Source organism: Trinickia caryophylli, from assembly GCF_034424545.1.
Taxonomy (GTDB): Bacteria; Pseudomonadota; Gammaproteobacteria; order Burkholderiales; family Burkholderiaceae; genus Trinickia; species Trinickia caryophylli.
Map to the genome: position 1 here is coordinate 1,840,735 of NZ_CP139971.1, position 111,823 is coordinate 1,952,557.

At 65.3% G+C, this 111,823-nt stretch carries 112 protein-coding genes, 1 tRNA gene and 3 pseudogenes (1 of these 116 cut by a window edge); 83 read left to right on the forward strand and 33 right to left on the reverse strand.

The genetic code is table 11. The annotated features are described in order from the left end of the window. Positions 1-131: 131 nt before the first annotated feature. A complete protein-coding gene (locus U0034_RS27260; protein ID WP_085227700.1) occupies positions 132-1,661 on the forward strand; it encodes an AMP nucleosidase in 1,530 nt (509 codons plus the stop codon). A 78-nt stretch (positions 1,662-1,739) separates the two neighbouring features. On the opposite strand, the gene U0034_RS27265 is transcribed toward U0034_RS27260, so the two are convergent. After that, the gene (locus U0034_RS27265) at positions 1,740-2,489 is read right to left on the reverse strand and encodes an LOG family protein (RefSeq protein WP_085227577.1); all 750 of its coding nucleotides are present in this window, start codon (positions 2,487-2,489) and stop codon (positions 1,740-1,742) included. Position 2,490: 1 nt separating this feature from the next. Here U0034_RS27265 and polA point away from each other — a divergent pair, with 1 nt between their 5' ends. The 4 genes from polA to U0034_RS27285 all read left to right on the forward strand — a co-directional run bounded on the left by polA (position 2,491) and on the right by U0034_RS27285 (position 8,500). Continuing rightward, positions 2,491-5,271: a DNA polymerase I gene (gene polA, locus U0034_RS27270; protein ID WP_085227576.1), complete on the forward strand. Its 2,781-nt coding sequence runs from the start codon at positions 2,491-2,493 to the stop codon at positions 5,269-5,271. Positions 5,272-5,371: 100 nt separating this feature from the next. After that, positions 5,372-6,721 carry an NAD(P)/FAD-dependent oxidoreductase gene (locus U0034_RS27275; RefSeq protein ID WP_085227575.1) on the forward strand — a complete coding sequence of 450 codons (1,350 nt, stop codon included), beginning with the start codon at positions 5,372-5,374 and terminating at the stop codon, positions 6,719-6,721. Between the two features lie 149 nt (positions 6,722-6,870). After that, entirely contained in the window at positions 6,871-7,428 is a 558-nt protein-coding gene (locus tag U0034_RS27280) for a hypothetical protein (RefSeq protein WP_139831157.1), read from the forward strand. Between the two features lie 199 nt (positions 7,429-7,627). After that, positions 7,628-8,500, forward strand: coding sequence for a dienelactone hydrolase family protein (locus tag U0034_RS27285; RefSeq protein WP_085227573.1), 873 nt, complete (start codon positions 7,628-7,630; stop codon positions 8,498-8,500). 131 nt (positions 8,501-8,631) lie between these two features. On the opposite strand, the gene U0034_RS27290 is transcribed toward U0034_RS27285, so the two are convergent. Together U0034_RS27290 and U0034_RS27295 are read right to left on the reverse strand one after the other, a co-directional pair. Next, the gene (locus tag U0034_RS27290) at positions 8,632-9,501 is read right to left on the reverse strand and encodes a sulfurtransferase (RefSeq protein WP_085227699.1); all 870 of its coding nucleotides are present in this window, start codon (positions 9,499-9,501) and stop codon (positions 8,632-8,634) included. 119 nt (positions 9,502-9,620) lie between these two features. After that, on the reverse strand, positions 9,621-10,727 hold the full coding sequence (locus U0034_RS27295) for an aromatic ring-hydroxylating oxygenase subunit alpha (protein WP_085227572.1): 1,107 nt from the start codon (positions 10,725-10,727) through the stop codon (positions 9,621-9,623). A 359-nt stretch (positions 10,728-11,086) separates the two neighbouring features. On the opposite strand from U0034_RS27295, the gene U0034_RS27300 reads away from it, so the two are divergent. From U0034_RS27300 to folE2, 4 genes are all read left to right on the forward strand, one after another. Next, complete coding sequence (locus tag U0034_RS27300; RefSeq protein WP_085227571.1) at positions 11,087-11,407, forward strand: exodeoxyribonuclease VII small subunit; 321 nt, start codon at positions 11,087-11,089, stop codon at positions 11,405-11,407. Further along, positions 11,404-12,288 (forward strand): polyprenyl synthetase family protein, encoded by an 885-nt coding sequence (locus U0034_RS27305; protein ID WP_085227570.1) that lies wholly within the window; start codon positions 11,404-11,406, stop codon positions 12,286-12,288. Before U0034_RS27300 ends, U0034_RS27305 begins: the two co-directional genes overlap by 4 nt. A gap of 85 nt (positions 12,289-12,373) precedes the next feature. After that, positions 12,374-14,269 (forward strand): 1-deoxy-D-xylulose-5-phosphate synthase, encoded by a 1,896-nt coding sequence (gene dxs / locus U0034_RS27310; protein WP_085227569.1) that lies wholly within the window; start codon positions 12,374-12,376, stop codon positions 14,267-14,269. A gap of 144 nt (positions 14,270-14,413) precedes the next feature. Further along, positions 14,414-15,223, forward strand: a complete 810-nt coding sequence (gene folE2 / locus U0034_RS27315) for a GTP cyclohydrolase FolE2 (protein WP_085227568.1) — start codon at positions 14,414-14,416, stop codon at positions 15,221-15,223. A gap of 77 nt (positions 15,224-15,300) precedes the next feature. Here the strand turns inward: folE2 and tsaD are convergent, their stop codons facing one another. Next, entirely contained in the window at positions 15,301-16,326 is a 1,026-nt protein-coding gene (gene tsaD, locus U0034_RS27320; protein ID WP_085227567.1) for a tRNA (adenosine(37)-N6)-threonylcarbamoyltransferase complex transferase subunit TsaD, read from the reverse strand. A 108-nt stretch (positions 16,327-16,434) separates the two neighbouring features. Between tsaD and U0034_RS27325 the strand changes: the two genes are divergently transcribed. The 6 genes from U0034_RS27325 to U0034_RS27350 all read left to right on the forward strand — a co-directional run bounded on the left by U0034_RS27325 (position 16,435) and on the right by U0034_RS27350 (position 23,442). Next, positions 16,435-17,652 carry a BaiN/RdsA family NAD(P)/FAD-dependent oxidoreductase gene (locus U0034_RS27325; protein ID WP_085227698.1) on the forward strand — a complete coding sequence of 406 codons (1,218 nt, stop codon included), beginning with the start codon at positions 16,435-16,437 and terminating at the stop codon, positions 17,650-17,652. Positions 17,653-17,723: 71 nt separating this feature from the next. Then, positions 17,724-17,936 carry a 30S ribosomal protein S21 gene (gene rpsU / locus U0034_RS27330; protein ID WP_018439737.1) on the forward strand — a complete coding sequence of 71 codons (213 nt, stop codon included), beginning with the start codon at positions 17,724-17,726 and terminating at the stop codon, positions 17,934-17,936. Between the two features lie 384 nt (positions 17,937-18,320). Next, positions 18,321-18,767, forward strand: coding sequence for a GatB/YqeY domain-containing protein (locus U0034_RS27335; protein WP_085227566.1), 447 nt, complete (start codon positions 18,321-18,323; stop codon positions 18,765-18,767). A gap of 57 nt (positions 18,768-18,824) precedes the next feature. Then, entirely contained in the window at positions 18,825-20,711 is a 1,887-nt protein-coding gene (gene dnaG / locus U0034_RS27340; protein ID WP_085227565.1) for a DNA primase, read from the forward strand. 102 nt (positions 20,712-20,813) lie between these two features. After that, on the forward strand, positions 20,814-23,282 hold the full coding sequence (rpoD, locus tag U0034_RS27345; RefSeq protein WP_085227564.1) for an RNA polymerase sigma factor RpoD: 2,469 nt from the start codon (positions 20,814-20,816) through the stop codon (positions 23,280-23,282). A gap of 84 nt (positions 23,283-23,366) precedes the next feature. Then, a tRNA-Ile gene (locus tag U0034_RS27350) sits at positions 23,367-23,442 on the forward strand. Here the strand turns inward: U0034_RS27350 and U0034_RS27355 are convergent. Then, positions 23,399-23,670: pseudogene (locus U0034_RS27355) on the reverse strand (helix-turn-helix domain-containing protein); the annotation flags it as partial. The gene U0034_RS27350 and the pseudogene U0034_RS27355 sit on opposite strands and share 44 nt — an antisense overlap. A gap of 213 nt (positions 23,671-23,883) precedes the next feature. Between U0034_RS27355 and U0034_RS27360 the strand changes: the two are divergent. Next, a complete protein-coding gene (locus U0034_RS27360) occupies positions 23,884-24,363 on the forward strand; it encodes a DUF2778 domain-containing protein (protein WP_085227563.1) in 480 nt (159 codons plus the stop codon). After that, a complete protein-coding gene (locus U0034_RS27365; RefSeq protein WP_085227562.1) occupies positions 24,360-24,650 on the forward strand; it encodes a hypothetical protein in 291 nt (96 codons plus the stop codon). Before U0034_RS27360 ends, U0034_RS27365 begins: the two co-directional genes overlap by 4 nt. Positions 24,651-25,397: 747 nt before the next feature. Here U0034_RS27365 and U0034_RS27370 read toward each other — a convergent pair. The 16 genes from U0034_RS27370 to U0034_RS27445 form a co-directional block, all read right to left on the reverse strand. Continuing rightward, positions 25,398-27,419: a sigma-70 family RNA polymerase sigma factor gene (locus U0034_RS27370; protein WP_233211994.1), complete on the reverse strand. Its 2,022-nt coding sequence runs from the start codon at positions 27,417-27,419 to the stop codon at positions 25,398-25,400. Then, complete coding sequence (locus tag U0034_RS27375) at positions 27,313-27,801, reverse strand: hypothetical protein (RefSeq protein WP_085227561.1); 489 nt, start codon at positions 27,799-27,801, stop codon at positions 27,313-27,315. Before U0034_RS27375 ends, U0034_RS27370 begins: the two co-directional genes overlap by 107 nt. After that, positions 27,798-28,124: a (2Fe-2S) ferredoxin domain-containing protein gene (locus U0034_RS27380; protein WP_085227560.1), complete on the reverse strand. Its 327-nt coding sequence runs from the start codon at positions 28,122-28,124 to the stop codon at positions 27,798-27,800. The genes U0034_RS27375 and U0034_RS27380 overlap by 4 nt, the downstream gene beginning before the upstream one ends. 42 nt (positions 28,125-28,166) lie before the next feature. Continuing rightward, complete coding sequence (locus U0034_RS27385) at positions 28,167-28,472, reverse strand: ferredoxin family protein (protein WP_085227559.1); 306 nt, start codon at positions 28,470-28,472, stop codon at positions 28,167-28,169. Beyond that, positions 28,469-29,779: an FAD-dependent monooxygenase gene (locus tag U0034_RS27390; RefSeq protein ID WP_085227558.1), complete on the reverse strand. Its 1,311-nt coding sequence runs from the start codon at positions 29,777-29,779 to the stop codon at positions 28,469-28,471. The genes U0034_RS27385 and U0034_RS27390 overlap by 4 nt, the downstream gene beginning before the upstream one ends. Positions 29,780-29,790: 11 nt before the next feature. After that, on the reverse strand, positions 29,791-30,900 hold the full coding sequence (locus U0034_RS27395) for an electron transfer flavoprotein subunit alpha/FixB family protein (RefSeq protein ID WP_085227557.1): 1,110 nt from the start codon (positions 30,898-30,900) through the stop codon (positions 29,791-29,793). Further along, positions 30,897-31,745 carry an electron transfer flavoprotein subunit beta/FixA family protein gene (locus tag U0034_RS27400; protein ID WP_085227556.1) on the reverse strand — a complete coding sequence of 283 codons (849 nt, stop codon included), beginning with the start codon at positions 31,743-31,745 and terminating at the stop codon, positions 30,897-30,899. The genes U0034_RS27395 and U0034_RS27400 overlap by 4 nt, the downstream gene beginning before the upstream one ends. 13 nt (positions 31,746-31,758) lie before the next feature. Beyond that, positions 31,759-32,097 carry a nitrogenase stabilizing/protective protein NifW gene (gene nifW, locus U0034_RS27405; RefSeq protein WP_085227555.1) on the reverse strand — a complete coding sequence of 113 codons (339 nt, stop codon included), beginning with the start codon at positions 32,095-32,097 and terminating at the stop codon, positions 31,759-31,761. A gap of 6 nt (positions 32,098-32,103) precedes the next feature. After that, positions 32,104-32,901 (reverse strand): serine O-acetyltransferase, encoded by a 798-nt coding sequence (gene cysE, locus U0034_RS27410; RefSeq protein ID WP_085227554.1) that lies wholly within the window; start codon positions 32,899-32,901, stop codon positions 32,104-32,106. After that, positions 32,898-34,034 (reverse strand): homocitrate synthase, encoded by a 1,137-nt coding sequence (gene nifV / locus U0034_RS27415; protein WP_085227553.1) that lies wholly within the window; start codon positions 34,032-34,034, stop codon positions 32,898-32,900. The genes cysE and nifV overlap by 4 nt, the downstream gene beginning before the upstream one ends. Positions 34,035-34,205: 171 nt before the next feature. Further along, the gene (locus U0034_RS27420) at positions 34,206-34,541 is read right to left on the reverse strand and encodes a 2Fe-2S iron-sulfur cluster-binding protein (RefSeq protein ID WP_085227552.1); all 336 of its coding nucleotides are present in this window, start codon (positions 34,539-34,541) and stop codon (positions 34,206-34,208) included. Positions 34,542-34,560: 19 nt separating this feature from the next. Continuing rightward, the gene (gene hscA / locus U0034_RS27425) at positions 34,561-36,435 is read right to left on the reverse strand and encodes a Fe-S protein assembly chaperone HscA (protein WP_085227551.1); all 1,875 of its coding nucleotides are present in this window, start codon (positions 36,433-36,435) and stop codon (positions 34,561-34,563) included. A gap of 60 nt (positions 36,436-36,495) precedes the next feature. Further along, positions 36,496-36,819, reverse strand: coding sequence for an iron-sulfur cluster assembly protein IscA (iscA, locus tag U0034_RS27430; RefSeq protein WP_085227550.1), 324 nt, complete (start codon positions 36,817-36,819; stop codon positions 36,496-36,498). Between the two features lie 7 nt (positions 36,820-36,826). Continuing rightward, the gene (gene erpA / locus U0034_RS27435) at positions 36,827-37,201 is read right to left on the reverse strand and encodes an iron-sulfur cluster insertion protein ErpA (RefSeq protein WP_085227549.1); all 375 of its coding nucleotides are present in this window, start codon (positions 37,199-37,201) and stop codon (positions 36,827-36,829) included. A 29-nt stretch (positions 37,202-37,230) separates the two neighbouring features. Further along, positions 37,231-37,659: a Fe-S cluster assembly scaffold IscU gene (iscU, locus tag U0034_RS27440; protein WP_085227548.1), complete on the reverse strand. Its 429-nt coding sequence runs from the start codon at positions 37,657-37,659 to the stop codon at positions 37,231-37,233. Positions 37,660-37,699: 40 nt separating this feature from the next. Continuing rightward, positions 37,700-38,929 carry an IscS subfamily cysteine desulfurase gene (locus tag U0034_RS27445; RefSeq protein ID WP_085227547.1) on the reverse strand — a complete coding sequence of 410 codons (1,230 nt, stop codon included), beginning with the start codon at positions 38,927-38,929 and terminating at the stop codon, positions 37,700-37,702. A 294-nt stretch (positions 38,930-39,223) separates the two neighbouring features. Between U0034_RS27445 and nifA the strand changes: the two genes are divergently transcribed. The 17 genes from nifA (at position 39,224) to U0034_RS27530 (ending at position 52,078) form a co-directional block, all read left to right on the forward strand. Beyond that, the gene (gene nifA, locus U0034_RS27450) at positions 39,224-40,918 is read left to right on the forward strand and encodes a nif-specific transcriptional activator NifA (protein ID WP_085227546.1); all 1,695 of its coding nucleotides are present in this window, start codon (positions 39,224-39,226) and stop codon (positions 40,916-40,918) included. 271 nt (positions 40,919-41,189) lie between these two features. Next, positions 41,190-42,785, forward strand: coding sequence for a nitrogenase cofactor biosynthesis protein NifB (nifB, locus tag U0034_RS27455; RefSeq protein WP_085227545.1), 1,596 nt, complete (start codon positions 41,190-41,192; stop codon positions 42,783-42,785). 70 nt (positions 42,786-42,855) lie between these two features. Continuing rightward, positions 42,856-43,050 (forward strand): 4Fe-4S binding protein, encoded by a 195-nt coding sequence (locus U0034_RS27460; RefSeq protein WP_085227544.1) that lies wholly within the window; start codon positions 42,856-42,858, stop codon positions 43,048-43,050. A gap of 71 nt (positions 43,051-43,121) precedes the next feature. Beyond that, complete coding sequence (locus U0034_RS27465) at positions 43,122-43,526, forward strand: HesB/IscA family protein (protein WP_085227696.1); 405 nt, start codon at positions 43,122-43,124, stop codon at positions 43,524-43,526. A 314-nt stretch (positions 43,527-43,840) separates the two neighbouring features. After that, positions 43,841-44,125 carry a hypothetical protein gene (locus tag U0034_RS27470; RefSeq protein ID WP_233211995.1) on the forward strand — a complete coding sequence of 95 codons (285 nt, stop codon included), beginning with the start codon at positions 43,841-43,843 and terminating at the stop codon, positions 44,123-44,125. Then, positions 44,122-44,946 carry a 4Fe4S-binding leucine-rich repeat protein gene (locus U0034_RS27475; protein ID WP_085227543.1) on the forward strand — a complete coding sequence of 275 codons (825 nt, stop codon included), beginning with the start codon at positions 44,122-44,124 and terminating at the stop codon, positions 44,944-44,946. Before U0034_RS27470 ends, U0034_RS27475 begins: the two co-directional genes overlap by 4 nt. After that, entirely contained in the window at positions 44,939-45,301 is a 363-nt protein-coding gene (locus U0034_RS27480) for a nitrogen fixation protein NifZ (protein ID WP_085227542.1), read from the forward strand. The genes U0034_RS27475 and U0034_RS27480 overlap by 8 nt, the downstream gene beginning before the upstream one ends. A gap of 5 nt (positions 45,302-45,306) precedes the next feature. Then, entirely contained in the window at positions 45,307-45,585 is a 279-nt protein-coding gene (locus tag U0034_RS27485; RefSeq protein ID WP_085227541.1) for a nitrogen fixation protein NifZ, read from the forward strand. Continuing rightward, on the forward strand, positions 45,582-45,941 hold the full coding sequence (locus U0034_RS27490) for a DUF3024 domain-containing protein (protein ID WP_085227540.1): 360 nt from the start codon (positions 45,582-45,584) through the stop codon (positions 45,939-45,941). The genes U0034_RS27485 and U0034_RS27490 overlap by 4 nt, the downstream gene beginning before the upstream one ends. Before the next feature lie 25 nt (positions 45,942-45,966). After that, complete coding sequence (locus U0034_RS27495) at positions 45,967-47,121, forward strand: cysteine desulfurase family protein (RefSeq protein WP_085227695.1); 1,155 nt, start codon at positions 45,967-45,969, stop codon at positions 47,119-47,121. Positions 47,122-47,146: 25 nt separating this feature from the next. Continuing rightward, a complete protein-coding gene (gene nifT, locus U0034_RS27500; RefSeq protein WP_085227539.1) occupies positions 47,147-47,365 on the forward strand; it encodes a putative nitrogen fixation protein NifT in 219 nt (72 codons plus the stop codon). Position 47,366: 1 nt separating this feature from the next. Beyond that, the gene (locus U0034_RS27505) at positions 47,367-47,645 is read left to right on the forward strand and encodes a hypothetical protein (RefSeq protein ID WP_085227538.1); all 279 of its coding nucleotides are present in this window, start codon (positions 47,367-47,369) and stop codon (positions 47,643-47,645) included. Beyond that, positions 47,635-48,798: a DegT/DnrJ/EryC1/StrS family aminotransferase gene (locus U0034_RS27510; RefSeq protein ID WP_085227537.1), complete on the forward strand. Its 1,164-nt coding sequence runs from the start codon at positions 47,635-47,637 to the stop codon at positions 48,796-48,798. Before U0034_RS27505 ends, U0034_RS27510 begins: the two co-directional genes overlap by 11 nt. Positions 48,799-48,810: 12 nt before the next feature. Beyond that, positions 48,811-49,656, forward strand: coding sequence for an SIR2 family NAD-dependent protein deacylase (locus U0034_RS27515; RefSeq protein ID WP_085227536.1), 846 nt, complete (start codon positions 48,811-48,813; stop codon positions 49,654-49,656). A gap of 121 nt (positions 49,657-49,777) precedes the next feature. After that, positions 49,778-50,074, forward strand: coding sequence for a 2Fe-2S iron-sulfur cluster-binding protein (locus U0034_RS27520; RefSeq protein ID WP_085227535.1), 297 nt, complete (start codon positions 49,778-49,780; stop codon positions 50,072-50,074). A 13-nt stretch (positions 50,075-50,087) separates the two neighbouring features. Further along, positions 50,088-51,707 (forward strand): flavin monoamine oxidase family protein, encoded by a 1,620-nt coding sequence (locus U0034_RS27525; protein ID WP_085227534.1) that lies wholly within the window; start codon positions 50,088-50,090, stop codon positions 51,705-51,707. Next, positions 51,704-52,078, forward strand: coding sequence for a hypothetical protein (locus U0034_RS27530; protein ID WP_085227533.1), 375 nt, complete (start codon positions 51,704-51,706; stop codon positions 52,076-52,078). Before U0034_RS27525 ends, U0034_RS27530 begins: the two co-directional genes overlap by 4 nt. Before the next feature lie 52 nt (positions 52,079-52,130). On the opposite strand, the gene U0034_RS27535 is transcribed toward U0034_RS27530, so the two are convergent. Genes U0034_RS27535 through U0034_RS27565 form a run of 7 tightly spaced genes read right to left on the reverse strand, consistent with a single transcriptional unit; the run spans position 52,131 to position 57,030 of the window. Further along, on the reverse strand, positions 52,131-52,367 hold the full coding sequence (locus U0034_RS27535; RefSeq protein WP_085227532.1) for an FmdB family zinc ribbon protein: 237 nt from the start codon (positions 52,365-52,367) through the stop codon (positions 52,131-52,133). A gap of 15 nt (positions 52,368-52,382) precedes the next feature. After that, positions 52,383-52,814 (reverse strand): thioredoxin domain-containing protein, encoded by a 432-nt coding sequence (locus tag U0034_RS27540; protein WP_085227531.1) that lies wholly within the window; start codon positions 52,812-52,814, stop codon positions 52,383-52,385. Positions 52,815-52,824: 10 nt separating this feature from the next. Further along, entirely contained in the window at positions 52,825-53,595 is a 771-nt protein-coding gene (locus tag U0034_RS27545; RefSeq protein WP_085227530.1) for an ankyrin repeat domain-containing protein, read from the reverse strand. Next, positions 53,592-55,271 carry a nitroreductase family protein gene (locus U0034_RS27550; protein ID WP_085227529.1) on the reverse strand — a complete coding sequence of 560 codons (1,680 nt, stop codon included), beginning with the start codon at positions 55,269-55,271 and terminating at the stop codon, positions 53,592-53,594. Before U0034_RS27550 ends, U0034_RS27545 begins: the two co-directional genes overlap by 4 nt. Then, positions 55,268-55,921 carry an ankyrin repeat domain-containing protein gene (locus U0034_RS27555; protein ID WP_386092489.1) on the reverse strand — a complete coding sequence of 218 codons (654 nt, stop codon included), beginning with the start codon at positions 55,919-55,921 and terminating at the stop codon, positions 55,268-55,270. The genes U0034_RS27550 and U0034_RS27555 overlap by 4 nt, the downstream gene beginning before the upstream one ends. 32 nt (positions 55,922-55,953) lie before the next feature. After that, positions 55,954-56,562: a hypothetical protein gene (locus tag U0034_RS27560; RefSeq protein ID WP_085227528.1), complete on the reverse strand. Its 609-nt coding sequence runs from the start codon at positions 56,560-56,562 to the stop codon at positions 55,954-55,956. 48 nt (positions 56,563-56,610) lie between these two features. Then, positions 56,611-57,030 (reverse strand): group II truncated hemoglobin, encoded by a 420-nt coding sequence (locus U0034_RS27565; RefSeq protein WP_085227527.1) that lies wholly within the window; start codon positions 57,028-57,030, stop codon positions 56,611-56,613. A gap of 400 nt (positions 57,031-57,430) precedes the next feature. Here U0034_RS27565 and nifH point away from each other — a divergent pair, with 400 nt between their 5' ends. The 26 genes and pseudogenes from nifH to U0034_RS27695 all read left to right on the forward strand — a co-directional run bounded on the left by nifH (position 57,431) and on the right by U0034_RS27695 (position 78,710). Continuing rightward, on the forward strand, positions 57,431-58,312 hold the full coding sequence (gene nifH / locus U0034_RS27570; RefSeq protein ID WP_085227693.1) for a nitrogenase iron protein: 882 nt from the start codon (positions 57,431-57,433) through the stop codon (positions 58,310-58,312). Positions 58,313-58,394: 82 nt separating this feature from the next. Then, positions 58,395-59,858 (forward strand): nitrogenase molybdenum-iron protein alpha chain, encoded by a 1,464-nt coding sequence (gene nifD, locus U0034_RS27575; protein ID WP_085227692.1) that lies wholly within the window; start codon positions 58,395-58,397, stop codon positions 59,856-59,858. A 97-nt stretch (positions 59,859-59,955) separates the two neighbouring features. Beyond that, positions 59,956-61,515 (forward strand): nitrogenase molybdenum-iron protein subunit beta, encoded by a 1,560-nt coding sequence (gene nifK / locus U0034_RS27580; protein ID WP_085227526.1) that lies wholly within the window; start codon positions 59,956-59,958, stop codon positions 61,513-61,515. A gap of 13 nt (positions 61,516-61,528) precedes the next feature. Continuing rightward, positions 61,529-61,849 (forward strand): hypothetical protein, encoded by a 321-nt coding sequence (locus tag U0034_RS27585; RefSeq protein ID WP_085227525.1) that lies wholly within the window; start codon positions 61,529-61,531, stop codon positions 61,847-61,849. A 203-nt stretch (positions 61,850-62,052) separates the two neighbouring features. Then, entirely contained in the window at positions 62,053-62,532 is a 480-nt protein-coding gene (locus U0034_RS27590; protein ID WP_085227691.1) for a hypothetical protein, read from the forward strand. A 19-nt stretch (positions 62,533-62,551) separates the two neighbouring features. Continuing rightward, positions 62,552-62,827 carry a hypothetical protein gene (locus tag U0034_RS27595; protein WP_085227524.1) on the forward strand — a complete coding sequence of 92 codons (276 nt, stop codon included), beginning with the start codon at positions 62,552-62,554 and terminating at the stop codon, positions 62,825-62,827. A 167-nt stretch (positions 62,828-62,994) separates the two neighbouring features. Next, the gene (gene nifE / locus U0034_RS27600) at positions 62,995-64,488 is read left to right on the forward strand and encodes a nitrogenase iron-molybdenum cofactor biosynthesis protein NifE (protein ID WP_085227523.1); all 1,494 of its coding nucleotides are present in this window, start codon (positions 62,995-62,997) and stop codon (positions 64,486-64,488) included. A gap of 18 nt (positions 64,489-64,506) precedes the next feature. Next, on the forward strand, positions 64,507-65,919 hold the full coding sequence (gene nifN, locus U0034_RS27605; protein ID WP_085227522.1) for a nitrogenase iron-molybdenum cofactor biosynthesis protein NifN: 1,413 nt from the start codon (positions 64,507-64,509) through the stop codon (positions 65,917-65,919). Next, positions 65,916-66,329 (forward strand): nitrogen fixation protein NifX, encoded by a 414-nt coding sequence (gene nifX / locus U0034_RS27610; protein ID WP_085227521.1) that lies wholly within the window; start codon positions 65,916-65,918, stop codon positions 66,327-66,329. Before nifN ends, nifX begins: the two co-directional genes overlap by 4 nt. After that, positions 66,322-66,831, forward strand: a complete 510-nt coding sequence (locus U0034_RS27615; protein ID WP_085227520.1) for a NifX-associated nitrogen fixation protein — start codon at positions 66,322-66,324, stop codon at positions 66,829-66,831. The genes nifX and U0034_RS27615 overlap by 8 nt, the downstream gene beginning before the upstream one ends. Before the next feature lie 61 nt (positions 66,832-66,892). Further along, positions 66,893-67,081: a CCE_0567 family metalloprotein gene (locus U0034_RS27620; protein WP_085227519.1), complete on the forward strand. Its 189-nt coding sequence runs from the start codon at positions 66,893-66,895 to the stop codon at positions 67,079-67,081. 63 nt (positions 67,082-67,144) lie between these two features. After that, a complete protein-coding gene (gene fdxB, locus U0034_RS27625) occupies positions 67,145-67,450 on the forward strand; it encodes a ferredoxin III, nif-specific (RefSeq protein ID WP_085227518.1) in 306 nt (101 codons plus the stop codon). Between the two features lie 44 nt (positions 67,451-67,494). Further along, positions 67,495-68,061 (forward strand): nitrogen fixation protein NifQ, encoded by a 567-nt coding sequence (locus tag U0034_RS27630; RefSeq protein WP_085227690.1) that lies wholly within the window; start codon positions 67,495-67,497, stop codon positions 68,059-68,061. A 120-nt stretch (positions 68,062-68,181) separates the two neighbouring features. After that, positions 68,182-68,799 carry a globin family protein gene (locus tag U0034_RS27635; protein ID WP_176072560.1) on the forward strand — a complete coding sequence of 206 codons (618 nt, stop codon included), beginning with the start codon at positions 68,182-68,184 and terminating at the stop codon, positions 68,797-68,799. Continuing rightward, entirely contained in the window at positions 68,796-69,800 is a 1,005-nt protein-coding gene (locus tag U0034_RS27640; RefSeq protein WP_085227517.1) for an LLM class flavin-dependent oxidoreductase, read from the forward strand. Before U0034_RS27635 ends, U0034_RS27640 begins: the two co-directional genes overlap by 4 nt. A 144-nt stretch (positions 69,801-69,944) precedes the next feature. Continuing rightward, positions 69,945-70,628 (forward strand): molybdate ABC transporter permease subunit, encoded by a 684-nt coding sequence (gene modB / locus U0034_RS27645; RefSeq protein WP_085227516.1) that lies wholly within the window; start codon positions 69,945-69,947, stop codon positions 70,626-70,628. A 17-nt stretch (positions 70,629-70,645) separates the two neighbouring features. Further along, positions 70,646-71,398 carry a molybdate ABC transporter substrate-binding protein gene (gene modA, locus U0034_RS27650; RefSeq protein ID WP_085227515.1) on the forward strand — a complete coding sequence of 251 codons (753 nt, stop codon included), beginning with the start codon at positions 70,646-70,648 and terminating at the stop codon, positions 71,396-71,398. 21 nt (positions 71,399-71,419) lie between these two features. Next, entirely contained in the window at positions 71,420-72,187 is a 768-nt protein-coding gene (locus U0034_RS27655) for a sulfate/molybdate ABC transporter ATP-binding protein (RefSeq protein ID WP_085227514.1), read from the forward strand. A 12-nt stretch (positions 72,188-72,199) separates the two neighbouring features. After that, positions 72,200-73,015: a TOBE domain-containing protein gene (locus U0034_RS27660; RefSeq protein ID WP_085227513.1), complete on the forward strand. Its 816-nt coding sequence runs from the start codon at positions 72,200-72,202 to the stop codon at positions 73,013-73,015. A gap of 265 nt (positions 73,016-73,280) precedes the next feature. Then, positions 73,281-73,462, forward strand: a pseudogene (locus tag U0034_RS27665) (cysteine synthase B); the annotation flags it as partial. Between the two features lie 67 nt (positions 73,463-73,529). Then, positions 73,530-73,751, forward strand: a pseudogene (locus U0034_RS27670) (ATP-binding protein); the annotation flags it as partial. Between the two features lie 628 nt (positions 73,752-74,379). Then, positions 74,380-75,291, forward strand: coding sequence for a hypothetical protein (locus tag U0034_RS27675; protein ID WP_085227512.1), 912 nt, complete (start codon positions 74,380-74,382; stop codon positions 75,289-75,291). A gap of 10 nt (positions 75,292-75,301) precedes the next feature. Beyond that, complete coding sequence (locus U0034_RS27680) at positions 75,302-75,916, forward strand: nucleotidyl cyclase domain-containing protein (protein ID WP_085227511.1); 615 nt, start codon at positions 75,302-75,304, stop codon at positions 75,914-75,916. Between the two features lie 40 nt (positions 75,917-75,956). Beyond that, on the forward strand, positions 75,957-77,288 hold the full coding sequence (locus tag U0034_RS27685; RefSeq protein ID WP_085227510.1) for a chorismate-binding protein: 1,332 nt from the start codon (positions 75,957-75,959) through the stop codon (positions 77,286-77,288). After that, on the forward strand, positions 77,248-77,865 hold the full coding sequence (locus tag U0034_RS27690; RefSeq protein ID WP_139831156.1) for an SGNH/GDSL hydrolase family protein: 618 nt from the start codon (positions 77,248-77,250) through the stop codon (positions 77,863-77,865). Before U0034_RS27685 ends, U0034_RS27690 begins: the two co-directional genes overlap by 41 nt. Positions 77,866-77,990: 125 nt before the next feature. Beyond that, positions 77,991-78,710: an iron-containing redox enzyme family protein gene (locus U0034_RS27695; protein ID WP_085227508.1), complete on the forward strand. Its 720-nt coding sequence runs from the start codon at positions 77,991-77,993 to the stop codon at positions 78,708-78,710. On the opposite strand, the gene U0034_RS27700 is transcribed toward U0034_RS27695, so the two are convergent. The 4 genes from U0034_RS27700 to U0034_RS27715 form a co-directional block, all read right to left on the reverse strand. Further along, a complete protein-coding gene (locus tag U0034_RS27700) occupies positions 78,698-79,381 on the reverse strand; it encodes a GNAT family N-acetyltransferase (RefSeq protein ID WP_102623039.1) in 684 nt (227 codons plus the stop codon). The genes U0034_RS27695 and U0034_RS27700 overlap by 13 nt on opposite strands. 39 nt (positions 79,382-79,420) lie before the next feature. After that, positions 79,421-80,851, reverse strand: coding sequence for a helix-turn-helix transcriptional regulator (locus U0034_RS27705; RefSeq protein WP_085227506.1), 1,431 nt, complete (start codon positions 80,849-80,851; stop codon positions 79,421-79,423). A 131-nt stretch (positions 80,852-80,982) separates the two neighbouring features. Then, positions 80,983-82,170: a cytochrome P450 gene (locus U0034_RS27710; RefSeq protein WP_139831155.1), complete on the reverse strand. Its 1,188-nt coding sequence runs from the start codon at positions 82,168-82,170 to the stop codon at positions 80,983-80,985. A gap of 16 nt (positions 82,171-82,186) precedes the next feature. Further along, positions 82,187-82,765, reverse strand: a complete 579-nt coding sequence (locus U0034_RS27715) for a hypothetical protein (protein ID WP_139831154.1) — start codon at positions 82,763-82,765, stop codon at positions 82,187-82,189. Between the two features lie 581 nt (positions 82,766-83,346). Here U0034_RS27715 and U0034_RS27720 point away from each other — a divergent pair. The 13 genes from U0034_RS27720 (at position 83,347) to U0034_RS27780 (ending at position 99,299) form a co-directional block, all read left to right on the forward strand. Continuing rightward, positions 83,347-83,835, forward strand: a complete 489-nt coding sequence (locus U0034_RS27720) for a lytic transglycosylase domain-containing protein (RefSeq protein ID WP_085227503.1) — start codon at positions 83,347-83,349, stop codon at positions 83,833-83,835. Positions 83,836-83,837: 2 nt separating this feature from the next. Next, positions 83,838-84,434 (forward strand): adenylyl-sulfate kinase, encoded by a 597-nt coding sequence (gene cysC, locus U0034_RS27725; protein ID WP_327197067.1) that lies wholly within the window; start codon positions 83,838-83,840, stop codon positions 84,432-84,434. A gap of 50 nt (positions 84,435-84,484) precedes the next feature. Then, entirely contained in the window at positions 84,485-85,861 is a 1,377-nt protein-coding gene (locus U0034_RS27730) for a DUF4915 domain-containing protein (protein ID WP_085227501.1), read from the forward strand. 381 nt (positions 85,862-86,242) lie between these two features. Further along, positions 86,243-87,646, forward strand: coding sequence for a hypothetical protein (locus U0034_RS27735; RefSeq protein ID WP_102622919.1), 1,404 nt, complete (start codon positions 86,243-86,245; stop codon positions 87,644-87,646). A 25-nt stretch (positions 87,647-87,671) separates the two neighbouring features. Beyond that, positions 87,672-90,278 (forward strand): flavin monoamine oxidase family protein, encoded by a 2,607-nt coding sequence (locus tag U0034_RS27740; RefSeq protein WP_085227499.1) that lies wholly within the window; start codon positions 87,672-87,674, stop codon positions 90,276-90,278. 282 nt (positions 90,279-90,560) lie between these two features. Beyond that, entirely contained in the window at positions 90,561-91,451 is an 891-nt protein-coding gene (locus tag U0034_RS27745; RefSeq protein ID WP_085227498.1) for a nitrilase family protein, read from the forward strand. A gap of 81 nt (positions 91,452-91,532) precedes the next feature. Beyond that, positions 91,533-92,705 carry a substrate-binding protein gene (locus U0034_RS27750; RefSeq protein WP_085227497.1) on the forward strand — a complete coding sequence of 391 codons (1,173 nt, stop codon included), beginning with the start codon at positions 91,533-91,535 and terminating at the stop codon, positions 92,703-92,705. 63 nt (positions 92,706-92,768) lie between these two features. Then, the gene (locus U0034_RS27755; RefSeq protein WP_085227496.1) at positions 92,769-93,602 is read left to right on the forward strand and encodes a branched-chain amino acid ABC transporter permease; all 834 of its coding nucleotides are present in this window, start codon (positions 92,769-92,771) and stop codon (positions 93,600-93,602) included. Then, positions 93,595-95,445, forward strand: a complete 1,851-nt coding sequence (locus U0034_RS27760) for an ABC transporter permease subunit (protein ID WP_085227495.1) — start codon at positions 93,595-93,597, stop codon at positions 95,443-95,445. Before U0034_RS27755 ends, U0034_RS27760 begins: the two co-directional genes overlap by 8 nt. Beyond that, positions 95,442-96,149 carry a branched-chain amino acid ABC transporter ATP-binding protein gene (locus U0034_RS27765; RefSeq protein ID WP_085227494.1) on the forward strand — a complete coding sequence of 236 codons (708 nt, stop codon included), beginning with the start codon at positions 95,442-95,444 and terminating at the stop codon, positions 96,147-96,149. Before U0034_RS27760 ends, U0034_RS27765 begins: the two co-directional genes overlap by 4 nt. An 18-nt stretch (positions 96,150-96,167) precedes the next feature. Continuing rightward, a complete protein-coding gene (locus U0034_RS27770; RefSeq protein WP_233211881.1) occupies positions 96,168-97,451 on the forward strand; it encodes an amidase in 1,284 nt (427 codons plus the stop codon). 55 nt (positions 97,452-97,506) lie between these two features. Continuing rightward, the gene (locus U0034_RS27775) at positions 97,507-98,682 is read left to right on the forward strand and encodes a transporter substrate-binding domain-containing protein (protein WP_085227493.1); all 1,176 of its coding nucleotides are present in this window, start codon (positions 97,507-97,509) and stop codon (positions 98,680-98,682) included. Then, positions 98,679-99,299 (forward strand): ANTAR domain-containing response regulator, encoded by a 621-nt coding sequence (locus tag U0034_RS27780; RefSeq protein ID WP_085227492.1) that lies wholly within the window; start codon positions 98,679-98,681, stop codon positions 99,297-99,299. Before U0034_RS27775 ends, U0034_RS27780 begins: the two co-directional genes overlap by 4 nt. A 254-nt stretch (positions 99,300-99,553) precedes the next feature. Here the strand turns inward: U0034_RS27780 and U0034_RS27785 are convergent, their stop codons facing one another. After that, the gene (locus U0034_RS27785; protein WP_085227491.1) at positions 99,554-100,657 is read right to left on the reverse strand and encodes a type IV pilus twitching motility protein PilT; all 1,104 of its coding nucleotides are present in this window, start codon (positions 100,655-100,657) and stop codon (positions 99,554-99,556) included. Between the two features lie 140 nt (positions 100,658-100,797). Between U0034_RS27785 and U0034_RS27790 the strand changes: the two genes are divergently transcribed. From U0034_RS27790 to U0034_RS27835, 10 genes are all read left to right on the forward strand, one after another. Further along, a complete protein-coding gene (locus U0034_RS27790) occupies positions 100,798-101,901 on the forward strand; it encodes a toxin co-regulated pilus biosynthesis Q family protein (protein ID WP_085227490.1) in 1,104 nt (367 codons plus the stop codon). Next, entirely contained in the window at positions 101,901-103,583 is a 1,683-nt protein-coding gene (gene pilN, locus U0034_RS27795) for a PilN family type IVB pilus formation outer membrane protein (protein ID WP_085227489.1), read from the forward strand. The genes U0034_RS27790 and pilN overlap by 1 nt, the downstream gene beginning before the upstream one ends. Before the next feature lie 24 nt (positions 103,584-103,607). Next, positions 103,608-104,885, forward strand: coding sequence for a type 4b pilus protein PilO2 (pilO2, locus tag U0034_RS27800; RefSeq protein ID WP_085227488.1), 1,278 nt, complete (start codon positions 103,608-103,610; stop codon positions 104,883-104,885). Beyond that, positions 104,875-105,609, forward strand: a complete 735-nt coding sequence (gene pilP, locus U0034_RS27805; RefSeq protein ID WP_085227487.1) for a type IV pilus biogenesis protein PilP — start codon at positions 104,875-104,877, stop codon at positions 105,607-105,609. Before pilO2 ends, pilP begins: the two co-directional genes overlap by 11 nt. 17 nt (positions 105,610-105,626) lie before the next feature. Beyond that, positions 105,627-107,261 carry a GspE/PulE family protein gene (locus tag U0034_RS27810; protein WP_085227486.1) on the forward strand — a complete coding sequence of 545 codons (1,635 nt, stop codon included), beginning with the start codon at positions 105,627-105,629 and terminating at the stop codon, positions 107,259-107,261. Next, positions 107,251-108,327 (forward strand): type II secretion system F family protein, encoded by a 1,077-nt coding sequence (locus tag U0034_RS27815; protein WP_085227485.1) that lies wholly within the window; start codon positions 107,251-107,253, stop codon positions 108,325-108,327. Before U0034_RS27810 ends, U0034_RS27815 begins: the two co-directional genes overlap by 11 nt. An 81-nt stretch (positions 108,328-108,408) precedes the next feature. Further along, positions 108,409-108,972 carry a type 4 pilus major pilin gene (locus tag U0034_RS27820; RefSeq protein ID WP_386092537.1) on the forward strand — a complete coding sequence of 188 codons (564 nt, stop codon included), beginning with the start codon at positions 108,409-108,411 and terminating at the stop codon, positions 108,970-108,972. Positions 108,973-108,990: 18 nt separating this feature from the next. After that, on the forward strand, positions 108,991-109,959 hold the full coding sequence (locus tag U0034_RS27825; RefSeq protein ID WP_085227483.1) for an ATPase, T2SS/T4P/T4SS family: 969 nt from the start codon (positions 108,991-108,993) through the stop codon (positions 109,957-109,959). Further along, positions 109,960-110,436 carry a type IV pilus biogenesis protein PilM gene (gene pilM / locus U0034_RS27830; protein WP_085227482.1) on the forward strand — a complete coding sequence of 159 codons (477 nt, stop codon included), beginning with the start codon at positions 109,960-109,962 and terminating at the stop codon, positions 110,434-110,436. Positions 110,437-110,476: 40 nt separating this feature from the next. Beyond that, positions 110,477-111,823 carry the 5' portion of a prepilin-type N-terminal cleavage/methylation domain-containing protein gene (locus U0034_RS27835; protein ID WP_085227481.1) on the forward strand. 264 nt of this gene lie beyond the right edge of the window, so the window shows 1,347 of its 1,611 coding nt (coding positions 1-1,347); it begins with the start codon at positions 110,477-110,479; its stop codon lies beyond the right edge, outside the window.

Here is a 111,823-nt window from a genome sequence, read left to right on the forward strand (position 1 = left end):
CAAATGCCACCGGTATGACGGCGGCGGCCCGCATCTTTTGCGAGTGCCGCCGCACCCGTCGGCGCCGCGCGGGCGGGGTCGCGGCGGAGCCGTTCGTGGTAATGTCGTCACGTGAACCGAGGCAAGCCGAAATGAAAAACGATATGACGACACAGCACACGGGGGCCTTGCGCCCGAGCGATTTTCCCACCGAGGCCTACGGCGATCCGGCCGATGCGGTTGCGCGGCTTTCGGCGATCTACGAGGCGAATACGGCATTTTTACGCGATGCGTTTGCGCGGTATCGGCGCAACGAGCCGTTCGGCGAGCATGTGCGCGCCTGCTATCCGTTCGTGCGGCTGCAGACGGAAGTCAATACGCGCGTGGATTCGCGCCGTTCCTATGGCTTCGTGGCGGGCCCCGGTGTCTATGAAACGACGGTGACGCGCCCCGATCTTTTCGGCAACTACTACCGCGAGCAACTGCGGCTGCTGGCGAAGAACCATCATGTGTCGATCGAAGTCGGCGTGTCGCAGCATCCGATTCCGATTCACTTCGCCTTTGCCGAGGGCATTCATCTGGAGGGCGATCTGGGCCGCGAACGGCTGATGGCGATGCGCGACGTGTTCGATACGCCCGATCTCGCCCAGCTCGACGATCGGATCGTGAACGGAACGTACGAGCCGGCGCCCGGCGAGCCCTATCCGCTCGCGCTCTTCACGGCGCCGCGGGTCGACTTCTCGCTGCATCGGCTCAAGCACTACACGGCTACGTCGCCTACCCACTTCCAGAATTACGTGCTGTATACGAACTACCAGTTCTATATCGACGAATTCACGAAGCTCGGGCATGCGCTGATGTCGCATACCGACGACGAGGCACTGCGCGCCTATCGCAGCGAGTACACCTCGTTCGTCGAGCCGGGAGACGTCGTCACCTACAACGCGAATCTGGGCGAGCAGCCGGACGAAGGCACGCCGCCCGCCCGGCTGCCGCAGATGCCGGCCTATCATTTGAAGCGCGCGGACGGCAGCGGCATCACGATGATCAACATCGGCGTCGGCCCGTCGAATGCGAAGACGATCACGGATCACGTTGCCGTGCTGCGTCCGCATGCGTGGATCATGCTCGGCCACTGTGCAGGACTGCGCAACACGCAGCGGCTCGGCGACTACGTCCTCGCTCACGGGTACGTGCGCGAGGACCACGTGCTGGATGCGGACCTGCCGCTCTGGGTGCCGATCCCGGCGCTCGCCGAGGTGCAGGTGGCGCTCGAGCGCGCCGTCGCGCAGGTGACGCGGCTGGAGGGCGTGGAACTCAAGCGCGTCATGCGCACGGGCACGGTGGCGAGCGTCGACAACCGCAACTGGGAGCTGCGCGATCATCGCGAACCGGTGCAGCGGCTCTCGCAAAGCCGGGCCATCGCGCTCGACATGGAAAGCGCCACGATCGCGGCGAACGGCTTCCGTTTCCGCGTGCCCTACGGCACGCTGCTGTGCGTATCGGACAAGCCGCTGCACGGCGAGCTGAAGCTGCCGGGCATGGCCGACCAGTTCTATCGCGCGCAAGTGGATCAGCACTTGCAGATCGGCGTGAAGGCGATGGAGCTGCTGCGCATGAACGGCCTCGACCGCCTGCACAGCCGCAAGCTGCGCAGCTTCGCCGAGGTGGCGTTTCAGTAATTCAGCAATGAAGCGCGAGCGAAGCGAAGACCTCTCGCCACGGCCGGCCGCCCTTTGCGCGGGCGGCCGGCGTTCGGCTCAGAGATAGAACATCCGATCTTCTTCGGACTTGGCCTCGGTGGCTGGCTGCGTGCCTTCGCGGTCTTCGTAGAACGCGAGCACGGCCTCGAGCACCTTGTCCGGATCGTCGATCACTTGCATGAGGTTCATGTCCTCGGGATTGATGAGGCCCATCGGCAGCAATGCCGTTTCGAACCAGTGCAGCAACCCCTTCCAGAACTCGGCCCCCACGAGAATGATCGGCACGTGGCGCGACTTCTTCGTCTGAATCAGCGTGAGCACCTCGGCGAGCTCGTCGAGCGTGCCGAAGCCGCCAGGCATGACGATCACCGCATCCGAGTTCTTGACGAACGTGACCTTGCGCGTGAAGAAGTGCCGAAAGCGCAGCGAGATGTCCTGCCACTGGTTGCCCGATTGCTCGTGCGGCAGCTCGATGTTGAGCCCGACGGACGGCGCCTTGCCCGCGTGCGCGCCCTTGTTCGCGGCAGCCATGATGCCGGGGCCGCCGCCGGAGATGACGGCGAAGCCGGCATCGGAGAGCTTGCGCGCGATTTGCGTCGCGAGCTTGTAGTAGGGCGAATTCGGCTTGAGACGCGCCGAACCGTAGATGCTGACGGCGGGGCGGATCTCCGAGAGGTACTCGGTTGCCTCGATGAACTCTGCCATAATCGTGAACATCTGCCACGACGCGCGCGCCTTCTTGGCTGTTGCGCGCTCTTGATCTGCGAGCGATCGCAGACTCGGAATCACTTTTCTTCTCTTGTTCATAATGCCTGCAGAACGGAACCTGGAAGGTAAGACTCTCGTGCTCGTCGACGGCTCGAGCTATCTCTATAGGGCTTACCACGCGATGCCTGACTTGCGCGGTCCGGACGGCGAACCGACGGGTGCGCTCTACGGAATCGTCAACATGCTGCGACGCATGCGCAAGGAAGTCACCGCAGAGTATAGCGCGTGCGTGTTCGACGCCAAGGGCAAGACGTTCCGCGACGATTGGTACCCCCAGTACAAAGCCCATCGCCCGCCGATGCCCGACGATCTCGGGAAGCAGATCGAGCCGATTCATTTCGCCGTGCGTGCGTTGGGCTGGCCGCTGCTCATGGTGGACGGCGTCGAAGCCGACGACGTCATCGGCACGCTGGCGGCCGAGGCCGAGCGGCAAGGCATGAACGTGCTCGTCTCGACGGGCGACAAGGATCTGGCCCAACTCGTGAGCGATCGCGTCACGCTCGTCAATACGATGACGAACGAGAAGCTCGATCGTGAAGCCGTGATCGCAAAGTTCGGCGTGCCGCCCGAACGGATCGTCGACTACCTCTCGCTCATCGGCGATACGGTCGACAATGTGCCCGGCGTGGAGAAGTGCGGCCCGAAGACGGCCGTCAAATGGCTCATGCAGTACGGCACGCTCGACGATATCGTCGCGAATGCGGGCGACATCAAGGGCGCTGTCGGCGAGAACCTGCGGCGTGCGCTCGATTTTCTGCCGCTGGGCCGCAAGCTCGTAACGGTCGAGCGCGCCTGCGATCTGAAGGACCATGTCGAATCGATCGAGGCGTCGCTCGTCACGCGGCCCGAATCGCCGCTCGAGCTGCGCGAGATCTTCATGCGCCACGGCTTCAAGACGTGGCTGCGCGAAGTCGACGCGCTGATCGCGAGCGCGGAAGACGCGCAGGCACTCGAGCCGGGGTTGACCGGTTCCGCCGCGGTGTTGGCGGCCGAGCCGGCGCCGACCATCGACGCGCCGCGCTGCTACGAAACCGTGCAGACGTGGGAGCACTTCGATACGTGGCTCGCCAGGATCGACGCCGCCCCGATCACCTCCTTCGATACGGAAACGACCTCGCTCGACCCGATGCGGGCCCAGATCGTCGGGCTGTCCCTCTCCGTGGGTGCCGGTTGCGCGGCCTATGTTCCCCTCGCGCACCGGGGCCCCGACGCGCCTCGGCAGTTGCCGCGCGACGAAGTGCTCGCCAAGCTCAAGCCGTGGCTCGAAAGCCACGACAAGAAGAAGCTCGGGCAGCATCTCAAGTACGACGAGCAGGTGCTGGCGAACTACGGTATCGCGCTGAACGGCATCGAGCACGATACCCTGCTCGAGTCGTATGTGCTCGAGTCGCACCGCACGCACGACATGGACAGCCTCGCCATGCGTCACCTGGGCGTGAAGACGATCAAGTACGAGGAGGTGGCGGGCAAGGGCGCGCAGCAGATCGGTTTCGACGAAGTGCCGCTCGAGACCGCCGCCGAATATGCGGCCGAGGATGCCGACATCACGTTCCAGCTGCACACGGCGCTCTATCCGCAAGTGGAAGCCGAGCCGGGGCTCTTGCACGTCTATCGCGACATCGAAATTCCGACCTCGCGCGTGCTGCGCAAGATGGAGCGCAACGGTGTGCTGATCGACAGCGAACGGCTGCGCCAGCAGAGCAATGAAATTGCGTCTCGGCTCATTCAGCTGGAGGCCGAGGCGTATACGCTCGCGGGCGGCGAATTCAACCTCGGTTCGCCGAAGCAGATCGGCCAGATCTTTTTCGAACGCCTGCAACTGCCCGTCGTCAAGAAAACGCCGAGCGGCGCGCCTTCCACCGACGAAGAAGTGCTGCAAAAGCTCGCCGAAGACTACCCGCTGCCGAAGCTGCTGCTCGAGCATCGTGGCCTCTCGAAGCTGAAGTCCACCTATACGGACAAGCTCCCGCGCATGGTCAATCCGGACACGGGGCGGGTGCATACGAACTATGCTCAGGCCGTTGCCGTCACCGGGCGCCTTGCGTCGAACGATCCGAATCTGCAAAACATCCCTGTGCGCACGGCCGAAGGGCGGCGCATTCGCGAAGCGTTTATCGCGCCGCCGGGCAGCAAGATCGTCTCGGCCGACTACTCGCAGATCGAACTGCGGATCATGGCCCACATTTCCGGTGACGAGTCGCTGCTGCGCGCGTTCTCGCAGGGCGAGGACATTCATCGCGCGACGGCCGCCGAAGTGTTCGGCGTCACGCCGCTCGAAGTCACGAGCGACCAGCGCCGCATCGCCAAGGTCATCAATTTCGGCCTCATCTACGGCATGAGCTCGTTTGGCCTCGCTTCGAATCTCGGCATTACGCGCGACGCGGCGAAGCTCTATATCGACCGTTACTTCGCCCGTTATCCCGGCGTCGCACGCTATATGGACGACACGCGCGCGAGCGCCAGGCAAAAGGGCTATGTGGAAACCGTATTCGGCCGCCGGCTCTGGCTGCCTGAAATCAACGGCGGTAACGGGCCGCGCCGTCAGGCCGCGGAACGGGCCGCGATCAATGCGCCGATGCAGGGCACGGCGGCCGATCTCATCAAGATGTCGATGATCGCGGTGCAGGACTGGCTCGAACGCGAGCGGGCCGCGAGCCTGATGATCATGCAAGTGCATGACGAACTGGTACTCGAAGTCCCCGATAGCGAACTTCCCACGGTGCGCGAGAAACTGCCGCAGCTCATGTGCGACGTAGCCGAGCTCAAGGTGCCGCTCGTCGCCGAAGTCGGCGTCGGTACGAACTGGGAGGAAGCGCATTGATGCGCTGAGCCTGCCTCGTCGTTTCGTCGTCCCGCCGCGGCGCCGCTCGACCGGCGCCCGCGACCAGAAGAATCAGCAACGGCAGATACGGAGAATCAGCATGCATCGTTTCATCGTGGTTGGGGGAGGTGCCGGGGGGCTCGAGCTCGCGACGCGGCTCGGCGATCGATATGGCACGAGCAGGGGGCGAGCCGAGCCGCGCGCGCTCGTCACGCTCGTCGATCGCTATCCGACACACATCTGGAAGCCGCTGCTGCATGAGGTGGCGGCCGGCAGCATGGACCCCTTCACGCAGGAACTCGAGTATGCGGCTCAGGCCCGCTGGCACGGCTTCGAGTTTCAGCAGGGCGAACTCGTCAGTTTGGACCGTACTGCCAGGCGCATCACGCTCGGGCCCGTGCTCGACGACGATGGCGCCGAACTCCTGCCCTCGCGCGAACTCGAGTACGACACGCTCGTGATCGCCATCGGCAGCACGACGCATTTCTTCGGCGTGAAAGGCGCGGAGGAGCATTCGATCGCGCTCGATACGGTGGGGCAGGCCGAGCGCTTCCGCAAGCGGCTCATCGCCGCTTGCATGCGCGCCGAACACCGGCAGCACGAGGCCGTGGAAAGCGGCCCCGGCACATCGCCCGAGACCGAGCCGCGCATTCAGGTGGCGATCGTCGGCGGCGGCGCGACGGGCGTCGAACTCTCGGCGGAACTGCGCAATACTGCCCAGGTGCTGTCGGCCTACGGCCTGCACAAGCTCGACCCGCGCCACGACATCGGCATCGTCCTGATCGAGGCGGGGCCGCGCATTTTGCCGGCGCTGGCCGAGCGCGTTTCGAGCGCGACGGCCGAACTGCTGCGCAAACTCGGGGTCAAGCTGATGATCGGCGAGACGGTGGCAGAGGTCGCGCCCGGTGTGGTGCGCACGGCGAGCGGCAAGACGGTGCGCGCCGATCTGACCGTCTGGGCCGCGGGAATCAAGGCGCCGGCCGTGCTCGGCAGGCTCGATGGGCTGCCGGTGACGCGGCTCGGACAGTTGTCCGTGCGCCGAACCCTGCAGACCGAGATCGATGACAACGTCTTCGCCCTCGGCGATTGCGCCGCGTGCCCCTGGCCCGGTAACGAACGCAATGTCCCGCCGCGTGCCCAGGCCGCGCATCAGCAGGCAAGCTTTCTTCTTAGGGCACTCGGCAACCGCCTGGAAGGGCGGCCGTTGCCCGAGTTCACTTATCGCGACTTCGGCTCGCTCGTGTCGCTCGGGCACTTCAGTGCGGTCGGCAACCTCATGGGTGGGCTGATCGGCGGCAACATGCTCGTGGAGGGGCTCTTCGCGCGGTTCATGTATATGTCGCTCTACCGGCTCCATATCGCTGCGCTGCATGGCTATCCACGCATGATGCTCGATACCGTCGCGCATTGGCTGCGTCGCACGACGTTGCCGCGCGTGAAATTGCATTAGCAGTTCGACTGCTGGGCGCGCGGCTGAGCTATCGTCTGAATTTTCGGGAACGCTGAACTCAGTGGCTTTCGGCCGGGTAGATTGCCGGTTTTGGCAAATCGAGAGGTCATGCGGCGCCGTCACTGCACGGCGCCGCGTTCACGAATCCGATGACGACGGTGCACCCCCCCGAAGCAACTCACATGGTCTCCTTTCCCGACTGGGAGCCGGACAACAATGCGCTGGGCTATTGTTCCAGCAGCGCTCAGAACCCAAATCTCACCATTACGCTCACCCCTATTGGAAAAGCCTGGAGCAGGTGGGCGCTGGCCGGAACGAACGTGATCGTCAAATGGCTGAAACTGCCCGGCACCCCTGAATATCTTCATGTGCTCGACGGCGAGACGTCCACGTCGATGCGATTGCCGCGGCGTTTGCGTCAACGCTCCGCGATGGACATCGTAAGAGTCAACACATCGCTTTCCACGCATTTTGGTGTTCGTACGGTGCTTTACTACGGGAAAACGGCCGCGTTCGCCAACGACGCGATCACCGTGACGCCGCTTGGCAAATGGCTCTACGCCGTACCGATGGGCTCGACTATCGAAATCATCAACCTGAGCGACCCCGGTAATGGGTTGAAAAGCGGCGTATTCGGCTCGCAGTCGACTATCGAAAAGAATTCGATTGCACCGGCCAAATTCTTCAAGGACGCTCCCGCCGCATGACGAATACCCGGCGGATCTGTCGATAGCGCCGCTTCTCCTTGCTGACTTGCTCTGAACGGATCGAGCAGATCGGGTACGATGCGCGCAAGCCGTGGTTTCGTGTCGGCCTGTTGCAGCCTGTTTCCGCTTGTTTCCGCTTGTTGCGCCGTGGACCTCGTGCTGGTGCGGGCCCCCTTTTGATCCCGAGAAGGAGCGAACGATGCTGAGCCCCGATGTCGATAGCCTTATTCCGCAGGTACCTTTCGACCGTCGCACTTTTTTGAAAGCGGCGATCGGCAGCGGGTTCGCTGCAGCCGTCCTTCCCGTGTCGGCGCAAACGGTGCATACCGACAGCACGGGCCTCGAGGCCGGCCCCGTGTCGTTCGAATCCCAAGGCGCCTCCGTGCCGGCCTATCGCGCTCAGCCGATCGGCAAGCGCCACTTGCCGATCGTCGTCGTCATTCATGAGATATTCGGCGTGCACGAACATATCGCCGACGTATGCCGGCGTTTCGCCAAGCTAGGCTACCTCGCCGTCGCGCCCGATCTTTATTCGCGGCAGGGCGATGCATCGAAGTATCCGTCGATTCAGGAGCTCAACGATAAACTTGTCAGCAAGGTGCCCGACGCTTCGGTGATGGCCGACCTGGACGCCGCCGTGCAATGGGCGGCGCAAAACGGCGGCGATGCGGACAGGCTCGGCGTGGTCGGTTTCTGCTGGGGCGGGCGGCAGGCATGGCTCTTTGCCGAGCACAGCACGCGGCCGAAAGCGGTGGTGGCGTTCTATGGCCGCGTGGCCGGTACCCGCAGCGGGAACACGCCGTCGAACCCGATCGACCGCGCGGCCGATCTTCATGCCCCGGTTCTGGGGCTTTACGGTCTACAGGATGCGAGTATCCCGCAGGATACGCTGGAGCAGATGAAGGCGCAGATCGCGCGCGGGCCACAGGCGGCGCGAGGCTCCGAGTTCGTGGTCTATCCCGATGCCGGCCACGCGTTCTTTGCCGATTACCGCCCGAGCTATCGCAAGGCCGATGCGGAAGATGCCTGGCGCCGCACGCTCGCCTGGTTCAAGGATCACGGTGTGGCCTGAGCCCCGCTCCCGCGTCTTGCTCCTGCGTCTAGATCGCTACGCGCCGAGCGAAGCGAAAAGGCGCAGGCCGAAGGCACGCGCGCATGCCCCTCGCCGAAGGCGCGAAGCACGCGAACAGGCCGAGCGGCCGATCAGGGGGTCGGGCCCGTTGCCACCGCGCGCCCCGGCTCGGCGCACCATTCGCTCCAAGACCCCGGATAAAGCGCTGCGCCATGCAGGCCGGCTACTTCCATCGCCAGTGCGTTATGGCAGGCCGTGACGCCAGAGCCGCACTGCAGCACGACGTGTTCGGGCTGCGTCGAACCCATGACGGCCTTGAACTCGTCGCGCAGCGTATGCGCCGGCTTGAAGCGCCCGTCGGCCGTGAGGTTGTCTTTGAAGAAACGGTTCGCCGCGCCGGGAATGTGCCCGGCGACGGGGTCGATCGTCTCGTTCTCGCCGCGGTAGCGATCCGGCGAACGGGCATCGACGACGAGCCTGTCGTGCGTTGTCAGGTTCTGCTCGACCGCATGCGCGTCGACGGTGACGGCAAGCGGTGCACCGGCCTTGAAGTCGCCGCGCTTGCGCGCGGGCGTCGAGGTTTCGAGCGCATAGCCGCCCGCCTGCCACGCCTGCAGCCCTCCGTCGAGCAGTGCCACGGAATCGTGGCCGAGCCATCGCAGCAGCCACCAGAGGCGAGCGGCAAAGGCGCCGCCTTGCGCGTCGTAGGCGACCACCTGTTGGTGCTGCATGAGGCCATGGGCGGCGAGTGTATCGACGATCGCCGACCGATCGGGCAGCGGGTGGCGCCCGTTCTTGCCCGTTGGCCGGCCTGACAGGTCGCGCTCGAGATGCAGGTAATGCGCGCCCGGAATGTGTCCCGCCGCGTAGGCTTGCTCCCCCGCGCCGGGGTTGGCCAGATCGAAGCTGCAATCGAAAACGAGCACGCTGTCGGGAGCACCCGCGAGGCGCTCGGCCAGATTGCCGGGCAGGATCAAGGTGGTGTAATGGGTGTGCGGCATCATGGTCCTCGTTGGGGGCGAGCGCCCCATCGGCGCTGTTTGTTCCAGTCTAGACAAAAAGACGGGCAAGGGGCGCTCGCGCCGCCTTGCCCGTCTTTAGCGTTTTGCCGCAGCGCGGCTCAGATATGGCCGAGCTCGCGGCGCAGGAATTCGTGAAAATGCTGCATGCCGTCTTCCATGGGGCTCTGATACGGCCCGACCTGTGACTCGCCGCGCTGCATGAGTGCGAGCCGGCCCGCATCCATGCGCTCGGCGATTTCGTCGTCCTCGCGCGCCGTTTCCATGTAGGCCGCCCGCTCGGCTTCGACGAATTCGCGTTCGAAGAGTGCGATTTCCTCTGGATAATAAAACTCGACGATGTTCGTGGTCTTGCCCGTGCCGCGCGGGATCAGCCAGGAAACGACGAGCACGTGCGGGTACCACTCGATCATCAGATTGGGGTAGTACACCATCCAGATCGCGCCGTATTCGGGCGCCTTGCCGTTGCGCATGCGCAGCACTTCGTCTTGCCACTTGCGGTACACGGGGCTACCCGCCTTCGCCAGTTCCGCATGCACGCCCACCGTCTGCACGCTGTACCACTTGCCGAACTCCCATTGGAGGTCGTCGCAATTGACGAAACTGCCGAGACCGGGATGGAACGGCACGACGTGGTAGTCCTCGAGGTAGACCTCGATGAACGTCTTCCAGTTGTAGTTGCACTCGTGTACTTCGACGTGATCGAACATGTAGTCCGAAAAGTCGAAGTGATGGCGCGTGCCGAGGTCCGCGAGGTCTTTCGCGACGTCGCGGCCCTGGGTTTCGAACAGCAGGCCCTGCCAGTTCTGCAGCGGCGATGCGCCGAGGTTGAGGCAGGGGTTGTCGGCAAAATGCGGGGCGCCGAGCAGTTCGCCATCGAGGTTGTAGGTCCAGCGGTGCAGCGGGCACACGATGTTACCCGCCTGCCCGCGGCCGTTGAGCATGATCGCCTGCCGATGACGGCATACGTTCGAAAGCAGTTCGATTTCCGAGCGCTCGTTGCGAACGAGGACGCGGCCCTCGTTTTCGCTCGGCAAGGCGAAGTAATGCCCGGCCTCGGGCACCATCAGTTCGTGCCCGACGTAGCGGGGACCCTTCTTGAAGAGTACTTCCAGTTCGCGCGCGAGAAGCGCTTCGTCAAAGTAAGCCGTGACAGGCAGCTGGCTCGAAATGGCCTTGAGCTGCAACGCATTGCTCAGATTGGACATTCCCACTCCCGGTGAAGACGTGAAAGCAGTGAACAACCCAACCATCGAAGATTCGATTTGGGAAGCCGGCGATTATACCCTTTCCCTTCCCCTTGGGACAGATAAGTCTATGATTTGTGTAAAAAACCGCCGACGCCTGCCCGAATCCGGGCCATGCGGAGCCCGGGTCCGCCGTGCGGAGCGGGGGCATAAGCAGGTGCGCAAGCGAGTGCCCGCGCACGGTTGCGGCGCTGCGCGCGCCGGCCCCGCGGCACGCGGGCGGTGTGCGTGTTTCACCGACGCGACGCGGGCGGATGGGGCCTGTTGGGCGCTTTTGCCGTAGAATGTCCGACTTGTTTTCGAATTCACCCCTATCTTCGATGGCGAAAACCGTGTCCCGGGATCCTGCTGCGCCTGCCGCAGGCGGCCAAAACGGCAATGGCGGCAATGGCGGCGAGCTCCCGCTGCCTGACAGCTACGAAACGGCCGTCGCGGAACTGGAGCAGTTGGTCGCGCGGATGGAAGGTGGCGCGTTGAGCCTCGAGGAGTCGCTTGCCGCTTATCGGCGCGGCGCGGCGCTCGTGGCGTACTGTCAGCAACAACTGGAGAAGGTGGAGCAGCAAGTGCGCGTGCTCGACGGCGAGACGTTGAAGCCGCTGCCCGCCGGCACCTCTGCCGCGGACTGCGGAGACGATCTATGACATTTGAAGAATGGATGCGCGCGGTGCTCGCGCGCGTCGAATCGGCACTCGAACATTACCTGCCGGCAGCCGGTACGGAGCCGGCCCGGCTGCACGAAGCGATGCGATATGCGGTGCTCGGCGGCGGCAAGCGCGTACGGCCGCTGCTCGCGCATGCGGCCGGCGAACTGACGAGCGCACAGCCGAAGGCGCTGGAAGCCGCGTCGGCCGCGCTCGAGATGATTCACGTGTACTCGCTCGTGCACGACGACATGCCCTGTATGGACGACGACGCGCTGCGCCGGGGCAAGCCCACCGTGCACGTGCAGTACGACGAGCCCACGGCGCTGCTCGTCGGCGATGCGCTGCAGTCCCAGGCGTTCGTCGCGCTGACCGACGAGACGGTACTCGATGCGCGCCAGCAGGCGGCGCTCGTGCGCGAGCTCGCGTTCGCTAGCGGCTCGCTCGGCATGGCCGGGGGGCAGGCGATCGATCTCGCGAGCGTTGGCCTCACGCTGTCGCGGCCGCAGTTGGAGACGATGCACAGAATGAAGACGGGGGCGCTGCTGCGCGCGTCGGTGCGCATGGGCGCGCTGGCGGGCAGTACGCCCGACGCCGCGGCGATGCGTGCGCTCGACGCCTACGCGGCCGCTGTCGGGCTCGCCTTCCAGGTGGTCGACGACATTCTCGACGTCACCACCGATTCGGCAACGCTCGGCAAGACCGCGGGCAAGGACGCGAAGGACGGCAAGCCGACCTACGTGTCGATCATCGGGCTTGATGCCTCGCGGGCGTTGGCTGCGCAGCTGCGGCGCGACGCACACGAGGCGCTGGCACCGTTCGGTGCTCGGGCTCAGCGCCTGGCCGAGTTGGCCGACCTGGTCGTCAACCGGGTGAGTTAATGCGAAAGCCCGCCGGCGCGCGCGAAGGCTACGGGGTGCGCGAACAACGAAGCGGGCGCGTGAGATTTCCTACAATGGAACGACGATGTACGACTTGCTGAAAACCATCGACGACCCGGCGGACCTGCGCCGGCTAGACCGTCGTCAACTGAAGCCCCTCGCGGACGAGCTGCGTGCGTACGTGCTCGACAGCGTATCGCAAACGGGCGGGCACTTGTCGTCGAACCTTGGCACGGTCGAGTTGACGATCGCGCTGCATTACGTATTCGAGACGCCCCACGACCGCATCGTCTGGGACGTCGGCCATCAGACCTATCCGCACAAAATCCTGACCGGGCGCCGCGACCGCATGCATACGCTGCGCCAGCGCGGCGGCATTTCAGGCTTTCCGCGCCGCGTGGAATCGGAGTACGACACGTTTGGCACGGCTCATTCGAGCACGTCGATTTCGGCCGCGCTCGGCATGGCCATCGCGAGCAAGCTCGAAGGGCAGAACCGTTTCTCGATTGCCGTGATCGGCGACGGCGCGATGACGGCCGGCATGGCGTTCGAGGCCATGAACAACGCCGGCGTTTGTGACGACGTGCCGCTGCTCGTCATTCTCAACGACAACGACATGTCGATTTCGCCGCCTGTCGGCGCGCTGAATCGCCATCTCGCGCGACTGATGTCGGGCCGTTTCTACGCGGCCGCCCGCGCGGGCGTCGAACGTGTGCTGCGCGTCGCGCCGCCGGTGCTCGAACTCGCGCGCAAGCTCGAGGAGCACGCGAAGGGCATGGTCGTGCCGGCCACGCTCTTCGAGGAGTTCGGCTTCAACTACATCGGCCCGATCGACGGCCACGACCTCGATTCGCTGATCCCCACGCTGCAGAACATCCGCGAGCTGCGCGGCCCCCAGTTCCTGCACGTCGTGACGAAGAAAGGCCAGGGCTACAAGCTCGCCGAGGCCGACCCGGTGCTTTATCACGGCCCCGGCAAGTTCAATCCGGCCGAAGGCATCAAGCCGTCGTCGTCGCCGAGCAAGAAGACTTACACCCAGGTGTTCGGCGAGTGGCTCTGCGACGCGGCGGAACTCGATTCGCGCGTGGTCGGCATCACGCCCGCGATGCGCGAGGGCTCGGGGCTCGTCGAGTTCGAAAAGCGGTTTCCCGATCGCTACTTCGACGTCGGCATCGCGGAGCAGCATGCCGTCACGTTCGCGGGCGGGCTGGCGGCCGAGGGCATGAAGCCTGTGGTGGCCATCTATTCGACCTTCCTGCAGCGCGCTTACGACCAGTTGATTCACGACGTGGCATTGCAAAATCTGCCCGTCGTGTTTGCGATCGACCGTGCGGGCCTCGTCGGTGCCGACGGTGCAACGCATGCGGGCGCCTACGATCTTGCGTTCCTGCGCTGCATTCCGAACATGACGGTCATGGTGCCGTCCGACGAGAACGAATGCCGCCAGATGCTCTATACGGCGCTGCAGCAGCCGAACCCGACGGCCGTGCGCTATCCGCGCGGCGCCGGCACGGGTGTGGCCACGGTCAAGCAGATGACGGAGATTCCCGTCGGCCGCGGTGAGATTCGCCGCCAGTCCACGGCGGCCAAGGGCAGCCGCATCGCAATCCTCGCATTCGGCACGATGGTCGCGCCGGCGCTGGCTGCGGCGGAGAAGCTCGACGCCACGGTGGCCAACATGCGCTTTGTCAAGCCGATCGATGCCGAGCTCGTGCTCGAGCTCGCCAAGACGCACGACATGCTCGTGACGGTGGAAGAGGGTTGCGTGATGGGCGGGGCAGGCTCTGCCTGTATCGAATCCCTGCTCGCCAACGGGGTTGTTCGCCCCGTACTACAATTGGGCCTCCCCGACACCTTCATCGATCATGGCGATCCGGCGAAGCTGTTGGCGGAATGCGGTCTCGACGGCGCGGGGCTCGAGAAATCGATTCGCGCGCGGTTCCTCGAGCCTGCCGCCAAACTCGCGCAGCGCGTCGCATAAGCCATCGCGTGCCGCGCCGCCGCGTCGGCTGCCGCACGTTCCGCATGCATGCATGGGCCTTCGCGGCCCATGTTTCGTTATAGGCTTGACCAGACCTGCCGGGCACGGCGCGTCTGGCGCTGCGTCCTTCAGGACAGAACAACGATGAATCACATGAATCCAGCCTTCGTGATGCCCGACGTTCAGAGCTCGGTCGATACTCGCCAGATTGCTATTCAGCGAGTCGGCGTGAAGGGCGTACGGCATCCGCTGACGGTGCGCACACTGCGCGGGGACGCGCAGCCGACGGTCGGCACGTGGAATTTGGACGTCCATCTTCCGGCGGACCAGAAGGGCACCCATATGTCGCGCTTCGTCGCGTTGCTGGAAGACGGCTGTGCGCCGCTCGATTCGGCGACGATGCGCGCGATGCTCGCCGCGATGCTCGAGAAACTCGAAGCTTCGGCAGGCCGCATCGAGGTGACGTTTCCGTACTTCGTGAGCAAGACGGCGCCGGTTTCAGGCGTGTCGAGCCTGCTCGATTACGAAGTCACGATGACGGGTGAGTTGCGTGACGGTGCCCTGCGTGCCTTTTTGCAGGTGCTCGTACCGGTCACGAGCCTCTGCCCCTGCTCGAAGGAAATTTCGCAGTACGGCGCGCACAATCAGCGTTCGCACGTGACGATCCGGGCCGAGCTTGCGGCGGATATGCCGGCGGAAGAACTGATCCGGATCGCCGAGGAAGAAGCGTCGTGCGAGTTGTGGGGGCTGCTCAAGCGCCCGGACGAAAAGTTCGTGACCGAGCGCGCTTACGAGAACCCCAAGTTCGTCGAGGATCTCGTGCGCGACGTGGCGCGGCGCCTGGATGCCGACGAGCGCGTCGCGGCGTATGTGCTCGAAGCCGAGAACTTCGAATCGATCCACAATCACAGCGCTTACGCCGTGATCGAGCGCGATAAGCGCCATCCCGCCTGATTTTTTGCCCCGGTCCGCGGCCGGCATTCGTCCGAGAAGCATGAGCGAACGACAGCCGCGACGGCGCGCCCCGTGGCTCAACGAGCGAGCGAGGACAAATCCCAGCGCGGCTTGACGGTGAATGCGTAGTCGGTGCTGGCCTGCGCGGGCCAGCGCTGCAGGCGCAGCGTGCCTGCCAGCGCGATCATGGCGCCGTTATCGGTGCAAAGTGCAAGGTCCGGGTAATGAACGTCGAAGCCGCGGCGCCGCGCCGCGGTGGACAGCGCTTCTCGCAGTTGCCGGTTGGCGCCTACGCCCCCCGCCACGACAAGGCGCTTGAGCCGTGTTTTCTTCAACGCGGCGAGCGACTTGGCCGCGAGCACGTCCACGGCCGCATCCACGAAGCCGCGTGCGAGGTCGGCTTTGTCCTGTTCGCAGACGTTCGTGCCGAGCTTCTTCATATGCGTGAGCACGGCCGTCTTGAGCCCGCTGAAGCTGAAATCCAGATCGCCCGAATGCAGCATCGGGCGGGGCAGTACGACGGCGCCCGGTATGCCGAACTCGGCCAGCCGGGAGACTTCGGGGCCGCCCGGGTAGCCGAGGCCGAGCAGCTTGGCTGTTTTGTCGAATGCCTCGCCGGCTGCATCGTCGAGCGTTTCGCCGAGCGTGTCGTACTCGCCTACATCGGTGACGCGCATGAGCTGCGTATGGCCGCCCGAGACGAGCAGTGCCACGAACGGGAACGGCGGCGGCTCGGCCACCAGCAGCGGCGAGAGCAGGTGCCCTTCGAGATGATGGATGCCGATGATGGGTTTGTCCCACGCCATGGCGAGCGCATTGGCAATGCTCGCGCCGACGAGCAGGGCGCCGGCGAGGCCGGGGCCCTGCGTGAAGGCGATGGCGTCGATATCGGTGGTGCGGGCACCCGAGCGGGCCAGCACGTCCTCGAGCAGCGGCAGCGCGCGGCGGATGTGGTCGCGCGAGGCGAGTTCCGGCACGACGCCGCCGTATTCGCGATGCATGGCGATCTGCGAATGGAGGGCGTGCGCGAGCAGGCCGCGCTGCGAATCGTAGAGCGCGAGGCCTGTTTCGTCGCAGGAGCTTTCGATGCCGAGAACGAGCATGATGCAAAGGCAGCCGCGGCGAGGCGCGGGTGCGGTGGGCATGAAGAGGAAACGTAGAAGTATATCAGTGCGCCCGGCGGTGCCTCGCGGGCGGTTAGAATGCGCGGCATGGAATCTTTCGACATAGCGGTGATCGGCGCGGGTGCGGCCGGAATGATGTGTGCCGCGGTGGCCGGCCAGCGCGGGCGGCGCGTGGTGTTGATCGACCATTCGCCGCGGCTTGCGGAGAAGATCCGGATCTCGGGCGGCGGCCGCTGCAATTTCACCAATCTGCATGCGGGCCCCGCGAACTATCTCTCGGCCAATCCGCATTTTTGCCGTTCGGCGCTGGCGCGCTATACGCCGCGCGATTTTCTCTCTTTGCTGAAGGCGCACCGCGTGAGCTGGCACGAGAAGCACCGTGGCCAACTGTTCTGCGATCATTCGAGCGAAGCGATTATCGACATGCTCAAGGCCGAGTGCGATGCCGGGAGCATTGCATGGCGACGCCCCGTGGCCGTCGAGGCGATCCGCCATACGGACGGGCGCGGCTTCGTGCTCGATTCGAGTGCGGGGGCGATAGCGGCGCGCGCGCTCGTCATTGCCACTGGCGGCCTCTCTATCCCGAAAATCGGTGCGACCGATTTTGCCTATCGCGTTGCCAAACAGTTCGGCCACAGGCTCGTCGATACGCGGCCGGCGCTCGTGCCGCTCACGTTTTCGTCCGATCAATGGGCGCCCTTCGCGACGCTCTCGGGGGTATCGCTCGAAGTCGAGATTTCGGTGGGCGGCAAGAAGCCCACGGCCGCGTTCGTGGAAGACCTGTTGTTCACCCATCGGGGCATTTCCGGGCCCGGCGTGCTGCAGATTTCGAGCTACTGGCAATCGGGCGAGACCGTGCGCATCGATCTGCTGCCTGGCCGCGATCCGGGCGGCGAGCTGCTTGCCGCCAAGGCCGCGACGAAGCGTCAGATCGGCAGCCTGCTGGCGGAGTGGGTGCCGGCGCGCCTGGCTCATGCCTGGCTCGAAACCCACGACGTGGCGCCGGACGCACGCCTCGCGGATCTGCCCGACAAGGCGCTGCGCCGCGTAGGCGAGGCGCTCTCGCATTGGACGCTCGTGCCGAGCGGCACGGAGGGTTATCGCAAGGCCGAAGTGACGAAGGGGGGCGTCGATACGCGCGAGCTCTCTTCGGCGACGATGATGAGCGAGCGCGTGCCGGGCCTTTTCTTCGTGGGTGAAGCCGTCGATGTCACGGGTTGGCTTGGTGGTTACAACTTCCAGTGGGCGTGGGCCTCGGCCGTGGCCGCAGGGCAGGCCGCGGCCGAAGTTGCACTCGGCGCTTGACAACTTGGGTGAATTTATGCAGAACGTCTGCTATACTCCCGAACCTTTGTGATATTTCCGCCTCTGGAAACATGACGATCATCCGCGTTAAAGAAAACGAGCCCTTTGAAGTCGCGATGCGCCGCTTCAAGCGCACGATCGAGAAGAACGGTCTGCTGACTGAACTTCGTGCGCGCGAGTTCTACGAGAAGCCGACGGCTGAGCGCAAGCGCAAGAAGGCCGCTGCGGTGAAGCGCCATTTCAAGCGCCTGCGCAGCCAGATGCTGCCGAAGAAATTCTACTGATCGAAGTATTTTCCAGCGCGGCGGCCGCCGCGATGTGGCTTTGCCGCTTTGGGCCTTGGGGGCCTTCGGACCTTTGGGACCTTTGGTACCTTTGGGACCTTTGGTACCTTTGGGACCTTTAGTACCTTTAGTACCTTTAGGACCTTTAGTACCTTTAGGGCCTTCGGGTCGAGCGCCGCTGCGTTGGCCGGATGGGGGGCGGCGTGCCCGTGTACGACGGCTGCCTTTGCGGCGCTCTCGCACCCGCTGTCCGATCATGATCGCCGGCGTCGCTACCCAGCGCAACGGGCGTGCGAGAACCCGCTTGAGGAAAGGTCCCAAGCGGGTTTTTGCGCTCATGCAGGCGGCGCGCTATTTTCCTTTCTCTATGGATCCGGGTGAAAGATGAGTTTGAAGGACCGCATCAACGATGACATGAAGGCGGCTATGCGCGCGCGCGAAACGCAGCGCCTGGCCACGGTTCGCCTGCTGCTGGCGGCGATCAAGCAGCGCGAAGTCGACGAACGGACCACGCTGGACGATGCCGGCATCACGGCCGTCATCGACAAGATGATCAAGCAGCGCAAAGACTCGATCAGCCAGTTCGAGGCGGCCGGCCGCACGGACCTCGTCGAACAGGAGAGCGCGGAGTTGGCCGTACTGGCGGCCTATATGCCCGAGCAGATGTCGGAGGCCGAGATCGCCGCCGAGGTGCGGGCGGCGGTGGCGCAAACAGGCGCGGCCGGCCCGCAGGACATGGGCAAGGTGATGGGCTTGCTCAAGGGCAAACTCGCGGGCCGCGCCGATATGACGGCCGTTTCCGGGCTCGTGAAGGCGGCGCTCGCGAAGTAAAGGGGCGGCCGGCCTCCGCGCGTTGCGCGGCAGGTCCGGCCCGAACGCGCACGCAACGTGATTCCGCACTCGTTCCTGCAGGACCTCTTGAATCGCGTCGATATAGTCGACGTGGTGGGCAAGTACGTCCAGCTGAAAAAGGGCGGCGCGAATTTCATGGGGCTGTGCCCGTTTCACAACGAGAAGAGCCCCTCGTTCACCGTGAGCCCGACCAAGCAGTTCTACCACTGCTTCGGCTGCGGCGCGCACGGCACGGCGATCGGCTTTCTGATGGAGCATGCCGGGCTCGCATTTCCCGAGGCCGTCAACGAGCTGGCGCAGTCGGTCGGCCTCACGGTGCCGCAGGAGCCGTCGCCCATACGCGCCGGGGGCGGAGGGCCGGGGGGCGAGCGCTACGGCGGCGAGCGATCCGCGGGGTACGACTACAAGGCGAGCAGCGCGTTGTCGGATCTCATGCAGACCGCCTGCGACTACTACCGCAAGGCGCTGCGCGGCGCACCCGAAGCCATCCGCTACCTCAAGAAGCGCGGGCTGACAGGCGAAATCGCGGCGCGCTTCGGCCTTGGCTATGCGCCTGACGGCTGGCAAAACCTCGAGGCGGTTTTTCCCGATTACCGCAACGATTCGCTCGTCGAAGCGGGGCTCGTGATCGTGAGCGAGAAGACGGATGCACAGGGGCAGGCGCGCCGCTACGATCGTTTCCGGGAACGGATCATGTTCCCAATCCGCAACGTCAAAGGGCAGGTGATCGGCTTCGGCGGGCGGGTGCTCGAATCGGGCGAGCCGAAGTATTTGAATTCGCCGGAAACGCCGCTATTTAGCAAGGGAAGCGAGTTGTATGGCCTGTTCGAGGCGCGCCTCGCGATCCGTGAGGCGCGTTTCGTGTTGGTCGTGGAAGGGTATATGGACGTGGTGGCGCTCGCGCAGCTCGGGTTTCCGAACGCCGTTGCGACGCTGGGCACGGCCTGTACCCCCGTGCATGTGCAGAAGCTGCTGCGGCAGACCGATACCGTGGTGTTCAGCTTCGACGGCGATGCGGCGGGGCGCCGCGCGGCGCGGCGCGCGCTCGACGCATGCCTGCCCCACGCGGCCGACAACCGGACGATCCGGTTCCTGTTCCTGCCCGCTGAGCACGACCCCGATAGTTATGTCCGGGAGTTTGGCAAGGAGGCGTTCGCCGAGCAGATCGACCGCGCGATGCCGTTGTCGCAGTTCATGTTGAGCGAAGTGGTGGCCGGCAAGGAGCTCGATACGCCGGAAGGGCGCGCCCGTGCGCTTTTCGACGCGAAACCGCTCCTGCAGGCGCTGCCGCCCAATGCGCTGCGCGCACAGATCATGCACATGTTCGCGGAGCGGCTCGACGTGCCGTTCGACGAGGTTGCGGCACTGTGCGACGTCGATGCCCGGATCGTGGCCGCGGCCCGGCCGGCACCGGCGCGCAACGACCGGCGGCGCGTAACGGGGATCGAACAGCGCGCGCTGCGCAATCTCGTCATGTATCCGCGCATCGTGGCGGTGCTCGACGAGCACGACGAGGAAAGCCTTTACGCGCAGGCGCACGGCGAACTCTTTGCCGAAGTGGCGACGCACGCCCGCGCATTGGGGGAGCCGGCCGAGTTTCGCTTGTTGTCCGATTTGCTGCGTACGGGCGCCAACGCGGCGACGTTCGAGGAAATCTTTCGTGAAATTCTGGCCTATGATGAAAATGTGCGTGATTTGCTGCTCCAGAGCCCGGAACAGGACGCCGCCATCGAACAGCACCGCGAACGCGAACGCATCGCGGGCGAAGAACTCCAGGCGGCCATCCGGAAAATGCGTTACGACGCCTGCTGTCAGCGGCTCGAGCGCCTCTCGCGGCAATCGAAGCTCACTTCGGAAGAGATGGCGGAATACGCCGACCTGGATCGCCAGCGTGCGGAGATGAAGCGCAACCTCGGCCTCTGACGGGCCGGGTAGACAGCGTGTGCTATAATAAAAGGTTTCCAGCGGATTGATTTTTCAGGATTTCTGGCAGAGGCGCACAGATACGGCGAGGGCGGAATAGCAATGGCGAAGACGACAGGCGCAAAGGCGGCAGCGGTGACGGGTTCGGGCAAAGGCAAGCGCTCCGGTTCCGGCAAGCCGGCGTCGCAGGCAGTGCGCAAGGCGTCCGAGGCCAAGGCTGCGGCCCCGGTTGCCGCCAGGAAATCGGCAGGTAAGACCGCGCCAGGTAAGGCAGCGGCAGGTAAGACGGTTGCTCGAGCTTCGGCGGTGGCGGCCGGTGTGACGAAGGCGGCGAAAGCGACCGCCAGACCGAAAGCGGAGACGGGAGCCGCCGCTGAGCGGGCAGTAAAGCGGGCAGGTTCGAAAAGCGTAGTGGGCGCGGCTGCCAGGCCGGACGATTCGGCAGTGCGCGAAGCCCAGGTATCCACGGTGCAACCGGCTGAAGTCCAACAGCCGCGAGTCGAGACTAATGCCGGTACGGCGAACTCCATGACGAAAAAGCTGAACGAAGTATCCGTCGATGACGACGCAACCCAGGCCGACGAACAGCAGACGGCGCCTCCGGGCAAGGCCGAGAAGGCCAGAGCGCGCGACCGTCGCGCGAAGGAGAAGGCGCTTCTGAAGGACGCATTCGCGTCGACTCAGCCGGGCACCGCCGAGGAGCTCGAGGAACGCCGTTCGAAGCTGCGTGCGCTGATCAAGCTGGGCAAGGAGCGGGGCTTCCTGACCTACGCCGAAATCAACGACCACCTGCCCGACAACTTCACGGAAACGGAAGCGATCGAGGGCATCATCAGCACGTTCAACGACATGGGCGTGGCGGTGTACGAGCAGGCGCCCGATGCCGAGACGCTGCTGTTGAACGACAACGCGCCGAATGTGGCGTCGGATGACGAAGTCGAGGAAGAGGCGGAAGTCGCGCTTTCGACGGTCGACTCCGAATTTGGCCGCACGACCGACCCGGTGCGGATGTACATGCGCGAAATGGGCACCGTCGAGCTGCTCACGCGTGAAGGCGAAATCGAGATCGCGAAGCGGATCGAGGACGGTCTCAAGCACATGGTGATGGCGATTTCGGCGTGCCCGACGACGATCGCCGACATCCTCGTCATGGCCGAGCGTGTGGCGAACGACGATCTGCGCATCGACGAACTCGTCGACGGCCTGATCGATCCGAATGCCGAAGACACCGACGGCTTCTCGGCGCAGGAAGCCGAATCGATCGAGAACGAGAACGAGGCAGCCGAGGAAGAGGACGAGGAAGAAGAGGAGGAGGACGACGGCGCGGCGCAGGCAACGGCCAATGCGGCGCAGCTCGAGGCCTTGAAGCGCACCTCGCTCGACAAGTTCGCGCTCATCAGCGAGTGGTTCGACAAGATGCGCCGAGCCTTCGAGAAGGAGGGCTACAAGTCGAAGTCGTACCTCAAGGCGCAAGAGGCGATTCAGAACGAACTGATGTCGATCCGCTTCACCGCGCGCACCGTCGAGCGCCTGTGCGACACGCTGCGTGCGCAGGTGGACGAAGTGCGTCAGGTCGAGCGTCAGATTCTGCACATCGTCGTCGACAAGTGCGGCATGCCGCGTGCGGAGTTCATCGCGCGCTTCCCGAGCAACGAAACGGACCTGGACTGGGCCGAGAAGATCGTTGCCGAGAGCCACCCGTACAGCGCGGTGCTCTCCCGCAATATTCCCGCGATCCGCGAGCAGCAGCAGCGTTTGCTCGACCTGCAGGCGCGCGTGGTGCTGCCGCTGAAGGATCTGAAGGAAACGAACCGTCAGATGGCGGCCGGCGAATTGAAGGCGCGTCAGGCCAAGCGTGAAATGACCGAGGCGAACCTGCGTCTCGTGATTTCGATCGCAAAGAAGTACACGAACCGTGGCTTGCAGTTCCTCGACCTGATTCAGGAAGGCAACATCGGCCTGATGAAGGCGGTGGACAAGTTCGAATATCGTCGCGGCTACAAGTTCTCGACATACGCAACGTGGTGGATCCGCCAGGCCATTACGCGTTCGATCGCGGACCAGGCGCGCACGATCCGTATTCCGGTTCACATGATCGAGACGATCAACAAGATGAACCGTATTTCGCGGCAGATCCTGCAGGAAACGGGCCTCGAGCCCGATCCGGCTACGCTCGCCGAGAAGATGGAAATGCCCGAGGACAAGATCCGCAAGATCATGAAGATCGCGAAGGAGCCGATCTCCATGGAAACGCCGATCGGGGACGACGACGATTCGCATCTTGGCGATTTCATCGAGGATACGAACACGGTTGCGCCGTCGGATGCCGCGTTGCACGCGAGCATGCGCGACGTGGTGAAGGACGTGCTCGATTCGCTGACGCCGCGCGAAGCGAAGGTGCTGCGCATGCGCTTCGGTATCGAGATGAGCACCGATCACACGCTCGAAGAAGTGGGCAAGCAGTTCGACGTCACGCGCGAGCGGATTCGCCAGATCGAGGCCAAGGCGCTGCGCAAGCTGCGTCATCCGAGCCGCTCGGATAAGCTCAAGTCGTTCCTCGAAGGCAGCTAATCGAGTATCATTCTGTGCCAGGCCCGGCGTGAAGACACCGGGTCTTTTTTTGTCCTTTCGGCGATCGGTCTGATTCGCTATTTTGGGCCCGTAGCTCAGGGGTTAGAGCAGTCGACTCATAATCGATTGGTCGTTGGTTCGAAACCAACCGGGCCCACCAAGTTTAATCGTCGCATCGAGCAACGGCTGTTGTCAGCAAGGCGCATTTGCGCCAGCGCGCTCTCTCGCAGTGCAGTGATATCCCGCTTCGGGCCGCCCCGAACATACGACCGTATTCCCGACTGAACTGCGATGGACTCTCGTATCCAACCTCGAATACCGCCGTCGAAACATCGCGGTGCTCGTTCAGCATCAACCGCTTCGCTTCATTGAGGTGCAACCATTTCTTTCGCCTCGGCCAATCCTGTTCGGCTATGGTGAAAGGGCTCACTCGCGCTACGAATGTCCCTGATCGTCCGCATGGTTGATGTCACGCGTCACGTCAATCCTGTCTCTTGGTCCACTCGGTCACGCGGCCCGCATCGGCGGTCACGATACCAGCGCCGCGAGATCTGATATGCTCCCCGGCAACCAATAAAAACACTACCGAGGGCGATAGCCAATGGCAGCGCACTGCACATTCGTTCTGAACGGGCAGCCGCTTAGCAAACTGGTTTGTGATGGGCTGACCTTTCCGGCTTTCTCTGGCGACGTCGGGCATGAAAACAAGCCGGCCGATACAGCGTTGGCAAAGGCGGGGCCTATCCCAAAGGGGCGCTACTACATCATCTCTCGAGAAAGTGGTGGGCGCCTTGGCTGGTTGTGGGACCCCATCAAAGATGAGTTCAGCGACTCCCACCGCAGTGAGTGGTTCTCGCTACATCCCATGGCTCAGCCGATGGCCGATTGGGTCATCGTGAATGGTATCCGTCGCGATAATTTTCGTCTCCATCCTGCTGGCCGACAGCGGCTCAGCGAGGGCTGCATTACCCTCACGGATAAATCGCGTTTCAATCAGCTTCGAAGCTACCTTCTTTCGCTTCCGCCCAGCTACATCCCGGGCACGAAGTCGCGGTACTACGGTGTCGTGGAGGTGAAATGAAATATGTGCTGCGCGCAGTGATCGTAATGGTGCTGACGTACATTTACCTGAAGCTGATCTATAGCTGGCAGTGGGTCGACGATCTCCGCAAGAGTCCCGTCGGGCAGAAAGTATATTTCTTCCTCGCTGGTCTATTCAACGTGCAAGGGGCCGACGAAGGCGAAACGCTGCTACTGCTGTTCTATTTTTTCGTCGCGTTGGTCGTGGCGTGCCTTACCGTTTGCGCTGCCTTCCGATTCGTCGTTCGACCTTACTTGGGCGGTCCGGCAAAGAGGCCTCATAGGTGATCTACGGTACTGGCCGGCTTCGCGCTGCAGCATATTCGACGAGATGCCCTCTGTCTGAGCGCTCGGCCTTGCAGAAAGGGGTATCTAAAAGGATCGCAGTTTTCGATATATTACATATTGCTTTCGATGTGGGGTGTGCGTCAAAATGACTCACTGGTTTAAGATCAGTTCGTGGAAAGAACGACTCATCGAGTTCGGGTTGACTCAAACTTTGTTGTTTTTGGTATCTGGGCGATATCGATTTTCATTCAGAATGGCTCCGCGGCTGGTATCCTAAATCCCCCGGTACCGACCGAATCTCAGTTATCACTGGTGTTCTGCGTGCGGCCGGGTTAGAAAGTACGGTCGGCGTGAATGTTTACGGTAGACGCAGGCGTTCGTGGCGACACGTCTAGACGAATCTCGCGCCGGCGCAGTTCGCGAAGGCACACGAAACAACGGGATTTTTAACCTCGGACTCTAGCTGCCATCCGTACTAAAACCGGGGGCAGGTCACTCGCTGTCGACGTAATCGCGCTTTACAAGGCGCTCGGTGGAGGCTGGAAAGACGACGAGAGCACGGCGCTGACCGGCTCGGCATCATCTGAGGAGCGTGAGAGGCGTAACAGCCGAATGGCAATGCCCGATAAATGATCGATGCGAAGATGCGGCGGCGGGCAACCCGTTCAAGAGACGTCTTGTGACTTCCGCGGCGCGCAGATCTGACTGACGATAAAGCGGATCAACAAGGCCGATATCGAACAGCACTCAGTCGGATGTCAGAAATTCTTTTAGCTTTTTGGCTTCCTCGGGGAGCTGCAGTCTACCGAGCGCGCGGCTCTCGATCTGGCGGATCCGTTCCCGTGTCATCTTGAACAGCTTGCCGAGATCGTCGAGTGTGCTGCCCGTTCCGGTATCGATGCCGTAGCGTATCCGCAGTATCTTGGCTTCGCGAGCAGGCAACCGGTCGAGCGCCTCGTTGAGCGCGACGCGCATGCGCGCGCGGGTCGCGGCGTCGAGCGGGGAGTCTGCATGCGGGTCTTCCATCAGGTCGACCATCGATTCGTCGGAGTCGAGCGTGCCGACCGGCGAATCGAGCGAAAGGATCTGGCGATCGGCTTTCAGGAGTGTCCGAACCTTGGATTCCGGCAGCTTCATGCGAGCGGCAAGGACCCGCAGGCTGGGATTCCGCCCCGTCTGTTGCCGGACCTCCCGCTCGATCCGGCGCAGCCTGTGAATGGCATCGACAAGATGCACCGGGAGCCGGATCAAGCGCGTATGGTCGGCAAGCGCGCGTGTGACCGCCTGCCGTATCCACCAGGTCGCGTAGGTGGAAAACTTCCAGCCACGCCGGTATTCGAACTTGTCGACTGCTCTCAGCAAGCCGATATTGCCTTCCTGGACCAGATCGAGGAACGGCATCCCGCGGTTGATGTATCGTTTTGCGATCGAGACGACGAGCCTGAGGTTGGCCTCGGTCAGTTCCCGCTTGGCGCGCTGTATGCCGGACTCCGACACGCGAACGATCCTTTTGATTTCTTGCAGCCGCGTCAGAGGCAAGCCCGGATGCGTTTCGATACCGGCCAGTTCCTCGCGCAAGCGGTCGATCGCCTGCGTGGTGAAGCGCATGCGCGCCAGTTCGGTCTGGATCGCCAGGCAGGCGTTGACTGCCGCAGGCTCGCCGGCGTTGTGTTCGGCCGCCAGTCGTTCCGACAGTGTCCGCACGCTCGAGAAAATCGCGAGGCAGGCATGGGTCAGAGCCTGCAGCGTCGCTTCGTCGCCATCCGCCTTCGCCGGGTCGCGCTCGAAAGCGTCTTCCGTGTCGATGGTGTCGGCGGAATCGACGCCTCGCACCGCCTGCACAGGAATGGGCGCGCCCGGTATCTCACGCGGTCCTTCGTCGTCGGACAGGCCGTCGATCAATGCGTCGATGCGCATCTTTCCGGCACGGACGAGTTCGACGTCCTCGAGCAGTGTACGAACAATCGAAGGGCAGCCGGAGATTGCGCGGACGATTTCGTTGTAACCGTTCTCGATGCGCCTCCCGATCTCAACCTCTTGCTCACGCGTCAATAGCTCGGCGGAGGTCATTTCGCGCATATACATCCGGACAGGGTCTGTCGTGCGGCCGAATTCGGCATCGACTGTCGACAGGGTATCCTGTGCCTCCTCGATGATCTGCTCGTCGGACGCCGCACCGTGCATCATGTCATTGAGCAGCGATGTTTCCGCATCGGGCATCTGCTCGTACACGGCGATGCCCATGTCCTTGAACGCGTCGACCACGATGCCCAGTGCCGGCGATTGCGCGAAATTGCCCGGAAAACAATCGTTGATCTGTGCATGCGTCAAGAAGCCCTGCGCCTTTCCGAGCTCGATCAACGCCTGCATCTGCTGCTGCTGTTCCGAGCGTTCGCGCGCGGCAGCGGAAAAACGTCGCGGCGACGGCGGCCTGCTGCGTCGCGGCTTTGTATGCAGTGAGCTGCCGGTGTACACATCTTCTGTCGCCGCAGGCATGTCCGCTGCAAGATCGTCTGGCTCATAGTCGACCAACATTTCAATTCTCCCCGGGGGGCGTTCGTCTTCGTCACGCCGTTTGCTGTGTCGTTCGCCATATCGATGCCGTGTTCGAACAGCTCGACGATCCGGCGTAATGCTTCTGGCTGGCGCTGTGCGCAGGTTCTCAGTGCTGCGGACCGATCTGCGCGAGCATTGCTTCGATGACACCGAACCCGAGGCGATCGGCCGGATCGAGCGCGCGCAACTTGCCAACCAGCGCGCGAGCGACATCGCGTTCGCCGAGCCGCACGTTGATGAACGCGAGCGCTTTCAGCGTAAACAGCCAGAAGCGGGCGGGGCCGGGCATCGAGAAATCGGCGGCGTCCGCGTGCACCATCCGCCAGTCGCTGGCGAGCGACGCCTGCTCGGCCGCCACGGCGAGCGCCTTGGTGGCGACCTGATGCGCCTGCGCGAGCTCGCCCGCTGCGGCATGGAACTTGTAGAGCAGGTAGTACGCGGGCAGGCTGCGCGGCGCGCACAGCACGGCCGCCCACAGCGCCGCGCCAATCTCGTCGCGCGCGGCGCCTCGTACCGAGTCGATCAGGTGCCGGATCGACTCGGGCACGTCGCCACCGAACAGTTCGCTGGATTCGACGCCGGTCATCAGGTTCACCAGACCTCCGTGCCGGCGACGAGGCGTGCGACCGGCTCGCCTTGTTCCAAATGGCTCGTGAAGATCTCCTCGACGTCGGCCGGGGTGACGCCGCTGTAGAGCACGGCTTCCGGGTAGACGACCACGTTCGCGCCGCTATCGCACGGGCCGAGGCAGCCCGAGTAGGTGATTGCGACCGTGTCGTACGCCTGGCGTTTCTGCTGCTCGGCCCAAAATGCCTGCAGCAGCGCGGTCGAACCCTTGCCGCCCGCGCAAGAGCCGCGCGGATGCTGCGGTGGCCGGTTCTGCGTACAGACGAATACGTGTCGGACAGGACGAGGCATCGCGGTATTCCTCCTTTAACCGAATAGACCGAATAGACCGAATCAACCGAACTTGAACAGGATCCCGTGGCCGCCCCGCGGGTATTCCCATTCGATGTTTTGATGGTCGCTGCACAGGATGCGGCAGCTTCCGCACTCGAGGCAGCCGTCGGTGATGAGCGTCACCGACCCGTTGCCTTCGGCCTTGTAGCACGACGCCGGACAGACGAACGTGCAGCTCTTCAGCCCGCATTCGTTCAGGCAGACGTCCGCGTCCTTGATGCGGATGTGAGGCCGGCCCGCGTCGACGCGGTAGCGGTTCTGGAACAGCTTCTCCTCGACGTTGACTGTCACGGTCACGGTGCTCATCGGAATGCCCTCCAAAGTTTGTATGCGTCTCCGACGAGACCGGCGAGCGAACGGCTCTTGCGGAAACTCGACATGATCGACCGCTGCTTGGTCTTCTTGTCGACGCCGTCGACGGTGATCATCGTGCGCGCGGCGTTCGCGACGAGATCCGGATAGGTCGTGAAGAACTGCGGATTGCGGTGCAACGTGTTCGGCATGTCGCGATACTTGCGCAGATCCTTCATCACGAAGCTCTCGTCGAGCTTCGACTTGTACGCCTTCAGCTCGGCTGCCCGATAGCCGCGGTTGGCCGCCTTCGCGGCGATGACCGTCTCGGCGGCGAGACGCCCCGTCGTCATCGCAAGGTTCGAGCCCTCGCGGTGCGCTGCGTTGACGAAGCCGCCGGAGTCGCCGACGATCATCCAGCCGTTGCCGTATACCTGCGGTATCGCGTGAAAGCCGCCTTCCGGGATCAGGTGCGCGCAGTATTCCTTCATCTCGCCGCCCGCGATCAGCGGCGCGATCGATGGATGCCGCTTCATCTGCTCGATCAGCACGTACGGGCTGGTGCGGTTCGCATTGCGCTTGAAGTCGGACAGCATGCAGCCGACGCCGATCGTCAGCGATTCCTTGTTCGTGTACAGGAAGCCCGTGCCCATCATCCCGTCGGTGATCCGGCCGACCATTTCGATGACGACGCCTTCTTCCTCGCCGATGTTGAAGCGCTGGCGGATGGTTTCCTCGGGCATGAACAGGATTTCCTTGACTGCGAGCGCGACGTTGCCCGCGTCGATTTCGCCGTGAAAGCCCGCCTTGCGCGCGAGCGTCGAATTCACGCCGTCGGCAAGAACCACCACGTCCGCGTAGACGTCGCCCTGCTCGCGATCGCACTGCACTCCCACCACCTGGTCGCCGTCGAAGATCAGGTGATTGACGGTCGTCTCGCAGATGAGAAGCGCACCCGCTTCGCGTACCTTCGACGAGAACCACTTGTCGAACTGCGCGCGGATGATCGTGTAGCGGTTGTACGGCGGCTTGTTGTAGTCGTCGCTGCGCACGTGCGTACCGACGAACGATGTGTCGTCGAGCATCCACAGACGCTGCTCGATGATGTGGCGCTCGAGCGGTGCGTCGTCGCGGAAGTCGGGGATGATCTCCTCGAGTGCCTTTGCATACAGGATCGCGCCTTGCACGTTCTTGCTGCCCGGGTACTCGCCGCGCTCGATCTGCAGCACTTTCAGGCCGGCCTTGGCCATCGTGTATGCCGCTGCGTTGCCCGACGGCCCCGCGCCGACGACGATCGCGTCGAATTGCGAAGGTTTTTTCATTTCATTCCTCCTTATGCGACCTGCTTGCCGCGTATCGACAAGTGTTCGGCGAATGCCTGGGTGAGCGCGGGCAGCACCTGCATCGCGTTGCCGACGATGCCGAAATGCGCGAAGTCGAAGATCGGCGCATTGGGATCCGTGTTGATCGCGACGATCACGTCCGAGCTCTCCATGCCGACGCGGTGCTGGATCGCACCCGAGATGCCGGCCGCGATGTACAGCTTCGGCCTCACGGTCTTGCCGGTCTGGCCGACCTGCCGGTCCGCCTCGACCCAACCCGCCTGCACGCATGGTCGCGTCGCGCCGACCTCGCCGCCGAGCACGCGCGCGAGTTCGAACACGAGGCGGAAGTTTTCGGGGTTCTTCAGGCCCTTGCCGCCGCTCACGATCACGTCGGCATACGGAAGGTTGATCCGGTTGCTGTTAGCGTCGGCGATGAAATCGAGCAGCTTCGTGACGATGTCGGTCTCTACCATCCCGAGGGTTTCCTGCACGATCCCGCCCGTGCGGCCGGCCTCGGCGCGCGGCATGGCCATCACGCGCGGTCGTACGGTCGCCATCTGCGGTCGGTATGCGAGCGTCATGATCGTGCAGAGCAGCGAACCGCCGAACGTCGGCCGCGTCGCCGCGAGCGCTCGCGATGCCGGGTCGATGTTGAGCTCGGTACAGTCCGCGGTGAGGCCGGTCAGCAGTGTTGTCGCGACCGAGCCGGCGAGATCGCGACCCATCGACGTCGCGCCGAGCAGCAGGATTTCTGGCTGATACTTGTTGACGAGATCGGTGAGCGCCTTCGTGAACGGCTCGTTGCGGTAGCCGAGCAGCACCGGGTCGTGAATCACGTAGGCCTTGTCGGCACCGTACGTGAACGCCTCGGCGGCGAACCGCTCGAGCGGCTCGTCGGGGCCGCCGAGCACGGCGACCGACACGTCGCTGCCGAGCTTGTCGGCGAGCTTGCGCGCCTCGCCGACGAGTTCCCACGACACGCTGTGCACATGACCGCGGTCGTGCTCGACGAACACCCAGACGCCCTTGTACGCCTTGAGGTGTTCGGGCAGCTCCAGATTGCGGCCGCCGGCCTTCTTCACCGGTGCGGCAGGCTTGTTGTCGGCGGGGGTCGTCATGTCGATTCCTTCATCAGCAGGTCGGTTTCGAGCGTCGGATGACGCGTGAAGATCTTCTGCAGCAGGTTCAGCGATACGTCGCGCAGCGTCGATGTGTCGACGTCGAGCATCTCCGCCTTTTCGGTGCGTGGCGTCGGGCCGAAGACCTTGCTGACGACGGTCGGCGACCCCTTCAGGCCGATCTTCGTCAGATCCTCGATGCCTGCCTGCTCCTTGTTCCATTTCCGGACGGGAAAGCCCGCAGCGTGGATCATCGCGGGCAGCGCAGCGAAGCGCAGCTCGTTGGTGTTTTCGAGCATCGTGATGAGGCAGGGGAGTTGGGTCTTCAGCACCTGCACGCCACCCTCCGCGCGGCGCTCGACGACGGCCGTGCGCGCATCGAGATCGATCTCGACGATCCGCGACACGTAGGTCAGCAACTGGAGCCCCAGGCGCTTCGCGATGCCGGGGCCGACCTGCGCGGTATCGCCGTCGATCGTCTGCTTACCGGTGAACACGATGTCGACCGCCTGTTCGCGAGCGATCTGCCGGATGCCGGCCGCGAGTGCGTACGACGTCGCGAGCGTGTCGGCGCCCGCGAACGCGCGGTCGGTGACGAGGATCGCGTCGTCTGCCCCGTAGCTCACGCATTTGCGCAGCGCGTCCTCGGCTTGCGGCGGGCCCATGCAGAGTGCGGTGACCCGGCCGCCGAACTGGTCCTTCAGCCGCAGCGCCTCTTCGAGCGAGAACAGGTCGTACGGATTGGGGATCGCGGGTACGCCCTGCCGCATGATTGTGTTGGTGACCGGATGGACGCGTATCTGCGCCGAATCCGGAACCTGCTTGATGCAGACGACGATGTGCATGGTCGATCCTCCGTCACGCGGCGTCGCGCGCCGGCAGCGACGCGCGGAGATTGTCGACGGATACGTGCTGCCGGCCGCCGACGTCCTGAAACACCTTGAAGACCTTTTCGTCGGCAGGCGTCGATTCGACGAAGTCGCCGTAGGCCCGAACGAGCAGATCGTGATAGGCGGTGAACAGCGCAACTTCGTTGTCATGCGGGAGCACCGTCTGCTGCCGGATGTATTGGAAGAAGCGCTTGAGAATATGCAGGCGGCACACGTCGACCACTTTCTGGTCGAACAAGACACCGAAGAACTGCAGGAAATCCTCGGCGGACGACAGTGTTTTCATTCTTTCGGCAAGGTGCGTCATGGTGAATCACTCCGGACGGCAAAAAGTGGACGGCGCGCGCACGGCGTCCATGCAGCCATCTGCGCAGCATGGATCGTCGCTCGCGTCGGCGATCGGCGGCGTCGGGCCGCCGTAGGTCGATTGTTCGAGCCGGGCAACCCGGTCGAGCAGGCACGCGAGTGCCTTGCCGACCGGATCGGGAATCAGATGGTGGTTCAGATCGACGCCGTGCGTGGCGCGCCGGGCACGCGGCACGACAACCCGGCCCGGAATGCCGACGACGGTTGCGTTTTCCGGCACCGGATCGATGACGACCGAATTGGCCGCGATCCGCGCGCGATGGCCGACGATGATCGGCCCGAGGATCGTGGCGCCCGCGCCCACCACGACATGATCGCCAAGCGTCGGATGGCGCTTGCCGGGATACCCGCTCGTGCCGCCGAGCGTAACGCCGTGGTACAGCGTTACGTCGTTGCCGATTTCCGCTGTCTCGCCGATCACGACGCCCGCGCCGTGATCGATGAAAAAGCGTGCGCCGATCGTCGCGCCCGGATGAATGTCGATGTGCGTAAACATCCGCGCCGCGAACGACAGGAAGCGCGGTAGATAGCGCCAGCCGCGCCGCCAGAGCGCATGCGCGAGGCGATGGGCGGCGACTGCGTGCACGCCCGGATAGATGGTCCATACCTCGATGCGGCTGCGTGCGGCGGGGTCGCGCTCGAGCACGCAGCGCGCGTCGCCTCGCAGCAACGTCCACCAGGACTGATCGGCCGCGGCACGATCGGCCGGCGACGAAGCGGATGCGGTGCGTGGAACGGCGCTCATGACACCCCCTCCAAGAGTTCGCGTGCCTCGACCAGGAACCGGTACAGATCGGTTGCGTCCGGTGCCTGCTTGTGTTGTGTCGCATGCTGGCGGATGCGCGCGAGCAGCACGGGCACGAGCCGGTCGTTGACGGACAGCCCGAGCGTTTCGTATGCATCGCGCACGCTCTGCGAGCCGGAATGCTTGCCGAGCACCAGCGAGCGCGCGCGGCCGAGCTCCGCGGGATCGAAGCCCTCGTAGGTCGCCGGATGCTTGGCGAGCCCGTCGGTGTGAATGCCTGATTCGTGCGTAAACACGCCGCCGCCGACGATGCTCTTGTTGGCCGGCACGGCGCGACCCGACGCCCGCTCGACGAGTCGCGAGATGTCGACGAGCGCGGTGGTGTCGATGCCCGCATCCGTGCCGAGCAGATGGCGCGAGCACATCACGATCTCTTCGAGCGGGGCGTTGCCCGCGCGCTCGCCGAGGCCGTTGACGGTCGTATTCGCGTGCGTCGCGCCCGCGCGCAACGCGGCGAGTGTGTTCGCGGTCGCGAGCCCGAGATCGTCGTGCGCGTGGATTTCAATCTCGATGTCGACGACATCGCGCAGGCGCGAGATTGCCTTGAAGGTCGAGAACGGATCGAGCACGCCGAGCGTGTCGGCGAAGCGGATCCGCAGCACGCCGCACTGCTGTGCGAGCCGTGCGACTTCCGCCAGAAAGGCGGGGTCGGCACGCGAGGCGTCTTCCATGCCGAGCGAGATCTTGAGGCCGCTCCTGACCGCCTCGCCGATCACCTGCTTGATCTGCGCGAACACCCACGTCCGCGGCTGCCTCAGCTTGTACTGCAGATGGATGTCTGAAACAGGCACCGACAGATGGACGATGTCCGGGCGGCAGCGCAGCGCGGCGGCAAGGTCGCCCTGCGTCAGTCGGCCCCACACCATCAGCTCGGCGTCGAGGTGCAGGTCGGCAATGGCCTCGATATCCGCGATCTCATCTTCGCCCATCGACGGAATGCCGATTTCGAGCTCCGGTACGCCGGCGCGCGTGAGCGCTGTCGCGATCGCGCATTTCTCCTCGGACGTAAACGCGACGCCGGCCGTCTGCTCGCCATCGCGCAGCGTCGTGTCGTTGATGATCGGGTGAGCCATGAGTGTTGTCCCGGAAGCGTTTCGGCGAATCATCGCAATTGCCGTGCCAATTGCGCCTGCACGGCCGCTTGCGGCTCGCGCGCTGCGGGGAAGGGGTATTCGCCGTCAGGATGCCGACGCGTTGTCGTGAATGTCCTGTTTCGCACACCCGATGGCGCAAGGATGGCGGCTTCAGCGTTCGCGTGCGAGGTTGCGCGTATGGAGGGGGATGTCGATCGTCAGGTCGTCGTCGCGCAGTTTCACGCAGCACGCGAGCCGCGAGTGCGCGTCGAGCCCCCACGCGTTGTCGAGCTGATCGTTCTCTTCATCGTCGGGCGGCGTGAGCGACGTGCCGCCCGCGCGCACGTGCACGTGGCAGGTCGCGCACGCGGCGACCATCTCGCACGCATGTTCGAGCTCGATGCCGTTCGCAAGCAGGCTCTCGCACAGCGATGCGCCGCGCTTTGCGTCGAACGCGCGGCCGTCGGGGCATAGGGTCGGGTGGGGCAGGATTTGGACGCGCGGCATACTCGTTCCTCGGCGTGTGTCAGGCAAGGCTGTCGACTGTGCGCCCGGCGAGCGCGTGCCGGATCGACGCGTCCATCCGGCGTGCGGCGAATTCCTCGGTGCTGCGCGAGAGCGCCTCGGCGGCATCGCGCAGCGCATCGAGCGGCGCGCTGGTGCCGAGCGCATCGGCGACGCGGTACATCGCCTGCTGGACAGCGGCGAGTTCGTCGGCCGACAGCAGCGATGCGTCCTTCGACAGCGCGGCTTCCGTTGCGTCGAACGTCCTGCGCGCGTCGATCTGCGCTTCACGCAGCGTGCGCAACCGCATGTCGTCGACCGACGTGTCGATCGATTCCCGCAGCATCGACGCGATCTGGTCGTCGCTCAGTCCGTAAGACGGTTTCACTTCGACATGCGCCTCGACGCCCGTGCGCTGCTCGCGCGCGGTGACGGCGAGCAGCCCGTCCGCGTCGATCTGGAACGTGACGCGAATGCGTGCCGCGCCGGCCACCGCGGGCGGGATGCCGCGTAGCTCGAACCGCGCGAGCGAACGGCAATCGCCGACGGACTCGCGCTCGCCCTGCACGACGTGAATCGACATCGCGGTTTGCCCGTCCTTGAACGTCGTGAATTCCTGTGCGCGCGCGACCGGAATCGTCGAGTTGCGCGGGACGATCTTTTCGACGAGTCCACCCATCGTCTCGATGCCGAGCGACAGCGGACACACGTCGAGCAGCAGCCACGGGTCGCCTCCGGTGTTGCCGGCGAGGATGTCGGCCTGCTTGGCCGCGCCGAGCGCGACGACCTGGTCCGGGTCGATGTTGGCGAGCGGTTCGCGGCCGAACAGATCGCGCACGGCGTCGCGCACGACCGGCATCCGCGTCGAGCCGCCGACGAGGATCACGCCGTCGACGTCGCCGAGTGCCAGTTGCGCGTCGCGCAGGGCGCGCTTCGTCGCCGACAGCGTGCGCGCGACGAGCGCTTGCGCGAGGCCCGCGAACGCCGCGCGTGACAGTGTCTGCCGCAGTTCGCTGCCGTTCGCGAGCGTGAGCGCAAGCGTGGCGGTCGGCGCGCGCGACAGCGTTTCCTTTGCGTCGCGCGCGGCGGCAAGCGTCCCGCGCTGCTCGCCGGGCGCGAGTGCCGCGAGCCCGGCGATGCCGTGCGCATGGCACAGCCATTCGGCGATCGCGTGGTCGAAATCGTCGCCGCCGAGCGCGGAGTCGCCGCCCGTCGCGAGCACTTCGAACACGCCGTTCGAGAGCTTCAGCACCGACACGTCGAACGTGCCGCCGCCGAGGTCGTAGACGACGAACGTGCCTTGCGCGCCGCGGTCGAGGCCGTACGCGACGGCGGCGGCGGTCGGCTCGTTCAGCAGGCGCAGCACGGTGAGGCCCGCGAGCCGCGCGGCGTCCTTCGTCGCCTGCCGCTGCGCGTCGTCGAAATAAGCGGGCACGGTGATGACGACACCCGCCAGCTCGCCGCCCATCGAGGCTTCAGCGCGTATCCTCAGCGTGCGCAGGATCTCCGCCGACACCTCGACGGGCGAGCGAACGCCCGCGGCCGTGTCGATCGCGACCATGCCGGGCTGGTCGACGAACCGGTAAGGCAGCGCATCGGCAGCGGTAACATCCGCGAGACGGCGGCCCATCAGGCGCTTCACGGAGACGATCGTGTTGCTCGGATCGTCGACCTGATGCGCGCGCGCGGCGCGGCCGACTTCGGTTTCGCCGGATGGCAGGTAGCGCACGATCGAAGGCAGCAGCGCTTCACCGTCCGCATCGGGCAGCACGCGCGCGAGCGCGCTCTGCACGGTGGCGACGAGCGAGTTCGTCGTGCCGAGGTCGATGCCGGCGGCGAGCCGGTGTTGATGCGGCGCGGCGGCCAGGCCGGGTTCGGCGATCTGCAGAAGGGCCATGTCGGTTTCCCGTTCGGTCGGTTCGAAGGCAGGTCATGCGCAGGTCATGCGCGATCGCGCTCAGACGGCGAAGCTCTCGCCGCAGCCGCAGTTCGCGGTCGCGTTCGGATTGTGGAACTTGAAGCCTTCGTTCAGTCCCTCGCGGACGAAGTCGAGCTCGGTGCCATCGAGCATCGGCAGGCTGCGCGGGTCAACGACGACGGTGACGCCGTGCGCGTCGAAACAATGATCTTCAGCATTCGGCGTATCGACGAACTCGAGCGCGTAGGCGAAGCCCGAGCAGCCGCTCGTCTTGACCGCGACGCGCAGGCCGATTCCGCCGCCGCGTTTTTGCAGCGCCTTCTCTACGTGGCGCGCGGCTGCCTGACTCAGTGAAATGGCCATCGCGCGCTCACATCGAGAAGGAACTGCCGCAGCCACAAGTGCTCTGCGCGTTCGGGTTCTGGATCACGAAGCGCGATCCGTCGAGTCCTTCCTCGTAGTCGACGCGGGCGCCCGCGAGATATTGCTGGCTCATCGAGTCGACCAGCAGCGTGACACCGTCAGTGACGATCTGCATATCGTCCTCTGCGACCTGATCGTCGAACGCGAAGCCGTACTGAAAGCCGGAGCAGCCGCCGCCGGACACATACAGCCGCAGCTTCAGCGCGGGGTTGCCTTCGGTTTCGATCAGCGATGCGACTTTCGCTGCGGCATTCGGCGTGAAATCGACAAACGACGGTGGCAGGCTTGGTGCGTCGACGGGGGGCGATTGCAGGGTTTCCATGGCGCGCTCCTTGATAAAAAGTGAAACGTTCAGTTCGCGCCGAACGCGACAGCAGACTCTGCGGCAGCAGCGTCGGCCGGTGCGTGACGCGAGCGGAAATCGGCGACGGCCGCCTTGATCGCGTCCTCGGCGAGAATCGAGCAGTGAATCTTCACGGGCGGCAGCGCGAGTTCTTCCGCGATATCGGTGTTCTTGATCGCGAGCGCTTCGTCGAGCGTGCGGCCTCGCACCCATTCGGTGACGAGCGAACTCGACGCGATCGCCGAGCCGCAGCCGTAGGTCTTGAACTTCGCATCCTCGATCACGCCCGCTTCGTTGACGCGGATCTGCAGCTTCATCACGTCGCCGCATGCCGGCGCGCCGACCATGCCGGTGCCGACGCCTTCCGCGCCCGCGTCGAAAGAGCCGACGTTCCTGGGGTTTTCATAGTGGTCGAGGACCTTGTCGCTGTAGGCCATTGCTTGCTCCGCATGGTTGAGATGTGGGGGAAGGGCGCGCTCAGTGCGCGGCCCACTGGATCGACGCCAGATCGATGCCTTCGCGCGCCAGGTCCCAGAGCGGGCTCATCGAGCGCAAACGTGCGACGACGTCGGTCAGCCGTGCGATCGCCAGATCGATCTCGGCTTCGGTCGTGAAGCGGCCGAGCGAGAAGCGGATCGAGCTGTGAGCGAGTTCGTCCGGGCGGCCCATCGCGCGCAGCACGTAACTCGGCTCGAGGCTCGCCGACGTGCACGCGGAGCCCGACGACACGGCGATGTCCTTCACGCCCATCAGCAGCGACTCGCCTTCGACGTAATGGAAACTGACGTTCAGGTACTGCGGCGCGCTGTGCGCGAGGTCGGTGTTCAGCCCGACCGCTTCGATTTTCGACAGGCCGGCCCAGAGCCGTTCGCGCAGCGCCTGGATGCGCGCGTTGTCTTGCTGCATGTGTTCGCGTGCGAGCCAGAACGCATGGCCCATGCCGACGATCTGATGGGTCGGCAGCGTGCCCGAACGCATCCCGCGCTCGTGGCCGCCGCCGTGCATCTGGCTCGCGAGCCGCACGCGCGGCTTGCGGCGCACGTACAGTGCGCCGATTCCCTTGGGGCCGTACACCTTGTGTGCGGAGAAGGACATCAGGTCGACGGGCAGCGCGTCGAGATCGATCTGCACCTTGCCGGCCGCCTGCGCGGCATCGACATGCAGCAGCACGCCGCGCGCGCGGCACAGGGCGCCGAGTGCCGCGATGTCCTGCACGACGCCCGTTTCGTTGTTAACGTACATGACCGACGCGAGCAAGGTGCCGGGCACGAGCGCGGCTTCGAATTCGGCGTGATCGACGAGGCCGTTTTCCCGAACTGGCAGCACGACGGCTTCGAAGCCCTGCCGTTCGAGCTCGCGGACCGTGTCGAGCACCGCCTTGTGCTCGGTCGCGACCGTCACGATCCGGCGCCCGCGCGCCTGATGGAACTGTGCGACGCCCTTGAGTGCGAGGTTGTTCGATTCCGTCGCGCCGGATGTCCAGATGATTTCGCGCGGATCCGCGTTGACGAGGCTCGCGACCTGCTCGCGTGCGAGCTCGACTGCTTCCTCTGCCGCCCAGCCGTATGCATGCGAGCGGCTCGCGGGGTTGCCATAGAGTTGCGTCAGGTACGGCAGCATGCGATGCGCGACCCGCGGATCGACCGGCGTGGTGGCCGCGTAGTCGAGATAGACCGGCTGCTCCCGAAGGGGTAGGGCGTCGTGCATCGCGATCTCCTGGACGTCAATTTTGACGGCGCAGCCGGTGCAAGCTCCGTGCCATGTTTTTTTTCGCCTGATAACGTGGTGTTTGCGTTACGTCAGCATGAGGTCGGCGTCTCGCCCGTTGTTGTCTTTGTCGGAAGCGGTCAGCGGAATCGGGGCGGTCTTGTTAGCTTTGTCGGCTTTGTCGAGACGTCCCTGCCGAGCATGTCAGAACCTGGGCGACACCGGCGTGAATATTGCTTGGATAGAGAGTCATCGTGCCGGCTAATGCGGTGAGCCATCGCGGGAGCGAAAGCCATGCCGAATTCCCCTACCATTGAAAGTCGTCGTGATCTTGACGTCGTCTATGAAGTCGGCAAGACGCTGATATCGTCGCTGGACGTCGGTCGAACCTTCGACACGACGCTGCGTTACCTCGCCTACACGCTCGACTGGCGCTCCGCGTTCATCGTCGTGACCGGCTCGGACGGCAGTCTGGGCGGCCTGTGCAGTACCGGGCTGTCGGATGACTGGCGGCAGCGCGTGCGTTTTCTGCCTGGCGAGGGCATCGTCGGGCGCATCTTCACGAGCGGGTCGCCGGCGATCGTGCCGGAAGTGCGCGACGAGCCGCTATTCCTCGACCGGACGGGCGGCGCCGGTACGCCGGAAGAGGGGCCGGTCGCGCTGCTCGGCATGCCGATCCGGCATGAGCAGCGCACGCTCGGCGTGCTTGTCGCGTTCTGCAGGAATGCTGACGGCAAGCGCGTGTTCGCGAGAGATCTGTATGTGCTGAAAATCGTCGCGACGCTGATGGGGCAGGCGCTGCTGCTTCATCGCAGCGTCAGCTCCGCGCACGACCGGCTGCAAAACGAGGTGCGGCGGATGCAGAAGGCGATCCGGCCTGTGCAGCAGCTCGACGAGGTGGTCGGCGTGTCGGCGCCGATGCAGGAGGTGTTCTCGCAGGTCCAGCAGGTTGCGCCGGCGCGCACGACGGTGCTGTTGCGCGGCGAGAGCGGCACCGGTAAGGAGGTGATCGCCCGCGCGATTCACCGGCTCTCGCAGCGCAAGGACGATGTGTTCATTTCGGTGAACTGCGCGGCGCTGACCGAGACGCTCCTCGAAAGCGAGCTGTTCGGCCATGAGAAGGGCGCGTTCACGGGTGCACAAGGGCAGCGCAAGGGGCGCTTCGAAATGGCGCACGGCGGCACGCTTTTCCTCGACGAGGTAGGCGACATCTCGCCGTCGTTCCAGGCGAAACTGCTGCGCGTGCTGCAGGAGCGCGAATTCGAGCGGGTCGGCGGCACCACGCCGGTGAAGGTCGACGTGAGATTGATTCTCGCTACCAATCGCAATCTTGAACGCATGGTGAAGGACGGCGAGTTTCGCGCCGATCTTTATTACCGGATCAACGTCGTCAGCATTCAGTTGCCGCCGCTGCGCGAGCGGCGCGATGACATACCGGCGATGGCGCAGCATTTTCTCGAACGCTTCAACCGCGACAACAACCGGTCGCTGCGCTTCAGCGACGACGCGATGCGCGTGCTGACGAGCTGTTACTGGCCGGGCAACGTGCGGGAGCTGGAGAATTGCGTGGAGCGTACCGCGACGATGACGCACGACAACGTGATCGACCGCCTCGCATTCCTCTGCCAGGAGGACCGCTGTCTGACGAAGGTGCTGCATCACCTCGAGCGGGAGGACGCGGTGCGTCCTTCGCGGCTCTCGGATATCCCCGTCTACGAAGTGCCGGCGTCGCATTCGGGCGGCGGCTGCACGAACGCGCTGCATGATCAAGAATCGGACGCGCATGCCGGCGGCGACCTGCACGACACGTACGAGTCGTTTGGCGGCGGCACCGACGAGGGCAAGCCGGACGGCGAGCGCGATCGGCTGATCTGGGCGATGGAGCGCTGCGGCTGGGTGCAGGCGAAGGCCGCGCGCCTCCTGAACATCACACCGCGGCAGATCGGCTACGCGCTGCACAAGTACGGCATCGAAGTGCGGCGTTTCTGAACGAATAGCGCGGCTCTCGCACGCGCGCGCAGGCAAGGCGCGCGTTTCGCTTTACCTCCTCTTCTCCGGTTGTCGCCCGCGCCCCGCACGCATTGTGCGCTTTGTCGCAACCTCGACAGCCGACACCGGGCGTTGTCGCTTCACAGGCCCGACGTCTCCGACAATCCGCACACCCACCTCCGCGAGAGGCAGAGCCGGCGCGGGTTCGCGCGCGTGGCACGGATCTGGCTTTGTGGGTCTAACGGCGACCCTGTCGGATCTGGAGAGATTCATGCAAAGTCAAGAGAACGTGAGCATGCCCCCGGCAACGGCCTATATCGGCATCGGGCAAATAAAACCACTTGGCGCGTCGACCGACGTGCCGGCCACGGGTGGCGGTTGCGGCACGCACGGCGGCGATGGTAAGGCGAGCTGCGGCACGTCGGGCGGCCCCGACGACATGCCCGCCGAGGTCTGGGAGAAGGTCAAGAACCATCCGTGCTATTCGGAAGAAGCGCATCACCACTATGCGCGGATGCACGTCGCCGTCGCGCCGGCCTGCAACATCCAGTGCAACTACTGCAATCGCAAATACGACTGCTCGAACGAATCGCGCCCCGGCGTCGTGTCTCAGAAGCTGACGCCTGAGCAGGCGGTGAAGAAGGTCGTCGCGGTCGCGAGCGAGATTCCGCAGATGACGGTGCTCGGCGTTGCCGGCCCCGGCGACTCCCTCGCGAATCCGAAGAAGACGTTCGATACGTTCCGGATGCTGCAGGAGCAGGCGCCCGACATCAAGCTGTGCCTGTCGACGAACGGACTCGCGCTGCCCGAGCTCGTCGACGAAATCTGCAAGTACAACATCGATCACGTGACGATCACGATCAACATGGTCGATCCGGCGGTCGGCGAACAGATTTATCCGTGGATCTTCTGGAATCACAAGCGCGTGACGGGCTACGAAGCGGCGAAGATTCTGCACGAGCAGCAGATGAAGGGCCTCGAGATGCTGACCGCGCGCGGCGTGCTGACCAAGATCAATTCGGTGCTGATCCCGGGCATCAACGACGAGCATCTGATCGAGGTGAATCGCGAAGTGAAAAAGCGCGGCGCGTTCCTGCACAACATCATGCCGCTCATTTCGGAAGCCGAGCACGGTACCTACTTCGGTCTGAACGGCCAGCGCGGCCCGACCGCGCAGGAACTGAAGGCCGTGCAGGACGCGTGCATGGGCGGCGCGAACCTGATGCGCCATTGCCGGCAGTGCCGCGCGGATGCGGTCGGCCTGCTCGGCGAGGACCGCAGCGAGGAGTTCACGCTCGACAAGATCGAGCAGATGGAAGTCGTCTACGACCTCGATCGCCGTCGCGAATACCAGAACCGCGTCGAGGCGGAGCGAAACGCGCAGCATGTGGCGAAGCAGGAAGCGCTGGCCGCGTCGATGGCGCTCGACGTTGCCGACGACCTGAAGGTGCTCGTTGCCGTCGCGACCAAGGGTGGCGGCCGCGTGAACGAGCACTTCGGCCACGTGACCGAGTTCCAGATCTTCGAGGTGTCGGCGGCCGAGGCGCTGTTCGTCGGTCATCGCCGTGTCGATCTGTATTGCCAGGGCGGCTTTGGCGACGACGAGCAGTTGCCGTCCGTCGTGCGCGCAATCAACGACTGCCACGCGGTGCTCGTCGCGAAGATCGGTGCGTGCCCGCGTGATGAGCTGTCGCAGGCCGGCATCGAACCGGTCGACGGGTACGCCGGCGAGTTCATCGAGAAGGCGGCGCTGGCCTGGTTCGGCGATTACCGCAGCCGTATCGCGTCCGGTGCGATCGTACATGCCGACCGGGGTGACGCGGCAATCCGTCAGGGCGCGTTCACCGGCGGCGCCGCGGCGGCGTGAGCCTCGCCGGACGGCGCCGTGCCTGACGGGGCGGCGCCGATCAGATATCAACCCCACAAGGAGCATCAAGATGGCCCTGAAGATTATCGCTTCGACCTGCACCGGCTGTTCCGCGTGCGAGCCGGAGTGTCCGAACGTCGCGATCAGCGAGAAGGGCGGCGTGTTCGTCATCGACCCGAAGAAGTGCACCGAATGCGAAGGGCATTTCGACGCGCCGCAGTGCGTTGCCGTGTGTCCGGTCGACGGCTGCATCGTCCAGGCCTGAGCGCGGATCAGCATCGCATTCAGCCGCACGAACTAAGCGTGCGGTTCAATTACAAGGAGGGAATCGGGATCATGCTGCCTAATGTGACCATCACCAGCGCGGCCGACAAGTTCATGCGCCGCATCGTCCGCTTCTCGGGGCTGCCCGCCGGCGCGGGCTTTCGTCTTGTCGTCAGCGCGGGAGGCTGCTCGGGCTACAACGCGGAGTTCAGCGCCGAGGCGGCCCCCGGGCCCGAAGAGCAGGTGCTGGAGGTCGACGGCTTGCGCCTGTTCCTGGCGGCGGAGAGCCGCATCCTCCTCGACGGCGTGACGATCGATTTCATCGACACGCCGACGCAGTCGGGCCTCTCGTTCACCAACCCGAACCACGCGCCGTGTGCGTGCAGCAGCGCCGAGCCGGCCACGCCCGGTGTCGCGAAGATCGGCATCGATGCGATCGGGCGCGGCCGGCCGCCGCAGCTGTCGCGCCCTTCGTGACGGATCGGAGCCGGCCATGTTCGCCGAATCCAGCGCGCTCGACGACGCCCTTGCCGACTTTGGCAGTTCGGCGCTGGGCGCCGGCTTGCCGAACGACGTCGCCGCGTGGATCGAGGCGGCCGGCCGGCTGCGGGATCGCCCCGACGACGCGCGCGCGCTGCTTGAACGCGCACGCGCCGCGGCGCCCACGCATCCGGCGCCGCTGATCGCGCTGTACCGCTTTCATTTCTACGGTCATCGGCTCGCGCAGGCGCGCCGTCGGCGAAGCGGCGCGCGCGGTCGCGCGCTCGGCCCTCGGCCCGCGTTTCGGGGACGTGCCGCCGGGCAGCGACGCGGTTCGCGACGACGTGGCGGTGCGCATCTATCTGTTCGTGCTGAAGGGGCTCGCGTATCTGAATCTGCGGCTCGGCGACGCGGACGCCGCGCGCGTGCAGCTGAACGAACTGCGGCACCTCGATCCGGACGACCAGATCGGCGGCGCGTTACTGATGCACGTGCTGATGCGTCACGAGCGGAGCACGGATCTCGCCGACGAAGACGAACTGCAGCGCGCGCATCCGGCGCGCGGCTGGGGGGAGCAGGCGGAGGTGAGGCGATGAGCCGGCCCGGTGCGGCGCGCTCGCCCGTATGCGACATTCCTGCGCTGCATTGGCAGGGCGGGCCGATCGACTGCATGAGCTGCCCGTACGTGCATCTGCGCGCGACGGGGGAGAGCGACGGCTGCGAGCCGGGTCATGCGTGCATGCAGGATGCCTACGCGCGCCGCATCGACCGGTTCTTCCACTGGTACCCGGCACTGGGCAATGAGCAGCTTGCGCATCCGTATTTCGAGGTGCGTGCGATCGCGGCGCGCCATGCCGACGTGTTCCGGCTGCCGGCGCTGATCGACGATCCTGACGAGACGGTGCGTCTGCAGATCGCGTTGCGTTTGCCGCAAGCCTATTTGTCCCGGCTCGTCGACGATCCGCATCGAGAGGTGCGGATCCGGGTCGCGCAGCGCCTCGAACCGGCCGCGCTCGCCAGCATGCGGAACGACCCGGACTACGGTGTGCGCGAATGGGTCGCGCGACGCCTGGTCGCCGCGCTGCTGCCGGTGATGATGCACGACGCGGATCGCTGCGTACGGATGCGCGTCGCCGAGCGGATCGACATGCCCGCGCTGCTGCGGATGGCCGACGACGCCGACGCCGAGGTACGCCGGCTCGTCGCCGGGCGGCTGCCGCCGGCGCTGCTCGATCGCATGCTTGCCGACACGGATTGGCGTGTGCGCTGGGAGGTTGCGCGCCGCGCGCCGCCCGGGATCGCCGTGCTGCTGCTCGACGACGCGGACGACGAAGTGCGCGCGCTCGCCGGCCAGCGGCTGCGATCGAGCGATCCGTCGCAACCGCTTGAACTCGATAGAGGAGCCGACCATGGGTGACATCAACCGCGACGACGACGTGATCGAGGTCTCTTTTCCGCCGCGCTTTTCGTTCGGCGAACGGGTGATCGCGCGCTCGGTGATCCGCAACGACGGGACGTACACGGGCAAGGATATCGGCGATGTGCTCGTCAACAAGGGCGACATCGGCTACGTGACGAGCATCAACACGTTTCTTCAGCAGTTCTACATCTACGCGGTCGATTTCGTCGAGACCGGGCATCGGGTCGGCATGCGGGCGAAGGAGCTGTGCACGCTCGACAACCTGCCCGACGACGTGCTCGACAAGCTCGGCAAGCGTGCGGACCGGCTCGGCGCGCTCGGCCGCGGCGACGAACAGGAGGCGGCATCGTGAGCACGATGGAGCCGATGCGGGAACCCGAGTACGCGTGGGGCATGCGCGTGGTCGCGCTGGACGATCTGTTCAACGACGGCAGCTATCCGGACCACGAGCCGGGAGAACGGCTCGTCGACGCCGGTGCGCTCGGCGAGATCGTCAATGTCGGGCAGATCGTCGAGACGGGCGAGCCGGTCTACCTGGTCGAGTTCGGCCGGCAGGTGATCGGCTGCACCGAGGACGAGATCGCACCCGCGCCGGCCGGACTGCTCCCGGAGCATGACGAGGAGGCGGCGCGATGATCGCGTGCAAGCAGCCGGAATCGGCCGCTTGCGCAGCCGGCTCGGTCGTCGTCGACCTTACGCTGCGCAGGATCGAGTGGGCGTTGCGCGAGCGCGTGAGATACCGCTACGTCAGCCCGCGCGTGCTGCCCGACGGCGACGGCTTCCGGATCGAAAGCCCGTGCTGCTCGCGCAACGTGGATCCGAAGGGCGGCGTGATCGATATCGCGCGGCTCGTGTGCGGCGCGGCGGGCCTCTGGTCCTTGTACGCACGCGATCACGATGCGGGCCGGTGGACCTGGTGGCAGGAAAGTCCGGATCTCGACGCGTTGCTCGACACGCTGTGCGTCGATGCCGATCGCGTGTTCTGGCGATGACGCGCGTGCGGCGAAGGAGCCCCCGATGATCTATCTCGATCACAACGCCACGACCCCGCCCGCACCAGCGGCCGTCGAAGCGATGCTCGCCGTGATGACCGACGTGTGGGCGAATGCGTCGTCGCAGCATTCGGTCGGTCAGCAGGCGAAACGTGCGCTGGCTGCCGCGCGCGCCACGATCGCGGCAGCGCTCGGCTGCAAGCCGAAGGAACTGATCTTCACGAGCGGCGCGACCGAGGCGAACCATCTCGCCGTGCTCGGCCTGTCCGCGCAGGCGGCGGGACGGCCGCGTCTCGTGTTCGGCGCGGTCGAGCATGCGGCGCATCTGAAGCTTGCGCGCTCGCTCGCCGCGCAGGGCCATCCGGTCGATTTCATCGCGGTGCGCGCCGACGGCACGCTCGATCTCGACGATGCGGCCCGCGTGATCGGCCCCGACGTCGCGCTCGTATCGGTGATGGCCGCGAACAACGAGACCGGTGTGCTGATGCCTGTCGCCGAACTGCGCGCGCTCGCGCATGCGGCAGGCGCGCGCCTGCACGTCGATGCGACGCAGTTCGTCGGCAAGCAGCCGTTCGATTTTTCGGCGCTCGGCGCCGACGCCGTGTCGCTGTCGGCGCACAAGCTGCGCGGCCCGAAGGGGATCGGCGCGCTGATCGTGCGCGACGGTGTGCCGATTGCGGCGCAGTTTCTCGGCAGCCAGGAACGGCATCGCCGCGGCGGCACCGAGAACCTGCCGGCGATCGCAGGCTTTGCCGCCGCGCTCGACCGGTTGCCCGACGCCGCGGTCGAAGCCGCGCGCGTCGGCGCGCTGCGCGACGCGCTGGAGGAGGGGCTGCGCCGCGCGCTGCCCGACGTGCACGTGTACGGCGCGAGCGCGCCGCGCCTGGCGGGGACGAGCTACCTGCGCATCGGCCGGCTGGAAGCCGAGACCGTGTTGCAGCGCTGCGAGCAGATCGGCGTGTCCGCGTCGTCCGGCTCGGCATGCTCGTCAGGCGGCAGCGAGCCGTCGCACGTGCTGACCGCGATGGGCGTCGCGCCCGACGAGGCGTTGTGCGCGGTTCGTTTCTCGCTCGGCGCGGACACGACGGCGCGCGATGTCGACTACCTGCTCGCCGCGTTGCCGCCGCTGCTGCTGCCGCTGCTGGCGGAATCGGCGGAATCGGCCGAACCAACGATGTGAACCTGGAAATTATCGGAGCCTGACCGTGAAAGTGATGATCCGCAAAGACAGCAAAGGGGCGCTGAGCGCCTACGTGCCGAAGAAGGATCTCGAGGAGCCGATCGTGTCGATGGCTCGGCCAGAAATGTGGGGCGGGCTCGTCACGCTTGCGAACGGCTGGCAGCTCGAGCTGCCCGAGATGGATGCCGGCACGACGCTGCCCGTGACGGTCGAGGCGCGGCGGATCGCGGCCGCGGAGGAATGATATGGCACTGACCGCCGAACAGGTCCAGGCCGTGGCCGAGGTGATCGGCTCGGCGTCGACGCTGCACGACGCGGCGCATCGTTGGCGCGAGCGTTATCCCGACGTGCGGACGATGCAGCTGAGTGCGGCTGACATGTGCGGCGAGACGCCGGCGTTGCGCGTCGGCGCGCGCGCCGTCTACTTCGTGCGGACGGCCGGTATGTGCCTGTCGATCACGCCACACGCGGACGAAGCGAACGCGCTGATCCTGACCGAGGACGGGGGGCTGTATGGAGCTTGACGAGATTGCGCTCGCCGAACCGGCATGCGGCGGGCAGGAAATCGAGCTGGTGACGGCGGTGCTGCAATCGGCGCGCTGGACCGACGGGCCGATGCGCGAATCGTTCGAGCGCGCATTCGCGGGCTGGGCGGGCCGCGCGCATGCGATCGCGGTCGCGAGCGGCACGCTCGGCGCATGGATTACGTTGCGCGCGCTCGGCATTGGCCCCGGCGACGAGGTGATCTGCGCATCGCACACCTGGCATCAGGTCGCGCAGGCGATCACGATCGCGGGTGCGACGCCGGTGTTCGCGGACATCGATTACTGGAGCGGCTGCCTGAGCGTCGACAAGGCGGCGCTGAAGACCGGCCCGCGCACGCGGGCGATCCTCGCGGGCAACACGAACGGCCATCCGGCCGCATGGGGGCCGCTGCGCGAACTGGCCGACGCGCATAGGCTCGTGCTCATCGAGGACAGCACGGAGGCGCTCGGCTCGCGCTACCGGGGCCGCACCGTGGGCGCGTTCGGCGACGTCGCGATCTTCGACTTCTCCGAACCGTCCGCGCTGTGCGCCGGCGAGGGCGGCATGCTCGTCACCGACGACGACACGCTCGCGCACGAACTGCGCTATCTGCGTGCGCGGCGCGTTGCGGATCGCGGCTCGGTGTCGGTCGGCTCGCGCGTGCCGCTGCAGGCCGGCATGAGCGAGTTGACGGCGGCGCTCGGCCTCGCGCAGCTCGCGAGCCTCGACGAACGTCTGGAGCGGCGTAAGCAGGTCGAGGCCTGGTACCACGAACAGATGCAGTCGTTCGAAGGCATCAAGCCGCCGTACATCGCCGAGAACATCGACGAAGTTCACTGGATGCTGTACGTCGTGCATCTCGGCAAGCGCTTCACGCAAAGCGCGCGCGCGCAGATGATCGACGATATGAAGTCGTGCGGGATCGAGACTGCCGCATACAGCCATCCGCTGCACGAGCAGTTCCACTACATGCAGGCGGGCGAATCGATCGGCCGCAAGCGCGGTGTGCTGCCGGACACCGAGCGCATTGGCGACCGCGCGCTCGCGCTGCCGCTGCACACGCAGCTCGACGCCGACCACGTCAAATTCATCGTCAAGACCCTGAAGGACACCGCGACGAACGTCGGCGCGGGCGCCGCGATCTATTTGTGAGGATTCCCTTTCATGAGCGCTTCGGTTGAAGTCGAACATATCGCCCGCCAGATCGACGCGGGCAGCGTCATTCCGTATCTCGGCCCGGGCCTGCTCGCGCTGTGCGACGACGTGCGCGTGCCGGCCACACCGGAAGCGCTCGCCGCGATCATGACGGCGAAGGTCAGTGTGCCGCACAAGATCCGCCACCGGCTCACGCAGGCCGCGCAGTTCATCGAGAACTTCAAGCATCGCAAGTCGGTCGTCGGCCTGATGGACGACGCGTTCGCGACGTCGCCGGCGCCGTCGGCGCTGCATCTCGCGCTTGCTGCGAGCGGCGCGGGACTTTACGTCGACACGTGGTACGACGACACGTTCGCGACGGCGCTCGCGCGCATGCGGCCGAACGGCTGGGCGCAGGTGCAGGGGCTGTCGCAGTCCCAGCATTTCGGCCAGTGGTTCGGCGGCTACGATGCGCACGGCGCGCCGTTGCCCGAGGTGCCGAGCGCCGGCGCGCTGCTCTACAAGCCGATCGGCTCGCATGCGCCCGCCTCGAACTACCTCGTATCCGACAGCGATTACGTCGAAGTGCTGACCGAAATCGACATCCAGACGCCGATCCCGCCCGCGGTGCAGGCATGGCGCAGCGGCCGCAGCTTCCTGTTCGTCGGCTGCCGGTTCGACGACCAGCTCACGCGGGCCTTCGCGCGCCAGATCATGAAGCGTTCGTCCGAAACGCATTGGGCGATCCTGCCCAACGAGCCGACGCGGATGGAGGCGCGTTTTCTCGACGAGCAGTGCATCGAGCGGATTGCGATGCCGCTCGACGTGTTCGCAGCGGAACTGACGAGCACGTTGCGTCCCGCGTTGGCCGCCTGACGGCCGGCTGCGCGACACCCGCAGGCGCGGCAGGCGTGGCCCGAGCGCGTCGCCGCGCGTGGTTTTTCGTTGTTTGTTTTCTCGGTTTTCTTTGGTTTTAACGTCCCCTGAGCACTTCATCATGACCAAACTGACTGTTGTTCCTTCCGGCAAAACCTACGATGTTGCCGCGGGCGCCACGCTATTGCAGGCGCTGCTCGGCACGGGCGAGTCGATCGCGCACAAGTGCGACGGCAAGGCCGAATGCGGATCGTGCCACCTGTTCGTCCAAGAGGGCCGTAAGAGCCTTTCCAAAATCCAGCGTTCCGAGAACGAGAAGCTCGACACGATCGTCGGCGTCGGCTCGAAGTCGCGCCTCGCGTGTCAGGCGGTGCTCGGCGAGGAGCCCGTCACCGTCGAGCTGTTGAGCTTCGTATAAGGCTAAGGCCGTCATGACGCCCCTCGAGGATGCGGTCGTCGACGTGGCGATCGTCGGCGCGGGACTATGCGGTCTCGCGCTCGCTCGCACGCTGGCGGCGCGCGGCGTGCCGTTCGCACTCGTCGACGCGCGCGAGCGGCTCGGCGGGCGGATGCTGAGCCGTCGTTGCGAAACGAGCGGGCAGATGCTCGATCTCGGCCCGACGTGGTTCTGGCCCGATACGGAACCACGCATCGCGGCGCTCGTCGCCGAGCTGGGGCTTTCGAGCGTCGCGCAGCACGATCCCGGCGACGCGCTATGGCTGACCGACCCGAACCGCGAGCCCGAACGGCGCGACGAGCCGGGTGGGGTGCATGCGGGCGCGCGGCGCATTGCCGGCGGCATCGCGCACCTCGTGGATGCACTGGCGGCCGGATTACCCGCCGATTGCGTGATGCTGGGCAGTGCGCTGCGCGTCGTTCGCGATCGCGGCGCGTGGATCGAGCTGCGCTTCGACGCCGCAGCCGGTTCGCGCGTGCTGCGTGCGCGGAAGATCGTGCTTGCGCTGCCGCCGCGCCTCGTGCGCGAACGGCTCGTGTTCGATCCTCCGCTGCCGGACGGGTTGGCCGGCGCGCTCGAGGCTACGCCGACCTGGATGGCCGCGGAGGCGAAGGCGCTGACGACGTACGCTACGCCGTTCTGGCGCACGGCGGGGCATTCGGGCAACGCGTTCGTCCGGCATCCGCAAGCGGCGCTCGGCGAAGTGTTCGACGCGAGCGACCCGGACATGAGCGCGGGTGCGCTTGGCGGCTTCGTCGCACTTGACGCGGCGCAGCGCGTGCAGTTTGCGAAAGGGATGACGCTGCTCGTCGAGAGCCAGCTTGCACAGCTCTACGGCCGCGACGCGCAGGACGGTACATTGCATCTATTCGACTGGGCGGCCGAGCCGTGGACCTGCAGCGACGCCGATTGGGCCGAGCGGGGTGCGGCACCGCAGGCCGATCCGGCGCTGCGGCGCACATGGTGGTCCGGCCGGCTCCATTTCGGCGGCAGCGAGACGGCGGCGCATGGCGCCGGCCACATGGAAGGCGCACTGGAAGCGGCGGCGCGCATCGCCCGTTTGCTCGCGCCGCCGGTGCAGGACAAGGGTGGCGCGAACATCGAGCCTGCGACGCGGGAAGACGCGCTGGCCCGTTTCAAGCAGGTCGCAGCGGTGTGCCGGGCCGATGCGCCGGAGCATTACCGCAGGCACGTGACACGACTGTTGTCGGGCCAGCGCGTCGAACAACTGACGCAGCATGCGTTGCTCGCGACGGTCGAGCAGGTCTACAGCCACGCGCTCGTCGCGCTCGATGCGCTGCTGCCATCGTTGTGCGCGGTGGACGCGGGGGCGCCCGAGGCCGGCCGGCATCCGCTGACGCGCGTGCTGCTCGCGGCGTTCGACGGCTGGAACCGCGAATTGATCGATGCGGCGCTGGCGTTCAACGGCACGTCGTGTGCGCTGTCGAACTTTCCGGACGAGCATCGGCCCGACGAAGCATTGCAGCGCGCGATCGCGGCCGATCTCGCCGCGGCCTGGCGCGAGTTCGCGCTCGAGCTGAATGCGCGCCTGCTGGAATCCGATGCGCATGTCCACGGCGGAGCGCCGGCATGAGCGACGGCGTGAGGATCGACACGAGCGCGCGGCTCGCGATCATCGAGGGCGCGGGCCTGGCCGTGGCCACGATCGTCGAGGGGCTGGAACGCGAGGAATTGCTGCGCTCGCGGCTCACGCGTGCCGAGGTGACGGATCAGTTGCGGCGGATCGCCAATGCGGCGGCCGGCCTCGCGCCGGCAATGCGCGACGCGATGCGCGAAATCGATTGGGACGGATGGCGGCTGATGTGCGAACGGCTCGCGCTCGCGCCGTCCGATGCGCTCGACGAAGCGCTCTGGTTCGGCTGCGAGTCGCTGGTGCCGGCCACGCTGCTGTGGTTGCGCGTGCATCGGCAAAGCCATGGTGCGCTGTTCCGGATGACGGATTGACGGCAGTGACCGGATTGACCGATTGATGACGGCGGGCCGGCCGGATCGCTCCTTATTTCAGCAGCTTTGTGCGCTCGGCCGCCGAGAAATTACTCATATGTCCTTCCCGCGCCGCCTGCCGGCGGGCGGCCGCGACAATCGCCTTGCTGCGCCCCGGCGGTGCGGGCGCGCTGACCTGTTTCTCGAGCGAGGTGCTGCCGCAGTGCGGGCAGACCGCGGTCGCGCCCGAGCGCACGAGCGCTTCGAAATGCTGGCTGCAGTCGCGGCATACGTAGTCGTGGAGCGGCATCGTCTGGGTCTCCGTTCAGGCAGCCGTAGCGGCGCAGCCGTCCATCGCGGCAGCGCAGCCTTCCATCGGGCCGGATATGCCTGCCGTAGTCTGCGCGTCGAGCCCGATCCAAGCATGCACGCGATCGATGTCGAAGCCGACCATCCGCGCGCCGTCGGCCTCCATCAGCGGGCGGCGGATCAGCAGTGGCTCGGCGAGCAGCCGCGCCAGCGCATCGTGGGCGGTGAGCAACTCGGGAATGAGCCGCCCCGACTTGACGGCCGGCGCCGCGCGATTGAACCATTCGGACACCGGCAGCGGTTCGAGGAACGCAAACAGCGCCTTCGGCGTCCACGCCCAGCGCAGCAGGTTGCGCACCTCGAGCGTGTGGCCGGCCGCCGCGAGCAGCGCTTTTTGCTTCGCGTTGCCGCCGCAGCCGGGTTTCTCATAGAACGTGACATGGGTCATCGACCATCTCCTATGCGCATCGGCGCAGCAATTGAAGGCACTCCGGCGTCGCGGCCATGTCGAGCGCGGTGAAATCGTCCTGCGAACGGATCGAGGGTGACGCGCCGAGCGCGAGCAGCGTGCGTACGACGTCGGCCTTGCCCGACGACGCGGCATACATCAGGCATGTCGCGCCCGTGAAGTTCATATGGTCGAGCGGCACGCCGGCTTTCGCGAGCGTTTCGATTCCGCGCGGCTCGCCATGCACGCAGGCGAGCCACAGCGCGTTGTTGCCGTCCGCGTTCGTCGCATCGAGCGGCACACCATGCGCGAGCAGCACATCGACGATGTCGTGCCTGCCGCGCCATGCGGCGACCATCAACGGCGTGTTGTCGTGCGCGCCGCGCGCGTTCGGGCCCGCGAATCCCGTGCTCGCGAGCCACGCGGCGAGGGCAGGCTCGATCGGCCGGCCGGACGGATTCGCCTCGGCGACGCTGGCAGCCCATGCGGCATGGCCGCCGATCAGGTCGCATACCTCGGTGAAGCCGAAGTCGGCGAACATGCGCGCCCAGGTCTGGCTTGCGTTGCCGTGATAGCAGTAGATGAGGATCGGACGGTTGCGTGGCGTGCGCAGCAGCAACGCGTCCTGGTTGTCGCGCGACAGCCGCACTGCATCCGGCCAGCCAGTGCGTGCATGGCTGTCGGCGTCACGCACGTCGAGCACGAGTGCGTCCGGATGGTGTAGCCGCCATCCTCCGAGCTCGTTGACCGTGACGCGACGAAAGACGCGCTGACCTTTCATTGGGGACGCTCCTCGCGGGCCGGGCCGTAGGGCGGCTCGCTGACGATGCGTGGATCGGCGAGCGGCAGACCGACGCTGAAGTGATAGAGGACTTGCCAGCCGGGCTCCGGCGATGCATCCAGCCCGAGGAGCGCATGAACCGGATCGTCGAAGTAACAGCCAATGCCGGTGCCGCGCAGGCCGGCCGCCTCGGCCTCCATGTAGAGCACTTGGCCGATGTGTCCCGCTTCGCGCAGCAGCGCGCGGTATTGGTGCGGCTCGCGATCGACGTGCGGCCGGTACGCGCCGACGAGCGCGACGACGAACATCGCGTCCGCGCCGATTGCCTGGTGGCAGCTCAACGTACGCAACGTGCCCGCGAGCGCCGGGTTGACCGCAAGGCAATAGAGCGGCAGATCCGGCGGTGCCGCGTGCACGGGCTCGAGCGGGAGCGATGCGAAGGCCGCCTGCAGCGCCGTACGGGTGCTGGGATCGCGCAGCAGCAGGTACGCGCCGGGCTCGAGGCCGTCGACGCGATGCGCGAACAACACCGGATGCACGCGGGCCGGCGAGCATGCGATATCCCATGGCACGGGTGCCGGCCCGGCGTCGGTGCCCGGCAGCAATGCCTCGACGATCGGCCAGAACCGTTTTGCGTCGAGGCGCGCACGACGGTCGAAATGCTGCGCGCTGCGTCGCGCGCGGATGAGCGTCGACGCGCGTGCGTTGGTGTCGGGTAAGCGCCGCCGGCCACCGGCGGGAGGCAGCTGCGCCACGGCCACGTTGGGCGCGGTGCGGCGCGACGCATGCGCGACGGCGTCGATCACGGGCCAGCGATACATCGGATGGGCGTCTAACCGGTTTGCGCGGCCGTGCCACGCGGCGCTCGACATCCATGCAAGCGGATCGTCGTCGTACGACGGGCCAGCATCGTCATGCAGCAATTCGAACAGCGCTTCCGGTTCCTCGCGCTCCGCATCGCCGAAATCGCCGGCGCGGTCGAGGCCGAGACACGCGGAGATCGCATGATGGCCCGGCGCGACCTCGCGGATGCGCCAGCCGAGCACGGCTGCCGCGTAGCGCAGCGCACCCAACGCATGCCCGATGTCGAGCTGGCAGTAGCGGAACGCGCGCTCGCCGTATTTCCACGCTTCGCGCCAGTGAATCGAGCTGAAGCCGACAATCAGGCGCGTGCGTGCCGAGGGCGGGCACGCACGGGGGGCGGACGGTGCAGCGCGCCGCTCGAGCGCGTGTGCTTGCGGCGCGTAATGGTAGAGACCGTCGTCGAGATCCACGACACCGTGCGCGAGCAGATACACCTCGGTCGGATGAAGATTGCCGCTCGACGGATTGCAGCGCAGCGCCCAGCGGTCCGGACCGGATCGTTTCCATGCCGACAACGCGAACGACAGCTCGAACAACAAGCCGATGCTGTCGACGCAGGCGGGCCGCCGGGCGACGGCGCCCGGCGTAAACAGGCTGTCCCAGCGGGTCGTGTCGGTGTCGGCGGGAAGCGGCAATGACGTGACCGGCGCGCCGGCGAAGCGCCGGAACGGTGCGGGCTGCGCGTCCCAGTCGAGCGTCTCCGGTCCGGCCGCATAGCGCTCGAACCGATGCTTGGTCCGCTCGTGGTAGGCGAGCACGACCGACGCGGCATCGGCCTCGGCGCAAGCCGCCGGGACGGCGAACTTGCTCATGCGGGTTCGTCCAGAAGGCGAGCGGCCGCTTCGGGTGCTGGCCGGGCCGGCTCGCCGGCGATGCGGGCCGCGGCCCTGCGCGCAGGCGAGCCGGCACCCCGGGTGCCGAGACGGCGCGCCGCGCGCAGTAATTGCAGCCCGCGGTCGGCGGCCATGTCGAGCGCGCTGCGGCCGTCCGGCGCGACCAGCGTTTCGCTCGCGCCGTGCGCGAGCAGCAACTGCATCACTTCCATCTGCCCGCTTGCAGCGGCCTGCATCAGGCACGTGATGTCCTCGTCGTTCGTATGATCGACGTCGATGCCGGCGTCGATCAGGCGCAGAATCGGAGCCGGCGTGCCGCCGACGCATGCATGCCAGAGCGCGTCGTTGCCCGCGTCATCGCACGCGTCGAGCCGTGCGCCCGCGACGAGCAGCGCATCGACCACGCCGTCCTCGCCCTGCAGCGCGGCCAGCATCAGCGGCGTCAGCCCCTCTGCGGCGCGCGAGTGCAGATCGGGAAAGTCGTGCCATGCGAGCCACGTGGCGAGCGCGGCCGGCATGGTGTCGTGCCGCACGTCGTCGTGTGGTGTCGCGTGTTCGGCTACGTGTTCGACTGCGCGACGGACGCCACCGGTTCGCGCGGCGGAAACAGAGAGAATGGGCAGGGGCATGTTCGTGCTCCGAAGCGGGGTGGCAGACGGGATCAGACCGGCCGGTTCTCGTTCGGATTGCGCACCGGTCCCATCAATTCGAGCCCTTCCGCGTAGGTGATCGTGTCGAACGTGACGTCGAACTTGATTGCGGCGTCGGCGACCGCGTCGAGCTTGCCTGCCGTGTCCTTCTTCTTCAGCTCGTTCTTCTCGAGATAGAGCAGCTCGAGCATCTCGTTGTAGACCGTGCTCTCGAGAATCGGCAGCACATAGAACAACGCGCCCTTGTACGGCACCTGGTAGCGCTTGCTCAGGTCGATGTTGTCGCAGAACAGGAAGTACTTGCCGCCAGCCGACAGCGTATCGCTGAGCACTTCGGCAACGTCCTTCAGGTGCTCGAAGCTCAACAGCCAGCCGGCGAAGAACGGCAGATGCGACTCGCCGATCGTCGCCACGGACATCACCTGGTCGCACGACAGCTCGGGCGGGCGCGCTTCGTCGGCGAGTTTCGGCGCAAAACGCAGCGCCAGCTCGCCGCGGAATCCGACGCGCCCGAACACGTTCGTGAGCCCCTTGAAAACGGGGTTGAGCAGACGGCCTTCAGCCTCGAGCCGGGCGAACGCGGTGTCGTCGAGCGTCTTGCGGGTGAGCGTGTCGGTCATGATGGAAAAATCCTTGGTGTCGTCAAAGGTGAGGGTGGGCGCTGAAGGTCATCGCCCGGTGTTGCGCAGCCAATCGGCCAATCTGGAGAACGCCTGCATGAGCTCGTCGCGCAGTACCGGCTCGACGCCGGTTTCGTCGAGCGCCGCGCCCATGCATGCGAGCCACGCATTGCGCTCGGCCACGCCGATCGGGAACGCGGCGTGTCGCATCCGCAGGCGCGGGTGCCCGCGCTCGGCGGAATAGCGCTGCGGGCCGCCGAGCCATTCGCACAGATATTTGATGAGCACGGTCTTGACGGGCCCGAGATCCGGACCGTGCATCGCGCGAATGCCGGCAGCATCGGGCCGTGTGTCCATCTGACGATAGAACGCTTCGACGAGGCGCGTGACCGCGACCTCGCCGCCGATGCGTGCGAACGGTGGTATCTGCGGCTGTAGAGCTTCGACTGACTGGGCGGGCGTGTTCATGGTCGTTGCATTTGCAACAACTGTACCAACCGCGCTCTCGCGCGACCCAGCCGCTGGAGATCCCGGCATGTCCGACAAAGCGTGCCCCGCCCCCAACCTGTGTCGCGTGTCGTTTGCGACGAAGCACGCAGCGTTTGTCGGGAACGTGACACGGTGCCGGGTGGGGATGCTGATCCCGTGCGCCAGCCCGAAAACCCTTTGTGGCGCGGGGTTACGTGCCGCGGGTCAGCTTATCGGATCGATTGGCACGAAAGCTGCAGAAGTGCCGCCCGCGCGGACAATCTCCGGCCGATGCGTGCGGCAACAGAAGAAGACCAAAGGCAAAACGGACACGGCAGGCTGACGTATGGTCGCGGCTTCGCAACCCTGGTTTCAACCTTTTTCCTTAATGGAGAACGCAATGGCTCAACTTCGGCAAATCGCCTTTTACGGTAAAGGCGGCATCGGCAAATCGACGACGTCGCAGAACACGCTCGCGGCACTCACAGAACTCGACCAGAAGATCCTGATCGTCGGCTGCGACCCGAAGGCCGACTCCACGCGCCTGATCCTGCACTCGAAGGCGCAGGACACGATTCTGTCGCTCGCGGCGGAAGCCGGCTCGGTCGAAGACCTCGAACTCGAGGACGTGATGAAGATCGGCTACAAGGACATCCGGTGCGTCGAGTCGGGTGGCCCGGAGCCGGGCGTCGGCTGCGCGGGGCGCGGCGTTATCACCTCGATCAACTTCCTCGAAGAGAACGGCGCGTATGACGGCGTCGACTACGTTTCGTACGACGTGCTCGGCGACGTGGTTTGCGGCGGTTTCGCGATGCCGATTCGCGAAAACAAGGCGCAGGAAATCTACATCGTGATGTCGGGCGAAATGATGGCGATGTACGCGGCCAACAACATCTCGAAGGGCATTCTGAAGTACGCGAACAGCGGCGGCGTGCGTCTGGGCGGCCTCGTTTGCAACGAGCGCCAGACGGACAAGGAGCTCGAGCTCGCGGAAGCGCTCGCGGGCATGCTCGGCACCAAGCTGATCCACTTCGTGCCGCGCGACAACATCGTCCAGCACGCGGAGCTGCGCCGCATGACGGTGATCGAGTTCGCCCCGGATTCGAAACAGGCGAACGAATATCGCCAGCTCGCGACCAAGGTTCACAACAACGCGGGCAACGGCACGATCCCCACGCCGATCACGATGGACCAGCTCGAAGACCTGCTGATGGAGCACGGGATCATGAAAACCGTCGACGAGTCCGAAGTCGGCAAGACGGCCGCGGAGCTGACCGCCTGACGAGCGCCGCACGACCGCCCTGCCGGGCAATGCGCGGCCGGGCGGTCGCCGGTGACGACATTCCTCACATATGGAGCAACTCATGACCGCCACGGTTGAAGAGCGCAAGGCCGCGAACAAGGCCCTGATCGACGAAGTGCTGAAGGCCTATCCGGAGAAGATGGCCAAGCGGCGCGCCAAGCATTTGGGCACCTTCGAGGAAGGCAAGCCCGACTGTGGCGTGAAATCCAACATCAAGTCGCTGCCCGGCGTGATGACGATCCGCGGCTGCGCATATGCCGGCTCGAAGGGCGTCGTCTGGGGGCCGATCAAGGACATGATCCACATCAGCCACGGCCCGGTGGGCTGCGGCCAGTATTCGTGGGCCGCGCGTCGCAATTACTACATCGGCACCACGGGCATCGACACGTTTGTCACGATGCAGTTCACGTCCGACTTCCAGGAAAAGGACATCGTGTTCGGCGGCGACAAGAAGCTCGACAAGATCATCGACGAGATTCAGGCGCTGTTCCCTCTGAACAAGGGCATCTCGATCCAGAGCGAGTGCCCGATCGGCCTGATCGGCGACGACATCGAGGCCGTGTCGAAGAAGAAGAGCAAGGAATATGAAGGGCACACGATCGTGCCGGTGCGCTGCGAAGGCTTTCGCGGCGTGTCGCAATCGCTCGGCCACCACCTCGCGAACGATGCGATCCGCGACTGGGTGTTCGACAAGACCGATCCGAACAAGCGTCCCGATTTTGTGTCGACGCCCTATGACGTCGCGATCATCGGCGACTACAACATCGGCGGCGACGCATGGTCGAGCCGCATCCTGCTCGAAGAGATCGGCCTGCGCGTGATCGCGCAATGGTCGGGCGACGGCTCGATCGCCGAGCTGGAGAACACGCCGAAGGCGAAGCTCAACGTGCTGCACTGCTACCGGTCGATGAACTACATCAGCCGGCACATGGAAGAAAAGTACGGCATTCCCTGGGTCGAATACAACTTCTTCGGCCCGACGATGATCGAGAAGAGCCTGCGCGAAATCGCGAGCCATTTCGACGACACGATCAAGGCGAACGCCGAGAAGGTGATCGCGAAGTACCGTCCGCTGATGGACGCGGTGATCGCGAAGTTCAAGCCGCGCCTGCAGGGCAAGAAGGTGATGCTGTTCGTGGGCGGCCTGCGCCCGCGCCACGTGATCGGCGCGTACGAGGATCTCGGCATGGACGTGGTCGGCACCGGCTACGAGTTCGGTCACAACGACGACTACCAGCGCACGACGCACTACGTGAAGGACGGCACGTTGATTTATGACGACGTGACGGGCTACGAGTTCGAGAAATTCGTCGAGCAGGTGCAACCGGACCTCGTCGGTTCCGGGATCAAGGAAAAGTACGTGTTCCAGAAGATGGGCGTGCCGTTCCGCCAGATGCACAGCTGGGATTACTCGGGCCCGTACCACGGTTACGACGGCTTCGCGATCTTCGCACGCGACATGGACATGGCGATTTCGAGCCCTGTCTGGGGCCTCGCCAAGGCACCGTGGAAGAAGGTTGCCTGAGTACGACGTTCGGCATTGCGCAGCATGCCGGCGGCCAGCGGTCGATGATCGCAGTGCCGGCCGCCGGCCCACAGGTTTATCGAAACAGGAGTAAGTCATGCCACAATCCGCCGACAAGATTCTCGATCACGAGCTGCTGTTTCGCGAGCCCGAGTATCAGGAAATCTTTCGCTCCAAGAAAGAGAACTTCGAGTTCAACCATCCCGACGAGACGGTCAAGCAGATCGTCGAATGGACGAAAACCGAGGACTACAAACAGAAGAACTTCGCTCGCGATTCGCTGACGGTGAACCCCGCGAAGGCGTGCCAGCCGCTTGGCGCGGTGTACGTCGCGAACGGTTTTCACAAGACGCTTTCGTTCGTACACGGCTCGCAGGGCTGCGTCGCTTACTACCGGTCGCACTTCTCGCGTCACTTCAAGGAGCCCACGTCGTGTGTGAGCTCGTCGATGACCGAGGATGCAGCCGTGTTCGGCGGGCTGAACAACATGATCGACGGGCTCGCGAATGCGTACAACCTGTACAAGCCCGAGATGATCGCGGTGTCGACGACCTGCATGGCCGAAGTGATTGGTGACGACCTCGACGCGTTCATCAAGAACAGCAAGCAAAAGGGCAGCGTGCCGGAAGAGTACGACGTGCCGTTCGCTCATACGCCGGCATTCGTCGGCAGCCACGTCACCGGCTACGACAACGCGCTGCTCGGCATCCTGAAGCACTTCTGGGACGGCAAGGCCGGCACGACCGCACCGCTCGTGCGCGAGCCCAACGACAGCGTGAACTTCATCGGCGGCTTCGACGGCTTCGTTGTCGGCAACATGGCCGAAATCCGCCGGATCTTCGACCTGTTCGGCGTGAAGGTCAACGTCATCTGCGATCCGTCCGAAACGTGGAATACGCCGACTGACGGCGAGTTTCGGATGTACGAGGGCGGCACGACGAAGGAAGAGGTCGAAGCCGCGCTCCACGCGAAGGCGACTTTCGTGTTCCAGGGGTATTGCTGCGAGAAGACCAGCAAGTTCATCGCCGAACATGGCCAGGAAGTCGTCGTGCTGAACGCGCCGACCGGCGTCGCCGGCACGGACCACTTCCTGATGGAAATCTCGCGCGTGACCGGCAAGCCGATTCCGGCCGAGCTCGAGAAGGAGCGCGGCCAGCTCGTCGACGCGATGGCCGACAGTCAGGCCCACCTGCACGGCAAGCGCTACGCGTTGTACGGCGACCCGGACCAGATGCTCGGCTACACGCAGTTTCTGCTCGAGCTCGGCGCGGAGCCCGCACACGTGCTCGCGACCAATGGTAACGAGGATTGGGCGGCGAAGGTGCAAGCGCTGTTCGATGCCTCGCCGTATGGCGCCGGCTGCAAGGTGTACCCGAAGCGCGATCTGTGGCACATGCGCTCGCTGCTCTTCACGGAGCCGGTGGACTTCCTGATCGGCAACACGTACGGCAAGTACCTCGAGCGCGACACCAAGACACCGCTTATCCGCCTGGTATTCCCGATCTTCGATCGTCACCACTACCACCGCTATCCGACCTGGGGCTATGCCGGCGCGCTGCGGCTGCTCGTGATGCTGCTCGACGAGTTCTTCGAAACGCTCGATGCGAACACCATCGTGCCCGCGAAGACCGACTACAGCTACGACATCATCCGCTGAGAAGGAGGCCGCGATGACGGATCGGGTGCTCGTCAAGACGACCGAAGACGGCCGCAAGGTCGAGGTGATCGACGGCTGGCTCTGCCTTGCCGGCGTGCGCGAGGCGGATCATCTCGTGCCGTTGCTCGAGCACCCGAACCGTCAGGCTATCGTGCGAGCGGTGCCGGGCGCGACGCATGTCGCGGGGCGCGTGCCGCTCACGCACGAGGAAGCCGCGATCGCGCAGGGTGCGATGTCGGCCGCTCAGCGGGATTTCGACGCGAGCCCCGCCGGCATCGCGCAGCGTATTCGTCTTGCCGTCTGGGCGAAGACTGCGGCCGAAGGGATCGAGTGACACGCCGGTTCGGAGGCTTCAGGCTTCGCGGAAGATCGACTGGGCAGATTATTACGAGGGGGCATGCCGCCCTGACAGCGGGGGCGGCGATCACCGTGTGGCCGGTTTTGCCACGCGAGCTTTTGCCGCCGCCGGTTCGGGGCGGATTTTTTCGGCGCGGCGATACGTGGTTTGAGCGGGCGCGCAACGCGGGGAGCAGCTTCGTGATTTACGTGATCGAAACGCCGGAGGGCGCCCGGCCGCTTGCCTGGTTCGCCTACGATGAAGCCGACTTCATGCGCAAGGTGGCGGCATCGGACCCGCTCGCCGCGGAGGAAATCCACGACACGCTGACCGCCCGCGAGCTGCTCGAGTTCGACGGCCGCGAGCCGGATGCCGGCACGCGCGCGCAATTTCCCGCGCTGTGCGCGCTCGGTGATGCGCACGGATGGGATACCACGCTCTATCGGGCCGATTATCTGCTCGGCCGGGGCATGTGCCGGCCCGAGCCCGTCGAGCTGCGAGACGCGGCCACCGCGGCGCTCGCCGCGCGGGGCGCGTGCATCGTGTACTTCAGCGACACCGAGGCGCTCGCCGCGTTCGAGGGCGCGGATGCGCGCCTCATGGGCGACGCGAACTGGCATCGACGCCGGGCGTTGTACGAACAACTCGTCGCGCTCGAAGTGCTGGCCGACGACAACTGACGCGGGAAGGGCCGTCACGATGAAGCTGCGTATGGGCGCCTTGTGCCTGTTCGACAACCCGACCGACGAAGACGGCCGCGCGCTGATCCGTCAATTCGTGCTCGCGACGGTCGAACTGTTGAGCCGTGGCCGCCTCGCAATGGCTGCGGATGCCGTGGCGTCGGGCTCCGCGGATCGCGCCGCCGCGTCGCCCGTCGACGGCGTGGTGATCGTACCGACGAGCGCGAATTTCGATGATGCGAAGCACATTCTCGCGGACATCGTCGACGAAGTGCTGCCGCTTCTGGACGATTGAGATGTGAGGTCATCGATTGTCGCAATCCGTTCAAAGCGTCCAAAGCGCGTCTCAATGCCGACAGCGCAAGCCGTCCAGACCGTCGCTCTGCAAGACGTACAGGGGGTTCCGGTGGATGGTATGCAACTTGCAGCTGTCTCTATACCCGATCCTGTGAGGAGCCCGACATGTCCGCATCGCTGAAAGCCAAGATCGCCGAAGTGTTCGAGGAGCCGGGTTGCGACAAGAACCAGGGGAAGAGCGAAAAGGAACGCAAGAAGGGCTGCACGAAGCAGCTGTCGCCCGGCGCCGCCGCCGGCGGCTGCGCGTTCGACGGCGCCAAGATCGCGCTGCAGCCGATCGTCGACGTCGCCCACCTCGTGCACGGCCCGATCGCGTGCGAAGGCAACTCGTGGGACAACCGGCACGCGGCCTCGTCCGGATCAAAGCTCTACCGTACGGGCTTCACGACCGACATCAACGAGCTCGACGTCGTCTACGGCGGCGAGAAGCGGCTTTTCAAAAGCGTGCGCGAGATCATCGAGAAATACGACCCGCCTGCCGTGTTCGTCTATCAGACCTGCGTGACCGCGCTGATCGGCGACGACATCGAGGCCGTCTGCAAGCGCGCATCCGAAAAGTTCGGCAAGCCCGTCATCCCGGTCAATTCGCCGGGTTTCGCGGGCCCGAAGAATCTCGGCAACAAGCTCGGCGGCGAGGCGATCCTCGACTACGTGATCGGCACGCGCGAGCCCGACTATACGACGCCGTACGACATCAACATCATCGGCGAATACAACCTGTCGGGCGAGCTGTGGCAGACCAAGCCGCTCCTCGACGCGCTGGGTGTCCGAATCCTGTCGTGCATCTCCGGCGACGGCCGCTATAACGAGATCGCCGCATCGCACCGTGCGAAGGTCAACATGATGGTGTGCTCGAAGTCGATGATCAACATCGCGACGAAAATGCAGCAGCGCTATGGGATTCCGTATTTCGAAGGCTCGTTCTACGGCATCGGCGATATGAGCGACACGCTGCGGCAGATCGCGACGCTGCTGGTTCAGCAGGGCGCACCGGACGATCTGCTCGATCGCACCGAGCGCCTGATCGCGGTAGAGGAAGCGCGTGCCTGGGAACGGATCGCCCGCTACCGCGAACGCCTCGCGGGCAAGCGCGTGCTGCTGATCACGGGCGGCGTGAAGTCGTGGTCGGTGGTGGCTGCGCTCCAGGAGGCGGGGCTCGAGATCGTCGGGACGAGCATCAAGAAGAGCACCAGGGAAGACAAGGAAAAAATCAAGGAAATCATGGGCGACGACGCGCACATGATCGACGACATGACCCCGCGCGAGATGTACAGCATGCTGCGCGACGCGAAGGCGGACATCATGCTGTCGGGCGGCCGCTCGCAGTTCGTTGCGCTAAAGGCGCGGATGCCGTGGCTCGACATCAACCAGGAGCGTCACCATCCGTACGGTGGCTACGAAGGCATGGTCGAGCTCGTGCACGAGATCGACCGTGCGATCCACAACCCCGTATGGCAGCAGGTGAGGATTCCCGCGCCGTGGGGCGACGACGGCGAGACGCTCGGTGCGGCGCCGGCCTGGGCCGCCGCAGCGCCCGCACCGGTCCCGACCGATGTGCGCGCGTGGGCGATGGGTCTCGAACCTGGCGTAGTGGCCTGACCCGGCCCGGAGAGCGCGATGGCTGACGTTGTCGATTCGAAGAAGGCCTGCACGGTCAACCCACTCAAGATGAGCGCGCCGCTCGGAGCGAGCTTCGCGTTCATGGGGCTCGACGCGTGCATGCCGGTGATGCATGGCTCGCAAGGCTGCACGTCGTTCGGGCTGGTGCTGCTCGTGCGTCATTTCAAGGAAGCGATCCCGCTGCAGACGACCGCGATGAACGAGGTCACGACGATCCTCGGCGGCTACGAGAACATCGAAGCCGCACTGCTGAACATCCGCAAGCGCGCAGCGCCGAGGATCATCGCGATCTGCTCGACCGGGTTGACCGAAACCAAAGGCGACGACGTCGACGGCTATCTGACGACGGTGCGCAAGCGCAAGCGGGAGCTCGACGACACCGAGATCGTCTACGTGTCGACGCCCGACTACGTCGGCGGCTTCGAGGATGGCTACCGGCTCGCGGTCGCGGCGATCGTCCGCGCGCTCGTGAAGCCGCTGCCCGCGAACCCGCGGCAAGTCACGCTGCTGCCGGGCAGCCATCTGTCGCCTGCCGATATCGACGAACTGCGCGAGATTGTCGCGGCGTTCGGTCTCGATGCGGTGGTGCTGCCCGATCTTTCCGGCTCGCTCGATGGGCATATCGCGCCGGACTGGCGCGGCACGACGCTTGGCGGCACGACGCTCGAGCAGATCCGCTCGGCCGGCGCATCCGCGTTCACGATCGGTGTCGGCGAGCAGACCCGGACGGCGGCTGAGGCGTTGCAATCGATCGCTGGCGCGCCGTTCGAGATCTTCGAGCGGCTGACGGGCCTCGAGCCGAACGACCGCCTGCTCGTGCGGCTCGCGGAACTCAGCGGACGGCCCGTGCCGGCGCGATACCGGCGGCAGCGCAGCCAGTTGCTCGACGCGATGCTCGACGGCCATTTCTACACGGGTGGCATCCGCGTCGCGCTCGGCGCGGAGCCGGACCTGCTGCTCGCGATCGGTGGCCTGCTGCAAGAGATGGGTGCGGAGCTGACGTGCTGCGTCAGCACGACTGCGTCGCCCGCGCATGCGCTGTTGCCGGCACAGCAGGTGCTGCTCGGCGATCTCGAGGACATGGAGCGGGATGCGGCCGACTGCGATCTGCTGATTACGCATTCGCACGGTCGACAGATGGCGGAGCGCCTGAACAAGCCGCTGATGCGTATCGGTTTTCCCGTTTTCGACCGGGTCGGCAATGCGCACCGCTGTCAGGTCGGCTATCGCGGCACGATGAATCTCATCTTCGAGATCGCAAACCTGATGATCGATCACATCCCGCATCACGGCCCCGGCGACTGGCCGCTGCCGCCTCAGGCCGTCGATCTCGCGGCACGCGATCCCGCGCGCAAGCTCGACATTCCTGTCGTCGTCCAACCTCTAACCGACAAGGAGTACACAGCATGAAGATCGCGTTCGCGACCCAGGACAAGCAGTATGTCGATGCGCACTTCGGCTGGGCGAAGAGCATCGTCATCTACGAGGTGACGGGCAAGGGGCACACCTTCGTCGAGGCATTCGAGTTCGGCGGCAAGCTCGAGGAGGACGGCGACGAAGACAAGCTCGCGCCGAAGCTCGACGCGATCAAGGACTGCGCGATCCTGTACGTTGCCGCCATCGGCGGGTCGGGCGCGGCGCGCGTGGTCGCGCAGAAGATCCACCCCATCAAGGTGCCGCAGCCGGAGGCGATCGACGAGATCCTGGCGAAGCTGCAGGAGGTTCTCGACGGCACGCCGCCGCCGTGGCTGCGCAAGGCGCTCGCGAAGGATGGCGAGCGGACATACGATTTCGAAGACGACGAGGTATCTCATGGCTGACGCCATCATCGACAACACGCCTGCTACGACAGGCGAGGCCGGCGCGGCCAGCGACGAAGCATTGCTCGCGACGCCGTTCGTGCAGCAATTGATCAAGCAACTGCGCGCGCAGGACACGCATGGCACGTGGGAAAAGAAAAGTGACCTGCAACTGCTGAAGCCCTACATCCTGACGCCGGAGGAGCGGCGCGCGATTCCGATCATCGGCGACCCGGATCCCGAGACGCTGTGGCGGCTCGAGCTGTTCTACGCAGCGATCGCCGTTGCGATCGAGCGCGAGACGCGTCAGATGGTGTCGCCGATGATGAAGATGAGCCACGAGGGCTTCGGGCGGATGGTGTTGATCGCGGGGCGGCTCGTCGTCGTCAACAAGCAGTTGCGCGACGTGCACCGCTTCGGTTTCCCGTCGCTCGCGAGGCTCGCGGAGGCAGGCGGCAAGTTCTTCGACGAGGCGGTCGCGATGATTCGGACCTATCCGGCCGTCGCGCAGTATGGCGCGTGATGGGTGCTGGCGGCTGCGGGTATTTCGAATGCGACAGCTTTGCATGGAACGAGAGTAAGCGATGACGACCGATACAGACGAATTGAAGGCACGCGTGAAGAAACTCAACGCACAGGCGACACAGGCGAAGATGGATCTGCACGACCTCTCCGAGGAACTGCCGACCAACTGGGAGCAGATCTTGGTCGTCGCACAGCGTTGCTACGACCTGCATGCCGCGCTGATGGAAGCGCGCAAGGCGGCGGCTTAACGGTTTTTCATTGGCGTGTCGAATGCGGCTTTGCAGACGGCCTTGGCATGGGAGCGTGACACGATGAGCGGGACCTTCAGCGTGAAACTGCCGAGCGGTGAGACCTGGACGCCGACGTTCGTGTCCACGCTCGACGAGGAAAAGTGTATCGGCTGCGGCCGTTGTTTCCGGGTGTGCCCGCGCGGTGTGCTCGAATTGGTCGGCATCGACGAGGACGGCGACCACATCGCGCTCGACGGCGAAGACGACGATGACGAGTACGAGAAGAAAGTCATGACGATCGCGCACCAGGAGCTTTGCATCGGCTGCACCGCCTGCGCGAAGATCTGCCCGAAGAAGTGCTACACGCACGCGGCGGCAGAGGTCTGACGGGGACGGCCATGGATGCCCGAACGGCTCTGATGGATCGCCCCGTGGACGCGCGCTCGGTGCTGATGCGTTGCGCGGTTGACGCGCGGGATCCGACCGTCATTGCTTTCGCAAGCGCGTTTGCGGCGGCCTTCGAGCGCGACGGCGTGCACGCGCAGCCGATCGACGGTCTCGACGAACGCGATACGCGCCGGGTGCTGGAGCGCTGGTTCCCGGGCGCGACGGCCGTACTGGCGGTCGATGCATCGTCTGGCGCGCCGGCGCGTTGTGTGGGGCGCAACGAAGAGTTCGACGACCTGGTCGCGCTCTTCATCGAGCACGCGGACCCGCTCGCGGGCATGCCGGACGACATGCGCTGTGTCGCCCGTCTGCTCGCGAGCGGCTGCTTCGGCGAGAACCACTTGTGGCAGGACTTGGCGTTGCCGTCGCGACGCGAGCTGTCCGCGCTCATCGCACACTGGTTTCCGCGGCTTGCGGCGAAGAACACGAACGACATGAAGTGGAAGAAGTTCTTTTACAAACAGCTGTGCGAACGCGAAGGGCTGTATATCTGCAGGGCACCGAGTTGCGGCGTGTGTTCGGATTACGCGCTTTGCTTTGGCGCCGAATAGCTGAGGAGGACACGAAGCATGCATGTCCGGCATCAGACGCGGATTCCGCTTTTTTGCATGAACCGTTATGTAGTTGAATATACAACCGATTGATCCATCCGAACCAGGGACACCACACTCATGGCTCCGAATGCAGGAACTTCGCCTCGCGCACGCTGGACGCCGTGCACCCGTGCTTGCTTCCGGACGCTGCAATGGCCCGTAGCGCCTTACCCGCACGAGCGGCGCGACAGCATCGGCGCGACGGTCTGCCCGCCGCTGCCGGCCCCGCCGCACCGCCTGCTCGCGATCTGCACGGAAACCGGATTGCGCGATCTGGTCAGGCAACATATGCGGCGTTTGAAGACGACGCCGCTCTTTGCGCGCTCGGGCGACTGCTTCGATTGCATCGTCGAGCGGGTGGCGGACTTCGTCATCGAATCGTGCGGCGGCCCGCTCCATTTCAGCCAGCGTCACGCGCACCTGCAGGCGGGCGCGGGGTTGCCGCTGCTGCTCGACGAGGAGGGGCGGGAGCTTTGGCTCGTGCAACTGTGGCACGCATTCGACGACGTCGGCTTGCCGAGCGCCTTGCGCGCCGATTTCTGGGGGTGGGCGGAGCCGCTGTCCATACAGTTGCTCGCGCCGCATGCGCGCCACAGCCGCCTGACCCGCTATTCTTACGACACCGTGCGGAGCTGGTTCGCGACGCGGCCGGCGCAGCCCGATGCGCGGGCGGTCGCTGACGAGTATCCGACATGACGACTTCTTCGACTTCCCCGCTCGTTCGCCTCGGCGTCTTCCTCAACGTCGAGAACCCGCACGGCGACGAGCGCGCCGCGCTGGAGCAGACGATCCAGACTGGCGTTCTTGCCGAGACGCTCGGATTTCACGACGTCTGGGTCGCCGAGCATCACCACAGCCGCTTCGCGATCGGCGGCGCGCCGACCGTGCTGCTCGCGCAGATCGCCGCGCGCACATCGAGGATCCGGCTCGGCACGGGCGCGTCGCTGCTCGCGCTGAACGATCCGGTGCGAGTCGCGGAAGACGTCGCGACGCTCGATCTGTTGAGCGGCGGACGCATCGAATTCGGCGTGGCGCGCGGCGGCCCGTTTCCCGTTCAGTATCGGCAGGCGGGCATCCTGTCGGCCGATGCCGCGCGCGAGCGGACGTTCGAGGCGCTCGAATTCGTTCGTCGGTTGTGGCGCGAACCGTCGACGTCGTTCAACGGCCGTTTTTTCCACTACGAAGACATCGCGATCCATCCGCGTCCGCTGCAACGGCCCGTGCCCGTCTGGCTCGCGAGCCTGAGCGAGGACGCGTGGCGGCTCGTGGCCGAGCACGGCTTCGGCCTGATGGCGACGCCGGCGGTGCAGCTCGAGGCGGTCGCCGCGCAGGTGAGCGCCGAGCGCACGCGCCGCGCCGATCTGCCGTTCGCGATCATCCGGTTCTTTCATTGCGAGGATGACGATCGCCGCGCGGTCGACACGGGTGTCGCAGGGGTGCGCGAATATCCGCAGCTGATGCAGGCGCAGTTTCCGTCCGACAAGCTGCCGCCGATGTTCGCGCCCGACGCGAGCGACGCCGATATCGCCGCAAACGCTGTGTTCGGCGACCCGGCCCGCTGCGAGGCGCAGATCCGCCGGCTCGCCGCGTTGCTCGGGCCGCACCGGCTGCTGCTCAAGCCGGCCGCTCACGACCCCGAGCGCGGGCAGGCCGCACTCACGCGGCTCGCGACACATCTCGGCCTGCGCGCCGGATAGTCGTCGCTCCGGTCTCGCTCTAGTCTCGCGCCGGACGATGCGCGGCGAGGCCGGATGTCCCGGGGTTGCCCCGAATGGCCCCGAATGGCGCACATCTTGCCTGGGTCCTGATGTAGGCCATTACATAACGAGGGGTTGTCGCGAATGTCGGGTTTGTCGCATTTCATGCAACGCATCGATTGGCCGCCGCTGTTGTTGTCGCTGAAAGTCGCAGGCATGGCGACCGCGCTTGCGTCGATCGCCGGCATCGCGCTCGGTTGGCTGTTTGCGCGCCGCCGCTTTCCGGGGCGCTCGATCTTCGAGGCCGTCTGCATGCTGCCGCTCGTGCTGCCGCCAACCGTGATCGGCTACGGGATCCTGATCGTGGCGGGCCGGCGCAGCGCGCTGGGTGCCTGGATCTATGCGCATTTCGGCTACACGTTCGTGTTCAACTGGCACGGCGCCGTGCTTGCGTCCACGGTCGTCGCGCTGCCGCTCGTGCTGAAGTCCGCCAGCACCGCGTTCGCCGGCGTGGACACGTCGCTCGAGGCGGCCGCACGCACGCTGCGGCAGTCGCCGTTCTCGACGCTCGTGCGCGTCACGCTGCCGCTCGCATGGCCGGCGATTCTGGCGGGTGCGCTGCTCGCGTTCGCACGCGCGATGGGCGAGTTCGGCGCGACGCTGATGATCGCGGGCGACATTCCACGCCAGACCCAGACACTGTCGCTCGCCATTTACGACGCGATGCAGGACGGCCGCGACAGCACCGCGTTCTTTCTCGCGTGCGTGACGTCCGTGCTGTCGATCGCGGTGCTCGTGCTGTCCAAGCGATTTTTTGTCATACGTTGATTCGAGGAGGTTACTTCGTGAAATCCACGCTCCGATCCTTTATCGGCCTGCTCTGCGTTCTCGCGCCGGTCATCGCGCTCGCGCAGCAATTGACGGTATCGGCCGCCGCCAGCATGACCGATGCGTTCAAGGATATCGCCACACGCTTCGAGGCCGCGCATCCCGGCGTGACCTTGCGCCTGAACTTCGGCGCGTCCGGCGTGCTGCTGCAGCAGATTCGTATGGGCGCGCCGGTCGACGTATTCGTCAGTGCAGACGAGGCGACCGTCACGCGCGGCGTCGACGCGGGCATCTTCGATCCGGCGACGAAACGGGTCGTGGCGTCGAACACGCTTGTGCTCGTCGTGCCGGCCGGCCAGGCATCGCCCGTGAAGAGGCTCGCCGCGCTCTCGGACCCAGCCGTCAAGCGGATCGCGATCGGCAAGGTCGCGACCGTGCCATGCGGCCTTTACACACAGCAGGCGCTCCAGCGCGCGAAGCTGTGGGGTTCGCTCGAACCGAGGATCGTCGAGTCCGATAGCGTGCGGCAAGTGCTCGACTACGTGGCGCGCGCCGAGGCCGACGCGGGCTTCGTCTATCGCACCGACGCAATGCTGATGCCGGACCGGGTCGTGGTCGTGCAGACGGTGGACGATCACGCTCCCGTGAGCTATCCGGCCGTCGCGGTCGGCGCGAGCCGCGAGGCGGCGCTCGCGAAGGCCTTTATCGCGTATCTGCTCAGCCCGCCCGCGCAGGAGATCCTGAAACGGTATGGCTTCGCGCATGCGTAAGATGCGAAAAGGAGCGCGCAGGTGATCGACGTCGATTTCTATGCGACCGTGTCGGAAGATGCGCGGCAATTCGCGCTCGCGATGCGCTTCGCGTCTGAAGCACGGGTGGTCGCGCTCTACGGGCCTTCCGGTGCGGGCAAGTCGCTGACGCTGCGGACGATAGCGGGGCTGCTCACGCCGCTGCGCGGACACGTGCGCATCAACGGGCGCACGCTGTTCGACGCCGCGCACGGGATCGACGTGCCGCCCGAGCGGCGCGGCATTGGCTGCCTGTTCCAGCATTACGCGCTGTTCCCGCATCTGTCGGTGCGCGAGAACGTCGCGTTCGGGCTCACGAGCTGGTATCGCCGTCGTCTGTCGAACGACGCGCGCAAGCGCGTCGAAGACTTGCTGGAGCGCTTCGGTCTCGAATCGCTGGCGCGCAGCCGCACGGACGGGTTGTCGGGCGGACAACGGCAGCGCGTCGCGCTCGCGCGTGCACTGGCATGCCGGCCCGATCTACTGTTGCTCGACGAGCCGTTCTCTGCGTTGGACCCTTCGTTGCGCAGCGACTTGCGCCGTTACCTGGACGAGGTGCTCCGCGAATGGCGCATTCCCGCCATGATGATCACGCACGATGTCGACGACGTAACGGCGCTTGCCGACGTCGCATTCGTGATCGAGCAGGGCCGCGCCATCCGCGAGGTCGACGTGCGGCACGGCGTCGCGACCACGCTCGCCTGCGTGCGTAGGGAGACGCCGCACGAACAGCGCGTACGCGAATTACTGCACGTGTGTGCAACCGACTGACGGAGCCGCCAGATGCGGGAGACAGGCGCGAGACACGACGACGCGACGTTGCTGAGCGGTGACCTGAAGCTGGCGGGTCGCCTCGACGAGCGGTTTTTCGCGCTGCTCGAGGCAATCGACAACACGGGTTCGATCAATCGCGCGGCGAGCGTGGCGGGATACAGCTATAAGGGTGCGTGGCTGGTGCTGGAGAGCGCCGCGAATCTTGCGAATGAGCCGTTGTTCACGACGGAGACGGGGGGCAGGGGCGGCGGCGGCACGCGCCTCACGTCGGCTGCGCACGACCTGCTGTCGGCATGGCGGGAACTGCAGGCTCATACGCGGCGGTTCCTGCGCGAACAGGAAGCATGGCTCGTTCAATTGCCGGCGCTGTCCGGCCTACTACGGAGAATCGCTGTGAAAACCACCGCTCGCAACCAATTCGCAGGAACCATCACCGCCGTCGAGGACGGACCCGTCACGACCCAGGTATCGATAAAGATACCCTGCGATCAGGAGATCACGGCAACGATGACGACCGCCGCGGCGAAGCGGCTCAAGCTCGCCGTGGGACAGGACGCGATCGCGCTGGTCAAGTCGTCGCACGTCGTGCTGGTGATCGATTTCGCCGGCTATGCGCTCTCCGCGCGCAACCAGTTCAGCGGGACGATATCGCGAATCGAGCGGGGCGCGACGACGTCGCTCGTCGTAGTGACGCTTGCAGGTGGCGTGAACCTGACGTCGAGCGTGACGAACGATGCGGTGGATGCGCTGTCGCTCGCTGTGGGTCAAGCGGCGACAGCCGTGTTCAAGGCTTATTCGGTCATGCTGGCGGTCGCTCAATCGTAATGAAACGCGGCCGTTCGATTGTCGCGTTTGTTTGATGTTCGACAGGCGGCTCCCGGGCCGCATGTCCGCTCGCCTTGGCTTGCGTTGGCACATCGCTTGCCCCGACTGTTTTTATTGGGACGAACCGAAACGCAGCGTGTACAAGTCCCTCGACGACCTCATCGGCAATACGCCCCTCGTGCGGCTGCAGCGCCTCCCGGGTGACACGGACAACGTGGTGCCGGCGAAGGAACGATGCTCGATCAGTTCGCCAATCCCGACAACCGACCGGATCGAATACGTCGGCCAGGCCGAAGCGGAGTCCATGACACGCAGGCTGGCAGCGGAAGAGGGCATCTTTGCCGGGATATCGTCAGGGGGGCGATGGCCGTCGCGTTGCGGCTTGCTCGCGAACTCCACGAGGCGGTCATTGTTGCGATCGCCTGCGTCGGCACCTTGAGGGGGTAACGACACCTGATCGGCTCACCGTCCCCAACAAGAAGAAATAAAGTAGAAAAACCCTCAATTCCATATAATCACCGCTAACCAACCGTTCTCGGTCTGGATTGAAATATTTCCCGACCCCGATATGGCCGTCGTCGGGACCGACCGGCTCGTACATCACTCGACGATATTCGAAATGAATGTCGAGAGCTATCGCCGCCGCACGGCCAGCGATATACAAATCCGTCGATACCGGAAATCATCCAGCGACAATCACAAAGAAGAGCGGCCATTGTGGCGGAATAACCGCTGATAATCATCCCAGTCGACCGCTGGATGAAGCGACCGAACTAGGAGCTCACGAAAATTCATGCCACCGCGGAAACCATGCGCCTATTGTGCGATGACGTCGATATCGACATTTCTGTATAAATTCTTGATGATTCAGATCAGCATCGCCCCCAAGCATGAAAACTCAGCAAGGCAGAGAATCAGCGGTGGAGCACCGGCACAAAAGACCGCAATATCAATGGTGGCGCGGTCCTGTGCGTTCCGGCCGCCGCTACATATCATCTGGCACTAACCGTAACCGTAAATATGCGGAGCTTCGGATATTTGCGAATTCCGACCGAGTCTCAATATATAAACTTCGCGAAGCTTGGCATGTCGAGTCGGAATCAGACACTGACAGAGTTGACAGTTATAAGGTGGCGGGCTCAGGCGTACTGTCGGTCATCAAGAAATAAACATTATGAGAGACAATCGCTTGTCAGTCGGCTGTGCTGCACCGGCGCGGCACAAACCGCGTAGACAAAATATCGAGAATACCGAGGTATTCAGCTCTTCCTGCAAACACCGGTTCGAAAACGTGATGCAGGTCGAGTCACGCTTTTCAATCGACGCATCTTCTTCAGCACCACTAGAAATATCGGGAGATCACAATGCTAGATGAGGCACGCCGTGCGGTCCAGCAGGTTATCGAATCGACTGCCCGATTTTGGGCGGGAGAGCGTGCGGTGGCGAGGAAGTTCTTTGGCGGTCCAGTTTCTTTCGCCGAGGCTCATCCGGATCACAGGTGGCTGACTTATCAAATCCATAAGGAGTGGTATGGAGGCGGCGTGTATGGGCCGGGCGAAACGACGGTGCGCAGCATCATCGAAGAGGCTTCGCGGGCCATCCTTCAGTCCGACCGGGCCGGCGAGTTTCACCGCATCGATCATGCCTGCTCCATGCTGCGTTTCGCGACCGATGAGCTCCGCCATTACTGCTTGCTCGGAAAGCTGTACGCTGAATTGACTGACAACCGTTCCTTCGATCTGGATGCGGCAGGGCAGTTGCTCGAAGGGCAGCGTCTCGTCACGCTCCGGCAGGACAGTCGCGCCACGGTCCTCGGCAAGACCGCGGTCGTGCTGAGCGAAGGGGGCGGCCTGGGATTGTTCTTCGGCATTGCGGAGGTGTTGGGTGTGCAGCGCGAACGGAGTCCGGGCGAGGGGCACTTGCTGAGGGTAGTCCAACAGATCCTCGACGACGAAAAGGGGCACCTCGCCGGGAATTTCCGCCGTGCCGCTGCACAGCACAGCAGTGTCCACGAGTGGGCCCAAATCGGCGAGATACTCGCCGAAATTAGCAAGCAGAAGCTCCGCGAGCGCTGCCAGCAATTCGATATTCCACTCACCGACGACCTCTATTCCAGTGCGGTCGCGGGCACAAATGATTGGCCGGACTTCATTCGCAGCAGTCTCGGTTTTCTCTATGCGGCGCTCGATCTCCCGCACGGGAGCGGTGTCGCCGCGCCGCAGTTAACCCCCTGGCTTGCACCGACGTCTCAACCCCTGTCGAATCAACCCATATAGGTGGCACACTATGAGCAAAGCAAGATATTCGGAAATCTTTTCTTCGCCCGATCGCAAAAGTGAGCGCACATTCCTGGTCGCGGATCTGGTTGGGTCGAAGGACCTCGCGCGATCCGGCGTCTCGTACGACGACTTTTTGAAAAACGCGGTTCAATTCTTCGATATCTGCGACGATCATCTCGGCAACCACGGCGCGGAGCGGATCCGCCTCGACGGAGACGCCGTCAAGGCCGCGTTTGATCCCGACCAAGCTCATATGGCCGTGAAGGCCGCTATCGCGATCCACAAGGCGTCCAAGGGGCTCCCCCATCCGACGCTTGCGGCGGTCGGCATCGCGACGGGCTCGGTCGTCGACGTCGACGACGACTACGCGAGCATGGTCACGATCAGCGCCCGCCACCTAGCGCTGGCCGGTTCGCCGCTCAGCATCCTAATCTGCCTCAACACCGCGCAGCGGATCGGTGCGGGAAGCCATTTCGCGGCGGACGCGATCGGGGATCGTCAGGCGGTGCTGCTCCCGATCGCCTCGAAGCCGGTCGAGTACCACGAAGTCAAATGGGACAAAATCCGCTATGGATTGAAGTCCAAGGCGGTCACGCAGGGCTTGTCGTTGTTGTCCAGGTGACCCTGGAGTTTGCGTCGACGGTCCACGCGAGGGGGGACACATGAACAGGCTGGCCGACGATGGAGGGGATGCACGCATCCCCGCTGCCGAATTGATCGCCGATCTCAGGCTGGCCGACTCTCGTTTGTCTCTCTTCGCGTTCGGCACGCGGCGTTCGGTTCGACTGATGATCGGCGTGCGCTCGATGCTGTCGGTGTGCGGTCGGATCTGTTCGCGCAGCGGGACGGGACGTTGGAAACAGTGGGAGACCACGCGCCCGTGGCACGCGGTGGCACGATTTCTGGAGGATAGCGCGGGCCATTTTGTCGGCGGTTACCTCGGTTTCGATTTGCATGCCGCCTCCACCGGCAAGAACGTGTTCGCACCCTATGCGTCGACCCGGCTCTTCGTGCCGGAGGTTGTACTCGACGTTCGCTCCGCCTCGATCGTGGCGCTCACTTCCGAAGGGGGTGAAGGGCTCGCTGTGGGGGACGCGCCGTTCGTGCGGGAACTCGCGCCGCTTCGCGCGCAGCGTATTCCGCTCTGCAGCCCGGCTCCGGATGAGCGGCGCGACTTTGTCGGTAAGGTGAACGAAGTATTGCGGTGGATCCGACGTGAATCCGGCAGGCGTTGCACGATCGCGCGCCGCGTGACGCTTCCCGGCGACATCGATTTTCCGCGGGTCTTCGCAGCGAGCACCGATACCGGGGCGACATCGCGTTCGTTCTTCGCCTCTCATGAAGATTTCGAATTCGCGGGCACGAGCCCAGAACTGCTCGTTGACGGAACGCTTCAGCGCTTCTCGACCTATAAGCTTTCCGGCACTTACCCGCGGTCCGAAGACGGCCGGACGGACCGGACGTTCGAACGTAGCTTCATGAACGACGCGAAGATCGAAGAGGAGCATCGATTGTCGGCCGGCGCGATGTGCGATGCGCTGGCTGGGCTCGGGGAGGTGAGTCTTCTGCGCAAGGAGGTGATCAATCTGCCGAGGCTCAGGCACATGCAAAGCGTGTTTGAGACTCGCTGCGGCGTGGGCGTCGGCATTTCGGACGTGCTTCGGGAGGTCTTGCCGGTCGGCACCGATCCGGCGCGAGAAGGGCTGCACCTGCTGCTGAATCTCGAAGGGATGGCCCGTGGAGCTTACTACGGGCTCGTTGGTCTCATCGACGCGCACGGAAAGATGGAATTCTCACAGACGCTGCGGACAGCGTTTCGTCACGGTGATCTGAATTTCGCCTGGGTCGGCGCGGCCGTCACCGCTGGCTCTGATCCCGAGACGGAGCTGAACGAGACCTGTATCAAGTTGAATTCGATGGAGCTCGTTGCCGCATTCGCGAGGAGAAACAACGATGGCATCAGTGCTGTTCATTGGCGGAAGCATTATCAGTGATGGCGGGATTGTCGACGTGACGAGGCAAAGGCTGGGCACTAACGACGCAGCATCGGAGGTCGAGGAACAGACGTTCCGGCGAGCGACGCTTGAACAGCATTGGAATCGCCTCGCGACGCAGCGCGCGCTGCGTCGGCGCAAGTGGGACGCTGTCGTGCTTCAGGAGCAAGGCACACAGCCGCTCACGAATCCAGAGTCGATGGCGAAGGCGATCGCTCTTTGGGTTCTTCAGATTCGCTCGGCCGGCGCGGAGCCGGTGCTTTTCCTGCCTTGGCGCCGCCGCGAGCATCTGGACGACGACGACGCATGGGGGCGTATTCGCAGCCTGCATTATGCTGCCGCGCGAGAGTGGAATATCCGGCCCGCCGCTGTCGGCGACGTGTGGACGGCTTTCCGGCGCTCGCATCCGGATATCGCGTTGACGGCCGAAGGGGGCAACCATGTCAACGAGACGGGCGCGGTGCTTTCAGCATCCGTTATTGTTGCGACGATCGTCGACTGGCCTGATCCGGGTGGACGTCTGCGGCAACTGATCCAAGAGGGGGGACTTGCGGACTTTCCGTTCGACGCGTCGTGAGCGCTGTCCGTGCATGCCTTCTCGTCCGTGCGCTTCCGCCGGATCGCGCAAAGCGGGACTGGCGAGAAATCGGCGCCGCGTAAAAAGGTCACTTTTTTTATTTCTTGCTTGGAGGAATAAAAGCCATGCTCCCCTTAAACGAAATATCGCGAAACCTGGAGGCGATCAGGAACGTCTACGCACTCCACGATCATCCGTTTGCCAAAAAATTCGAGTTGGGAGAGTTCTCTCCCGACGAGGTACGGTGTTTCACGATGCGGATTATGCCCGCATCGAATCGATTCGACACATCGTTTTTGCGAATGGTGTCGATGATTCCTGACTACCGCGACCGGATCGTGCTATTGCGCAACAGTTTCACCGAGCACGGCGATCTCGATCCGGATAAAGCCCACGTCAATGTCTTGGCGCGGTTCCTCCATGCGATCGACTGCCCCGAAGTTTCCATCCACGTCGAGGATTTCAGCTGCACGATCGGCGAGCTGTCCGTCAAACGGTTTACTGTCGAGCTCGATGAGCCTGTCGTCGGCCCTTTGGCGCGGTTCCTTGCGTTCGAGACCGTCACGCCGCTGCTTTTCGCACGGTACTATCGCGGGTTGCCGAAGATCTTCCCGAAGCTCTCTGCGCGCGATATGGAGTACTTTCTCCTGCATATCGATGCCGATCCGACGCACGAGATCGAGCTTTTGGATGTCATCGGCCACCACGTTCACGGACCGGATGACCTGGTCGTGCTGACCAACAACTACGAGCTCATGCTCAGTCGCTTGAAGGGATTTCTGGACTACGAGCACGTGCATCTTCCGAAGATGGCCTCCCAGTATCTCGCTCGTTATAGGGGGTAGTCAGAATTCGGAAAAATCCCACGCCAAGGCGGATCATCTCCTTGGCGTGCGACCTCCCGGCAATCGGCTCGCTTACCGGATCCGTCGACCAGCCGATGCAGCCGCGGTACATCGGTCGCGCCCGGTTCGCGCGTAATCGCAAAGAGCAGTGCATCGGCGGCGAGCAGACCCTGATTCGGCCTCGGCTCCCAGTTCGTGAGCCGGCCTTCGAATGCGAAGCCGAGCCTCGTCAGCGTGCTGGCGGCCGCTCCCTCGGGCGCACAATAAGCATGGATGCGGCACAAGGCTGGTTGCGCCAGCAACCAGCGTATGAGCTTGAGCAGTGCCGCAAGGCTCGCACGCCGGCGCCGGTGCGCTTCGAGCCGGCTGATGATGACGCCGATCTCCGCGCGCGGTGGCTCGGGCCGCAGCGAGATCGCGGCGAGCAGTGTGCTTCCCGCCGCGTCCTCCAGTGCCCATGTGTAGCGGTATCCGTTGCGCCACTCGGCCTCGCATTGCGCAATGAACGCCCGCGTTTCGGCTACGTTCGCGTGGGTACGCATCGGCAACCATGCGGTCGCCTCGGCGTCGCCGAGCAAGACCGTGAAGAGCGTTTGCGCGTCACCCTCGCGAAACGGCCGCAGCCGCACCGCGTTCGTCTCGATCACGCGCGGCACCTCCAGGCGGTTCATGTCGGCGCCCCGATCGCCATTCGCTCGCAGGCGCACGCTTCAGCGCGCGAGTGTTTGCGAGGGCGCTTCGTTGAAGCGCTGCCGGTAGCCGTTGAGCAGTGTCGAGCGGTGCTGAACGCCCCAGCGGTTCGCAATGCGCAGCACGCTCGACGTATGCGTTTCATCCTCCATGAGATCGTTGCGGATGTGCTCCATGCGGCGGTTGCGGATCAACTGGCTCGGCGTATAGCCGAGGTTCGCCTTGAACGCGGCCTGCAATGCGCGCTCGGTCACACCGATATGGCTGGCTACCTCGCGCACCGACAGGTCCGGCCGCTCGAGATGCTCGACGAGGTAGCGATAGGCGCGCCGGTATTTTCCGGGTAGCCGAGCGCTGATGTCGTCGGTGGCGGGCTGCGTGCGCTCGGCGGCAACGGTGGGCACCGTGGCGCTGTCTGCGCGCACATGGCGCAGCGACTGCAACGCATAGCGCGCGTAGAGCTGCGCGTAATCCTGCAGGCGTCCTTGCTGCTGGCGCAGTTTCGATTGGCAGTAAAGCAGCTCGTTGTACCAGTGTGCGTGCTGGCTGCCCTGGAGCGGCCGTTCGCCGAAGACATGCAACATCGTTTCGGCGACGTGCGTCAGGCGTCCCGCGAGCGCGGCCAGCGCTACTTCGATGCGTTGCTCGCGGTGGTATTCCGCAAGCCCGGCGCCCTGGCTCCAGCGCAGGTGTGTCTCGATCTGGGTGAGCGCGGATTCGCCACCGCGCGCGAGCGCCTGGAGGTGGCTCAGATAGTCGGAGTGGCGCGACAGCACGCCAATTGGAGGCATTTCTTCCGGCTGCTGCGCGGGAAACACCTCTTCGAATGCCTTGGAGCGCGCTTCGAGCGTTGCCGAATGCCAATAGATGTGGTCCGCCAACTGTGAGCACGAACGCAACTGGTATTGATCGACGACGTCGCGAATCAGCACGTGCGCGACGCACGCCCAGCGCGCGTCTTGCGCTTGCGCCACACGTTCGCGCAGCGCGCCGAGCAATGCGTGCACGCCGTCGAGCCGGCCGAGGCGGAACAGCACGAGTACGGAGCCCACGAGGCTTTCGAGCCGCTGCCCCTCGCTTGCATCCTCGTCTTCGACTACGCGCTGAAAGCACTTGAGAGCGGTCCCAAGATGGTTCTGAAACAGTGCCTGCCACCCGGCATTGCGCGACAGCGCCGCGCGGGTCGTCCGATGTTCGCCGCGGATGGCCTTCTGCGCACGCCGGTAGGCATCTTCCGCTTCCTCGTATTGCCCGAGCACGAGCAGTACATCGGCATAGGTCTGCAGGCTCGCGTAGTCCGGCGCGATGCCGGGTTGGGCCGGTTCGGCGCGCGCGGCGGCGGCGGCCGATGCATCGCGGAACTGGCCGTTGAGCATCATGGTGAACAGCGATGATTCGGGGCGGACCGAGGCAAGGGTCGAAGCCACGGCGAAATAGATCGATGAGGACATGAGGCGCTCCGGTGAATGAGGACATGAACGTGTTGTTGAACGCATGGTGGCACTCGGGAATTGCGCCGGCCGGCGTTTGTGACGTTCTGTTACTTTCGGGTCCTCGCGCCCGTTTTCTCGATGGATGCCGCTCAGCGCCGGGTGTCGTCGCGCACCCGGAGCGAGCGGTAGCCGCGGAAAGCGCCCTCCTGCAAACGCGGATTCGTACCCGGATCGAGCACGAGGCCGGGCATGCGCGTGAGCAGCGTTTCGAATACGACGGCCAGCTCCATGCGCGCGAGTGCGGCGCCGATGCAGCCGTGCGAGCCTGCGCCGAATACGAGGCCGCCAGGCGGGCGATCGACACGCACGTCGGTCGGATCGCAAAACGCAGTCGGGTCGCGATTCGCCGCCGCGGCGACTACGGCGACGGCCTCGCCCTTCGCCACGCGGAGCCCATCGAATTCGACGTCGGCGCGTGCGAAGCGAATCATCACGTGCACAGCCGGCTCGATGCGCATCAATTCGCGGATCGCAAGCGGGGCCCCCTGCGGCTCGCGCACGAGTCCATGCCAAAGGTCCCGCCGTGCGAGCGCCTGCGCGAGCGTATTGCCGATCGACAGCATCGTCGTGCCGTAGCCCGCAATGAACATCAGCAGCACGTTCGCCAGCAACTGGCGTCGTGTGAGTGCGGCATCGGCGGCCGTGCCGACGTGCAGCAGGGCGCGTACGCCGTCGAGATGCGGCTCGAGCTCTTCCATGAAGCGCACTGTCTGCGCGACGGCCTTCGCACGTTCGGCCGGCGTAAGCGGCGCCGCGCTGATCAGCCGGACTGCGGCCATCGACTGCGCCTGCAAGCGGGGTGCGTGTGCGGGATCGATGCCGAGCAGACGGCAAGCCGTGAGGGCGGGCAAGCGCTTCGCGATGTGCTCGACGATATCGAAGCATCGCGTATCGGGAATCTGCGCAAGCAGATCGTCTAGATCGGCTTCGATGCAGGCACGCAGCGCCGCGAGGCGCGGCTTCGCAAAGAGCGGCGCGAACGTCTTGCGCATGCGCTCGTGCATCGCGTCGCCGGAAAAAAGCATCGTGTCGAGCAAGCCCGCCTCGTCGCTCATCAGGCCCTGCTCGAACAGCGGGGAGCGCGTCGTCAGGTCCGGATGATCGAGCACGGCGCAGGCCAGCCGGAACCGGCCGACCATCCACGCCCCACCGATATCCCGGTACGCCCCGGCGCCGGCCGACATCTCGCCGTAAAACGCGTCGCGATCGTCGGCCGGATCAGTAAGCAGTTCGAAGAGCGTCTTGCGTGCAACGACATGAGTGCATGGCGGTGTCATGATCACATCGTGCTCCTCAACGGCGTGTCAGCGAGACCATGGATTCGCCCCATTTCTGGAAGATCTGCGCAATCGACTGGACGACGTTGATGAATGTCTCCGCGATCATTGCCGCGATGCCGAATCCGCCTTGCATCATGTTTTGCCAGGGCCTGAACTGCGATGTCCACGGATTATTGGCCGGGTTCATGCCGGGCGGGCGAGGCCGGCCCGTACCGGTCATGCCCGGGATGCCCGGTGTCGGATCGGGCTGGAACTGCGAATCGTGCCAGCCGGAGTGCGATGACTCGGACACGGGCGGCTCGGTGAACACCGGCGAACTCGTGCGCGAGTGCCAGTCCCCCCAGTCCCCATCATGCGACGATGGGATGGGGCGGGGCGAGAAGCGGGTTTGCCGTCCGCTCACGCCAGGCATGGCGTCACCGTCGAGCAACGGGATATAGCCGTCGCCGTTATCCGACATGGGCCGGGGCGGGTGCACGGGGGTGGGCGCGTGCAGTGGCAGCGCGTGCGAGGGGGCGGGCTGAACATGCGGGCGTCCGGGCGGCGGCGAGACCGAGCGCAACGTCGACACAGGAGAAATCACGCGGGGCATTGGCTGCTCGCGCTGACTCGCGACCCAGGCGTGTGTGGCGCTTGTCGACGGTTCCTGATTGCCTCCGTTCTGCCTTGACCAGCGCGATTGCATGGGGGATCTCGGTCTCAAGTCGGCGAATTGCCGACTGTCCATCCGCGACGACTCGAGGGGCGGCGGCTCGGCCCGATTGGCGCCGCCATGCGAATCCGAGCCGTGCTCCGATTCTACGTAGGCTCTTACGTCGTGTTCTTCCGTTCTCATCGGGATGTTCTCCAGAAGGGGCGAGCAGTCGGCCAGTTGGCGCCAGCCCAAAGATGCACCTTTTATATCGGGCCGCGCGCGCCGTGCCCCGGCGAGTGCGAAGCAGCCTGCGACGATGCGAAGTGCGTACGCCGGGCGCCGACGCGCGCCGCTGCCGTACCGAAGGGGGCGGCGCCAATCCGAAGCGCCGCGCTCACTACCGCGTTTCGGGACTCGACGCGCCGCTGACACGCCGCTAACTTTCGCTTCGACGCGGAAGCGGCGCGACGCCAGGTTTGCCCTCCGCGGGGGCCCCGATCGGGCACTGACTGGCATCTCCGATTTCTTCGAGGTCGACCATGATCCTTCGTCATTCGACTGCGCCGCGGCGCCGCGGCCGCTGGGCGCCTTGTGCGGCGCTGTGCGTGTGGCTCGCCTGTGCAAGCACGGCGGCACAGGCCGACTGTTTCGAATCGGCCGCGGTGTATCACGGCGTCAACCCGCTGATCCTGCGGGCGATCGCGCACGTCGAATCGCGCGGCAATCCGCAGGCGATCCATCGCAACAAGAACGGCACGATGGATATCGGCGAATTGCAGATCAATTCGATTCATCTCCGGGAGCTCGCGGCCTTCGGCATCCGTGCAAAGGATCTGCTCGACGAATGCGTGAATGTGTACGTGGCCGCGTGGCACCTGAAAAAGCAGATGGCTGCCTATGGCAACACCTGGGATGCGGTGGGCGCCTACCATTCGCGCAGCCCGCGTCTGCGCGACGACTATGCGCGGCTTGTCAAGGCGACGCTCGTCAAGTGGGGCGTCGTTGTGGGCGAAGGAGGCGTGCAATGAGCGTGGCCGCAGCCGATACGCGCGACAGGCCGAGCCGTGTCGCCGTGCCCGGCCAGCGCCCGATCACCCTATGGCTCACCGGGTTGAGCGGCGCGGGCAAATCCACGCTCTCGCGCCAACTGCGCGCGGCGCTCGCGGCGCGCGGCATGATCGCCGCGACGCTCGATGGCGACGCGCTGCGTCGAGGGGTGAGCCGCGATCTCGGGTCCGAGCCGGAGGAGCGCACTGAAAACGTCAGGCGCGCGGCCGAGCTTGCTCGGCTGCTCAACGATCAGGGGCTTGTCGTCATCGCGGCGCTGAACACGCCGTACCGCCACGAACGCGCGCTCGCGCGATCGATCGTCGGCGCGTCACGATTTGTCGAGGTGTTCGTTAGCACGCCGCTCGCCGTGTGTGAAGCGCGCGATCCGAAAGGACTGTACCGGCGGGCGCGCGCCGGCGAAGTGTTGGGCCTGGCCGGCGTTGATTCGCCGTACGAACGCCCGACGTCGCCGGCCATGGCGGTCGATACCGGCGGCCGCACGCCCGAGCAGTGCGCCGACGAGCTGCTGCGCCGCCTGATGCCGATGATCGCCCGCCCACCGAAGCGGGGCCGCTGACGGAGCCGCTGACCGGGCGGCTGAACTTTTCTCCACACGCTGATTCCTCTATGACTCAACTGTTATTGAGCTTTTGCTATGCAAAACCGTCCGGACATGTGCTTGCGCGCTTCGATGCGCATTCAGATACCTTCGAATGGGTCGACCTCGGCGACGTCGCGGCCCAGGTCGTGGGCGCCACGGGGCTGTGTCGCGTCGATGAGAGCTACTACGCGGCGTTGCAGATTCGCGTGCCCGGCACGGTCGGCACGCTGCTCGCGGAGATCGATGCTTCGGCGCGCATCCGCCGCGTAGCACGCCTTGCCGCGGTGCTGGATGCGCATTCGCTGCTTGCGTGGGGCGACGAGCTGCTCGTCGTGAGCAGCGGCACCAATCAAGTGCTTGCCATCGACTGGCCACGCGACGGTGCGTTGCGCACACGCGTGTTCTTCGAAATAGATCCGGGCGCCGATACGCTGCACATGAATTCGCTGCAGGCATTCGGAGGACACGTCTATCTCTCGATGTTCGGCTGCAAGCCCGGCGCATCGTGGCGCGACGCCTGCGACGGACACATCCTCGATCTCACGGACGACGCTCGCATCGTACGGCGCGGCCTGCGCCACCCGCATTCGCTCTTCGTCGATCGCGGCACTTTGCTTTGCGTGACCTCGCGCGACGGCAGCCTCGTGCATGTCGCCGGCCAGCCGCGCGGCGCCGATCGGCCGCTCGACGGTTACGTGCGAGGTGCGGTGGCGCATGGGGGGCGGCTCTTCGTGGGCACCAGCATGGCGCGCACACAGAGCAAGAGCCGCGGTATGGCCCTGCCCGCTGCCGGTGCTCCGTGGAAGGGGGCGGCAGGGACGGGTTGCGGGCTGCACGTGATCGAAGGGGGACGGCAAGCATCGCGGTGGATCGATCTGAGCGCGTTCGGTGCCGAGCTGTACGACATCGTGCCCTGGGATGGCGAGCCCGTGAGCGGCGCGCGCGAAGAAGCGATGGTGAGCCGCCTGCGCGCAGTCAATGCCGAGTTCGGCGAGCTGATCGGGACGTTGTACCGCATGCGTACGCATCATGGCGCCGTTGCACGCATGTTGCGCGCGATGCTCGATGCGGGTACCGATCTGGGCTTCGCGCGCGAGACGCTCGCGGAGCTCGCCAACGACCCGCCCGCGCTGCCCGAGTGGAGCTATCTGCACGCGCGCTTGCTGCTGGCCGGCGGCAGCGACGCGAACCGCCGCGCGGCGCTGCCCTTCCTCATGAGCGCACTCGAAGGCGGTTACGACACTTTCGACGTGCTGAGCCGCCTCGCACGGATTTATGACGCGCTCGGCGATCACATCAACGCTGCCACGCACGCGCATCGCGCACTCGCCGCCGCCCCCGCGCAATTGGGCACACATGAGCGCGACACGTTGCGCGCGCTCTCGGCATGGCTCGACCGCTAAGCGCATAAAGCCGGGTCGCACGCATCGCTTCGTACTTCGGGTCGCGTGCGACCGCTTCGCGCAAGCAGGGTGTGCCGTCGCGACGAATCCTATTCTCGTATCCACAGCGGCGCCGTTGCGATGGCGCAGGCCAGACCCGAGGGCCGCGTCGATGCGGACTCGCATCGCACACGGCGCCCCGGCGGATATCACCGCTTGAATTTCCAACCCGAGATATCAGGGATACCTATGGATTCGCCTACGGTAACAAGTCACGACGCGGTCAACGAGTCGCATGAGGAAACCGCTTCCACGCGCGATGTCGCGACTCCGCCCCCGCTTGCGTCGACCTCGCTCGCGCAGCACACGGCGGCCCTCCCTTCCGCTCGTCCGAGAGCCGGCATGGAAGAGTCTGCCGGTACGCTGCGCCTGCGGCGCGCACCCGCACCGGAACACGCCGATCTCGAAGCGGCGCGCCCGGCACGCGAACAACGACTGCGCCGCCTCGCGCTGGAGCACCCCGGCACGACGGATGCGCACATCAACATCGCCTCGACGACGGCGCATGTGCTCTATGGCAGGAAAGCCGATCACGTGCCCGACGATGTATTGCACAGCCTGCTCGAACGCGCGCCGTTATATGAACGGCACGGCGTGGTCACCGAAAAGGCACTGCGCAGCTTCCTGCAGAAGTCGCGCGCGGAGATGATGGCGCCGCTCATCGGCCGCTCGGGCTACCTGGTTGCGCTGTCGGTCGTCGGCACGTATCTGGGCAAGCATGTCCCCTCTCCGGCCACCGGCTTGCCGATCGGCGCATCCGTCATGTTCACGACGACCAATACGAGCGGTGCGCGCGACGGCCTCGAAGGGCATTACATTCCGCAACTGGTGACGAGTGGGCTGCCCGCCTCGGTGCAGCGCCGCTACGACCGTTATGCACGCGAGGCGTTGCCTGAAGGCGTGCGCGCGGAATCCGAACGCCAGGTCGTGCGTGCGCTCGTCACGCTCGTGCCGGCATTGCACGCAATGCGCACGGGCCAGCCGATGGACCAGGCGCGCGTGGTGCTGAACGACGTCTATGCCGATGCTTTTACGTTCTTCGGTGCGGAGTCGCTCGACGATGGGCTGCAAGCGCTCGGAAAAGCGGTGAAAGATGCCGCGGGCAAAATGAAACGATCGGGTGACACGCTGCGCGAGCAGGGCATCGAGGCGCCGACGCATGGCGAACTGATCGCGCACCAGCCGCTCGAGCAGCTCGAACGCCGGCTCGTCAATCACAACAAGAGCCTGCTCGAATCGGGTGTCGACGCTGCGCGAGCGATGGGAAAAGGCATCAGCACGCTGTGGACCGAGCGGTTCGGGCGACTGCTCGGCGTACCGGCGCACGCGGGCTTCATCATCGCAACGGCGCTCGTGTTGACGTCCCATCTGATCGAGGAAGACCCGAAGAACGCGGCGCTGCCGGAAGGCAAGGTCACGCCTCGCTCGGCACTCGCGGTGCCCGGCGCGCTGATGATCATGGAGTTCTTCGCGACCGAGGCATTCGGCACGCTGCTCGGCATCTGCGACTCGTTGCTCTCGCGTACGCCGAGGCCGATCCGCGAGGAAGAAGATCCAGTGGGACGCATCGAGGTGGTCGAGGACGAAAGCGACCACGAACGCGGCGACGAACTGTCCAATCTGACGCCGCCTCGCATGTCCGGTGCGCTTCCCGCGGCCGAATCGTCGCCGCCGCTCGCGGAAGCCTCGCGTCAGCCGACACCGCGTGAATCGCCGCAGCACTCGCCGACGGGCGAGACCGCCTGATACAGCAGGATCAGCCACAAGAGGGTTGAAGCGCACGTCGCGCAACAGCGGCGTGCGCGCCCCGGGGCGGATGCCGTGGATCGCGGCGGCGGGGCAATCCTTCTGCGCGGTGGCGCCGCGCATTTCATCTCAACGCGTAGTCGCTTCACTCATTTTTTGTAAATCGAAAGGAAACATCGACATGGAATCGGTCAATACAAATCTCCCCTCCACCGGTGCGGAGCATGCCACGCTCGAACGTCCGGAATCTTCAGGCGCAGCGGCGGCACGCCGCCCCTCGAGCTCGACACTGCCGGAGGTAGAAGGCGCCACGCGCCGCAGCGCGATTCGCACGGAGGGCAGCCCGCGCGCGCCCACCGCGGATCTCTCCGAGGTGTCCAAGCGCGCGCGCGTCGACCACGCCGATAGTCACAGCGGCTGGCCCGAAAACCGTGTGGACACGGCTTTCAGCGGCCCGGCCGAGCGGGCCAAGAACGCGAAACGCTCAGGCCGCGCGCAATTGTCCACGCAGGGACGCGAACTCCCGCCGCTCACACCGCAAGCGCTTGGTCATTACTTCAAGGACGCGGTAGGCACTTGGCCCCCTCGCGAGCGCTCGAGCCTCGTGAGCGCGATGACGAACAACTTGAGAAAGCTTGCCGAGCTGAAGCAGGAGCCGGAGATCAAGCAGATGCGCCGGGAGCTGACGCTTCACTGGCACGCGTTGTCGGAAGCCGAAAAGAGTGATGTGCTCGAAGCCGCCGGGACGGCGAGCAAGGAGCTCGGCAAGAGCAAGATGTCGAAGCCCGCTGACAATGCGAACGTGCAGACGTGGCTCGAGCACACGGCGGCGCACATGCCGTCTGCCGATGTCCGGAGATTGGTCGACGCGACCAGCACGGATGCGCGTGCGAGCCTCGACGGGAACTTCAGGCTGGCAGGCACCGACGATACCCGCCGCGCCGAAGTCAAGCAGCAGTCGGCCGATATGCACATGACGCTGCCGCTCGACCATATGTACGATTACACGGGCTTCTATTGGGACAATAACCGCAAGATCGGGCACTTGCCGAAGGACGTCGCGCAAAACCTCAAGGTGTGCGTGATCGGTGCCGGCCCTGCCGGGATCATGGCGGCCGACTGCTTGAACCGCCTTGGCGTGAAGCCGACGGTACTGGAGGCGGCAGATCATATCGGCGGGCGCCTCGCGACACACCATCGTGTGCGCGAAGACGGCACCGAGAGCCCGACCGCGACCCATCCGGGCGGCATGCGCTTTCATACCACGCACGGCAACTTCTACTGGAGCTTCGCGGAGCACTACAAGCTTCCGCACATCGACTTCACGAATCCGGCCCAGGTGGGCGCGACGCTGCTGCTGACCGATCGTGTGCTCAGGATGGAGCCGGGCAAGGAGCCGGCCGATCCGGTTGCCAAGCAAGTCAAGGACGACTTCCTCAGGGCGAGCGAGTCGCTGCTCAAGCCGCTGCGCGAGGCGCGCGAAGCGGGCGATACGGCCAAGTTCCTCGAGCTGTCGGCCGCGGCGAAAAAGAAGTTCGACGGTTTGACGTTCAAGGAAGGGGTGGAGCTTCTGCTCGCGGAGAACGGTATCCACTGGGACGAGGAACACTGGAAGACGTTCGGTGCGGTCGGCATCGGCGTGGGCGGCTACAAAGGCTACTACAACACGGGCTTCCTCGAGGAAATGCGTTTCCTCGTGGATGGGCGCCTTGAAAATCACCAGTTGCTGGTGGACGGCGCCGACGAACCGCTCAAGCGCATGATCGCGGACAAGGAGGGCTTGCCGCCGGGAACCCCGTCGCTCGCGGAGCAAGGGGCGATCAAGTTGAGCTCGCCGGCCATGGATATCGAGAAGACCGCCGAGGGCAAGTTCAAGGTCACGTGGAAGGAAGACGGCAAGGAAACGAAGAGCGAGACGTACGACGAGGTGTTCTTCGGGGCGAGCCCGAAAATCGCCGTGGATATGGGCCTGACAAAGGCAGACCGTCCGGGCGGGCAACTGGTCACGCCGGAAATCGCCACCGCGCTCGAGAGCATCAACCTCGTCGGCGCGACGAAGATGACGATGACCGTACCCGCGGACGAATTCCACCCCGAGCAATTGCCGAAGAACCTTCAATCGACTGCCGAGTTCCAGCAGTTGTATTTGCATGCGCCCGCGAAAGAGGGCAACAGTGCGGTGATTTATCTGAGCTATACGCTTGGCGACAACGCGAAGAAGGTCGAGGGCAAGTCCAAGGAAGAGCAGATCCGGAACCTGCTCGATACGCTGCATACGGCCGCTGACCGGGATACCACGCCGCCCGAGGACAAGGCGCAGTTGCGCAACCTTGCCGCGCTGATCGATAAGCATTGGGAAGCCCGCAGCCATTACACGCACTGGACGGAAGAGCCGAACCATCAGGGCGCTTTCAAGATGGACGCGCCGGGCGATCTCGACAACACGCGCAAGTTGTGGAACAACACGCTCGCCGCAAAACCGGGAATACGCGTGGTTCACGAGAAGGCGACTTATGAAGGGGGCTTTGCGAGCGGCCCGTTCGCCGCGGTCGTCAATTCGGTGGCGGCGATGGTGGAAAGCCGAGGGGGTACGGTGGCGAAGAACTCGCCGCTGGGCCAGCGGATCCTTTAAGCGCAGTAAGGGCGGGCACGACGGCGAGCATCCGCCGTGCCCGCAGGGCGGCCTTGGCGCGCCTACGCCGAAAGCCGGCGTTTCCGGATTCGTGACGGCTTGATGAAGGAATCGCTTGACATGCTCAATTTGGCTTTTTACATTCGCTTCCACTGAGATGTCATGCTTGACGGCATCTCCGCGGCAGCGTTGCCGTGCCACATATGGAAGGCTATGAAGCCCCCGAACTTGCGTCGCAAGACGCCAGTCCGGGGGCTTTTTTGTTTGCGGGAGAACAAACCCATGCTGGAGTACGACTCCGCCAAAACGGACGCCGGCGCTTTCGTCGTCGCGTGCGTGCAGATGGAACCCCACGTCGGGGCAAGGCGGGACAATATTGCGCGGGCGGTCGCGCACATCGAGACGGCGGCGCGCGAAGGCGCATCGCTGATCGTCTTGCCCGAACTCGCCAACAGCGGCTACGTGTTCGAGGATCGCGCCGAAGCGCTGGCGCTTGCCGAAACGGTGCCCGATGGCGAGACGACCCGCGCTTTCGAGGCGCTCGCGCGGCGCCTGAATGTGCATATCGTAAGCGGCGTGGCCGAGCGCGAGGGCGCGCGCCTTTACAGTTCGGCGCTCTTCACGGGCCCCGACGGCTACATCGGCGCTTATCGCAAGCTGCACCTGTGGGACAACGAAAAGCGCTTTTTCGAGCCGGGAAACCTCGGCGTACCGGTGTTCGACACGCCGCTCGGGCGTATCTCCATCGCGATTTGCTACGACATCTGGTTTCCGGAGACTTTCCGGCTGGCGGTCATGCAGGGGGCCGATCTCGTGTGCGTGCCGACCAACTGGGTGCCGATGCCTTCGCAGCCCGGTGATCGCCCCGGCATGGCCACCACGCTGGCCATGGCCGCCGCGCATAGCAACGGCATCGCGATCGCCTGTGCCGACCGCGTGGGCATCGAGCGGGGCCAGCCGTTCATCGGGCAGAGCCTGATTGTCGGCGGCGATGGCTGGCCGATCGCGGGCCCGGCCAGTGCGGAACGCGAGGAAATCATCTACGGTTCGATAGACGTCGCCCGCACGCGCTCGGGGCGTACGCTGAACGCGCACAATCACGTGCTGCGCGACCGCCGCGCGGATGTCTACGACCCGATGCTGGGCACCGGCTGGTCGGTGCCGCCGCCGTAAGGGCGGCCCGGCCAGCCGTGCCCTGCATGTTGCCATGATCCATCGCTACCCTGAAACTCACCACAACTACGAGGAAGCACCATGAGGTCGTTGAACAAAACAATCGCAGCCGCTGTCGTCGCGGCAACGCTGGCCGCGTCCGGCGCCGGTATGGCGGCCTCGGCCGCCGAGCCGATCAAGATCGGCGTCGCGGTCGGTCTGTCCGGCGCCAACAGCGTCGTCGCGCCGGCCGTCGTGCAATCGTCGCAACTCGCGGTGTCGGAAATCAATGCGGCGGGCGGCATTCTCGGGCGCCCCGTCGAACTCGTGATCGCCGATGATGCGTCGGGTGCGGTGGGTGCGCAAAAGGCATACGACACGCTCGTTTTCCAGAAGAACGTCGACGCCATCATTTCGATGGAAACCAGTGCGGCACGCAACGCCGCACTGCCGATCGTCGCGCGCGGCAAGAAGCCGTTCATCTACACGTCGTTTTATGAAGGGCGCTCGTGCAGCCCGTGGATGTACGTGAACGGCTGGGTGCCGGAGCAGGTGGTTGCGCCCATCGTCGATTACTTCGACAAGGCCAAGGGCGCGAAGACCTTCTACCTGGTTGGCAACGACTACGCGTTCGGTCGCGGCATGCTCGACTTTACGAAGAAGTATGTCGAGGAGCATGGCGGCAAGGTGATCGGCGAGGAGTTTTTGCCGATCGACGGCACTGACTGGACCCCCGTGCTTTCGAAGATCCGTGCGGCAAAGCCCGATGCGCTGATCAGCGCGACGGCCGGGGGGGCGCCGAACGTCGCGCTCGCCAAGCAGCTCAAGAGCGCCGGGCTCACGCTGCCCTACGGCAACCTCGCAATCGATGAAGGGACGGCCAAGGGCATGGGCGATGTCGCCACTGGCGTCTTCATGACGGCGTCGTACCTCACCAGCATCGATTCGCCGCGCAACAAGCAGTTCATTTCGGCGCTCGACAAGAAGTTCGGCAAGGACGTGAAGACGCCGAACGAATTGTCGGAGCCGCAGTACGAAGCGTTCTTCCTCTACAAGGCCGCGGTGGAGAAGGCGGGGTCGACCGACTCGGCCAAGGTCGTGAAGGCGCTCGGCGAGGTGTCGTTCGACGGCCCGCGCGGGCCGGTGAAGATGGACAAGAGCCGGCACGTTCCGCTTGCGATGCGCCTCGGGCAGATCCAGCAGGACGGCTCGGTGAAGGTGTTGCAGACGTTCACGGACGTCGACCCCGGCATGCAGTGCCCCAAGTTGAAATAAGCGGCGATGCGCTCGCGCGCGCCTCGCCGGCGAAGGCGGGCCGCGCATGAACATGGAGAAGACATGGTACTGGCATTGGACATCTGTACCACGGCGGCGGTGCTGTTCATCGTGACCGTCGGGCTGATGGTGATTTTCGGCGTGATGAAAATCGTGAACTTCGCGCATGGCGCGCTGCTCACGCTGGGTGCGTATGCGAGCTTCGTCGTCACGCAACTGAAGCTCGATCCGTGGGTGGGTGTACCGCTCTCGATCGTGGTGGGCACGGTGGTGGGCATGCTCGTCGAATGGATCATCGTGCGGCCGCTCTATAAACGGCCGCTCGATGCGATTCTCGCAACCTGGGGCCTCGGCATTGTGATCGGCCAGATCATCGTGATGGTGTTTGGACGCGAAGTGCAGTTCGTGGAAACGTCGTTGAAGGGGGCGGTGTCGATCGCGGGTACCGAATACTCGGCCTACCGGCTCGTGCTGGTGCCGGTCGCCCTCGGTCTTTGCGCGGCGCTGACCTTGTTGCTCTCGGGCACGCGCTTTGGGGTGAAGACGCGTGCGGTCATCATGAACGAAGACCTTGCGCGAGGTCTCGGCATTCATTCGGGGCGCATCCGCTTTGTCACGTTCAGCCTCGGCGCCGCGCTCGGTTCGCTGGCCGGCACGCTGATCACGCCGCTGTCGAGCGTGGATCCGGACATGGGCGTCGCATGGATCGTCAGCGCATTCATGCTCGTCATGGTTTCGGGGCATTCGATGCTGAGCCTGCTTTTCACCTGCATCGTATTCGGTGCGTGTCAGGTGCTTGTCAGCACGTTCGTGAGCCCGGTGCTCGGCGGCCTGACGATCGCGGTCCTCGCGGCGCTGACGCTGCGTATTCGTCCGAAGGGGTTCGCTCATGGCTAAAGCCGACGTCTCGCTCGAACATCGCCACGCCGAATCGGCGCAGCAGGCCGCAGGTGCGCGGCGTCCACACGCATGGCGCGATCTCGCGGCTGTGGTCGGCCTTGCCGCCGCGCTGCTCGTCGTGGGCCCGTTCGTGTTCGGCTCGTATCTGTTGAACGTTCTGATTCAGGCCTTCTTTTTCTCGATCGTCGTCGTGACGGTCGACCTGCTGTGGGGCTACACCGGTTATCTGACCTTTGGTCAGTCGGCATTTTTCGGACTGGGCGCCTATGCCGCCGGTCTGATGTTCACCCACGGCGGCTTTTCGGCGCTCAATGCCGTGCTCGCAATCGCCGCGGCAATCGCTGCGACGGCGGTCGTGGCTGTCATACTCGGCTGGCTGTCGTTCTATCGCGGCGCTTCGCCGTTCTTCGCGACCGTCATGTCGCTCGTACTGCCCATCGTGTTGACCCAGGTGCTCCTCTCGGGCGGCGCATGGACCGGCTCGAGCTCGGGGCTGACCGGCTTCGAAACGTTCGATCTGTCGCTGGGCGCGTGGTATTGGATCTCGGGTGCGGCACTGCTGCTCGTGGCGATGTGCGCGTGGTTCTTCGTGCGCAGCGACGGAGGCCGGCTGCTCGCCGCAATCCGCGACAACGAGGCGCGCTGTTCGTACCTCGGCATCAATACGTCGTTCGCCAAAATCGCGCTGCTGATCGCGACGGCCGTGATCGCGGGGCTGGCCGGGTTCGGCTACGGCTCGTTCAGCGGCGTGGTGGCGCCCGAGCTCTCGGGCTTCCTGCTCGGCACGCAGCTCGTCATCTGGGTGGCGCTCGGTGGACGCGGCACGCTTTGGGGGCCGGTGATAGGCTCGCTCCTGATCAATGTCGCCACGGCCTATCTGAGCGGCAGCATGCCGTTCGCCTGGCAACTGATCCTCGGCGCGGCGTTCGTGCTCGTGATCGTACTGTTGCCGCAAGGGCTTGTGCCGCTGCTCGTCAAACCGCTGCGCCGCTTCATGGCGAGCGCACCCGCACAGCCTGTGCTCACGGAGCGGGCGCTGCGCGCACAAGACCCGACCGCGGCGGGCGAACTGGCGTTGCAAATGCGCGCGGTCGAACGGCATTTCGGCAGCCTCAAGGTCTTGCAGGGCATCGATCTGGAAGCGGCCGGCGGCGAGCTTGTCGGGTTGATCGGGCCCAACGGCGCGGGTAAGACAACCCTCATGCGGTGTATGAGCGACGGCGCCGAGCGCTCGTCCGGAAGCGTGGCGCTGGGCGGCGCGGATATCGGCCAATTGCCGCCCGAGCAGTGCGTGCGGCTGGGCCTCGGCCGGAAGTTTCAGAACGCGAACGTGTTCGAAACGCTCACGGTGGCTGAATGCCTGCGTATCGCCGGCACGATCGTCGAGCGCCCGTCGTTCGTCCGTTCGGCCAGGACGCTCGCGCTACCGCCCTACGCGCTGGAGGTGGTGCGCGCAACGCGCCTGGACCGTAAGCTTGGCGCCGTCGCGAAGGATCTCTCGCACGGCGAGCAGCAGGCGCTCGAGCTTGCCATGGTGCTCGCGCTCGAGCCGCGCATCGTGTTGCTGGACGAGCCGACCGCGGGGCTGACCAAGGTCGAGCGTACACAGATCGGCAATGTGCTTTCTGCGCTCGCTCACCGCTATGGGCTGTGCTGCCTGCTCGTCGAGCACGACCTCGACTTCGTGGCGGAGGTCGCGACACGCATCGTGGTGCTGCACCAGGGCAAGATCGTCATGCAAGGCAGCTTCGCGGAAGTCGTCGCATCGGAACTCGTCAAGACCATTTATTCGGGCAGCGCGCACGGCTCAGCCGCGGCGTTGTCGCAGGAGGCGCCATGAGCGAGATCGCGCTCGACGTGCGCGACGTCACGAGCGGCTACCGGGATGCCATCGTGCTGCGCGGTTTGACGATGAGCGTTGCCGCCGGCGAGGCGGTCGCGCTGGTCGGCAAGAACGGCATGGGCAAGACGACGCTGTTGAAGACCATCATGGGCTACCTGCCCAAGAAGGGCGGGTCGATTCACGCGCGCGGGGCGGATATCACGCGCTTGCCGCCGCACCGGATCTCGCGGGCCGGCATTGCCTACGCCGCTCAGGAGCAGGCCCTCTTTCACGACCTGAGCGTTCGCGACAACCTGCGGCTCGGGCTCGCGCGCGCCTCGACGTTCGACGAGCGCTTCGCCGAGATCGAACCGGTGTTTCCCGTGTTCAAGAGCCGCTTGCGGCAGTATGCCGGTACGCTCTCCGGCGGCGAACAGAAGATGTTGCTCGTGGCGCGCGCGCTGATGATGAGGCCATCGACGATCCTGCTCGACGAGATCACCGAAGGCTTGCAGCCCTCGGTGATCGATCGCCTGGCCGAGGCGTTGCTCTGGGAGCGCGAGCGTCATGGCACGACGCTGCTGCTGATCGAGCAGAACGTGCCGTTCGCGCTGAAGGTGGCCGACCGCTATGCGGTGCTCAAACAAGGTGCAATCATCGACGAGGGCGATGCCAAGGCGGCGTCGGCCGCCGTGTCGATCTTTTCGCATTTGCGCGTCTAGCCCGGGAGGAATACACACGTGCAAGGAAGCGATTTTTACGGCCCGCGCTCGGCACTGCAACTGCTGGCGCGCGCAGGCGATGCGAGCCATGAGCGCAGCCGCGCGATGCGCGAGGCGTTCGATCGGATCGGCGCGGCCGAGGATTCGGTGCGCGCGATGACTGCGCTCGCCGCGCGTGAAGAGGCGCTCGCCGCGGCCGATGCCGCCCAAGGGCCCCTCGGCGGCCTGCCCGTCGCGCTCAAGGACATCTTCGAGACCAGCGCGTTTCCGACGCGCTATGGTTCGCCGATCTACGCGCAGTACCAGCCGCTCGCCGATGCGGCCATCGTCACGATGCTGCGGCGAGCGGGCGGCGTCGTGATCGGCAAGACGGTGACGAGCGAGTTCGCCTACATGGCGCCGACGCTGACGCGCAATCCGTGCGATCTCGGCCGCACTGCGGGCGGATCGTCATCCGGGTCGGCGGCGGCCGTCGCCGCGGGCTATGTGCCGTTCGCGATCGGCTCGCAGACGGGCGGCTCGACGATCCGGCCGGCGTCGTTTTGCGGCATTGCCGGTTACAAGCCGACGTTCGGGATGTTGCCGACAGCCGGCATGAAGTGTTTTTCGTGGACGGCCGATACGGTGGGCCTCTTTGCGGCGACCGTGCGCGACGTTGCCTTTCTGGGCGCCGCGTTGTCGGGGCGCGATCTCGCCGTGGCCGACGCCCCGTCGTTCGATGGCCCGGTGTTCGGCGTGCCCGACGCGTGGCCGTGGACGCAGCCGTCGGACAATGCAAGCGCGGTTCTGGAGGCCGCGATACGGGCGGTCGAGCGCGCCGGCGGCCGGATTCGCCGCGTGCGCTTCGCACCCTGGATGGCCCGCATGACGGAGGCGCACGACACGATCCAGAGCTATGAGGCGTACCGGACGCTCGGTTTCGAGTACGATCGACATCGCGGCGCGCTCACGCCGATGCTCGCGGGGTTTCTCGATCGTGCTTCGAGCGTGGACACAGGGCGCTATCTCGCGGCGCGCACCGAGTTGGACCAGGCGCGCGCGGCGCTCGGCGCGTGGTTCGAGGGGATGACCGCGCTCATTACGCCCAGCGCGCCGGACGAGGCGCCGGACGGCCTCGCCTCCACGGGCGACCCCGCGTTCAACCGCAACTGGACGCTGCTCGGGGTACCTTGCGTGAGCGTGCCGGGCCTGCGCGGCACGCGCGGCGGCCCGATCGGCGTGCAGGTGATCGGCCGGCATGGCGACGACGCAGTTTGTCTCGCGGCAGCAAGGTGGGTCGAGCGCGCCATCACGGACGTGTAGGCGTAGTCGAAGAAAATGCAGCAGGACGGCTATCCAACAACGAGGAGAGAGGGCCATGCAGGCGAAGCCACAGCAGTCGGCGAGACAGTCGGGCACGGATGCCGGGTGGCGCGTCGGCGTGCTGTACTCGCGCACCGGCGTGACCGCCGCGACCGAGTCCGAGCATTTTTTCGGCACCGTGCTCGCGATCGAGGAGATCAATGCGGCGGGCGGTGTGGACGGCCGCCTGCTCGACCCGGTTGCGTACGATCCGCGCAGCGATCCCGACGAGTATCACCGGCTCGCCTCGCGCATGATCCAGGAAGACGATGTCACCGTGATCTTCGGCTGCTCCACCTCGTCGAGCCGCAAAGCGGTGCTGCCCGTCATCGAGCGCTACAACGCGCTGCTCTGGTACTGCTCGATCTACGAGGGCTTCGAATATTCGCCGAACGTGATTTACACGGGCGCCGTGCCGAATCAGAACAGCATGCAGCTCGCGGCCTATCTGCTGCGCAACCACGGGCGGCGTTTCTTTCTCGTCGGCGCGGATTACATTTATCCGCGCGAATCGAACCGTATCATGCGCGACATGGTCGAGCAGCACGGCGGCGAAATCGTCGACGAGATCTATCTGCCGAGCGATGCGGAGCCCGCGGCGCTCGAGGAAGTCGTCCGCCAGATTCGCGGCGCACAGCCCGATGTCGTATTCTCCACGCTCATTGGTCGCGGTGCGCGGACCTTCTATCGGCTCTATCGCGAACATGACATCGATCCCGCCCGCATCCCGATCGCGAGCCTGACGATGACCGAGGGCGAGACGCGCATGATCGGCCCGGAACTGTGCGGCAACCATATCGTGTCGGCCAGCTACCTGAATACGCTGCAACTCGACGGCAACAAGCGCTTTTTGCAATCGTGGCGGGCACGCTTCGGCGATCAGCCCGCGAGCATGTGGTCGGAGATGGCGCACAATCAGGTGCACCTGTTCGCGCTCGCGCTCGCGCGTACGCGCAGCCTCGATACCGCGAAGCTCGTCGAAGCCGTGCACGAGGTCGAATTCGATTCGCCCGAAGGCCGGTTGCGCATCGATCGCGAGAACAATCACGCCATACTCACGCCGCGCATCGCCGTATGCCGGCCCGATGGCGCGTTCGACATCGTGTGGGAGGGACGCGGGCCCATCAAGCCCGATCCTTATCTGGTCTCGTACGGGTTCGACGAATTCTGGCTCGATGGAGAACGACCATGACCACCTGGGCGCGCCGGCTGTTCGACGATCTGCGCACGCTGCGCGTGCTCGTGATTCATCCGCCCGGCGACGATCGAAACGTGCTTGTCGAACAGTTGCGGCGCATCGGCTGCCCGGTGAACGTCATATGGCCTTTTCCGTCGCAGTTTCCGGATGACGCCGACGCCGTGTTCTTTCTGGTCGGCCCGGACACGCGCCGGGCCGGCAACTGGTGTGCGGCCGATACGCAGGCAACGTTGATCGCCTTGTCGGATTACGAAAATCCGACCGTGCTCAAGATGCTCGTCGATACGCAGGCGCATGGCGTCATCACCAAGCCCTATCGCTCGACGGGCATCCTGAGCACGCTCGTGCTGGCGCGTGCGTCGTCCGGCTATCAGCAGAGGCTGCAAAGCAAGATCTCGAAGCTCGAGGAAGCCATCAAGGCGCGCCGCCATATCGAGCGCGCCATGCGCATATTGATCGACGCTCACCGGCTCAGCGAGAACGAAGCATACGAGCACATCCGCGTGCGCGCCACGCGGCTGCGCACGACCGTCGGCGAAGTGGCGACGATGGTCATCGATGCGCACGAAGCGATGGAGAAGCTGGGTCTGGGCAAACCTTCAGGACCCTGAGCGAGCGGCAGCCCAGCGCACCCCAGTGCGCCGCGCGCCCCGCGCGAAATGACCGCGATCTTCTATCCGCGATCCTCTATCCGCTTGTCGCGCGGAGATCGTTTGCCAACGGCAATCGACGACATACCGGCTCGGTGCTGCGCAAGCCGCGTCATGCGCCGCGTCACGCCCGTTTCACGGGCGATCGAGCGGGTGCGAATCGTAACAGATTGTCAAAGATTGTCTTCACAAAATATCTGACTGGCGAGAATGACTCAACGCACACCGAGTTGCTGAAGCATCTCGTTGAGTTCGATGCGGTTGTACGTTGCGCGCAGGGCGTCCCGAGCGGTAATGGCGTTCTTGGCAACGAGTTGAGCGAGGTTCTCGTTAAGCGAACGAGACATGTTGTCTTCCTTGCGGCGAACGAAGTCGGCAAGCATCGGAATCTTCGATGGGTCGGTGAGAAACGAGCTGATCTGCTGGTTGTGATTGAACAGCAATTCGCTGGCGAGAACGAGCTGATCTCCGCTCTCGCTTGGCACGAGGCTCTGGCAGATGACGCCGATCAGTGCATTCGCAAGCGCGGCGGCGTGACGTTCGCGATGTTCGACGGGGAAGAACGAGAGCAGACGCGTGACGGTGGTGAGCGCGCTGCCGGTGTGCATGGTTGCGAAGACGAGATGTCCGGACTCGCTCGCTTGCAGCACGGCCTCGGCGGTTTCGATGTCGCGGATTTCGCCGACCATGATCACGTCGGCGCGCTCGCGCAGCACTTCGCGCATGCCGGCGGAGAAGCTGCGCGTATCGGTCGGGACCTCGCGCTGGGAGAGGATCGATTGATGGCTGTCGATGGCGTATTCGATCGGCTGCTCGATCGTGACGATGTGGCAGTTGCGGGTGCGGTTGATGTGGTCGAGCAGCGAGGCGATCGTCGTGGTCTTGCCGGAACCCGTTACGCCGGTCACGAGCACGAGCCCCATGCTCGCATTTTCGACCGTCGAGCGGATATAGGCGGGCAGGCCGAGTTTATCGAGCGGCAGCGGTGCGAGCGGCAGGCGGCGGATCGAGATGACGGTCTTGCGGCCGCTCGATGTGCGGAAGACGTGTGCGCGCAAGCGGCAACTGGTGAGTACGAACTGACGGTCGATCGCACCGTCGCGCAGGCGGTTGTCCCAGTCGTCGTCGACGGCGTTGAGCATGGGCTCCATTTCGTCGAGCATGATCGGTCCACCTTCGGTTTCGATCCAGCCGCGTGGCGTCTTGATCATGATGGGCCGGTCCTGCTCGATGTGCAGGTCGGTGAAGAAGCGGCGTTGATCGACGAGGTCGAGAATCTCCTGGGTCAGATCGCGCGGTTCGGAAGGGTGGCTGTTCATATCGAGTGTCGATTACAGCGTGGGTGGTAACGCGATCCTCGCAGGCCTCTTCGCGATTGTCCAGCGCGGCGGCAACGGCGCGGCACCCGGCAGGAAAATCATCCGGCGTCTTCGACGCCATGGCTGGAGGAACGACCTGAATGCGTACGTTTATGGCATGCATGGTGGCGCTCTGGGCGGCGGGAGGCTGGGGGTCTGCATACGCAGGCACACCTGGACCCGGCGCCGCCGCGCTCGACGATCAGGTGACGGTGGCCGGCGAGGCGCACGATACGCCGCGCGTCGCGACGCAGGGCGAGGGCGTGCCGCTACGCATCGCGCTGCGCAGGATGGTGCCGGTCATATACAGCATCAACCTGCCGAATGCCGGTGCATGGGCGGCGACGCCCGTGACCTGGAGCGCCGGTCATTCGCTCGCGCAAACGTTACGCGAGATGCTCGCGAGCCATCCCGAGCTCGCGGCGCAGATCGATACCGATTTTCAGTTGGTGACCGTGCGTTACCGGCAGCCGTTCGGCTCCGATACGGTCGGTGCGTTGGTGCCGTCGACGGCGGCGGCCCCCTCGCCCGCACCGCTGCCCTCGGGCAGCGTGGCAGCGGCGGCGTCCGCCTCCGGTGTCGTGGTCGGTGGGCCGCTCGGCACGGGCCCCGCGAGCACCAAGCTGCCCGAAGGCGCTGCGCCGGCGGTTGGCAAAGCCAGCCCGGCGGGGCTCGCGCCGCGTCTCTCGGCGCAGCAATTCGCGCAGACGGGCGCGCCGGCTGTTCGCGCTCCGGCTCCGGCGACGCAGGCGGAGCGCACGCCCGCCATGGATTCGCCCGGCGCAGGTTCGCCTGCGCCCGGTGCCGCGAGGGGCACGGTTGCGGGAGGCGGCACGAGTACGCGCGGTGCGCCAGGCACACCGTCCGCAAGCGGCCCATCCGCGCCGTCCGCGGCATCCGGGCCGCGCGTGGCGGGTGCGCAGGCGCCCACGCCCGAGGCACCTGTGCAGCAGACGTGGCGCATCGAGCTGTCGGACCGCACGGTGCGCGGCGCGCTGACGCGCTGGACCCAGGAGGCGGGATGGCGGTTGATATGGGAAGCGCCGGTCGACTTCGCCGTGGATGCGCCCGCCATGCTGACCGGAACGTTCGACGAGGCTCTGCAATCGGTGATCGGCGCGCTGTCATCCACCGATGCACCGGTGCAGGCCATTCTGTACCGAGGCAACAAGGTACTTCGTATCGTTGAGAAGGGAGCAGGCTAATGCGTTACTTTGCGACCACACTCGTGCTTGCCACGGCTTTGCTGGCAGCTTGCACCGGCTTGTCCGAGCGGCTGTCCACCGCGGTGGACCACGATCATGCGGAGGCCAGGCAGACGATCGACGCCACCGCGGCCGGCGATGCCCGCCCGCGTGCGGGGGCGGACAGCGTCATCGTCAAAAACACGCTGTGGCTGTCCGGCACCACGATCAAGCTCGATCGCGCCGATACCTTGCCGCCCGTATTTCTCCAGCCGGCCACGTTCGACAGCGACGTCGGCTCTCTCGCCGAATTCGCCGAGCGCATCTCGCGCCTCACGCATATTCCGACGCGCGTGTCGCCGAACGCGACCGGTGACGCGCAAACGAGCGCGCGCGGCGGTGCGGCCGCCATGGTGCCGGTGCTCGGCAGTGTGCCGCCGCTGCCCACCGTCGCGGGCCTCGATGCCTCGCGCGGCAGCGCGCTTGGCCCGAACGCGGTCATGGGGTTGGCCACGCCGACTCACATCTCGTATCGCCACGGCGACCTGCGCGGTCTGCTCGATGCGGCCTCCGCCCGATTCGGCGTGTCGTGGAAGCTTGCCAACGGCGCGATCCTTTTCTATTTCACGGATACGCGCACGTTCCAGGTCAGCGCCATCCCGGGCGATGCATCGGTCAATGCCAGCGTGATGAGCGGCGCAACGAGCGACAACTCGGCCGGCAGCGGCGGTTCATCGACGAGCGGCACGGGCACGAACTCGAATCAACCGAGCGTATCGGCCACCAATACCGCCAACACCGTGGTCAACTCGCAGCTCTCCGTATTCAACAGCCTGAGCGCCTCGATCAAGGCGATGCTGTCGCACTACGGCAGCGTGGTGTCTTCGCCGGCAACCGGCTCGATCACGGTCACGGACACGCCCGACGTGCTCGACCAAGTGGGCAAGTTCATGGAGGCGCAGAATCGGTCGTTGTCCAAGCAGGTGCTGATCAACGTGACGGTGCTCTCGGTCGATCTGACCGACGACGACAGCTACGGCATCAATTGGGGGGCGGTCTATCAGGCACTCGGCACGTCGTTCTCGCTGGCGAACACATTCTCGACGACGGCGGTCAATCCGGTGTCCTTCACCGCGCAGGTGATTACGCCGAACAGCCGGGCCTCCGGAACGCAGGCGATGATCAGCGCGCTTTCGGAGCAGGGCAAGGTGCGGCGCAAGACGTCGGCTTCGATCACGACGCTCAACGATCAGCCGGTGCCGGTGCAGGTCGCGACGCAGCAGGGCTACCTGGCGTCCGTGTCGATCACCAACACGGCGAACGTCGGTTCGCAGACGGCGCTGACGCCGGGCACCGTGACCACCGGCTTCAACATGACGCTGCTGCCGCACGTGCTGGACAACGGCACGGTGCTCCTGCAGTTCTATACGAACATTTCCTCGCTGCTGCAACTGCAAACCGTGCAAAGCGGCGGCCAGCAGATCCAGACGCCCGAGATCGACACGCGCAACTTCCTGCAGCGGGTCTCGATGAAGTCGGGGCAGACGCTGGTGCTGAGCGGCTATGAGGCGGTCAACGACAACCTCAAGAAATCGGGTGTGGGCACCCCCAGCAACTATGCGCTCGGCGGTGGTTATCAGGGTACGCGCGAACGGCAGGAAATCGTCATCCTGATCACGCCGATCATGATGAACGGTGCGTAACCGGCGCGCGCTACGGATCTCGCCATGGCCACTCATCTCATTCAGATCGGGCACCAGCGCTTCGTCTGCGGGCTGTTCTGGCAGTCGCTGTCGAGGCGCCATGAGCTGCGCAAGGAGGCGATCGAACTCGGGAAGAAGCTGAGCTTCGACCTGATGGTGCTGCGCATGGACCGCGGCGTTGCCGCGGCCGGGTTCGCGAACACGGGCGCGGGCGTGCAGTCGGGTGCCGCCTCGCTCGGCATCATCGTTGCGAAGGCGGTTGCGAAGCAAGGTGCGTTCTACAACGGCCGCCAGCAGCCCGCGCCCAACTGGCTTGGCGCGTTCAAACTTCCTGACGGGCGCTGGGCGTTCTTCGCGGTTCGCGACGGATCGTTCCTGCCCAACGGCGACTTCGTCGGCACCGCCGACGAAGTGTTCGAGCGGCTCAATTCCGACTATGCGCTAGGTGGGTGGAACACCGTGATCGGCGACCCCGAAATCGAGCCGATGGGGTTTCACAATTTCTACGCGCGGCGTATCGACGACCTGGTCGAAAGCCGGCGCGGTCGCATCCATGTGCCGCAATGGACGCGGCTGCGGCCGGTCAGGCGCACATTGCCTTGGCCCGCGCTCGGCTTTGCCGCCGGCGTTGCGGCGGCGGCCGCGGGCGCATGGATGTGGTATGCGCACTATCGCGCCGAGCAGCAGATCGAGCAGGCGCGTGAGATGGCGCTCGCGCGTGCACGCCTGCATCTGAACGCATCGGCGTCGATCGCGCATCCGTGGGCGCGCCTGCCCGAGCCCGGCCAGTTCGCCCAGGCCTGCCAGCGGCATTTCGCGCTGCTCGCCCCCGGCGGCTGGGCGCTCGAGCGCTACGTCTGCGATCCGCAGGGCGTGCAATACACGTGGTCGCGCAACGGTTCGACCGTGGCGCTGCTGCTGTCCGGCGCGCCCCTGGCGCAGCTCGATGCGAGCGGCGATCACGCGTCGTTCAGCGAAACGTTAGAGATGGGGGCGTCGCGCGACGAGGCGTTGCTTGCCGGCGGCAGCGTCAAAGCGCTGCTTCTGGCGCGGTTCCAGGCGTTGAATGTACCTCTGACGCTTTCGCCGGTTGCGCCACCGGCGCCGACCGCCGCTCTTGCGCCGGTCGAGGGTGCCGCGCCCGCGCTGCCACCGTGGCGTCAGTGGCGCCTGCAGGCGCGGCTCGGCGGCTTGCCGCCCGAGCAATTCACACCCTTGCTGAGCGCCGCAGGCGTTCGACTCGTCAAGTTGACCTATCAGGCGGGCGACTGGTCCGCGGAAGGAATCGTTTATGCGAACTGATACGAGACATTGCGCACGCGCCGGATTGATCGTCGCGGCACTGACCTGGGCTGGCTGCGTCGGTGCAGCGGCACCCGCGCCCGGTTCCGCATCGGCGCCGCCGGCGGCCAATGCCACTGCCCCTGCCCCTGCCGCGGCCAGGCAGGCCGGCGCGGCCCCCGAGCCGCCTCCGAGTGGCTGGTCAGCCAATGCGGCGGCGCAACTGACCCATCTCGAGGAGCAGACCGTGTTGCTCAAAGCGGAAATCAGGAGGCTCGACGCACAAGCCGAGGTCGCCCAGCGCACGGCGGCGCTCGCCCGCCTCGGCAGCGCGGCGACGATCGATCCGGTTTCGCAGAACGTGCGGGTCGTCGCCATCGAGGGCCTTGGCCGTCGCTACAGTGCGGTCGTGCAGACCGGCGACGGGCAGCGCTTCGACGTGGCCGCCGGCGACCAGTTGCCTAACGGCATGAAGATCGTGTCGGTTGGGGCGAACGAGGTGGTGGGGCGCTGGAGCAACGGGCAGACGACACGCATGGTGCCGGTACTCGCAGCGCGCAGCGGGGCCGTGTTCAATGCCGGGACGAGCGGGGGCGCAAATGGCGTGGCCAATGGCAATGGGGCGTTCAACGCAGGCGTGGCGATGGGCATCGGCGCGGCGAACGGCGGCGCAGGCGTCTCCGGCGGCACGCTCGTGCCCGCACCCGCACAGGGTTTGCCGCCCGCCTATCAGCCTGTCCAGTAGTCACATGAGGTGATCCGATGAGTTCGCTCCGATTTGGCCGGCCTGGTGCCGCCGCGCAACGTCAGGCCGCCGCGGGTCTCGACGCTGCTCATCCGCTTTCCGGCGAGGGACCGTGGGCTGCGAGCGAGGAAGAGCGCAAGCTGCTCTGCCTGCTCGACGACGGCCGTCTGCTGATTGCGGAGGGGCACGAATTGAGCCCGTACGTGCTCTCTTATCGCGCGCGGCTCGAGCGGCTGCAATATCACTATCGGATGCAAGCGGTGAGTCTCGACGAAGTGCGCCGCGCGTACGAGGGCATGCGCCTGGACGGCACCGGCGAGCGCGTCGATCACACCGCCATGCAGGTGCTGGCGAAAGAGCTGATCGCGCAGGCGTGCCGCGAGCGGGCCTCGGACATTCACATCCGGGTGAAGCGCTTCAGCACCGAGATCCTGTTCCGCATCCACAACGAACTCGTGCGCGTGAGCGAGCAGACGCGCGAGCAGGGCGCGCGCCTGTTGGCAACGCTTTATGCGGCGATGGCCAGCGTTTCGGACAACACCTACAAGCCGAACGAACGCCAGGACGCGGCCATCGGCGATCGCGACAAGCTGCCGCCCGAGCTTTTCGGGGTGCGCATTGCGACCGCGCCCACCAGCACAGGCACCGTGATGGTGATGCGGCTGCTCTACAACGATGCGGGCGACTCGATCGATCTGCGCCTGCTGGGCTACTCGGACGCGCAGGCCGCCGATATCGACGAACTCAAGCGGTTGCCGCACGGCATGAACATCATCAGCGGCCCGACCGGCTCGGGCAAGTCGACCACGCTGCAACGCGTGCTGGCCGGACAGATCTTCGAGACGAGGGGATCCATCCATGTCATTACCGTCGAAGATCCGGTCGAGTACCCCATCGCCGGCGCCGTGCAAACGCCGGTCGTCAACGCGACGACCGAAGAGGCGCGCTCGCTGGCGTTCGCCGGGGCGATCGCCAACGCCATGCGGCTCGATCCGGACACGATCATGATCGGCGAAGTGCGCGACCGCGCGTCCGCGCAAAGCGCACTGCGCGCGTCGATGACGGGCCATCAGGTGTGGACCACCGTGCATGCGAACAGTGCGATCGCGATCATCGACCGGCTCGTCGACCTTGGCTTGCCACTGGCCATGGTGGCTGACGAGTCGGTGATCACCGGGCTGATCAGCCAGCGTCTCGTCAAGCTGCTGTGTCCGCATTGCAAGCAACGGCTCGCGGGCTCGCCCGATCACGACGAGGCGCTCGCGGCGCGGGTGCGTCGCGCAGTGGGGGCCTCGTTCGAGCGCGTGTTCGTGCAGGGGCCGGGTTGCGAGCACTGCAGCGGGCGCGGCACCATCGGCCGCACGGTGGTCGCCGAGGTGATCCGGCCGGACGCGCGCTTTTTCGGGTATCTGCGCGAAGGCGACAAGCAAGCGGCGCTCGCCTATTGGCTCGACGAACTCGGCGGGCGCACCGCCACCGAGCACACGATCGAGAAAGTGGCCGCGGGGCTCGTCGATCCGAGCGCAGCCGAACGCATCGTGGGCCCGCTTGTGGCCCGCAATGAGCCCGTGCGGCTGCGCCCCGTCGAGAATCAGGAGGGCAAGCGTGCGAACCCGGGCAGTGCGGTGGTCGGAGCTGACTATGAACCTTGATCCGAATCGCCGCTGGGCTCAGTTGCAGGCCACGCCCCAGGCACGGCTGCGGCACTACCGGAAGATCGAGAAGATGCTCTCGAACGGGCTGCCGTTGCTGAAGGTGCTCGAGGAACTCGAGATGCGCGCCTCGCACGATGGTCGCAAACCCACGCTGCCCGAGGCGATTTTGCTCGGCGAATGGCGGCGCGCCGTGCAAAACGGCGGCAGCCTCGCCGAGGGCATGGAGGGCTGGGTGCCGCAGGCCGAGCAGATGATCGTGATGGCGGGCGAGCAGTCGGGCCGCCTCGAGATCGCGCTGCGTTCGGTGACGAGCATCGTGACGTCGGGGCGGCGCATCCGGAACGCGATCGCGCAGGGGCTCGCGTATCCCATCGCGCTACTCGCGATGATGCTTGGCTACCTCTATCTGTTCGGCGCGAAGCTGGTCCCGCAGTTCGCGGCGATCGCAGACCCTGAACGTTGGCACGGTTCGGCCCGTCTTTTATACGGCCTGTCGGTGTTCGTGCAGAACTGGCTGCCCGAATGCCTGCTCGTGGTCGCGGCCCTCGCCGCGCTACTCGTCTGGTCGATGCCGCGCTGGGCCGGCCGGCTGCGCAGCCGCTTCGACGACTACCCGCCGTGGTCGCTGTACCGGCTGATGGTCGGCTCGAGCTTCCTGACCGCGTTCGCATCGATGCAGGCGGCGGGCTTCACCGTCGAGAAGTCGCTCACGCAACTTGCCGACCATGCGAAGCCATGGCTGCGGGAACGTATCGACGACACGCTGTTCGGCGTCAAATCAGGCTTGAATGTGGGGGAGGCGATGCGCGTGAGCGGGCACCGCTTTCCGTCTCTGGAAATCGTCGAGGATTTGTGCGTTTACGCCCAATACAAGGGCTTCGCCGAATCGCTCAAGACGCTCGCCGACGAATGGGTGGAGACGGGCGTCGAAAAGGTTTCCGCGCAGATGCGCGTAATCAACGGCGTCGCGATCGCCGCCATGGCGTTCATGCTGGCGCTGTTGATCGTGGGCTTCTTCGGTATTCAGCAGGAACTCGCTGCGATGAGCAGGGCAATGCATTAGGCGTCATCCGGTCAATTACGCAGGTTCGTCAACAGGGGAAAAGCGATGAAGTCTGTCAAGCAGGATTGCATGTCGGTGCGGATGAAATGGCGCAATACCGCGATTGGAACGCAAGCCGGATGGCGGCTGGCGAGTGCGCGCGCGCAGCGCGGCGCCTCGCTGCTCGAGGCGATTGCCTATCTCGGGGTGGCCGCGATTGTCGTGATCGGCGCGATCGCACTGCTGACCGGTGCCTTCAGCAGCGCGAACACGAACTCGGTCACCGAGCAGGTCAACGCGATCCAAAGCGGTGTGAAGAAGCTGTACATGGGGCAGTCGGCGAGTTACACGAACCTTTCCAATGCGGTTCTGGCGAGCGCCGGCGTGTTTCCTTCGACGCTGGCTCCGGCATCGTCCACCGGTGCAATCACGAACATGTGGAACGGCACGATTACAGTCGCGCCCGACTCGACCAATAGCAACGAGTTCACGATCACGTACACGAAAGTACCGCAAAGCGTGTGCGTCAACAGCGTGACCTCGGGCGGAAGCTGGGTCGCCGTTGCCGTCAACAGCACGACGCTCGCGCAGCCTGTCACGCCCGATGCCGCAGCCGGCGCCTGCACGAGTGGCGATACCAACACGATCGTCTGGACCTCTGCCTGAGCCCTGCGAGCTGATGCGATGGCCATCGAAATCGAATCGTTGCAGCGGCTGCATTTCTCGTATCTGTATCTGGGACATGCCCGCATTGCGGACTGCTTCATGGACGGGCCCGCTCAGCACGTGCATGCGCTGCCCGCGCATCCCGAACTGCAGGCGGAGATCGAGGCACTCAAACTCGCGTGCCGTGGCGCGCGGTCCGGCGCGCGGGCGTTCAAGCTGGACTTCGGCAGCGTGTCGTACCGCGTGCGTGTCGTGCAAACGCCGGACGGGCCGATGTTCGTGCTGCGCCGGCTGGATGCCACGCTCGAGTCGCTGAGCGGCCTCGGCTTGCCGAGCGCTTATGTGCGCCGGCTGCTGAGCGCGGATCTGGGGGGGCTGGTGGTTGTTTCGGGAACGGCCAAATGCGGCAAGACCACCACGGCGGGCGCGCTCGTGCGCGATCAACTGGCGCTGCACGGTGGCATCGCGATAACGATCGAAGAGCCGATCGACGCCACGCTGGAGGGCGCGTACGGCCGCGGCGTGTGCATCCAGACGCTCGCGAGCGCGGACCGGCCGGGCGATCTGCGCACGGCGCTTGGCTGCGGCGCGCGAATGATCTTCATCGGCGCGGTGGAAGAGCCGGCGGTCGTCGTGGACACGTTGATGGCGGCCCGCGACGGCCATCTGATCGTCAGCACCGTGCAGGCCGACGACGTCGAGCGTGCCATCGCACGACTGTACACGCTCGCGGCCCGCGTGCTCGATGCGCAATCGGCCCGCACGCTGCTTGCCGACGGCCTGGGCGCCGTGCTTCACCAGCGGCTCGCCTTCCGTGCGCCCGGGCAGCGTCAGCTCGAAGCGCGGTTACTGATGCTCGCCGACAGTGCCGCCGTGCGCACACGGGTGCGCGACGGCCGCCACGACGAGTTGGGCGAGGCGGTGCGCCAGCAAATGATGTCGATGATTCACTCCGACGCACTGGCGTCGCTCAAGGAGGGCAACTGAATGTTCGCGCTCTGGGTCTCGGCCGCCATGATCGCGCTCGCGGGAGCGTACGCCCTCGTCGACGCGCATTTCGTGCAGGCCGCCCCGACGGTCACGGCCATGTCGATGGCGCAGAGCATGGCCGCGTATCGGCTCGCCGGGATCAAGTTTGCGCTCGCCAACCCGAGCACGGCGGGCAATGTATCGAGCGGCGCGCTGAGCCCATATTTGAACCCGGGCGCGAGCAACACGCTCTGGCGCGTGTATGTCGCGCCGAATTCGACGGTTGCGGGCAGCACGGTCGTCGTCTACACGACGTCGACGGCGGCCGGCGCCGCGATTGCGGAAATCGAAGCACTCGCATTCCATTCGGCGCTGGCGGGCGCGACGCGCGCGGGCACGATCGTGTCGCCCGGCAACCCGGCTGTGGCGTTGCCGGCTGCCGTCGCAGCCGTCGTTCCGGATGGCGCGCCGGTGTGGATGGCCCAAGCGTATTGACGGGCAGCGCGGCGCTGCCCCCGAACTCGTCGACTTCATCATGAGCACATCACGGAAACGGCAGCGCGGCTTCACGATCCTGGAGCTGCTTGCGGCGCTCGCAATCGCGTCGCTGATGGTCATCGGGGTTACGGCGATGATCAACACCTCGCTCGACGATGCCAAAGGTCAGCAGGCAGCCGCCTGGCAGGCGCAGATGACGCAGGCCGCCGCCCAGCTGATTACGCAGAACCAGGCCGCCCTCGCGAGCGAGGCGACAGCGAGCGTACCCGTGGTCGTGAAGGTCACGGACCCCAGCAGCACGTATCACCTCTCGAGCTATCTGCCGCCCGGCGTCGTGGGCAAGAACGCATATGGGCAGACGGCGTGCCTGCTCGTCTACCGTATCGACGCGACCACCGTGCAGGGCCTGCTCGTCACCGAAGGCGGCGTATCGATCCGCGATGCGCAGCTCGGCTACATCGCCGCGAACGCCGGAGCGGGCGGCGGCTCGATTCCGCGGACCAACAATGCGAGCGGCGCGGCCGTCGGCGCTTACGGCGCGTGGACCATTGCAACGCCGAATCCGTCAAACAAGTCGTGCTCCGGCACGGTCACCGGCTTCGGCCATCTCGTGAGCCAGGTGTTTCCCGCCAACGCGCAGGCGCAGAACTCGGATTTCCTTTATCGCGTGAGCGTGCCCGGCAATACGGCGGTCAACACGATGCAGGTGCCGGTCACGCTCGCGCAGCAGACCGATTACAGCGCCTGTTCGTCGACCACGGGTTCGATCGCCGCGGATGCGTCGGGGCACGTCGTCACGTGCAGCAGCGGCGTATGGAAACCGATCACGTCGTTGCATTGGCGCGATCCGGTGGCATCGGCGTCGGCACTCGCCAGCCTGCCGAATCCACTGCCCGGCGATGTCGCAATGACGCTGTCCACCGGGCGCGCGTACACGTTTAACGGCACGGCGTGGCAGGCGCTCGCGGTGAACGAAGCCGGCTATCTGGATCTCGGCAACCAGCAAACGGTGGGCGCCGCGTGCGCGCAGGACGAGCCCAACACGACACCGATCACGACCGATTCCTCGGGCCGCGTGCTCTCGTGCCGCAACGGGACATGGCAGACGCAGGCCGAAATCGAGCCGGCCACGAACAATACGGGGTGCACGATCCTGATGGCATCGCCGGGCGCCACCGATTATTCGGGGTGCGGCGGCGTGCCCGGCGGCGCCTGGACGGGCGGGCCTTTCAGCTACAACGGTACGAACGGCACTTACTCGTACACCCGCTACGTGCCTGTGACGATGACCAAGCCGGGCATCATCGCGGTGACGACCTGGGGGCACCTGAACGACGGCGTGAGCACCGGCAAGCGAGGCGCGCAAGCGCAGATCTCGCAGAAT

Bases quoted from the DNA above. Each gene is read 5' to 3' on its own strand.
- U0034_RS27260 (WP_085227700.1), top strand. From the start codon at position 132: ATGAAAAACGATATGACGACACAGCACACGGGGGCCTTGCGCCCGAGC.
- U0034_RS27265 (WP_085227577.1), bottom strand. From the start codon at position 2,489: ATGAACAAGAGAAGAAAAGTGATTCCGAGTCTGCGATCGCTCGCAGAT.
- polA (WP_085227576.1), top strand. From the start codon at position 2,491: ATGCCTGCAGAACGGAACCTGGAAGGTAAGACTCTCGTGCTCGTCGAC.
- U0034_RS27275 (WP_085227575.1), top strand. From the start codon at position 5,372: ATGCATCGTTTCATCGTGGTTGGGGGAGGTGCCGGGGGGCTCGAGCTC.
- U0034_RS27280 (WP_139831157.1), top strand. From the start codon at position 6,871: ATGACGACGGTGCACCCCCCCGAAGCAACTCACATGGTCTCCTTTCCC.
- U0034_RS27285 (WP_085227573.1), top strand. From the start codon at position 7,628: ATGCTGAGCCCCGATGTCGATAGCCTTATTCCGCAGGTACCTTTCGAC.
- U0034_RS27290 (WP_085227699.1), bottom strand. From the start codon at position 9,501: ATGCCGCACACCCATTACACCACCTTGATCCTGCCCGGCAATCTGGCC.
- U0034_RS27295 (WP_085227572.1), bottom strand. From the start codon at position 10,727: ATGTCCAATCTGAGCAATGCGTTGCAGCTCAAGGCCATTTCGAGCCAG.
- U0034_RS27300 (WP_085227571.1), top strand. From the start codon at position 11,087: ATGGCGAAAACCGTGTCCCGGGATCCTGCTGCGCCTGCCGCAGGCGGC.
- U0034_RS27305 (WP_085227570.1), top strand. From the start codon at position 11,404: ATGACATTTGAAGAATGGATGCGCGCGGTGCTCGCGCGCGTCGAATCG.
- dxs (WP_085227569.1), top strand. From the start codon at position 12,374: ATGTACGACTTGCTGAAAACCATCGACGACCCGGCGGACCTGCGCCGG.
- folE2 (WP_085227568.1), top strand. From the start codon at position 14,414: ATGAATCACATGAATCCAGCCTTCGTGATGCCCGACGTTCAGAGCTCG.
- tsaD (WP_085227567.1), bottom strand. From the start codon at position 16,326: ATGCTCGTTCTCGGCATCGAAAGCTCCTGCGACGAAACAGGCCTCGCG.
- U0034_RS27325 (WP_085227698.1), top strand. From the start codon at position 16,435: ATGGAATCTTTCGACATAGCGGTGATCGGCGCGGGTGCGGCCGGAATG.
- rpsU (WP_018439737.1), top strand. From the start codon at position 17,724: ATGACGATCATCCGCGTTAAAGAAAACGAGCCCTTTGAAGTCGCGATG.
- U0034_RS27335 (WP_085227566.1), top strand. From the start codon at position 18,321: ATGAGTTTGAAGGACCGCATCAACGATGACATGAAGGCGGCTATGCGC.
- rpoD (WP_085227564.1), top strand. From the start codon at position 20,814: ATGGCGAAGACGACAGGCGCAAAGGCGGCAGCGGTGACGGGTTCGGGC.
- U0034_RS27360 (WP_085227563.1), top strand. From the start codon at position 23,884: ATGGCAGCGCACTGCACATTCGTTCTGAACGGGCAGCCGCTTAGCAAA.
- U0034_RS27365 (WP_085227562.1), top strand. From the start codon at position 24,360: ATGAAATATGTGCTGCGCGCAGTGATCGTAATGGTGCTGACGTACATT.
- U0034_RS27370 (WP_233211994.1), bottom strand. From the start codon at position 27,419: ATGTCGCTCGCGCGCTGGTTGGCAAGTTGCGCGCGCTCGATCCGGCCG.
- U0034_RS27380 (WP_085227560.1), bottom strand. From the start codon at position 28,124: ATGCCTCGTCCTGTCCGACACGTATTCGTCTGTACGCAGAACCGGCCA.
- U0034_RS27385 (WP_085227559.1), bottom strand. From the start codon at position 28,472: ATGAGCACCGTGACCGTGACAGTCAACGTCGAGGAGAAGCTGTTCCAG.
- U0034_RS27390 (WP_085227558.1), bottom strand. From the start codon at position 29,779: ATGAAAAAACCTTCGCAATTCGACGCGATCGTCGTCGGCGCGGGGCCG.
- U0034_RS27395 (WP_085227557.1), bottom strand. From the start codon at position 30,900: ATGACGACCCCCGCCGACAACAAGCCTGCCGCACCGGTGAAGAAGGCC.
- U0034_RS27400 (WP_085227556.1), bottom strand. From the start codon at position 31,745: ATGCACATCGTCGTCTGCATCAAGCAGGTTCCGGATTCGGCGCAGATA.
- nifW (WP_085227555.1), bottom strand. From the start codon at position 32,097: ATGACGCACCTTGCCGAAAGAATGAAAACACTGTCGTCCGCCGAGGAT.
- cysE (WP_085227554.1), bottom strand. From the start codon at position 32,901: ATGAGCGCCGTTCCACGCACCGCATCCGCTTCGTCGCCGGCCGATCGT.
- nifV (WP_085227553.1), bottom strand. From the start codon at position 34,034: ATGGCTCACCCGATCATCAACGACACGACGCTGCGCGATGGCGAGCAG.
- U0034_RS27420 (WP_085227552.1), bottom strand. From the start codon at position 34,541: ATGCCGCGCGTCCAAATCCTGCCCCACCCGACCCTATGCCCCGACGGC.
- hscA (WP_085227551.1), bottom strand. From the start codon at position 36,435: ATGGCCCTTCTGCAGATCGCCGAACCCGGCCTGGCCGCCGCGCCGCAT.
- iscA (WP_085227550.1), bottom strand. From the start codon at position 36,819: ATGGCCATTTCACTGAGTCAGGCAGCCGCGCGCCACGTAGAGAAGGCG.
- erpA (WP_085227549.1), bottom strand. From the start codon at position 37,201: ATGGAAACCCTGCAATCGCCCCCCGTCGACGCACCAAGCCTGCCACCG.
- iscU (WP_085227548.1), bottom strand. From the start codon at position 37,659: ATGGCCTACAGCGACAAGGTCCTCGACCACTATGAAAACCCCAGGAAC.
- U0034_RS27445 (WP_085227547.1), bottom strand. From the start codon at position 38,929: ATGCACGACGCCCTACCCCTTCGGGAGCAGCCGGTCTATCTCGACTAC.
- nifA (WP_085227546.1), top strand. From the start codon at position 39,224: ATGCCGAATTCCCCTACCATTGAAAGTCGTCGTGATCTTGACGTCGTC.
- nifB (WP_085227545.1), top strand. From the start codon at position 41,190: ATGCAAAGTCAAGAGAACGTGAGCATGCCCCCGGCAACGGCCTATATC.
- U0034_RS27460 (WP_085227544.1), top strand. From the start codon at position 42,856: ATGGCCCTGAAGATTATCGCTTCGACCTGCACCGGCTGTTCCGCGTGC.
- U0034_RS27465 (WP_085227696.1), top strand. From the start codon at position 43,122: ATGCTGCCTAATGTGACCATCACCAGCGCGGCCGACAAGTTCATGCGC.
- U0034_RS27475 (WP_085227543.1), top strand. From the start codon at position 44,122: ATGAGCCGGCCCGGTGCGGCGCGCTCGCCCGTATGCGACATTCCTGCG.
- U0034_RS27480 (WP_085227542.1), top strand. From the start codon at position 44,939: ATGGGTGACATCAACCGCGACGACGACGTGATCGAGGTCTCTTTTCCG.
- U0034_RS27485 (WP_085227541.1), top strand. From the start codon at position 45,307: ATGGAGCCGATGCGGGAACCCGAGTACGCGTGGGGCATGCGCGTGGTC.
- U0034_RS27490 (WP_085227540.1), top strand. From the start codon at position 45,582: ATGATCGCGTGCAAGCAGCCGGAATCGGCCGCTTGCGCAGCCGGCTCG.
- U0034_RS27495 (WP_085227695.1), top strand. From the start codon at position 45,967: ATGATCTATCTCGATCACAACGCCACGACCCCGCCCGCACCAGCGGCC.
- U0034_RS27505 (WP_085227538.1), top strand. From the start codon at position 47,367: ATGGCACTGACCGCCGAACAGGTCCAGGCCGTGGCCGAGGTGATCGGC.
- U0034_RS27510 (WP_085227537.1), top strand. From the start codon at position 47,635: ATGGAGCTTGACGAGATTGCGCTCGCCGAACCGGCATGCGGCGGGCAG.
- U0034_RS27515 (WP_085227536.1), top strand. From the start codon at position 48,811: ATGAGCGCTTCGGTTGAAGTCGAACATATCGCCCGCCAGATCGACGCG.
- U0034_RS27520 (WP_085227535.1), top strand. From the start codon at position 49,778: ATGACCAAACTGACTGTTGTTCCTTCCGGCAAAACCTACGATGTTGCC.
- U0034_RS27525 (WP_085227534.1), top strand. From the start codon at position 50,088: ATGACGCCCCTCGAGGATGCGGTCGTCGACGTGGCGATCGTCGGCGCG.
- U0034_RS27530 (WP_085227533.1), top strand. From the start codon at position 51,704: ATGAGCGACGGCGTGAGGATCGACACGAGCGCGCGGCTCGCGATCATC.
- U0034_RS27535 (WP_085227532.1), bottom strand. From the start codon at position 52,367: ATGCCGCTCCACGACTACGTATGCCGCGACTGCAGCCAGCATTTCGAA.
- U0034_RS27540 (WP_085227531.1), bottom strand. From the start codon at position 52,814: ATGACCCATGTCACGTTCTATGAGAAACCCGGCTGCGGCGGCAACGCG.
- U0034_RS27545 (WP_085227530.1), bottom strand. From the start codon at position 53,595: ATGAAAGGTCAGCGCGTCTTTCGTCGCGTCACGGTCAACGAGCTCGGA.
- U0034_RS27550 (WP_085227529.1), bottom strand. From the start codon at position 55,271: ATGAGCAAGTTCGCCGTCCCGGCGGCTTGCGCCGAGGCCGATGCCGCG.
- U0034_RS27555 (WP_386092489.1), bottom strand. From the start codon at position 55,921: ATGCCCCTGCCCATTCTCTCTGTTTCCGCCGCGCGAACCGGTGGCGTC.
- U0034_RS27560 (WP_085227528.1), bottom strand. From the start codon at position 56,562: ATGACCGACACGCTCACCCGCAAGACGCTCGACGACACCGCGTTCGCC.
- U0034_RS27565 (WP_085227527.1), bottom strand. From the start codon at position 57,030: ATGAACACGCCCGCCCAGTCAGTCGAAGCTCTACAGCCGCAGATACCA.
- nifH (WP_085227693.1), top strand. From the start codon at position 57,431: ATGGCTCAACTTCGGCAAATCGCCTTTTACGGTAAAGGCGGCATCGGC.
- nifD (WP_085227692.1), top strand. From the start codon at position 58,395: ATGACCGCCACGGTTGAAGAGCGCAAGGCCGCGAACAAGGCCCTGATC.
- nifK (WP_085227526.1), top strand. From the start codon at position 59,956: ATGCCACAATCCGCCGACAAGATTCTCGATCACGAGCTGCTGTTTCGC.
- U0034_RS27585 (WP_085227525.1), top strand. From the start codon at position 61,529: ATGACGGATCGGGTGCTCGTCAAGACGACCGAAGACGGCCGCAAGGTC.
- U0034_RS27595 (WP_085227524.1), top strand. From the start codon at position 62,552: ATGAAGCTGCGTATGGGCGCCTTGTGCCTGTTCGACAACCCGACCGAC.
- nifE (WP_085227523.1), top strand. From the start codon at position 62,995: ATGTCCGCATCGCTGAAAGCCAAGATCGCCGAAGTGTTCGAGGAGCCG.
- nifN (WP_085227522.1), top strand. From the start codon at position 64,507: ATGGCTGACGTTGTCGATTCGAAGAAGGCCTGCACGGTCAACCCACTC.
- nifX (WP_085227521.1), top strand. From the start codon at position 65,916: ATGAAGATCGCGTTCGCGACCCAGGACAAGCAGTATGTCGATGCGCAC.
- U0034_RS27615 (WP_085227520.1), top strand. From the start codon at position 66,322: ATGGCTGACGCCATCATCGACAACACGCCTGCTACGACAGGCGAGGCC.
- U0034_RS27620 (WP_085227519.1), top strand. From the start codon at position 66,893: ATGACGACCGATACAGACGAATTGAAGGCACGCGTGAAGAAACTCAAC.
- fdxB (WP_085227518.1), top strand. From the start codon at position 67,145: ATGAGCGGGACCTTCAGCGTGAAACTGCCGAGCGGTGAGACCTGGACG.
- U0034_RS27635 (WP_176072560.1), top strand. From the start codon at position 68,182: ATGGCTCCGAATGCAGGAACTTCGCCTCGCGCACGCTGGACGCCGTGC.
- U0034_RS27640 (WP_085227517.1), top strand. From the start codon at position 68,796: ATGACGACTTCTTCGACTTCCCCGCTCGTTCGCCTCGGCGTCTTCCTC.
- modB (WP_085227516.1), top strand. From the start codon at position 69,945: ATGTCGGGTTTGTCGCATTTCATGCAACGCATCGATTGGCCGCCGCTG.
- U0034_RS27660 (WP_085227513.1), top strand. From the start codon at position 72,200: ATGCGGGAGACAGGCGCGAGACACGACGACGCGACGTTGCTGAGCGGT.
- U0034_RS27675 (WP_085227512.1), top strand. From the start codon at position 74,380: ATGCTAGATGAGGCACGCCGTGCGGTCCAGCAGGTTATCGAATCGACT.
- U0034_RS27680 (WP_085227511.1), top strand. From the start codon at position 75,302: ATGAGCAAAGCAAGATATTCGGAAATCTTTTCTTCGCCCGATCGCAAA.
- U0034_RS27685 (WP_085227510.1), top strand. From the start codon at position 75,957: ATGAACAGGCTGGCCGACGATGGAGGGGATGCACGCATCCCCGCTGCC.
- U0034_RS27690 (WP_139831156.1), top strand. From the start codon at position 77,248: ATGGCATCAGTGCTGTTCATTGGCGGAAGCATTATCAGTGATGGCGGG.
- U0034_RS27695 (WP_085227508.1), top strand. From the start codon at position 77,991: ATGCTCCCCTTAAACGAAATATCGCGAAACCTGGAGGCGATCAGGAAC.
- U0034_RS27700 (WP_102623039.1), bottom strand. From the start codon at position 79,381: ATGAACCGCCTGGAGGTGCCGCGCGTGATCGAGACGAACGCGGTGCGG.
- U0034_RS27705 (WP_085227506.1), bottom strand. From the start codon at position 80,851: ATGTCCTCATCGATCTATTTCGCCGTGGCTTCGACCCTTGCCTCGGTC.
- U0034_RS27710 (WP_139831155.1), bottom strand. From the start codon at position 82,170: ATGACACCGCCATGCACTCATGTCGTTGCACGCAAGACGCTCTTCGAA.
- U0034_RS27715 (WP_139831154.1), bottom strand. From the start codon at position 82,765: ATGCCCCGCGTGATTTCTCCTGTGTCGACGTTGCGCTCGGTCTCGCCG.
- U0034_RS27720 (WP_085227503.1), top strand. From the start codon at position 83,347: ATGATCCTTCGTCATTCGACTGCGCCGCGGCGCCGCGGCCGCTGGGCG.
- U0034_RS27730 (WP_085227501.1), top strand. From the start codon at position 84,485: ATGACTCAACTGTTATTGAGCTTTTGCTATGCAAAACCGTCCGGACAT.
- U0034_RS27735 (WP_102622919.1), top strand. From the start codon at position 86,243: ATGGAAGAGTCTGCCGGTACGCTGCGCCTGCGGCGCGCACCCGCACCG.
- U0034_RS27745 (WP_085227498.1), top strand. From the start codon at position 90,561: ATGCTGGAGTACGACTCCGCCAAAACGGACGCCGGCGCTTTCGTCGTC.
- U0034_RS27750 (WP_085227497.1), top strand. From the start codon at position 91,533: ATGAGGTCGTTGAACAAAACAATCGCAGCCGCTGTCGTCGCGGCAACG.
- U0034_RS27755 (WP_085227496.1), top strand. From the start codon at position 92,769: ATGGTACTGGCATTGGACATCTGTACCACGGCGGCGGTGCTGTTCATC.
- U0034_RS27760 (WP_085227495.1), top strand. From the start codon at position 93,595: ATGGCTAAAGCCGACGTCTCGCTCGAACATCGCCACGCCGAATCGGCG.
- U0034_RS27765 (WP_085227494.1), top strand. From the start codon at position 95,442: ATGAGCGAGATCGCGCTCGACGTGCGCGACGTCACGAGCGGCTACCGG.
- U0034_RS27775 (WP_085227493.1), top strand. From the start codon at position 97,507: ATGCAGGCGAAGCCACAGCAGTCGGCGAGACAGTCGGGCACGGATGCC.
- U0034_RS27780 (WP_085227492.1), top strand. From the start codon at position 98,679: ATGACCACCTGGGCGCGCCGGCTGTTCGACGATCTGCGCACGCTGCGC.
- U0034_RS27785 (WP_085227491.1), bottom strand. From the start codon at position 100,657: ATGAACAGCCACCCTTCCGAACCGCGCGATCTGACCCAGGAGATTCTC.
- U0034_RS27790 (WP_085227490.1), top strand. From the start codon at position 100,798: ATGCGTACGTTTATGGCATGCATGGTGGCGCTCTGGGCGGCGGGAGGC.
- pilN (WP_085227489.1), top strand. From the start codon at position 101,901: ATGCGTTACTTTGCGACCACACTCGTGCTTGCCACGGCTTTGCTGGCA.
- pilO2 (WP_085227488.1), top strand. From the start codon at position 103,608: ATGGCCACTCATCTCATTCAGATCGGGCACCAGCGCTTCGTCTGCGGG.
- pilP (WP_085227487.1), top strand. From the start codon at position 104,875: ATGCGAACTGATACGAGACATTGCGCACGCGCCGGATTGATCGTCGCG.
- U0034_RS27810 (WP_085227486.1), top strand. From the start codon at position 105,627: ATGAGTTCGCTCCGATTTGGCCGGCCTGGTGCCGCCGCGCAACGTCAG.
- U0034_RS27815 (WP_085227485.1), top strand. From the start codon at position 107,251: ATGAACCTTGATCCGAATCGCCGCTGGGCTCAGTTGCAGGCCACGCCC.
- U0034_RS27820 (WP_386092537.1), top strand. From the start codon at position 108,409: ATGAAATGGCGCAATACCGCGATTGGAACGCAAGCCGGATGGCGGCTG.
- U0034_RS27825 (WP_085227483.1), top strand. From the start codon at position 108,991: ATGGCCATCGAAATCGAATCGTTGCAGCGGCTGCATTTCTCGTATCTG.
- pilM (WP_085227482.1), top strand. From the start codon at position 109,960: ATGTTCGCGCTCTGGGTCTCGGCCGCCATGATCGCGCTCGCGGGAGCG.